Origin of the sequence: Miniphocaeibacter massiliensis (assembly GCF_900232905.1) — a bacterium.
GTDB lineage: Bacteria > Bacillota > Clostridia > Tissierellales > Peptoniphilaceae > Miniphocaeibacter > Miniphocaeibacter massiliensis.
Window position 1 is genome coordinate 346,029 of record NZ_OCTQ01000002.1, and the last position, 87,123, is coordinate 433,151.

An 87,123-nucleotide genomic window follows, 5' to 3' on the forward strand; every position below is an offset into this window, starting at 1 on the left:
GAGAGTTGTTGTTAAATAATGATATATTAAAAGATAGGTATTAAAATACCTATCTTTTAATATATCATTAAAGATTAATCAAATAAAAATTAAAATATCTATCTTTGTATTAAATTATTTATTCTAATGACAGTCTTTCCTTTGCCAATAAAATTTTAGATTATATTGCTACTTATCATTATTCATAGTTATACCTTCTATAAATTCTTTTGTTAATTCATATGCCTTTTCATAATCTTCTTTTGCTACAAAAACTTTCCTATTATATAAAGAAAACCCACTTATTATCTTCATATAACCACCAGACTCGTCATCTCTGGTAAAATATGGTATTTTGTTTTCTTCTAAAATTTGTGTCACTGTTCTATATGCAAACTCATCAGCTGTTTCTAAAAGTAATTTTTCTTCAATTCTATCTTTCATGATTATACCTCCTTTTCATATGTTTATACCCCTTATTTTTGTTAACATATCGAATAATATAGTGATATACTATAATTATAGTTTTTATCAAGGAGATTTATATATGAGTGTAGATGTTGAAAATAAAAATCAATTTTTAGGAACAGAATCCATAAAGAAATTACTTCTAAAGTTTTCTATACCAGCTATTATTGGTATGCTTGTAAATGCACTTTACAATGTTGTGGATAAAATTTTTCTGGGTCAAGTAAGCTCTCTAGCAATAGGAGGTGTTCATTTAACTTACCCCTTATCACTAATAATAATGGCTTTTGCAATGCTAATAGGTATGGGAGGCAATTCACTATCCTCTATAAGACTAGGACAAAAAAGAAAAAAAGAAGCAGAAAAAATTTTAGGAAATTCATTTATATTACTTATTGCTATATCCTTAACCCTAGCTTTTATTGTTTATTTTTTCCTAAAAGATATTTTATTCCTACTAGGTGGTACCAAGGTTTTAATGCCTTACGCAACAGATTATATGAAAATAATATCTCTTGGAATACCTTTTCAAATGATGGGATTTGGATTAAATTACTTTATAAGAGGTGAAGGAAGTCCAACTGTAGCTATGGGTACGATGGTTATCGGAGCTGTAACAAATATTATTTTAGATTATTTTTTTGTAATAGTTTTTAATTGGGGTGTCAAAGGTGCTGCTCTAGCTACAATAATAGGTCAATTATTATCTTTTTCTTGGGTAATGTTATTTTTCTTCACAAAAAAATCTTCACTTAGAATTACAAAAGAAAATATAAAATTAAAATTTGAAACTGTTAGAGAAATTATAAGTTTAGGCTTAGCTCCTTTCGGTATGCAATTAGCTGCAAGTCTTGTTATTACAATCTTTAATCTTCAATTAGTTAAATTTGGTGATGATAATGCAATTTCTGCAATGGGAATAGTCCAAAGTATAAGTACTATTGCTTTTATGCCTGTCTTCGGTATTAATCAAGGCTCTCAACCAATTCTTGGTTTTAACTATGGAGCTGAAAATTATGATAGAGTAAAGAAAACATTAAAATACGCTATAATTGTAGCTACCATTTACATAACTATTTGTTATTCTGTAATTATGTTAGCTCCTGAGTTTTTAATAAAATTATTTGTAACAAACTCTAGTGATATGAATACTATTATGCCCACAACCGTAGAGGGTTTGAGAATCAGTTCGCTAGTTTTACCTATTTTAGGATTTCAAATACTAAGTTCAAACTACTTTCAATCTACTGGAAAGCCTCTTATAGGTATAATTTTATCTTTATCCCGACAATTGATAGTGCTTTTACCAGTTCTTTTAATTTTACCTAAGTTTTTTGGACTTTTTGGTGTATGGTTAGCTTATCCTGTATCTGACTTTTTATCATTTTTATTAACTGCATTTTTTATACATTCTGATATTAAAAATTTAAATAGAGATATTGAAATTAATAAAAAAGACATTGGCTAATTCCAATGTCTTTTATTCTTCACTACTTGTTACTTCTGGCATATATTCGTTACTTATTTTATACAAAATTTCTTCAAATTTCTTTAAATCTTCTTCAGGTAATCCATTTTTCATTCTATCAATTACTACCTTAATATACTCATTTTTAATATCTTGATATTTTCTAAATCTATCCGTTAGTTCAAGATAAAATTCTCTTTTGTCTTCTTGAGATTGAACTTTATTAACATATCCCTTTTTTACCAGACTAGCAACTTTATATGCAGTATTTGGTTGAGATATCTCTAAAAACTCTGTTAGCTCACTAATAGTTGGTCTTCCCAATGCATTAATAACTTCAACGCAAAAAGTTTCGGTAGCTGTCAAAGTTGCTTCTCTATTTTCAAAACTTTTAAAAATATTTTTATAAAAGTTCAATTTAAATTTTTCATATACTTCATCAAATAACTTTTCTATCATATTTCTCCCTCTACTTATAAACTAAAGTTAGTTTATCAAATAATTAAACTTTTATCAATTATTTATCTGAAATAAAAAAGGTCAAATCTGCAACTACCGCAGTTTCTCCATCTACTTTTGCAATAGCCTCTCCAAAACCTACATTTCCTCTTCTCTTTGTAAGTCTACATTCTAACTCTAATACATCTCCTGGTGTTATCTGTTTTTTAAATTTAGCATTTTTTATTCCACCAAATAAAGCAATTTTACCTTTGAATTCCTCTAATGAAAGAAGTGCTACTGCTCCTACTTGTGCCAACGCTTCTATTATTAGTACACCTGGCATTACTTTATATTCTGGAAAGTGGCCTTGGAAAAATGGCTCATTTGAAGTAACACATTTAATTCCTTTTGCCCACTGTCCTTCTTCTCCATCTACTATTCTATCCACCAAAAGAAATGGATAACGATGTGGTATTATTTGTTCTATTTCATTTGAGTTATATTTCATTGTTTATCCCACTTTCTAATGACTATTGAAGCATTATGACCACCAAATCCTAATGAATTACTCATAGCATACTCTATATTTTCATAAACTCCATTATTTGGAACTATATTTAAATCACAATTTTCATCCTGAACTTTATAATTTACTGTTGGTGGTATATAACCATTCTTTAAGGATAGTATAGATATAATAGCCTCTACTGCCCCAGAAGCACCAAGTAAATGTCCTGTCATAGATTTGGTAGAAGATATTTTTAAATTATATGCATGATTTCCAAATACATTTTTAACTGCCAATGTTTCATATTGGTCATTTAATGGTGTAGATGTACCATGTGCATTTATATAATTTATATTTTCCGGATTTATATTTGCATCATCTATTGCATTTTTCATTGCTTTACCTGCAAATCTTCCTTCACTATCGGGTGCTGTTATATGATTAGCATCGCAAGTTGCACCATACCCAACTATTTCTCCATAAATTTTTGCTCCACGTTTTTTAGCATGTTCTAATTCTTCTAAAACTAATATACCCGCTCCTTCTCCCATTACAAAACCTGAACGTTCTTTATCAAATGGTATAGAAGCCCTATCTTTAGTTTCTCCTTCTGATAATGCCTTCATCGATGTAAAACCACCAATACCAACTTCTGTTATACTAGCTTCTGATCCACCAGTAAAAATCATATCTTGATACCCATCTCTTATACTTCTAAAAGCATCACCTATTGCATTTGTTCCACCAGCACACGCTGTAACAGGGCAAGTGCAATATCCATGAAACCCTAATTCTATAGCTATTAATGCAGCTGTCATATTAGTTATTCCACCAGTAATAAAGAAAGGAGATATTCTATCATATCCTCTTTTGTTTCCTTTGATAGTTTCTTTTTGAATAGTTATAAGTCCACCTATTCCAGATGATACTATTACTCCACATCTATCTAAATTTTCTAATTTATCTAGTTCTATTCCACTATCTTTTAAAGCTTTATGTGCTGCTACTATTCCAAACTGATTTACTAAATCCATTCTTTTTATAGATTTTTTATCTAAAAATTCTTCTGGATTAAAATCTTTTACTTCGCAAGCAAATTTCATTCTCATATCAGACGTATCATATTTAGTTATTTCATCAACAGCGCAATATCCTTCTTGTAAGTTTTTATAGATATCTTTTAGCGTATTTCCTATAGGAGACACCGCTCCCATCCCAGTAACTACTACTCTTCTCATTATATACTCATACCTCCATCTACAGATATGACTTGTCCAGTAATATAATTTGCTTTTTCTGAACTTAAAAATACAACAGTATCTGCTATATCCTCTGGTTTACCAAATTTACCAAGTGGAATATTTGATAACATTGTATTAACAATATCCTCTGATAATTTTTGTGTCATACTAGTTTCTATAAAACCTGGAGCTATTGCATTTACTGTAATATTTCTTGAAGCCAGTTCTTTTGCCAAAGTTTTTGTCATTCCAATTATTCCCGCTTTACTTGCAGAATAGTTGGTTTGTCCTGGGTTTCCATGAAGACCAACTACACTTGAAATACTTATTATTTTACCACTTCTTTGCTTCATCATTAACCTAGAAGCTAGTTTCATACAATAAAATACAGAATTTAAATTTGCATCTATTACATCTTGAAAATCTTCTGGAGTCATTCTAATAATAAGATTATCTTTTGTAATTCCCGCGTTATTGACTAATAAATCTATTTTTGAAAATTTTTCTTTGACTTCTTTAAATAATTTTTCACATTCTTCAAACTTAGAAACATCTGCCTTTATTATTTCAGCATTTGCACCATTCTTTTCACATATAGCTTTTACTTCTAATGCCTCTTCTTCATTTGACCTATAATTAATTGCTACATCATATCTATTTTTTGACAATTCTATAGCTATTGTTCTTCCTATTCCTCTTCCAGCTCCTGTTATAAGAGCAACTTTTCTACTTTCCATTATTTAACTCCTCTTTTAAAGCGTTAATGGTCTCAATACTATTTGCTGAATGTACTTTTAATTTTCTATCTATCTTTTTTAAAAAACCTTTAATTACATCTCCAAAACCTATTTCTATAAAAGTATCTACTCCTTGTGAAATCATATATTCAATAGACTCTTGAAACTTCACAGATGATTTTACCTGTTTTTCCATTATTTCTTTAATATCCTCATCAGTTTTTACATTTCCAAGCAAATTATAAACTACTGGTATTTCTTCTTCTTTAAATTCATAATTCTTAAAAAGCTTGTGTAATTCTTTAGATACAGGCTCCATATAAGATGTATGAAATGGTCCAGAAACATTTAAGGGTATTGCTCTTCTTGCTCCTACTTCTTTTAATTTCCCAACAGCTTCTTCTACTTTTTTTACTTCTCCTGAAATCACCACTTGACCAGGACAATTAAGATTGGCTATTTCAACTTTATCTTTTTCATCACTAGTCTCTTTTACTACCTTATCTATTATTTCAGTATCTAATCCCATAATAGCAACCATTCCTGTATCTATTCCTTCACCTGCTTGTTCCATAGAAATCCCTCTTTTTTCAGCTATTTCAATAGCATCTAAAGGTTCTAAAACATTTGCTGCTACAAGTGCAGAATACTCTCCTATACTAAGTCCTGCTACATATTCTGGTACTATATCATTGTCTTTTAAAATTTTGGTTACTGCAATTTGAAAAGCTACCATTATAGGCTGAGTGTATTTTGTTTCTGAAATGATTTTTAAATCTTTATTAAAGGAATAATCTTTTACATCAAAGCCCAAATTTATACTGTCATAAAAATCTTTTACTTCATTAAATTTTTCATATAAATCATATCCCATTTTTTCTTGTTGGCTTCCCTGTCCGCCATATAAAAATCCTAATTTCATTTATTCCTCCACTGTGATTTAATTTCTTTAAATATTTTTTCAACAGTAGTAATTTCATTAATCTTATATGCCAAACTTCCTGAGAAAAATAAACCATTTTCCACATCACCTTTAGCAGAACTTATCAATGCATCAGATATACAAAATTCTGTAGTTTTTGGATCACAAGGTTTTAAACAATTTATACATCTTTTAGATGGAATTCTACCTTTTTTGATTTTTTCTATAAGAGGTGTTCTTATTGCTCTTGCTGGCATTCCTACTGGACTATGCAAAAGTGTAATATCTTCTTTTTTAGACCTTACTATCACTTTTTTAAATTCTTCACTTACATCTGCCTCTTCTGTAGCAATAAACCTTGTTCCTATTTGAATTCCATCTGATCCCCATTCTCTAACTAGATTTAAATCATTGCCATCATAAAATGAACCACCAACAAACAGTGGAATTTTATATCCTATTTTCTCTTTTAAACCTTTTAAATAATCAACTACTTCTCTTGTTAAATTTTCTATATTTATTTTTTCGTCAAATATATCTTCTTTAGAAAAACCTAAATGTCCTCCAGCATATTTTCCTTCTAAAACGACAAAATCTGGTACCCTATCGTATTTTCTAGTCCAATTTTTCACTATAACAGACAATGCTCTAGCACTTGAAATTACTGGAGCTATTAAAACATCTCTTGTTTCTACTAATTCTGGTAAATTTAATGGAAGACCAGCTCCAACAACTACTGCATCTACTTTTGCCTTAACAGCTTCTTTTACTAAATCTTTATAATCTGTTAATGCAGCCATTATATTTGTCGCTATTATCCCCTTACCTTTTGATATTTCTCTAGCTTTTTTTAACTCTTTATTAAAAGCTCTTATATTTGCTTCCATTTTATTTTTATAAAAATCTTCTTCTCTGTAACCAATATTCACCATGGATATTGTACCCATAGCTCCTTCTCTAGCAACAGAACCCGCGAGTCTTCCTAAAGATACCCCAACTCCCATTCCTCCTTGAATAACTGGAATTTCAAGTATCTTATTTCCTATTTTTAAAGACATTTAATTTTCTCCAATTCCTTTAAATATCCATTATATAAACCATCCAAAATTTCTTTTACTGGTCTAATTTCATTCACTTGTCCTACTACTTGGCCTGCCATTAGTGAACCATTTTCTACATCACCATCAATAACAGCTTTTTTTAGTCCACCTAATGTGAATATCTCTAACTGTTCTTTTTCCCAGCCCTCTTTTTCTTTCTTTATATATTCATTAGACATTTTATTTTTTATTAACCTTACAGGTATTCCACCTATTCTACCTGTTACTACAATATTTGTGCTTTTAGCCTTAGCTACTTTTTCTTTGAAATTTTGATGTATAGGACATTCTTCAGCTACTAAAAGCGATGTCCCTATTTGAACTCCTTCTGCTCCAAGAGCTTTTACAGCCAACATTTGTCTACCATCTGCTATTCCTCCTGCTGCAATTACAGGAATATTTACAGCATCGCAAACTTGAGGAACAAGTGCCATTGTTGAAATATCTCCAATATGTCCACCTGCTTCTGTTCCTTCTGCTATTACTCCGTCTACTCCAAGTCTTTCCATTCTAATAGCAAGTGAAGATGTTGGAACTACTGGAAAAATCTTTATTCCATTTTCTTTCCACTTGTCAATATACTTAGCTGGATTTCCTGCTCCTGTAGTTACTATTGGTACTTTATATTCGATAACAAGCTCTGCAACTTCATCTGCATTTGGATTTAATAACATTATATTTACAGCAAATGGTTTGTCTGTTAAATTTTTACAAGCTTCTATATTTTTTCTAACTTCCTCTTCAGTTTTCATTCCACCTGTTCCAATAGTACCAAGTCCGCCAGCATTTGATACTGCTGCGGCAAATTCTCCTGTTGCAATATTTGCCATTCCACCTTGAATAATTGGATATTTAGTTCCAAATATATTTTGTAAATTCATTAATTCTCCTTACCATTCTAAAATAGTTCCAACCCAACTAAGTCCAGCACCAAATCCTATAGTTATTATTCTTTGACCTTGTTTTAGTAATCCCTTACTATTCATCTCATCTAATACTATAGGTATACTAGCAGCTGAAGTATTTCCATACTTATCCAAATTCATATAAAATTTTTCTACCTGAATCTTAGTTTTTTTTGCCACATAATTTAGAATTCTATAATTAGCTTGATGACAAACAACATAATCTATATCATCAATAGTAATGTTCTTTTCTTTAAGTAATTTTTCTATAGTAACCGGTAAAACTTCTGTTGCAAATCTAAATACTTCTTTACCATTCATAGATATAAAACTGCTCTCATTTTTTATATTTCTTCCGTTTAACTTTAAACATTCGTCATTACTTCTTGTTCCTATTTCAAAATACTGTTGTTTATTGTTTTTTTCAATTAATGTAGCCCCTGCTCCATCTCCAAATAACACTACAGTACCCCTGTCATTCTTGTCTAAAGTTTTTGAAATTAAGTCAGCTCCTATTAAAATAGCTTGCCTTCCAGTATCTAAATACTTTTCGCAAAGTTTTAACCCTGCTACAAAACCAGTACATGCCATATTAAAATCTATAGCAAATATATCTTCCATAAGTCCTAACCTTTTTTGAATAGATGAAGAAATAGTAGGCATAGCTTTATCTGATGTAAATGTTGCTACCAAAATTAAATCTATTTTACTTTTATCTTCTATATTTAATTTATCTACTGATTTATAGACTAAATCTGAAGTATCTTCATCTACTGCAAATCTTCTTTCCTTTATCCCAGTTCTAGAGCTTATCCATTCATCTGAAGTATCTAAATACTTTTCAAAATCATTATTTGTAACTACATTCCTTGGTAAATAAGAAGATGTTTTCAATATTTTTAATCCCATTTTATGCTCCGTAAGCTCTAAATTTTTTTACTCTTTCCGATTGAAGTTCATTTTTAGTATGTTTTAATAAATTAGATAATTCATCTTTTAAAATTAAATCTAGTCTATTGAAATTATCTTTAAAGTCTTCTTCACAAAAACATATATCTTCTTTTACAACTCTATCTACTATGTTCATCTCCAATAGGTCATGAGATGTTAATTTCATATATTCTGTTGCTTCTTCTGCTCTTGAACTATCTTTCCATAATATTGAAGAAAATCCTTCCGGTGAAAGAATAGAATAAATTGCATTTTCCATCATTATTACTTTATTTCCTACTCCAAGCGCTAAAGCTCCACCACTTCCACCTTCTCCTGTAATAACAGAAATTACTGGAACCTTTAAAGATGTCATTGTCATAATTGCTCTAGCTATAGCTTCTCCTTGACCTCTTTCTTCAGCACCAATTCCTGGATATGCTCCTGGAGTATCTATAAAAGTTATTATTGGTCTATTAAATTTATCTGCTTGTTCCATCAATCTAATAGCTTTTCTATAACCTTCAGGACTAGCCATACCAAAGTTCATTTCTATATTTTCTTTAGTATCTTTACCTTTATTTGTTCCGATAAAAGTAATAGGTACGCCATGATAAGTTGCTATACCTCCAATAATACTTTTATCATCTTTAAATAGTCTATCCCCTTTAAATTCAATAACATTGTTAAATAAGTACTGTATATAATCTTTAGACTTTGGTCTATTTTTATGTCTTGCTAAATGAACTCTGTCATAAGCTGATAAGTCTTTACTAGCTTCTTTTAAAATATCTTTTCTTCTTATTACAATTTCTTCACTTAATTTTTCTTTTAATTTTTCATCATCTATTTTAATAAATTCATTCATTTGAGAATTTAATTCATTAATTTGTTTTTCTATTTCTTTAATCATATTAATCCTCAATTCCGTGAATTTTTAGTATCTTACTCAAAACTTCCCTAAGTTTATCTCTTTCTACAATAGTATCTATAAATCCATGTTCCATTAAAAATTCAGAACTTTGAAATCCTTCTGGTAAATCTTGTTTTATAGTTTGTTTAATAACTCTCGGACCTGCAAAACCTATTAATGCTTTTGGCTCAGCTATAATAATATCTCCTAGACTTGCAAAACTTGCTGTAACCCCTCCTGTAGTAGGATTAGTTAAACAAGATATATATAATAGACCTTTTTCACTATGTTCTCTAACTGCATTTGATGTCTTCGCCATTTGCATTAATGACAAAATACCTTCTTGCATTCTTGCTCCACCACTTGCAGAAAATATTATTACAGGAAGCTTTTTATCAATTCCTTTTTCAAAAGCTTTTGTAACTTGCTCTCCAACATAAGTTCCCATACTTCCCATTAAAAAACTGCTATCTAGAACAACTACTATGCAAGAACTTCCTTCTATTTTTCCTAAAGCAACTCTTATCGCTTCATTTTGATTACTTTTTTTTGCATTACCTTCAAGCTTTTTTTCATACTCTGGAAAATTCAAAGGATTTTTGTATTCAACTTTATCCTGAATTTCTATGTATCCAGTATCCATAACTAAATCTAATCTTTTTTTACTATTTAATGGTAAGTAAAAACCACAACTAGAACATATCCAGTTACTTTCATTTAAATTTTCTTTTATTATAGAATTTTTGCAATTAGGGCATTTATAAAAAAGATGATCATCAATATAATCATCTTTTTTATGTTCTTCTAATACATTTTTTTCTCTTTTTCTTTTTATAAAACTTAGTAAATTTCTTCTTTTATTAAAATTATCTTTCATCTTTTTCCTCAACTAGTTTCATTTGTTCCAATAAAGAATCCATCTTACTTCCCAAGTAACTAGTATTAAAATTACCTTTAATAAAATCTTTATCATGCAAAATTGTATATTGGAAACCTAAATTTGTTTTTATTCCATCTATAAAAGTTTCCTCTATAGCTCTACGCATTTTTCTTATAGCTTCAAGTCTAGTTTCACCTTTCACTATAATTTTCCCAATCATGGAATCATAAAAAGGACTTACAGAACAATCATTGTATAAAAAGCTATCAAACCTTGTATCCATACCTCCTGGTGAATAGAAGAAATCTACTTTCCCAGCATATGGTCTAAAGTCTTCAAAAGGATTTTCTGCATTTACTCTACACTCTATTGCATATCCTTCTATTTTTATATCTTCTTGTTTTTTAGAAAGGTGAAGTCCTGCTGCTACTCTTAATTGTTCCTTTATTAAATCAAAACCCGTAACCATTTCTGTAACAGGATGCTCAACTTGAATTCTGGTGTTCATTTCTATAAAATAAAAATTTTTATTTTCATCTACAACAAATTCTATCGTTCCTGCATTTTCATAATTACATACTTTTGCTGCTCTAACTGCAACTTCTCCCATTTTATTTCTAGTTTCATCATCTAAAAAAACAGACGGAGCTTCCTCTATCATCTTTTGATTTCTTCTTTGTATAGAACAATCCCTTTCACCTAAATGTATTACATTTCCAAATGAGTCAGCAATGATTTGAAATTCTATATGCTTAGGATCTATTACAAGTTTTTCTATATACATATCTCCATTTCCAAAACAATTAATTGCTTCAGTTTTGGCATTTGTAAATTCTTTTTCTAAATCTTCAATAGAAAAAACTCTTCTCATTCCTCTACCACCACCACCAGCGGCAGCTTTTATTAAAACAGGAAAACCAATTTCGTCACATATTTTTATTGCTTCTTCTGCACTTTCAATAACTCCTTCTGAACCTGGAACAGTTGGAACATTATTTTCCATCATTAATTCTCTAGCTTTAGCCTTGTCGCCCATTAATGAAATAACATCACCACTAGGACCAATAAATTTCATATTATATGCTTCAACTAACTTTGCAAAGTCAGCATTTTCTGATAAAAATCCATACCCAGGATGAATTGCATCACAATCTAAAGAAATAGCTGTAGAAATTATATTGTTAACATTCAAATAACTATCTGAAGATCTAGGTTTACCTACACAAACTGCATAATCTGCTAACTTGACATGTAACTGATCTTTATCTGCAGTTGAATAAATAGCCACTGTTTCTATTCCCATTTCATGACAAGCTCTAATAATTCTTACCGCAATTTCTCCTCTATTTGCAATTAAAATCCTTTTAAACATTAAATAACCTCTATTTTAAAGATTGGTTGTTCAAATTCAACTAAATCTTCATTATTAACTAAAATTTCAACTATTTTACCATTAACTGGAGATTTTATTTCATTAATCATCTTCATAGCTTCAACTATGCAAATAACGTCATCCACTTTTACTTCATCTCCAACTTTTACATAAGGCTGTGATTCTGGTGAAGGAGCAGCATAGAATGTCCCCACTAATGGAGATACAAATGTATAGTTACTATCTTCTATATTTTCTTTAATTGGCTCTTTTACTGTAGGAGCTTCTATAACAGTTTCTGTTTTACTTACTACTGGTTTTTCAGAAGACTCAATATATACAGTATTGTTTCTTTCTAGAGATATTTTAAAATCTCCATTTTCTAATTTTAATTTGTCTATACTAGAACTGTCGAAAATAGAAATAATATCTTTAATATTATTAAAATCCATAATTTTTCCTATTTGTTTGAATCAATATAATTTACAATATCTTGAACTGTTGAAAGGTTCGCAAACTCGTCATCACTTATTTGTAAATCAAACTCATCTTCTAACGCCATTGAAAGTTCAACAGCATCTAGTGAATCTGCCTCTAAATCTTCTATTAGTTTAGCCTCTGGTTTAACAGCATCTCCATCTACACCTAAATTTTCTATTATTATTTCTTTTACTTTATCAAATGTCATCTTATTTTCTCCTTTAATAATTTAAATTTATATAAATATTTTTATATAAAAATTTATATGCTCATTTTAATGTTTAATACTAGATTTGTCAATATATATAAATATTTTTAAGTATTGAAATAGATTTCCCTCTTTTAAATATTTAGTAATTGTAACAAATAAAAAAAGTCTTGTTCCTAAACAAGACTTTCCTATTTGTTTATTTTTTTATTAACTTAACTTCAACAGGTATAGTTTTTTCTATGCTTTCACCATTTAATAATTTTATAGCATTTTCTACTGCTTGTTTCCCCATTAAATCTGGTTGTTGTTCAACTGTAGCTAATAATGTTCCATCTTCTACTGCTTTTTTAGCATCATCTGTTGCATCAAATCCTACTACTTTTATATCTTTACCTAATGCCTTTATAGCTTCTATTGCACCTAAAGCCATTTCATCATTATGAGAAAATACTCCTTTAATATCTGGATTAGATTGTAATATGTTTTCCATTACTGTAAGTCCTTCTGCTCTATTAAAGTTAGCTGTTTGCTTTGTAACGACTTCTAAACTTTTATCTGCAATTTCATGGAACCCTTTACCTCTATCTATTGTAGCTGATGCTCCTGGTACACCTTCTAATTCAGCTACTTTAGCTTTATCACCTATTTTTTCTAATAAGTATTCTGTTGCCATTTTAGCTCCTTCAGCATTATCTGAAGCTATCGTAGCATCTACATCTACACCATTTACTGCTCTATCTACTGCTATAATTTTTATCCCTGCATCTTTAGCAGTTTGTACCGCTGGAGTAACAGCATCTGAATCTGTAGGATTAACAATTAAAATATCAATTTTTTTAGAAACCAAATCCTCAATATCATTAGCCTGTTTTGCTGAATCATCTCCCGCATCTACAACTATTAACTCTTTTCCTTCTTCCTTAGCAGCTGCTTTTGCACCATCCACTAAAGTAACAAAAAACGGATTATTTAATGTTGACACTGACAAACCTATTGTTCCTTTTCCTTCTGTTTTTCCTTTATTTCCCGAATCTGATTTTTTCTCTCCTTCTACTGAACACGCTACTGTAAGTAACATACTCATAGCTACTAGTAATGATAAGATTACTCTTTTTGCTTTTTTCATTTTATTCCCCCTAAAATATTTATTTTCTTCTATCTAAAAGTACCGCTACAAGTATTACCATACCTTTTATTACATCTTGATAATATGAAGATACTCCTAGAATATTAAGACCATTATTTAATACAGCTATAATTAAAATACCTGTAAGTGTACCTGTGATTCTACCTCGACCACCACTCATACTAGTTCCACCTACTGCAACAGCTGCTATTGCATCAAGTTCATATCCAGTTCCTAAAGTAGCTTGTGCAGATCCTAATCTTGACAATAGAATCATTCCTGCTAACGCTGACATAACTCCAGATATTCCATAAACAATTAATTTTACTCTATCTGTTTTAACACCGGCTAACTTAGAACCACTTTCATTACTTCCTGTAGCATAAATCTTTCTTCCAAAAGTAGTTTTTGTTAGCATAAACAAAAATGCTATAAAAATTATTATAAATAAAATTACTGGAAAAGGAATTCCAAAAACAACCCCTCTCCCTAGAAATTTAAATAAAAAATTATCACCTAAATTTGAAATCGGCTTTCCATCTGTATATATATATGTACAACCTCTATAAACTGTCATAGTTATTAATGTTGCAATAAATGGTTGTAATTTTCCTTTTGTTACTAAAAAACCACTTATTAGACCCAATACCAACCCCAAAGCTAATGCAATAGCAAATGCTCCTACAACTGGTACTCCCTTTGTTATAAGACCTGCACATATAACCGTACTCAAACTAAGTACCGAACCTACAGATAAGTCAATTCCACCTGTTAATATTACGCAAGTCATTCCAAAAGCAATTAAACCGTTAACTGTAGATTGTCTTATTAATGACATTATATTATTAACATCCCTAAACTCTGCACTTTTATAACTTAATACTCCAACAATTAATATCAATGCCATTAAAGCACCATAGTCTTGTAAAATATGTTTCTTTTTCTTTTTTATTTCCATTAAATTTCTCCTCCAGTTGCTAAGGTCATTATTTTTTCTTGATTAGCTTCATTTATATTTAATATACCTTTAACTTCACCTTCTCTTACTACCATAACCCTATCACTCATACCTAATATTTCTGGTAGCTCAGAAGAAACCATTACAATTCCTACTCCTTCTTCTGCTAGTTTATTAATTATATTGTAAATATCTTGTTTGGCACCTATATCTACACCTCTTGTAGGTTCATCCAATATTAATATTTTTGGATTTGTTGCAATCCATTTTCCTAAAACTACCTTTTGCTGATTTCCACCACTAAGTTCTTCAACTTTATGGTTTATTCCTGTACTTCTAATTCTAAAATCCTTTATAGATTTTTCTGATAAATCAACTATTTTACTTTTATTTAATACTCCACTTTTAGAAACTACATCTAAATTAGGAAGAGTTATATTTTCCTCAATTGTTTTATCAAGCAATAAACCTTCTGTCTTTCTATCTTCTGTAACAAAAGCTATTCCATTTTTTATAGCGTCACTTGGATTATAAATTTTTACTTCATTATTTTCTACTAATATACTTCCTGAACTTTTTTTTCTTTTCCCAAATATTAACTCCATTATTTCAGTTCTTCCAGCTCCCATTAAGCCAGATACCCCTAAAACCTCACCTTTTTTTAACTCAAAATTGATACCTTTAATAAATTCATCTTTAGCTAATTCTCTAACTTCTAACACAGTACTTCCTATATTATGATTTCTTTTAGGAAACCTATCTCCCAGTTCCCTACCTATCATCATCTTTACTATGTCTTCCATATTTGTATCAGATATTTTTCTTACACCTATATATTCCCCATCTCTAAGAACTGTTATTCTATCGCAAATTTCAAAAATTTCTTCCATTCTATGAGAAATATAAACAATAGAAACACCATCCGATCTTAAATTTTCTATTATTTTAAACAAAATTTCTATTTCTGTCTGAGTAAGTGCTGCTGTAGGCTCATCCATAATTATTACTTTTGCATTTACCATTAACGCTTTACATATTTCAACTATTTGTTGTTGTCCTACTGATAAGTCTCCCATTATTGTTCTTGGATCTATATCTACTCCTAAGCTATTTAAAACTTCTGTAGCTTTCTCTTCCATAGCCTTTTTATCTAAAATGCCGAAAGCTTTTTTTATCTCTTTACCTATAAATAAATTATCTACCACTGTTAAATCAAAAATTGAATTCAACTCCTGATAAATAAAAACTATACCATCATTTTCTGCTTCTTGAGGATTATTGTATTTTTTTTCTTTACCATCTATGTATATCTCTCCAGAGTCTTTTGTATATACTCCTGTAAGAATTTTCATCATAGTGGATTTTCCAGCGCCATTTTCTCCCATTAACGCATGAATTTCGCCATTTTTTAGCTCAAATCCAGCATTTTTTAAAACTTTGTTATCTCCAAAAGATTTGTTAATTCCCTTCATTAAAATATTCATTTTTCCTCCTAAAAAATACAATCTGAAACTAAAATTATATTAGAATATGGTGTATTTTCACCTGTTCTAATTATAGCTTTTGATTTTTTAGTCAATTCTTTAAAATCATTATGAGAAATAAATTCTACTTCAACCTTATCATCTAATAAATTATTTATCTCTTTTAAAACATATTCATTGTTTTCTTTTATTTCTTCAGCTAAAATTATCTTTTCTACCTTTATATCCTTTAAAACTTCTGTTAAAGTTTCTACAAAGCTAGGTGTTCCAAATCTTAGAGCTAAATCTATCTTTCTAACTTCATTTGGAACTGGCAAGCCACAATCTGCTATAGTTAACATATCTGTATGTCCCATATCTGAAAGAACTTTAGATATTTCACTATTTAAAATTCCTTTTTTTTTCATTTTTTCTCCTTAAAGATTTTCCAATACTTTTTTTAGTGTAGGCATTCCTGTTTGAGCACCCAACTTCTCTGTAGATATACTAGCTGCAACATTTGCAAATTTTAATGCTTCTTCAATATTTCCATTTTCAATTACCTTAAATGCAAATGCTCCATTCAAAGTATCTCCTGCACCTGTAGTATCTACTACTTTTGTTTTTCTTCCAGATATATGTATAATAGTATCTTTATCTTTAGCAAAAGCTACTCCTTCTTCTCCCAAAGTAATAATTAATTTATTAGGATATACTTTTAAAATTTCTTCAATATCTATATTCTCTCCAAAAATTAATTTTGTTTCGTGTTCATTAGGTGTCAAATAAGTAATTTTCTCCAATAAATTCTCTTTAACTTTTAGTGCTGGTGCCGGATTTAATAATACTTTTACACCATTCTCATAACATATATTTATTAAATATTCTATAGTTTCAAATGGAATTTCATTTTGTAAAACAATTAAATCACTTTCTAGTAAATCCTTCTTCACAGAATCAACATATTCTTTAGTAACATAGTCATTTGCACCAGGTACAACAACTATAGTATTATCGTTTTCCCCTACTGTAATTATCGCAATTCCTGTAGGAACATTTGATATTATCTTTAAATTATTTATATCTATTCTTTCTTTCTTTAAATTTTCTATTGTTTTGAGTCCATTTTCGTCGTCACCTACACAACCATAGAAAACTACTTCAGCACCTAACTTAGCCATGGCAACGGCCTGATTAGCTCCTTTACCTCCAAATCTGTACTCTATATCTGTACCTTTAACAGTCTCTCCCTTTAAAGGTATTCTTTCAGAAAGTATATTCATATCCATATTAGCACTTCCAACTACTGAAATTCTCATACTACCTCCTAATTGTTGTCTCTCTCTCTATTAAATCTACATCTAATATATAATTATCTTGTACAATTTCTCCCTTTTTATAATTAGCTATATTTCTAACAGCTTTTCTTCCTATTTCCTCTATTGGCTGATGTATTGTTGTAATTTCTGGTGTGAAGATTTTTGACATTTCTATATCATCAAATCCTACAATCATAATATCCTCTGGAACACTTTTATTCATACTCTTTAATACTTTATATGCAGATATTGCTACAATATCATTAGATGCAATTATTCCCTCTACATTTGGATATTTATTTAATAATTCTTCTGTAGATTTTATACCAGTTTTATAGTCATAATCACAATCAACTGTTTGAATTTCTATATTATATTTTTTACAGGTATCCATATATCCTTCTAATCTATATCTAGCACTAGAAAAATTTATTGGTCCCTTCATATTTACCATGTTTTTACAGCCACAATTTATAAGATGTTCCGTGGCTAAAACGGCCCCTTGATAATGATTTGCAGATATATGAGCTAAACTTTTATCTGAATTTAAGTTTCTATCCAACTCTACTATTGGTATATGATAACTTCCCAATCCTTCTTTTATATGTCCATCATTTGCAAGTAAGATTATTCCATCTGTATTCATACTAATTAACATGCGTAAATTTTCTTTCTCTTTTTTATAATTATTATCTGAATAACAAATTATTATCTTATAATCTAATCTATAAGCTTCATCTTCTATATATCTTGTAATTTCTGTAAAAAATGGATTAGTTATATTAGGTAATATAACTCCTATCATTTTTGAAGATTTTTTAAAAAGAGACCTTGCTACTTGATTTGGCGAAAAACCAGTTTCTTCAATAACTCTCAAGACTCTTTCTTTCTTTTCCTTGTCAACGTTTGCTGTACCATTCATTACTCTAGAAACTGTAGATGGTGATACTCCTGCTAATTTTGCTACTTCTCTTATGCTTATCATATTTCACCTCTTGAAACCCGTTTCTTAACTTTAGTTTATATTGTCATTTATCTTTTGTCAACAAGCAAAATGATTTGTTACTATTTATATCTAGTTACCAAATAATTCAGTATTTTATGCTATTTTGTTTTTTTTATCTATCTCTTAATATTTCTACACTTTTTCTAAGTTACTACATTTAAAATAAAATAATTTCTCTCTGTTTATAAAATTTTTTAATTATATTAATATGCAACTTTTCTTTTATATCTATATAACTTATAATAGTTAACAGAGTTACTCGTTAAAATATAGCTCTAATAATTTCTAGGAGGAATAAATGAAGAAGAAAAAAATATCGTTACTAATTATTGCTATGTTAATATCTTTACTTGCAATAGTTGGGTGTAGCAAAGACAACAAAAAAGAAACAACTGCAAAAGATACCACCGTTACTACTGAATCTACAAATGCTGAAAAAGAACAATTAAATGTTAAATGGCCATACTATGAAATAAAAAAAGATGGTGCAGTTAAAGGACATATTATTGGAACTATTCATATGGGTAAAGAGGAAATGTACCCTTTTCCACAAGAAATGTTAGATGCTCTTAACAATAGTAAGTACTTTGTAACTGAAGTTAAAATGGCTGAAATGAGTAGTCCTGAATCTCAAGAAATAATGTTAAATGCTATGAAGGGTGATAAACCTTTAACCGATGAAATGGATGAAGATACTAAGAAAAAATATCTTGAAGTTCTAAAAGACTATGGTGTAGGAGAAGAAATGGTTAAAACCTTTAATAGATTTGGTGTTTCCCAAACTCTTACTGCTAAAACAACAGACCCTACTGCCGCTCTTTTCGGAGTAGATATGCAACTTACAAGTGCTAATAAAGTAGAAAATATCGGTCTAGAAACTATTCAGTTTCAGTTTGATACTTTATCTAAACTAGCTGATGACCCCTCCGATATTAAAGAATGGGTTAATAATATTCCTACTAAAGAAAAGGCCATTGAAGATTTTAATTCTTTACTCCAAAATTATATTGATGGCAATATCCTTGGAAAGTATGAGACTCCAAAATCTTTGGATGTTAGCCAAGAATATTATGATGCTCTACTTACTAACCGTAATAAAAATTGGATTGAACAATTACCAAAATATTTGGAAAGCGAAAACAATTCTTTTATAGCTGTTGGTGCTGGTCATTTACCAGGAGATAATGGTGTTTTAAAATTACTAGAAGAAAAAGGTTATGAAACTAATTTAATAGAATTTAAATAATAAAAAAGACCAGTAAAACTGGTCTTTTTTATTATGCTTTATTTACTGAACCAAAAAGTTCCATTTTTTCTTTTACAACTTTCTTAATTCCTTCTGTTCCTGGTGCAAGCAATTTTCTAGGGTCAAATCCTTTACCTTCTTTGTCTTTACCTGCTTCTATATATTTTCTAGTTTCTTTTGCAAACTCTAATTGGCACTCTGTATTTACATTTATTTTTGAAACTCCTAAACTTATAGCTTCTTTAATCATATCATTTGGTATTCCTGTTCCCCCATGTAATACTAATGGCAACTTTCCTACTTCTTTTTGTATGGTTGCAAGTGCATCAAAGTCTAGACCTTTCCAATTTTCTGGATAAACTCCATGAATATTTCCAATACCAGCCGCTAAAAAGTCAATTCCCAAATCTGCTATTTTTTTACATTCTGCTGGATCTGCTATTTCTCCGTTTCCAACTACTCCATCTTCTTCTCCACCAATTGCTCCAACTTCAGCTTCTACTGAAATTCCTTTTGAGTGAGCTATATTAACTATTTCTTTAGTTTTTTCTATATTTTCTTCTATTTTATAATGTGAACCATCAAACATTACAGATGAAAAACCTGCTTCTATAGCTTTTTGTGCTCCTTCATATGAGCCATGATCTAAGTGTAGTGCTACTGGTACTGTAATTTCCATGCTATCTATCATAGCTTTAACCATATCTGCTACTGTCTTAAAACCTGTCATATATTTTGCAGCACCTTCTGATACTCCTAATATTACTGGAGAATTTAATTCTTGTGCTGTTTCCAAAACTGCTTTTGTCCACTCTAAGTTGTTGATATTAAACTGGCCTACTGCATAATTTTCATCTAATGCTTTATTTAACATATCCTTTGCTGTAACTAACATATAATAATTACCCCCTAAAACTATTTTCTTTAATATAATTTTTGTTTGCAATTTCTAACAATTTAATTGTATCATATTATCTATTAATACGATAATGTTACAGAAGGCATTTTATTGTCCCACTTTTTTCTTAGTAATTCCATATAACAATCCAGCTACTAATGAACCTATTAAAACACATAGAATAAATAATCCTCCTTCTTTAAGCCCCATAGCTGTTGCTGCAAATATACCACCATGTGGTGCAGGCATAGAAAGTTTAAGAACTTGCGTTAACCCCCCTGCTACGGCTGCACCTAATATTGAAGATCCTAGTACTCTAATTGGGTCAGCTGCTGCAAATGGTATTGCTCCTTCTGTTATAAATGAAATTCCTAATAGATAGTTTGTAATTCCAGATTGTCTTTGTTTATCTGTGAATTTATTTCTAAATATTGTTGTTGCTAATGCAATTGCTATTGGTGGAACCATTCCTCCTGCCATGGTGGCAGCCATAAATGTTCCATCTTGAGTTGTAGCTAATACACCTGTTGAAAATACATATGATGCCTTATTTACAGGTCCTCCCATATCTACTGCCATCATTCCACCTAGTACTATTCCTAGAAGAATTTTATTTGTTGTTCCCAATCCTTCTAAGAAACTATTTACTGTATTATTCACACTTATAAATACTGGATTTACTGCCACATACATTATAAGTCCTGTTAGCAATAACCCAAACACTGGATATATTAACATAGGCTTAAGTCCATTTAATGATTCTGGCATTTTTTTAGTTAATTTTTTAAGTAATAGTATTACATAACCTGCTATAAAACCACCAACTAAAGCTCCTAAGAAACCTGCTCCTGCTTGGTCTTTTACTCCACCAATAATATTAAAACCATTACCTGCCATATAACCTGCAACCATACCTGGCATTAACGCTGGTCTATCTGCAATACTATAAGCAATATATCCTGCTAATATAGGAAGTAAGAAACTAAATGCTGTTCCTCCAACCGCCTCTTTTAAGAATATAAATATTTCTGAGTCACTACCATAAAGTCTTTCAAATAAAAATGAAAAAGCTATTAATATACCTCCACCTACTACAAATGGAAGCATATGTGATACACCATTCATTACATCTTTATATATCTTACTACCTATACTTTGTTTTTCAATGTTGTCTTCTTTCTCTATATTTGATCCATTTCCTTTGTATATAGATAAGTTACCTTCTAATACTCTATTTATTAATTTTTCTGGGTTTTTAATAGCTTCTGATACAGGTGTTTCTATAATTTTTTTACCGCTAAATCTATCCATTTCAACTTTTTTATCTACTGAAACTATTACACCTAATGCTTTGTCTATATCTTCTCTAGTTAGTTTATTCTTAACTCCATCTGAACCGTTAGTTTCTACCTTTATATTTACTCCCATATTTTTTGCTTTTTCTTCCAAAGCTTCTTGAGCCATATATGTGTGTGCAACTCCTGTTGGACATGCCGTTACTGCTAATATAAATGGTTTGTCTTTACTATTATCTTCAATTTTTTCTTTATTATATTCTTCTTTTTTCTCTAACTCTATTGCATTGTAAACATCTTCAGGAGTTTTAGCTTCTTTCAATTTTTCTATAAATCCTTCATGTAAAAGCAACTTAGAAAGTTTCGCTAAAGTTTCAATGTGAGTTTCATTTGCCCCCTCTGGTACTGCTATCATAAATAATAAACTCGTTGGTTCTCCATCTAATGAATCATAATCTAATCCTTTTTCAGATTTTGCAAACAAAACAGCTGGCGTTTTTACTACCGAAGTCTTAGCATGTGGCATTGCAACTCCTTCACCTAAACCTGTTGATGATTGAGATTCTCTGTTCATTATTTCTGACTTAAAAGTAGCTTTATCTGTTATAATATTTTCTTGATAAAACTTTTCAATCATTTCATCGATAACTTCTTCTTTAGTTGATGATTTCAAATTCATAATCATCAAATCTTTTTTCAATAAATCTTTTATTTCCATAAATAACTCCTTATAAATTATTAATTACTACCTTTTTATATATTTCTTCTATAAACTCTTTACTTCCTATATCTTCTGAAAAAGCTGTTGCTGTTCCAGATGATACTGCCCATTTAAAACATTCTTTTTTTGAAAGCTTATTTTCTATACCGTATAGAAAACCACCAATCATAGAATCTCCTGCACCAACACTATTAATTAATTTGCCTTGAACTACTGGTGCATACAAAGAAAAATCTTTGTTAAAATACATTGCCCCTTCTTTTCCAAGTGACACAATTACATTTTTAGCCCCCATTTCTATGAGTTTCTTAGCATATGGTTCTATTTCTGTTAAACTATTAATTTTTATTCCAAACAACTCTTCTAATTCTTCCTTATTAGGTTTGATTAAAACTGGATTATATTTTAATACTTTTAATAATTTTTCTCCTGTAGTATCTATTACAAAGTTTATATTTTTTTTCTGTAGCTCTTTAATAATATCTTCATAAAAGCATTCATTTAAAGAATGAGGAATACTACCAGATAAAACTACTACATCTTCTTTTTCTATTTCATTTAAAATTTTAAATAGCTCTTTAATTTCATCTTCTTTTATTTCAGGTCCTCTTGCATTAATTTCAGTTTCTAGTTTATCTTTTAATTTAACATTAATTCTTGTATCATCTTTAATTCTTGTAAATTTTGTTTTTATACCTATTTTTTCTAAAGATTCCTCAATAAATTCTCCTGTAAATCCTCCTATAAATCCTATGTTTATTGATTTAATATTTAGTGAATTAAGCAACTTTGATACCATAATTCCCTTTCCTCCTGGAATTTTAGCTTCATAGAAAGATCTATTTGTTTCCCCTATTACTAAATTATTTAATCTTAAAACATAGTCTATTGAAGGATTTAATGTCATTGTAAAAATCAAATTAATCACCTATTATTTTCGTTCTTTTTAATATATTTTCATTAATTTCTTTAATATTCTCAGTTATTATTGTCGCTTTTTCTAACTCTGCTATTTTTGAAAAATATACTTTCCCAAATTTAGAATAATCTGCTAGTATATATGCCTTTATTGAATTCTCTATAGCTTTACTTTTCAATACAGCTTCCTCTATATCTGGCGTAGTATATCCAAATTTTATGTCTATACCGTTTACTCCTATAAAAGCCCTTGAAAAATTAACTACTTTCAAGTTATTTAGTGCTATAGAACCCACTAAAGCTCTAGTTGTAGATTTAACACGACCACCTATTAGGTAACTTTCTATTTTATACTTTAATAATTCTTCTATGTGAGTTAAACCGTTTGTCACAACTGTTATATCCTTATCCTTTAAGAAAGGAATCATCTCATACGTTGTAGTTCCTGCATCTAAATATATAAATTCCTTATCTTTTACTAAACTTGCAGCTTTTTTGGCAATTTTCCGTTTTTCATGAATATTTAAAACAGATTTTTCTTCTATATTTTCTTCTTCTAGCTCTATATCTTTTAGTACAGCACCCCCATGGACTCTATAAATATTTCCTTCTTTTTCTAAGTTTGATAAATCTCTACGTATAGTCGCTTCACTAACTTTTAATTTTTCAACTAATTCTATTGTTGTAACTGAATTTTTTTCTTCTAATATTTCTAATATTAGTTTTTTTCTTTTTTCATATAACATAATATCTACCTCTTTTTTAAGTATATCACCATTTTCAATCATTTTCAATCATTTTCAATCATCCAGTTTAAAAAACTACTTACTACTTTGCCATCATTAGTAAATTTAATTATGATATAATTTAATAAAACTATTTAAGGGTGATTATAATGACTAGATTAGATAATATAAGAATAGATATTGACACTTTAGACAAAGAACTGATTAAACTATTTGAAAAAAGAATGGACTTAGTCAAGAATGTTATTGAGTATAAAATAAAAAACAATATTGATATTTTAGATAATAATAGAGAAGAATATATTTTAGAAAAAAATAGAAAACTTTTGAAAAATGAAAAATACTCTGAATACTTAGACGACTTATTTATAGAAATAATGAGAATTAGTAAAAATATGCAAAATCAAATATTAAAGGAACTATCAAATGATTAACGATTTAAGCATTGTCGGTGTTCATGATGTTTGCAATTCTTTAAAACTAAAGAAAAACTACCCTATTATTTTAGGGAGTTCTTCTCCTAGAAGAATAAGGCTTCTAAATGATATTACTGAAGATTTCAAAATTATAAAGCCTATAGTTAATGAACAATTAGTTATGCAAAATTCTTTTAACAAGTATAAAAATTTAGATTTTAGTAAAAATGCTTTTTTGTCATGTTCAGATATTGCTCTTGAAAAAGCAAAAAATATATATACTCATAATAAAGATTCTTTAATAATTTCAGCTGATACAATTGTTGTTACAAATAATAAAATACTAGGTAAGCCCGTTAATTATAATAATGCTTTTGAAACATTAACATCGCTCTTAGGAAAATTCCATTACGTTACTACTGCCACTTGTATTTATATTTCTGAAAATAACTATGACTTATTTTATACTGTAACAGGTGTTAAGTTTGTTGAAAAAAATATCTTAGCTACTAATTACATAAAAAAATATGTTGCTAGTGGCGAACCTATGGATAAAGCTGGTTCTTATGGAATTCAGCAAGTTGGTTCATATTTAGTTGAAGGTATCTTTGGAGATTATTTTAATATTGTAGGTTTTCCAATTTTAGAAGTTAGGAGAAGATTATATGAAAATTTTAATTAGTTCCTGTCTATTAGGATGCAATTGTCGTTATGATGGAAATACTCAAAAACAAAACGAATTACACAAATTAATAAAAAATAATTATGTTATTCCTTTTTGTCCAGAACAAGCTGGTGGACTTTCAACTCCTAGAAAACCATGTGAGTTGTTAAATGGAAAAGTAATTAATAACATTGGAGAAGACATGACTAATATGCTTTTAAAAGGTGCTAATGAAACTTTAAAAATATGTAAACTATATAATATTGAGCATGCTATTTTAAAATCAAAAAGTCCTTCTTGTGGTTATGGATTGATATATGATGGTACTTTTTCTAAAACTTTAATTGAAGGTAATGGTATTACAGCTAAACTTTTATCTAATAACGGAATTAAAATTTTTAGTGAATTAAACTATACTGACTTGTTAATTAAATAGTATGATTATATTTTTATATTTTATATAATATTTTAACTAAGTTTTTACAGGCAATTGACAAGTATTATCATTATGCTTATAATGATAATAGATATCAACTCATAAATTACACCCCTTGTAATTGAATATCTAGTGTGGACCCCCTATCCATACGAAAAATAAAAAAGCAGACTCCCCTGTCTGCTTTTTCTATTTATTAATTATTTTTCTAATTTTATTTAAATAAATTATTTATATTTTCATTATATCTAATGGGTCAGATATAATTTTATCTGCTCCAAACTCTATTAATTCTTCTTTTTCTCTAAAGCCCCACAGTACTCCTACAGCATAGACATTAACATTTTTCGCTGTTAGCATATCCGTAGATGTATCTCCAAAATATGCTATGTCTTTGCATTTAAGATTTAATTCTTTCATTATCCTGTTCATCATATATGGATCTGGTTTCTTTTTAGTTTCATCTTCTAATCCTATTACATAGTCGAAATAATTTTCTCCAAAATTAATCTTTAAAACATTTTTAGTTGCTTTCAACGGCTTATTTGTACAAATAGCTAATTTTTTATTATTTCTTTTTAAGTATTCTAAAGATTCCTTTATTCCAGGATACAATGTGCTATAATTATCATCTACATTATTATAACTCTCTAAATAATTCTTAAGAAAATCATCCTTTAATCTTGTTAATTTCACTTTATCATAATTAGTATTATCTCTATTTGCTATATATTCAAAAGCTTTATCTACTAATACTTTAGGCCCATCTCCTACGAAATAATTAAACAAATTTTCTTCCAAAGGTTTGATACTTATCTTCTTAAGTTCATCATTAAAACAAGATGATATCATTTTAATACTATCTATTATAGTTCCATCCAAGTCAAATACATAAGCTTTAAACATCATCTTTTGCCTTCCTCATTTTTGCATTATACATACCTATTCCTGCTGCTATTGTCAAGTTTAAAGAATCTACATTCTCACTTTGCTCAATTATTACCTTATTTATATCTTCTGTTTCATAATCTTTCCCAAGCCCTGAACCTTCATTTCCAAAAATCAAAGAAAAAGATTCTTTTATACAAATTTCCGATATGTTTTTAGATTTTTCACTTAGCATAAATGCATATAAATTATTTTTAAATTTGTCTTTATAATCATTTATATTATTAAAATATTGAAATCTAATATTAAATAATGCTCCCATACTTCCTCTTACAACTTTAGGATTGAAAATATCACAAGAATTGCCTATTAATGCAAGATCCTTTATATCAAAAGCAACCATAGTTCTCACTATGGTTCCTAAATTTCCCATATCACTTATATTATCTAGAACTAAATGATTTCCTTCTAAAATATTTTCTTCGTATTTGTTAAATACCCCTGCTACAAATATTTTCTTTTTATTTCCTATTCTATCTAATGTCTTAGGTTCAAAATAATATGGTATATTCTTTTGTTTTAATAAGTTAGTTATTTTGTCAATTTCATTGAAATCTTCTGACAAAATAACTCTATCTACTACTTTTCCCTTGTGTTTTATCAATTCAAATGTTGGAAATGGTCCTAAAGTATAAGAGTAGTTAAAATCTTTTTTATACTGTTTTAACTTTTCCATAATTCCCCTACTTACTATATGCCCACATATTCTTTATTTCTTTGCTAAAGCTTGAAAATTTCCAAGTTTTTTCAGAATTTTGTAAATTGTTTGGATCATATATTTTTAATCTATTATTATTATCATATCCAACTATTAACATTACATGAGAAACCGAAGTAAATGTTCCAGGTCCTACTGAAATTATTATTGGGCTACCTTTGTCTAATTGCTTCTTAATAGAATTTAAATCATTTGGAACCTGTGTAACCTCTAAATTATATTCTTTCGCAATAAAAGGATAAACATCCCAATTTGTACCATAATCTCCAGTATGCCCATTTTCTTCAACTAATTTAGCTATTTCATCTGGTGTTACTTTCCTATTTTTTATACCTGATAGCATCATTGATAAAGATGTTGGTGCACAACCAGCATTTCCTATAATCCCTGTTCCATACTTTTGATAGCCCCATTTTTGATCCCATTGAATGTAGTAAGGATAGTCCATATCATCATATATCTTATCTGGATAATCATATTTATACTCTATGGAGTAATCTGCATATTTAGCAACAAAATCTATAGTATCCGGATTAGTTCCCGACATTCTTTTTAAATCTTCAGGTAGACTATCAAAATTATCAAAAACTATCTGAGCATTTGAATTTTTAGATATCGCTTGCTTTACAGCTTTTTTCCACTCATTTTCATCTTTCCCTTTATTAGATTCTGATGTAGTACTATCTGTAATAGGCTCTGTAGTTTCTGTGGGTTTTTCTATTATTTCATTAGGTCTTTTATCTGTACCTATAAGATTATAAAACTTATCTTCATTTTTCTTGTCATCTCTCAATGACCATATATTTTTTATTACAAAAATCAATATTATGAAAAACACTATTAAGAAAATCCTATTTTTCAAAACTTTTCTTCGTCTATTTTTCATTTTTTGAATATTTGTTTTTCTTTTGTTCATTTATCCTCTCCTCAAGATAATATTTTACTACATATCAATATATTTTGCATAATATTATCATATGGAAATACTAAAATAAAAAAGAGAATTAAATAATTCCCTTTTTTATTTTGGTATTTAAAACATGTTATATAGTGTATCATAATTTATTTCTGTATTATATAATTCTCTTAATTTTTTATAGTTACCTTTACTTTCTGACATAGCCCACATAAGTTTTACAACAGTTGCCTCTATAGTCATGTCGAATGATTCCATAATGCTTAGCTCATCTTTTAATCTTTGTCCTACTTCATATACCATTAAATCTGAACCTTCCATAGGAACTTGTGTTGTAATTATTATTACTTTGCTACCAGAATATTTTTTTGAAAGTTTTTTGAAATTATCAAATATATGTTTTGGTATTCCTCCTACCCCATAACTTTCTATTATAATACAATCATATTTTTCAAATATATAATCTAAAATATCCCCTTCTATGGTAGGTATGAGTTTCAATAAATATACCGATTTATTCAATTCATGATAAAATACTGGTTTCTCTGCTCTTTCTTCATATTTTATAAATCTTACTACCCTAGATTCTTGTACTATTGCTAAATTAGGAAAATTTAAACTTGAAAATGCATCATAACTCTTCGTCTTTTCTTTTCTTCCTCTTGTTCCTGCTATTACCTTACCATTAAAAACTATCACTACATTATTTGACCTATCATCACAAGCATATGTGATACTATCTACTAAGTTAAGTTTTGCATCTGTAATTTCATTACTTATAGACTTCTGTGCTCCTGTTATTACTATAGGTTTTCTAGAATTTTGTATTAAGTAAGATAATGCTGCAGCTGTATATGCCAAAGTATCTGTTCCGTGAGTTATTACAAATCCATCATAAAAATCATATTTTTCTTCTATTTTCTTTGCTATTAACAGCCAATTTTCTACTCTTATATCTGTACTATCGATATTTAATAAATCTACTGTATCTATCTCTATATTCTTTATTTCAATATTTAAAAATTCTAACAGTTCTTTAGATGTTATACCTGGTGCTAGTCCATTCTCTTTTTTTACAGAAGCTATTGTTCCTCCTGTAGATATAATTAAAATTTTTTTCATCTCTCACCTTATTTAAAATATAATTTTTTTGGAATTCTTTTCTCAAAAACATATATACCACTATAACCTAATTCCTCTAACATTTTACAAGCATCAAATACACCAGCTCCAATATCTTCTTTTATATGTGCATCTGAACCAATGGTTATTATTTCTCCATTCAATTCCTTATACCATTTTAGTATTTCTATTGTTGGATGCATATAACTTAATCCTTGTCTAATCCCTGCTGTGTTAACTTCTATACCTTTACCATTCGATATTAAATATTTTAATATTTCAAATATCATTTCTTTATTATCTTCGATATTTGGAACCCTGCTTGAATTTGGTGCATATCTATCTATATAATCCATATGTCCTAGTACATCAAAGTTTTTAGTATCTTTTACTGCTTTATACATTTCTGAATAATACAATTTAAATAAATCCTTTGAATTGTATCTATTGTATAGATCAGCAAAGTAAATATCTTCTTCTTTTAAGCTGTGAACTGAACCTATTATAAAATCAAAATTATAATTAGAAGTTATTTCGTCATTCTGCATTGCTGTTTCTTTTTGAATTCCTACTTCAATACCAGATAGTGTTTTAATATTTTTTTTGCTACTATCCTTTAATAAATTTATTTTTTCAAAATATCCTTCTATATCTGTATGGTCTCTATAATCATCTGTAACTTTAATTAAATCCATATGGTCTGTTACAGAAATATATTTTAATCCTTTTTCTATAGCAGCCTTTATATTTTCTTCGATTGGTGTATTTGAGTCAAAAGAAAATTCTGAATGATTATGTAAGTCTATCATTTTAACTCCTTTTTATTTAATAATTTACATATTCATTATACTACTAATTGAACAAAAAAAAAGATGAAGTATTTCTTCATCTTTTACCAAACTGGCATAGTTAAATATTTATATTTTTCAACTCTAATTTATTAAATTAATAGTTTTAATTGTTCATTATATTAATAACTATTAAATAATTGCTTAAACCCATTTCTTATATTCCAATTTTTTAACATTTTTTTATATTCTTCTACATTCATAACCTCACTAACACTTTTCTTGTCAGCACCATATATATGAGCCGTTGTTTTTGTATTTCTTGTTTTATAAAATCTATAAAAAATATTATATGATATTAAATATTCAGGTTTTAATGAATTTATATAATCTGCTTCATTATTCAAATTAGTCTTTCCTAATTTAGTTTTAACTACTATTTCTAATATCATCAAAATAATATTACTTAATGCTTGTATTGATGTAGATGTATTTTTTATATCCTTATGAAACTTTAATTGTTCTATTAATTGTTTCATCTTTTCTTTTGTCATATCTTGTATTATTTCATTTGGAATGTACATGTTAAAAATACTATAAAATTCCTCATTTACTAAATCCTTAATACTTATTTCATCTTTAATAATATTTTTAATAAAACTATTATAATTATCATTAAATTGTAATTCAGCTTTTCCATTAAATTTATAGTATGCATTTAATGCTAACATCGAATTTTCATTTTCTAAATACTTCTTCAAGTAAAAGTCACTGCTTTCATTTAATATTGATTCTCTTACCAAATAATAATTTTCAAAAGTTAGTCTATTAATTTTATCAAATTTTCCTATTTTGCTAATCCATTTAACTATACCTAATATTTTTAACCAATTTCTCTCATCTTGATTATTAATTAATTGTTCATTATTAAATTTTATATTTTTATATCTTAATCCACTAAAATTTAAATAAATATAAGCTTTATTATAATTATATACTTGTTCTTCATTTAGATAGTTCTCTAATATTTCTATAACTTCTAAATCTTCTTTATAATACTTATTTAAATAATATATTATCGGCTCTATAAAATTATCCATATTTTCTATATTAGATATTAATATGCTTTTAATTTCATCATCTTTATTTAATTTATATAATGAAAATTTTATTATTGTTTTATTTATATCGTTATTTATAGACTCTATTAACTTTTTCTTAAGCTTTTTATGCTGTTTTGATTTTATCTTATAATTTTTCTTATACTCTTTAGTTATATTTGAAAATTCTTTTGTTTTAATATTTTTATTGTTCAATTCTTCTTCAAAGCTAAATTTATCCATCTGTATATTTAATCCCAAAGATTTTATAGCAAATTCTGTATATGCTAACATCAATTTAGCTACTTTTTTATTTTTAGAGAAAATTATTATATCATCAGAATATCGTATGTACCTAAAATTTTTTACACTTAATTTCTCCATTATAAAATAATCTAATTTACTTAAAAAAATTTCTGATAATACTGAAGATGTATCTGGACCTTGAGGAATTGCAATATCAGTTTTTGATACAAAAAAATCATTATTATTTTTCGAAAATTCTTTCAATAATAATAAGAGTAACTCTATTAAATGACCTTCAACCTCATATTCTTCTAATATTTGTCTTAAAATGCTGTGATTAATGGTATCATAAAAAGATGCCACATCTAATTTTACAACATATTTATATCCCCTTGAAAAATATATTTTACATTGCTTATCAAAATTATTCCATTGATATTTCCATTTTTTAGTTATGAATTGATTGTTTTCATCATCTGTTTTTATCATAATATTTCCAAAACATTGAGTATTAAAATTAACCTCTATTTGATTATAAACTTGATCTACTATAATGTTTAATATTGCTTGATATATAATTAAATCTATTAAATTTAATAATGTGAATTTTCTACTTAAACCATTTTTCTTTGGTGAATAGAAAATATTAACTTCACTTGGTTCATAAACATCTTCTTCTAACAATTTTAATATTGCATTTATATTTTTAACATATTCCAACTCAAAAGCTAAAAAATCTTCAATATACATATCTTTATAAAAAGATTTTTGCATATTTTTTATACGTTTATAGGCTAAGTCAAAATTCTCAAAGGAAAAGAATTCCATATTATTTCTCCAATACAATTATAATAAATATATTATATCATTATTCAAATATAAAAGAGATGAAGTTTACTTCATCTCTTTTACCACACTGGCATAGTTAAATATTTGTATTTTTCTATTTTTCCAACACCAACTTGCTTAAATAAATCTTTTAATTTTTTGCAAACTTCACCTTGTTTACCTGTCCCTATTTTTCTATCATCTGCCTCTACAACTGCTGTTACTTCCATTGCTGTTCCTGAGAAAAATACTTCTTGACTATTATATAATTCAGTTCTAGCCATAGATCTTTCCACTACTTCTATTCCTAATTCTTCCTCTGCAAGTTTCATAACTAAACCTCTAGTTATTCCTTCCAAAATATCATCTGAAGGGGGTGGTGTCAAAAGTTTTCCATTTTTTACAAAAAAGATGTTTTCTCCTGGCCCCTCACAAACATACCCTGCATTAGTTAAAAAAATTGCTTCATCATATCCTTTACTTATTACTTCTAGTCCTGCTAATGCCGAGTTTAAATAGCCTGCTGTAGCTTTTGTTCTAGGTGGTAATGAAGTATCTGATATTCTTCTCCAACTAGAAACTGCTACTCTAAGTTCTTCTTTTCCTGAATAAGAATCTAACGGTTGAGTATAAATAACTATTCTATCGTCCATCTCTATCAAAGATGGTTTTAATGTTTCTGCTCCCTTATATACAACTGGTCTAATATATGTAGTAGTTTTGCAATTATTAGCTTTCAATAATTCAATTGTATAATTACACAATTCTTCTGAAGTATAAGGTATTTCCATATTTAAACACTTACAGGATTCCAATAATCTATCATAATGCTCTTTCATACAAAAACCATATAATTGTTGTGTTTCGTCATCCCAGTAAGCTCTAATTCCTTCGAAACAAGCTAAACCATAATTAAAAGCTTTTGATCTTAAGCTTATGCTTACTGATGATTCATCTACTATTTTCCCTTGATAAAATACTTTTTGTGTCATTTACACCCTCCTGTTGTTCTTTACTATGTTAAATTTATTATGAGTAATATCATATAACTTTTTCTTCATATTTGCAAATTTATAACTTAATTTTTATAAAAAAAGACTACTACGCTTTATAGTTGTCTTCTTGATGTTCCTTTAATACTCTCCTTTTATGCCTTAAAACATATTTTTCTATATCTAATAATTCAAAAATGACACTTAATATAAATACCAATACCATTCCTATTAAAGCACCTTTAGTATGATTTATTAGATATGAAATTATAAATATTATAAAGCTTATCGCAGGTCTTAGATTAATAGTTATTCCCTTTAAAAATGGTTCAATTATCTGCCTTGCTATTATTAATATTGTAAATAAGATAGATAGTTCAATAGCTAGTACTTTTCCTGATAAAAAAAGTTTTACTATAATCCAAGGTATAAAAACTACACCTGAACCTATTAATGGAAAAAAACTAAAAACCCCTGCAAATATAGATTTTAATACTGAATTATCAATTCCTATTATCTTAAAACCTATAAATGTTATCACTATGCTTATTAATGTAAATAAAGACAAAAACTTAAAAAAAGCAAACATATTTCTCTTAGTTTTAATAAGTATTTCGTCAAAATATACTTTTATATAGTTTATGATTTTCATATGTCTTCCTTTCATGGCTATAAAAATCCAATATTAAGATTTTTTTAATAACTCCATAACTTTTCTTTTATATTTTTCTACTCCAAGTTGATCAAAAGGGTTTACATTTAACATATACCCTGAAACTGCTACTGACATTTCAAAAAAATAAAGTAATTCTCCAATATTTTCTTCATCTAACTTATCTATTTCTAAAATAATATTTGGTACACTACCTTCTGAATGTGCAAATATAGTTCCATACATAGCTTTCTTGTTTATATAGTCTATTGATTTTCCTGATAAATAATTTAACATATCCAAATTATCTTTAGTTTCTTCTATTAATATATCTTTATCTGGATTTTTTATTGAAATAACCGTTTCAAAGATATTCTTTCTTCCATCTTGTATAATTTGTCCCAAAGAATGTAAATCTGTAGTAAATATTGATGATACAGGAAAAAGTCCTACACCATCTTTACCCTCTGATTCAGCATATAACTGTTTCCACCATTCCGAAATATATTTCATTCTTTTTTCATATATTACAAGATTTTCTATGATTCTCCCGCTATCGTGTAAATAAGTTCTTAATGTAGCATATTTTAATGCTATGTTTTCTTCAAATGAATAAGTTGTATACTTATCCTTGCCAATTCTTGCGCCATAAATCAGCTTGTCTATATTTACACCTGACACAGCCAACGGAAATAATCCCACAGCTGTAAACACAGAAAATCTTCCACCTATATTGTAAGGAATAACAAATGTTTCATATTCCTCAGTATCTGCAATTTTTTTAAGAATACCTTCTGATTCATCTGTGGTAATAAATATTCTTTTTCTGGCTTCTTCTTTTCCATATTTTTTTTCTATATTATCTTTTAATATTCTAAAGGCTATAGCTGGTTCCATAGTATTACCCGACTTTGATATTACATTTATACTATAGTCTTTATCTTTCAAATATTCTAAAAGTTCATACATATATGTAGAACTAAGTTGGTGCCCTGCATATATTAACTCTACTTCTTTATTATTACTAAAGTAAGGTTTTAAAGAATTGTCTATTGCTCTACTACCTAAGTAACTTCCTCCTACCCCAACTACTACAAAAACCTCTGAAGATTCTTTTACTTTTTTAGCACATTCTTTTATTTTTTCGTATTCTTCTATATCATAATTAGTTGGTATATCTACCCAACCTAAAAACTTACTCCCTTCTCCTGACTTATTTAATATCTTGTCAAGAGCTTCCAAAGATCTATCTTTAATACATTCAATTTTCTCTTCTCCAAATGTATTTGATAAATCTAGCTTAATCGACATCTTTACCTTCCACCCTTTCAATTAACAACAAGGCTATATCATCTTCTTGAGCTCCCCATCTATACATCGATACAGAGTTCACAATATCATCTAATAAATTTAAATTATTCTTTTTTATTGTATTTATTAAATTATCTATTCCAAATAGCTCATTGAAATAGTCTTTTGTTTCTGTAATACCATCAGTATAAAACAAAATTCTTTCTCCTTTTTGTAAATTAATCGTATTTTCTACATATTTACCTTTAGTGAATATAAGAGATATCGGAAGTCCTTTGCCTTCTAATAATTCTATTTTTCCATCAATTCCAATTTTTATAGGTATGGCATTGTGACCTGCATTTGCATATTTATATTCATTTGTCCTAGTATCAAATACTCCATAAAAAATTGTGAAATATATATTATCCGCTAGTTGTAATTCTTCAAATCTTGCTATTAAATTTCTAAGTACTTTATTGGGATTTGCAATTTTCTTTCCCTTAATTAAATATCTTACAGTTTGCCTTATAAACATAGTAATTAAAGACGAAGATAGTCCATGACCCACAACATCTGCTATGTATACTCCAACTCTATGGTCATCTATTTTTATTACATCAAACATATCACCTGACAAAAATTGAGAAGGAATATACTTATACTCGACTAGAAGTCCATTGTGGTTACCTTTTTCTGGAAGTATCCCTCTTTGAATATTTCTTGCTGCATCGAGTTCTTTTCGATTTTTTCTAGCGTTATGCTCTAGGCTTTTAATTGCTATTACTTCTGAAGTTATATTTCGAAAATCTTCTACAATAGCTATTACCTTTTCATTTTCATCATATACTAATGTGCTTCTTACAAAAAATATCTCATCATCAAATTCTAATTCTCTAGTTACAATATCTTTATCTTTAAATTTTTCTAATTTAACACCAGCTGGTATTCCTAAATCATGACTATCTTCTATATAAGAATTCTTTCCTATCAAATTTCCACATTCTTCTATCATAATCTGATTTTGATAAATTATAGTACCTTCTGTATCTATCATTCTTATCCAATCTGATAAATATTCACAAGGAAACATGATGCTTTTATAATTGATATGTTCTGAATTTTTTCTTGCAAGAGGCTTTCCTTTTACCATAATTTACTCCATTCTATATTTTATCTAGGTGGTCTTGGACCATAGAATTGATAATAATCCACTTTTATTCTTCCATTATAAAGTTTTCTTTTTCTATCAGCCTTTTTGCCATATAGTTTTTCAAAATTTTCATTACTAGTTATTAAATATACCGACCAAGTAGGAAATTCTTTAAATTTCTTTCCAAAATCTTTATATAATCGTTCTATTTCTTCTTTTTCACCCATTCTCTCACCATATGGCGGATTAGTTATAACTACACCATAATCCCAATGTAAATCAACATCCATCATATCTTTCATGAAAAATTGAATATCTTCATTTACTCCAATATTTTCAGCGTTATCTCTAGCCCTCAATATGGATCTCTTATCTACATCAGAGCCTAGTAAACGAAGTTTTACATTGTGGTCAATTTTGCCTAAAGCTATTTTTCTTTGTTTTTTGTAAATTTCTTTTCCTATTATTTCCCAGTCTTGCGAAATAAAATCTCTATCTATACCTGGGGCAATATTTTTCCCTATCATAGCCGCTTCTATAAGAATAGTCCCCGATCCACAAAAAGGATCGTACAAAGTCCTTTCTGGATTCCAATAAGATAACTTAATCATCGCTGCCGCTAAAGTCTCTTTTAGGGGAGCATCTCCTGCCCTATCCCTATATCCTCTTTTGTGTAACCCATCTCCTGATGTATCTATTGTAAGTGTTGCTATATCTTTTAATAAGCTTACTTCTATTTTATACTTTGAACCCGTTTCTTTAAACCAATCAATTTTATAATGTTTTTTTAATCTTTCAACTATTGCTTTTTTTACTATCGCTTGACTATCTGAAATACTAAACAATTTTGACTTAATACTTTTTCCATCTACTGGAAATTCTCCATCTTCTGGAATTATATTTTCCCATGGAAGTGCCTTAGTTTTTTCAAATAATTCATCAAATGTTGTAGCTTTAAATTCTCCAAACTTTATTAAAACTCTTTCTGCACATCTTAAGTTAATATTTAAAATAGCAATATCTTCTTCATTTCCTTGAATTTCTAATTTTCCATCTGAAACCTTTATATTGCTATAACCTAAATCCTGTAATTCTCTCTTTACTACAGCTTCTAAACCAAAAGTTGTAGTAGCTATTATATTAAATTCCATATCACACATCCTTCTATACTTAATAATTATATCAAAATATTAGACAATTATATTTTTATTTATTTTTATTGTTTTAAGTCCTATAAATTAGGTATATATTGAGTGTAGGTATTATACCTAATTAAAATTTAATTACAGGGGGATATTAATATGTCAATAGGAAATTTATATCAAACAGCAGACTGGAAAGGCGAAAAACATGTTCCAGCAATAGATGCACCAACTACAGTTAAAGCAGGAGAAGAATTTGAAGTAGCTGTTCAAGTTGGAAAAGAAATAGAACATCCTAACACTTTTGAACATCATATAGTTTGGGTTAAATTATATTACTTACCTAAAGATGCTAAGCTTCCAGTTGAAATTGGAAATTATGATTTCTCTGCACATGGAGAAGCTGAAGCATTAACTTCACCTAAAGTTGTTACTAAATTAAAATTAAATAAATGTGGAAAATTAATTTCTACAAGTTATTGTAACATTCATGGCTTATGGACAAGTGAAGTTGATATAACTATTGAAGCATAATTAAACAAACTAAAAGACCAGTAGCACTGGTCTTTTTTTATTATTCTAATATATCATCTTTTAAATTAACATTGTTAAATATTTTATTTGAAAAAACCGAAATAATAATAGAGATTAAACTTATTGCTCCAATTATAACTGCTATTTCTCCACCACTTGTAAATTTCTGCAAACTTCCAAAAAATAATTGTCCTACAGGCATTGCTAGCATTGATATCATCATTATAAAGGACATTACTCTTCCTAATATTTCGTTATTTGTAACCATTTGAATATACGATATTAACTGTACAGAAATCATAGTAAAAACACCTAGTAATATTGATGTTATAATTGTCACTATCCAAAATGAAATATTTTTATCAAATATTCCAATATATGCAAATATTAAGCTTAAAAATATAAAGCTATTTAACACAAGCATCTTAGATATATCTCTCCCTGATATTTTCTTTGCTAAAACTGACACTAATATACTTCCTCCCAATCCTCCAACAGAAAACATCATATTCATAACTCCAAAACTCTCATCACTAACTTCCCATACTACTCTTGCTGTAAAAGGAATTACTACATTTATAAAAGAAGATATAAACAAGTTTAGTAGAAACGTGATACTTCCTATCTTTGCTATTATTACATTTTCTTTTAAATATGTAATAGTTTCTTTAGTATCAAGATATACTATTTTCATAATTTTTCCGTTAATATTTTTTATATTCTCTTGTTCTATTTTTAATAAAATTTCACATATTACAGCAAATAAGAAACAAATGGAACTTACTATAAATACTATGTACGCTTTTTGGAAATTGTAAATTACACTTGCCAATACCGGTGCTAATAAATTAGATAACATAGCAATAGAATTTATTATTCCATTTGCTTGTGGTATATCTTCACTCTTACAAACTAATGGTATCGCTGACTGTACCACTGGTGTTTCCAAGGAGGAAACTACACCTAGTAATATTGATATTATTCCCAATACTAAGATACTATTTTCTAGCACAACTCCTATACTTAACCCAATTGTCATAATTAAATATGAAAAATCCATAGCTATCATTAGTTTCCTTTTTTTTAGCCTATCAGCTACAATTCCACCAAATGGAAGAAATAATACTCTTGATACCATTGAAAGAGATAATACTATACTAAATATCCCCATTGATCCAGTTTTGTCTAAAACATATAAAGATATTGCAAATTGTGCTATTGCTGTACCAAATACAGAAAATAATTGACTCCCTACAAGAAATAGAAAATTTTTATTTAATAATTTCATTATTCTACCTCAAGTTTTGCTATTTTATTATTCAAAATAACTATTGAAACTAAACCTAAACTAAATATTACAATAGTAAACACCGATAGTATAGCTAATGAATCAAAACCTAATAGATTACTAAAAATGCTACCAAAAATAACTGCTGTAATTATTACTAAAGGTAATGATTTTTTTATCCAACCTATTAATAAATAAAACATACTACCACTAACTATAAATACTAACGACAATAAAATCATTGGCGTTTTAGATATCAATAAACTTAAAGTTATTTTATCCTCCATTATACTAAACATATTATTAGTTACTGTAAATATTAATATTGTTAAAATCATTGTCATTACAAAACTTATTATTGTAAATAAACTAACTAAAAATATTTTGCTAAACAATATCTTTTTTCTACTTACTGGATATGACAAAGTTAAAAATATATTATTGCTATTATAAGCTTCTAAAATGAATTTTCCACTCATAACGGCTGCCAGACAAATGTATGAAACTGTAGCTATAGTTATACTCATAGTTAATATAAATCCGCTACTCTTTAAACTATCATCTCGTAAAACTTCTGCTGGCTCAATATACTGTATACTTGCAAATAAAAATGTAAATACTAATACTGCAATGAAAATTCCTATATCTGCGAATATATATGGTTTACAAGAGTTTTTTCTTAACTCCAAAGTAACAAACTTCATGACTTCCCTCCATTTTTTCTATAATGTAATCTTCAAAATTCCCCTCATTATTCTTCAATAAGTTTTTTACTGTATCTTCAACTATTAAATTTCCACTATTTAAAACACCTATTCTATCTGCTATTTTTTCAACTTCCGATAAGATATGACTAGACATTAAAATAGTTATTCCTTCTTTTGCAATCTCTTTTAAAAGATGCCTTAAATCTTTAATCCCCTTTGGATCTAAACCATTAAGAGGCTCATCTATCACTATCATCTTTGGTTCATGTAATAAACATCTTGTAAGCGAAAGTCTCTGTCTCATTCCTAAAGAATAATTTTTAACTAAAGTATCATTAAGGTAAGATAGTCCCATCTTTTCTAATAAAAATTTTATTTTATCCTTGCTACAATTCATGTATTCACAATGTATTTCAAGATTTTTTCTTGCTGTTAGATGTTCATAAAACCTAGGTTCATTTATATTAAAACCAAGTTCACTAAAATGTTTATTTTCATAACATAGTAAATCTTTGTCTAAAAATTCTACAAAACCCATTGTGGGTTTCATAAGTCCAATTATTATTTTAAATAGAGTAGATTTCCCTACTCCATTTTTACCTAATAACACATAAATTTCACCCCTATTTAAATTTAAATTAACTCCTTTTAAAACTTCTTCACCATCAAAAGATTTTATTACATTTACTACATTTAAAATATTATTTTCCATAACTTCTCCTTGTATTAATATTACCGATATTTGTAATTAACATATCGTCAGTATGTTAATTCGCAAAAAAATATATTTATAAATCCATTATTTTAACTAACAAAATCAATTTAACATATTACCGGTATGTTAAATTGTAAAAAAGAAAATAGCTTTTTGCTATTTTTCTCTGTGTAAATAATCATAGAGTTCTTCTGCTTCTTTTATTACTTCATCATTAAATATTGGAGCATCTAATTTTTCAAGCATTACTTTAATAAACTTCATTTTTCTCATAAAATCTTCTTTAGATATTTCTGGTAAATACAATCCTATCCTTAAATTCATATACATTAATAATATTTCTATTATCTCTTCTAAATATTCAGATTTTATAGATCCATCTTCTATTGCCTTTTTCATATATGGTTTCAAATAGCTAACTACATCAAAGATATTAAGAAATTGTTCACCTATCATTCTTGGACTTTTTAATGTTACAACTGCATAATTTGTTAATGATTGAGTTTCATGTGCTCTTAAAGACATTAGAAATGCTTTTCTAAGAGTTTCTAAGCCTGTATCACCTTCTTCTAACAAGCTTAAATTTTCTTGAGAACTCCGTTCTAAAATAGTATCTAAAATATCAAATTTAGATTTAAAATGGTGATAAATAGAACCTCTTGTCATTCCTCCTAGTCCATCTACTATATCTTGTATAGATGTATTGTCATATCCTTTTTCTAAAAACATTTTTTTTGCTACATCAAGTATTTTCTGTTTAGTTTTTTCTGGATTTCTTTCTTTTGTCATAGTTTTACCTCTTACATATCATCGGTATGTTAATTGTATGTGTTGTTTCTAAATTTGTCAACAAAAAGTTTCCTATATTTATTTGAAAATAAAAAAGAGTAATATAATATTACTCTTTTTCACTCATAATTATATCTGAATATTCTTTTAACATAAATCTCATATTAATTATTTCTTCAATTGAAAATTTCTTTATTAGTTCTTTGTTAGTTTTTATTATTGATTTTATATCATATTTTTTATGTCTTAAATCAAAATCTTTGCCTTCTTTTGTTAAGTATAAATTGTAAAACTTCCTATTTTCTTCATTTAGCTCTCTATATATGAGGTTATTTTTTTCTAATTTAGTCAACCTTTGAGATATAAACGCAGGTGTCTTATCCCATTTTTTAGCAAGTATATTAGCTGTAATACCTGGATTATCAGATATATCTGTAATGATATGTGCTTCTAACATAGAAAGGTTCATGTCTGTTCCATAATCTTTTGATTTGTAAATATATTTATAATAATTTATTACAAATTGATATATGTATTCATTAAATTCATCTAAGGTATAATATAAATCTTTTATTTCCTTTTCTTCTAACTCATCTAGATTTATATTATCTAACTTTTCTAAATTTATTTCTGATAAAACTTCCTTGTACAATTCATGATACCCCTCTCTAATATTTATAGTACATTAAAGAATATCCACTATTCTAATTTAATTATTAGAATAGTGGATTAATCTATCTTACTTATTTACTTATAACATTATAACATTCTTTTAGATATTTTTTTAATCTTTCTAGATTCTCTTCTAGTTTTTTAGTAGGAAGTCCTGTATTTATCCTAATAAAATACTTTCCATTCTCTCCAAATGATAATCCATCATTAACAAAAAACTCACATTTTATATCTAAAAACTTCATAAATTCTTCATGTTCTATTTCCAGATTTTCAAAATTAACCCAAGTTAAAAAGCTAGCCTCTGGCTTCATAACCTTGAATAAATTATTATAAGAATTAAAAAACTTTTCTACTATATTATTGTTTTTTTCTATAATAGTTTTTACTTCATCAAGCCAATTTAGTCCTTTTTCATATGCTGCCTTTGTAGCCACCATACCTAAAATATTTGCTCTTTCTAAGCCAATGTTCACATTTGCTGTAACAAATTCATTTCTTAAATCCTCATTTTTTATAAATATATTTGAACACTGCAATCCTGCTATATTAAATGTTTTTGATGCTGCTGTACAAACTACACATCTTTCTCCTATAGTTTCACTTATGCTTCCAAAAACCATATGTTTTTTGCCTTTAAATACTATATCTGAATGTATTTCATCAGAAACTATTAATAAATCGTATTTCACTGCAATTTCTTCTATTCTAATTAATTCTTCTTTACTCCAAACTATCCCTCCAGGATTATGAGGATTACAGAATAATATCATTTTCACCTTTGAACTTGATGCCAGTTTTTCCAATAATTCAAAATTTATAGAGTAAGCATTATTGTTATAAATTAATGGGCATTCTTTGATAACTCTTTTTTGACCTTCTATAACTTCGTAAAATGGATGATATACTGGTGTAAATATTATAACTTCATCACCTATCTCCGTAAATGCATTAACTGATGTTGCTAAAGCTGACACAATTCCTGGAGTTGTTACTATCCAATCTTTTTCTGCACTATAATTATGATGCTCTCTAAAAAAATCTACTACTGTTTGTAAATAAGAGTCTACAGGTTTTGAATAGCCTAACGTTTGGCTATTCACATAATTGCATATCTCTTCATTTATTTCTGTACAAGTAAGAAAATCCATATCTGCAACTGACATTGGCACCACATCTCTATCTACATTTGGATTTCTACTATCCATATTTAACCATTTACTTGAACCAGTCTCTCTTCTATTCAAATAACTATCAAAATCATATCTCATTTTATCAACTTCTTTCATCTACTATTTTGTAAGCCATATTTCTTTGCTCCTTTGTCCATCCCATCAAGCCACCTGTATGAATAAACAAAATATTATCTTCTTTTATATTTCCATCTTGTATTTCTTTTATTAATCCTCTGAAAGCTTTGCCAGTATAACAAGGATCTAAAATTATTCCTTCAGTTTTTGCTACATGTAAATAAAATTCTATTTCCTCTCTATTACTTTTGCCATATCCTTCACCTACATATAAATCATTTATTTCTACTGAATCAAACTTCTCTATATTATTATCTATTTCTTTTAATATATTCATTATCTTTTCTTTAAATTCAACTGATGAAGAACTAACAGAGAACCCTAATACTTTTTTATTCGTTTTATTAGTATAATTTCCATACCAAATACCACTGTATGTTCCTCCTGAACCTACTGCCATAGAAATTAAATCAAAATTTATTTTTTCTTTTTCTTCATATTTTGAAATTTCATTAAATGCTTCTATATATCCATATGTTCCAATTTTATTAGACGCTCCCATTGGAATTATATATGGTTTTTTACCAAGTTTCTCTAATTTATTAAATAACTTAATTGCTTCTTTTTCTAAATCTCTATCTTCTCTTAGTATATGAATATTAGATCCTAACATATAATCTAAAAATAGATTTCCTTCTACTTCTAAATCTTCTCCTCTTAACAATAAATGACAATCTAAGTTTAACTTAGCACAAACCGCTGATGTAGCTCTACAATGATTAGACTGTAAAGCTCCAACAGTTATTATAGTGTCACATTTATTTTCTATTGCTTCTGCTATTGCATATTCAAGTTTTCGAACCTTATTTCCTGACACTTCTGTCCCTGTAAAATCATCTCTTTTTAAATATATATTTTTACCATATTCTTTACTCAATTCTTCTAATTTGACAATGGGTGTAGGTAAATTCGCTAAGCTAATTTTTTCCATAAATACCTCTACGCTTTAACTTTTTTTGTAATCCAGTCTTTTCCTTCTACTATTCTTGCAACTAACATTGAGGCAATACTATCTCCTGAAGCATTTAACATCGTCGCTGCAGGGTCAACCAAGAATCCTATTGCTGCTACCATAGGAAATGCTTCTGGTGGGAAATTGAATAATGAAACTATTAACATCTCTCCAACAAGTCCTCCTCCTGGTGCTCCAGATAGTACAAATGCTGCTAAAATAGATACCAATATTGCCATTGCATATGTTCCAATTCCAGTAAATGGCATATCAAATATACCAAAAAGAAAACTTATCTTAACTATAGATGATAAAACTGAACCATCCATATGCATAGTAGCTCCCATAGGTAAAACTATATTACTTATATCTTTAGGTATCCCTATTTCATCACAAGTTTCTTTATTGACTGGAAGTGCTGCCATTGAACTTTGAGTTGCAAAAGCAGTAATTGCAGGATTAATTATATTTTTAGCCATTCTTTTAACTCCTAGATTACCACCTGCAAAGTAAGAATAAATAGGAAACATAACTATCATATAAATAAACACTAGTGGATAATATACTAAAAGAACTCTTCCATAATCTTTTACTAAATCCATACCCAAATCTCCTATTAGATTTGCAAAATAAGCTCCTAATCCTATTGGCGCAAAACTCATTATGTAACCTACTATTTTCATAACTATATCATTTAAATTCACAAAGAATTTTCCAACGGGACTCTCTTCTCCTCCACATACTGACATTGCTAATCCAAACATAATTGCAAAAATAATTAATGGTAACATATGCTCTTTGTTTAGTAAATCACCAAAATTTGATACTGTAAGTGAACCTACTAACATTTCAGCACCACTTTTTGCCTCTTGCATTTCCCCTATAGCTCCTGGTGCTATATTGCTACCTGCTGCTGGTGGAAATATATTTACAGTTGTAATTACAAAGGCTGCTGCTATTAATCCTGTAACTATAAATACCATTACTGTAGAACCTAGTATTTTACCTAAACGTTTCATATCAACCATACTACCAACTGCGCTAGTTATAGATACAAATACCATAGGTACAACTATTGTAAACATAAGATTTAAAAATATATCTCCTAATGGTTTAAGTTTTGTTGCATCTTTACCAAATATAAGACCTATCGCTGACCCAATTATAATTCCTACAAGTAAAATTATAGGAAAATACCTATTAAAAAAACTCTTTTTCTTGCTCATAATACGCTCCTTATACTTATTTTATAGTTAACATAGTTAACTATAAAATAAATTATATATTCAGTTTTTAATTTCGTCAACCATTTTTTATAACGTTTTCATATAAAATAAAAAAAGAAGCATAATTCTTAATATGCTTCTTTTTTAATCTTCTTTTAATTCCATTTCTGTAATCTTATCTTGATATATTTGATGTAATTCTTGTGCTGTAATTTCTGAACTATTCTTATCTAAAACAATTTTACCTTTATCTAACATTATTACTCTGTCTGAATATTCAACAGCATCTCTCATATCATGTGTTATCATAACAGTTGTCAACTCTTTATTTTTTATTAAATCTATTGTTTTATTCATAACAACTCTAGATGTCTTTGGATCTAAAGCAGCTGTATGCTCATCTAAAAGTAGTACTTTAGGATGCTTCATTGAAGCCATTAAAAGTGACAATGACTGTCTTTGTCCTCCCGATAACAAATCTACTCTACTATCTAGTTTATTTTCTAAACCCAAGTCTAAAGTTTTTAATTGCTCTACATAGTAATCTATCCTATTTTTTCTAATTAACTTCCTTAAAGAAAAACTTTCATTTTTCTTGTCAGCTAGTGCCATATTTTCAAGTATTGTTAGTGAAGGAGATACACCCATAGATGGATTTTGATGAACTCTTCCTATAAATCTTGCTCTTTGTTCTTCTCTAAATTTACTAATATCTCTATATTTAGTAATCTCTTTAGTTCCATCTGGTTTAACAAAAGTTATATCTTCATCTAGTTCAATTGCAATAGAACCTGAATCTGCTCTCAATGATCCAGCTATCAAATTCATCAAGGTAGATTTCCCACATCCGTTTGAGCCAATTATAGCAGTAGAAGTATTATTCTCAAATTCTATATTAAAACCTTTAAATAAATTATTTTCAAAATCTGTCCCTATGTTAAAGCTTTTATATAAATTCTTTACTCTTAACATTATAATCGCCTCCTACTTATTTTTTTGATTTGCCAACTTGCATATGTGTTATTATATGCAATAAATAGTACTACAATTATTCCTGTAACCATCTTAAAATCTGAAGGCTGAAGCCCTGCTTCTAATGCAATTGCATTTATAAGTTTATATATTATCGCTCCCATTAAAACCCTTGTCGTTCCTCTTATATTTCTATATCTAAATATAGTATCTCCTATTATTATAGAAGCTAAAGCTATAACTATTGTTCCTGGTCCCATTTGCATATCTGCAAATTTTTGAGATTGACTTAATAGTGCTCCAGATAATGCAACTAATCCATTAGATAACATTAAACCAATAATAACATATTTATTTGCAGATTCTCCCAAGGATCTAACTAGAGATTTATTATCACCTGTTGCAACTAGCATATAACCTGACTCTGTTTTTAAATATATATCCACCAAAATTTTTACTATTACTACTATTATTACCATAACTATTATTCTATCCCAGTATCTATTCCCGACTGTAAAATAATCAAAAATAGTATCTGTTTGACCCAAGGATACATTGGCTTTCCCATTTATTCGCAAGTTAATAGAATATAATATAGTCATATTTAATATACCTGCAAGTAAAGGCTTGATTTTTAAACCTATACATAATACAGCAGCCAATAACCCTGTTAATGTTCCTAATACAAAAGTTCCTACCGTTCCTAGTATTGGATTCAATCCTAAAGTTGCAAGTTTTGCAAATAATAAAGCTCCAAATGGAAAAGTACTATCAACAGATAAATCTGCAATATCCAAAACCTTATATGTTAAAAATACGCCTATTCCTAATATAGTATATATAAGTCCTTGTTCTATAGTTGTATAAATTAAATTCAAGAAACTTCCCCCTAATGTCTGTATTTTTAGTAGATACTTATATAGTATACTCAAATATTATTTTTTCACTATTTCTACTTTATTTAAATTATTAATATTTAGAAAGTTAAATATTTTAATCTAAAATTCTACTTAATTTTCAAATATTTTATAATAAATAAAAATAATATAACTAACCACTATAATCTTTGTTCTCATTCTAAGATATTTATTACAAAAGTATAAAAATTCCCCTGTTTATACATTCTACAGGGGAAAATATTTTATACATACTACACCAATATTTATATTATCTATTTTTATAAATAAAATATTTTAGCATAGAAGTTTTATATAATTAATTTTGTTTAAAATATTCTTTAATATGTTGTTATTTTACAAATTCTGCATCTTTAAATATTGGTAAATCTTTTTTTAATCCTAATTCCTTTAAAGTTGTTTCATTAACTTTCATACTTTTAGTTTTACCTAATTCTACTGGAATTTCTCCTGGATTTTTTCCATCTATCAATATTTCTTTAGCTTTCTGTGCAGCTTCTTTTCCCATATCATAGTATTTAGAACCATTACTTAATAGAATTCCCCCCGAAACTTGAGATTCTTCAGCACATATTGAAATCATCTTCTTTTCTATTAAAGCATCATTAACAAGTTCTACAGATGAAGCAACCATATTGTCAGAAATAACATATAGTGCATCAACATCATCTAATAATGTTTGAAGTGATTGTGCCATATCATTAATGCTATTAATCCCAGTAGTTTTTACTTTTAAACCCACTTCTGGAGCAATTTCTTCAACTTGCTTTACTTGTATGGCACTATTTTCTTCACTAGTGTTATATATTATTCCTATTGTTTTTATTTTTGAATCTAATTCTTTATAAAGTTCTAATTGAGCCTTTACATCTGCAGCATCAAGAACTCCCGTAATGTTTCCACCAGGATTTTCATTTTCTTTTATTAAACCTGATTCTACAGCATCTGTTACTGCTGAAAATACTATTGGCGTATCTGTCCCTGCTTTGTCAATAGCTGTTGCTGTAGCTTGTGTTGCTGGTGTTGCAATTGTATATATTAAATCTACCTTATCTCCAATAAATTTCTCTGCTATTTGACTAGCAACTCCATGATCTCCTTGAGCATTTTGTTCCTTAAATTCAATATCTACTTTAGCTTCAACTCCCAACTCTTTAAGTCCATCTTTGAAACCTTCTCTTGCATCATCTAATGCTTGGTGTTCCATTAACTGATTTATTCCTACTACATACTTTCCATCTTTTTTGTTTTTTGAACCACCTTCAGTATCTTTATTTCCTCCTGAACTACATCCTGTTAATAATATTGTTGTTGTCAATCCAATAGCTAATAACTTTTTTAACATTTTCATTTTTTATCCCTCTTTCAATTACAAATAAATAAAAAAACTTCCATCCCAAAAAGGGACGAAAGTTATTCCGCGGTACCACCCAAGTTATGACAAAGTCATCTCTTTTCATTCTTTAACGGGAAATCCCGAACAATGCTACTAAAATTTCACAAAGTTAGCTTAGGAGTGAATCGTAATATGTCACTTATTGGTTTGCACCACCCACCAACTCTCTTAAAAGCTAAAAATCACTTTTCTCCATCAATGCTTATATTTGTTATATCATAATATATGAAAGTTTTTCTGTCAATATCTTTTAATATATTGGCATTAAAAAGTAATATAAATTAACTTTTATTTTATTTAACTATAATAAATGTTCAAAAAAGTGATACTTGAATAAATATAGATTCTAAATATCAATATTTTTTATCTAAACTATATGTCTTTCAATTTTTTAATGAAAAATTTTGTTATTATATTAAAATTAACTTTAGTAATGTAATATTCTAAATACAATTGAAATATATATTGATAACATATATAATTAATTCACTAAAATAATTTACAGGGGTGGAAAATGAAAAAAATTGCATTACTTGGCTTTGGAACAGTTGGACAAGGCGTTTACAAAATATTATTAGAACGTAAGGACAAAATTAAAGAAATTTTAAATCATGAAATTACCATAAAAACTATCCTTGTTAATAATATTAATAAGAAAAGGGACATTGATTCAAATGTTATTCTTACAGATAATATTGACGATATTTTAAATGATCCTGAAATAGATATAGTTGTTGAACTTACTGGAGCTTTAGAACAAGGTTTTGACTATATTTCAAAATCCTTTAAAGCAAAAAAATATGTAGTAACAGCAAATAAATCTGTAGTATCTGCTTATTTTAAAGAATTACATGATATTGCAACAGAAAATAAAGTTAAATTTTTATACGAAGCATCTGTTGGTGGAGGAATCCCAATTATAAAGCCTCTTAAAGAAGAAACTATGTTAAACGACATTTCTTCGTTACAAGGTATATTGAATGGAACTTGTAACTATATATTAACAAGAATGTTTAATGAAAAGCTATCCTATAAAGATATCCTTAAGGATGCTCAAAACCTAGGCTATGCCGAAGCAGACCCTACTGCCGATGTTGAAGGCTTAGATACTATGAGAAAACTTCGTATTTTAAGTTCTATTGCTTTTGGTGTAAATATAAATGAAGAAAACATAGATACCTTTGGTATTTCTAGCATATCTCTAGATGATATTGAATATTTACAAGCAAATAATTCAACAGTGAAACTTTTAGCTACTTCTACAACATCAAATTATGGCTATACAGCTTTCGTTGAACCTACTATAGTTTCTAATGATGACTATTTTTCTTCTGTCAATATGGCTTTTAATTCCATATCTTTTGAAGGAAATAATATAGGACCTCTAAAATTCTATGGAGCTGGAGCTGGAATGCTACCTACAGGAGATGCTGTTTGTAGAGATATTATAGATATGTTTTTAGATAATAGAAGTCTTGGAAATTATGCTTTAAAAGAAGCTGAAAACTTAAATAGAAAAGTTAAAGGTAATTACTATTTTAGAACCAATAATAAATCACTTTTTGAAAAACTTGAAAAAGAATACCAATATACAGATAAAGTAATTAAGAATAATACATTCATTATAATATTAAAAGATATTTCTAAATTTAAAATTTTAGAATTGGTTGAAGAATTTAACATACCAAGTAATAAATATTTCTTGGCAAAAGTTGGCTATTAAATATATATTTTTATAATCTGGGTATAATGTACCATATAGGAGGTGCGTTATGAATAATCGTATAAAAATGAAATTAGATTTAACTGAAGGTTTTTATGAAACATATGAAGATATCAAACCCGTTTTCTATGAAATGAGTGATGAACTTGCTAAATCCATGCTAGATTCCTATTCAAATTCTGTAGATTTTGAGGGTGATGATTTAGAAGATTTCGAAAATGAAATATCTAATGTTTTTAAAGGGTTATATGGAGAATTCGCACCCAATTTATCTTCTGTTTTAGAGGTAGGAGATACCATTGTTGGTGGATTATTGTTATGCATATTTAAAAATGAACCAACTGTAACTTATTTGTTTACTAAGCCTAATTTTCAAAGAAATGGTATAGCTGCTAAATTACTTAATAACACCTGTTACAAACTATTAGAAAAAGGTTACAAAGAATTATTCTTATATTTAAACTTAGAAAATATACCAGCTTATAACCTATTTGATTCTTTTGGCTTTAATGAAATAATTGACAAAAATAATATTACCATGGAGGAATTTAATGAATATTGATTTAACTACTGAAAATTTCGAAGAAAATGTTCTAAAGTCTGATATTCCAGTATTAGTAGACTTTTGGAAGTTTGATTGTGTGCCCTGTGTTGCTTTAGAACCTATAATTAATGAATTAGCAGAAGAAGCTAACGGATATAAAGTATTTAAAGTTAATATTAAAGAAAATTTAGAACTCGCTAGAAAATATGTAATATTCAGTGCTCCTACTACTATGATATTTAAAGATGGTAAAATGGTTAAAGCTATTTCTGGTTACCAAGAAAAACAAACAATTTTAGATGCATTAAATGGATACTTATAATAAAAAAGACTAGGTCTTATACCTAGTCTTTTATTTTTTTAATTCTTTTATAAAATCATATACTTTTTCTGGAGCATCTTCTCCATACTTTTCTATTACTTCTACTATTGCAGACCCAACTATAACTCCATCAGAAATATTTGAAATTTCTTTTACATGAGCATTAGTTGAAATTCCAAATCCTACTGCTACTGGTGTATTTGTATATTTCTTGACTTCTTTTACCATATCTTCAACTTGTTTATTTATTTCTGTTCTAACTCCAGTAACCCCTAAAGATGAAACTACATAAACAAATCCTTTAGAATCTTTTACTAATTTTTCTATTCTTCCATTTGATGTCGGTGCTATCATAGGAACTAGTGCAACATCGTATTTATCTAAGTATTCTTTTATTTCTTCTATTTCTTCATAAGGTAAATCTGCTATTATAACTCCATCGATACCTACTTTATTACAATTTGAGAAAAACTCTTCATAACCATAATAAAATATCGGATTCATATAAGACATTAAAGTTATAGGTATATCTATTTTATTTCTTAAACTTTCTACCATTTTGAAAATATCATCTATATCAGTTTCTTTCTCTAACGCCCTTAAATTTGCATCTTGTATAACTACACCCTCAGCATTAGGATCAGAAAACGGTATCCCTATTTCTATTAAGTCCGTTCCTGCTTCTACCATTTTTTCTATAATTTTTTCTGTTGTTTCTATATCTGGATCTCCTGCTGTAATAAATCCTATAAATGCTTTTTTATTTTCAAATGCTTTTTCTATTCTATTCATTTATATCTTCTCCTCTATATTTAGCTATAGCCGCTACATCTTTGTCACCTCTACCTGAAAGACAAACTATTATACTGTCGTCTGGTGTGTACTCTTTTGCTATTTCTAATGCTTTTGATACTGCAAACGCAGACTCTATCGCACATATTATTCCTTCTCTTTTTGCTAAATATTCTAATGTAGAAACTGCCTCTTCATCTGTAACAGGGTAATACTCTGCTCTTTTTGAGTCATGTAAATAAGAATGTTCTGGTCCTATTCCTGGATAGTCTAACCCTGCTGAAATAGAATATACTGGTGCTATTTGTCCACCTTTATGTTGTACAAAATAAGATTTCATTCCATGGAATATTCCAACTTCACCTGTTGTAATAGTAGCTGCGTGTTTGTCGGTATCTATTCCTAGTCCTGCTGCTTCGCACCCTATTAAACGGACATTGTCTTCTTCAATAAAGTTTGCAAACATACCTATTGCATTACTTCCTCCTCCTACACAAGCTACTACTGCTTTAGGAAGCTTACCTTCTTCTTGTAATATTTGTTCTTTAGCTTCTTCACTTATTACAGCTTGAAAATGTTTAACTATTTCAGGATAAGGATGTGGTCCTACTGCAGAACCTAGTACATAATATGTATCATCTATTCTTCCTACCCATTCTCTTATAACTGCATTTACTGCATCTTTCAGTGTTTTTGTTCCAGTTTCAACAGCAGTTACCTTTGCACCTAGAAGTTCCATTCTATAAACATTTAAAGCCTGTCTGTCTGTGTCTTCTTTCCCCATAAAAACTTCACATTCCATACCAAATAAAGCTGCTACTGTCGCTGTTGCAACACCATGCTGTCCAGCTCCCGTTTCTGCTATTAGCCTTGTTTTTCCCATTCTTTTTGCAAGTAGCGCTTGCCCAACTACATTATTTATTTTATGAGCACCTGTATGGTTTAAATCTTCTCTTTTTAAGTAAATTTTTGCTCCACCAACATCTTTACTAATATTTTCTGCATAATATAAAAGTGATGGCCTATTAACATAATTTTTTAATAAATCATTTAGCTCTTTATTGAACTCTAAATCATTCTTATATTTTTCATAAGATTCTTCTAAAAATTTTAATTCATTCATTAAAGTCTCTGGCATATATTGCCCACCGTGTATTCCATAACGCCCTTTAGTCATTTCTTACTCTCCTTATAAATTCATATATTTTATCTTTATCTTTTTTTCCTTCTGTTTCAACGCCTGAACTTGTATCTACTCCAAAAGGTTTTAATTTTTCTATTCCTTCTAAAACATTATTTTTATTTAGTCCACCTGCTAAGAAAAACGGTTTTTTTATTTCAGGGGTATCTTCCCAATTAAACATTTCTCCCGTTCCACCTTTTCCATTATCCAATAATAAATAATCCGAATTATAGTCTGTAAAAGTATTTCTATTTTTTATAGATACTGCTTTAATAACTATTTTACTACATTTTGATTTTAAAAGTTTTATATAATTATTATCTTCATCTCCATGTAATTGGATTATATCTATAATATCTTTATTGCAAATATCTTCTATTTCAGTAATATCACTATTTACAAAAACTCCTACCACTTTTATATTTTTATTTAATCTTTCTTTAAGTTCCAAAGCTTTCTTTTTATCTATTTGTCTTTTACTTTTTGCAAATACAAAACCAATGTAGTCAGGATTTAATTCATTTACTATTTCAATATCTTCTAATGTTTTAATCCCACAAATCTTAACTTTTGTCATATTTTACCTTTTAATGTATCTAATATTAACTTTTTATTACTTGATTTCATTAATGTTTCACCTATTAATACTGCATTTATATTATGTTTTTCTAATTCTCTTATATCTTCTCTTGTACTTATTCCACTTTCTGAAACATATAAAATATCTTTTGGCACTAGTTTCCTTAAATTTATACTATTTTGTATATTTACTGTGAAATCCTTTAAATTTCTATTATTAACACCAATTATCTTAGCCCCACTCTCAACTGCCATTCTTACTTCTATTTCATCATGAGCTTCTACTAAAACATCTAATTGTAAATTTTCAGCTATTTTTAAATACTCTACTAACTGTTTTTTTGACAATATTGAACAAATAAGTAAAATAGCATCTGCTCCTATTAATTTTGCTTCATAAATTTGATACTCATCTACTATAAAATCTTTTCTTAAAACCGGTATATTTACATTTTTAGAAATTTCTTCTAAGTATTTATTATTACCTTTAAAAAAATAAGGTTCTGTTAAAACAGATATTGCTGATGCACCTATACTTTCATATTCTTTTGCTATTTCTAAATACTCAAAATCTTTAGCTATAATTCCTTTTGATGGTGATGCCTTTTTTACTTCACAAATAAATGAAATATCACTACCACTTAAACTTTTAAAAAAACTTTTTCTAATTTTTAGAAAGTTCTCTCTCTTTTCTTTTAATGTATCTAGAGTTTCTATCTTTTTTAATTCTGCAACTCGTCTTTTTGTTTTTACCACTATTTCATCAAGTATCATAATTAAACCTCTTTAGTAAGTTTAATAAACTTTTGTAGCTGACTATAAGCTAAACCATTATCTATTGTTTCTTCTGCTAGTTTTATTGAATCTTCAAAAGATAATTCTGGCCTTGCAACGTGTATTGCAGCACCTGCATTTAGTAAAACAGCATCCCTCCTTGGTCCCTTTTTTCCTTCTAATATTTCCATTGTTATTTTTGCATTTTCACTTGGAGTTCCTCCTACTAAATCCTCTTTTCTAGATTTTTCAAGTCCAAACCTTTCAGGAGTAATAGTATATTCTTCAAATTGTCCATCGTTTATGTTACATACCGTAGTTTCTGAACTTATCGATAATTCATCAAGTCCACAATTTCCATAAACTACCATTCCTTTTGTAACACCTAAGTTTGATAGCACTTCCGCCATTGGTTTAACAAGACTTTCATCGTAAACTCCTAAAACTTGCATCGAAGCACCTGCTGGATTTGCAAGAGGTCCTATTATATTGAATATGGTTCTAATTGCAAGCTCCTTCCTAACTGGGGCAACAAATTTCATAGCTATATGATAATTTTGTGCAAAAAGAAAGCAAAAACCTAATTCATCTAAAATATATTTGCTTTTTTCTGGAGAAATATTTAAATTTGCTCCTAAAGCCTCTATTACATCTGCTGAACCACATTTTGATGATGATGCCCTGTTTCCGTGTTTTGCTACTGGAATTCCTGCTGCTGAAATAACTATAGAGGAAGTTGTAGATATATTGAAAGTATTTGCTTTATCTCCTCCTGTCCCAACTATTTCCAAGACAGGCTGGTCATTCAAAAGTTTAATACAATGTTTTCTCATTCCTGCTGCTGAACCAGTTATTTCGTCTATTGTTTCTCCTTTTATAGCAAGCCCCGTTAAATAAGATGATATTTGAACTTCAGAAGCTTTACCTGTCATTATTTCGTCCATTACACCTTTTGTCATTTTATAACTTAAGTTTCCTTTAGTAGATAGTAAATGAATTGCTTCTTCTATCATATTATCCTCCTATTTATTAAAATCAAAATAAAAAAACCGTCCTTGACAATATCTGTCAAGGACGGAAATACACTAATTCCGCGGTGCCACCTTGTTTAAAGCTTGTATATTAATAGCTTTCACTTATCAGAGTACCAACATACTCCTGACAACTTACGTATGTCTTACGTCATAGGATACTAAGCATTGGCTTTTCACTATGCCCTCAGTGGTCCATTTAATAATCTGCTTACTACCGTTTCTCACCATCCCGGTTCTCTTTAAGGGCTATCAACTATTTTTATCTCCACTTCATAGGTTTATTCTATATTAAATTAGTTTATATGATATATCAATCTTAATATTTTGTCAAATTATTTATTATTTCAATTAATAAAATTTTATCATTGCCCAGATTTACCCATATAACCTAATACCACAATAATCGGAGAATGATAATTAATCATTTCAATAATTTCACCATCTTTAATAGTTATTCTTGAATTAACCTCTTCATCATAAACTACATCATCATTAGAATTACATTCCGCAATGAATTTAACGTTATATATCTTTCCCTCATCTTTCTCTTCATCCATTTCTATACTTAAATCCTTAATTTCTACACTATCTATAGTATCTAAATACTGAGGTGATCCTAATACATGCGATGTTAACAACTCTTCATATCTTTCTTTATTAAAATACTTCTCATATTTATTATATATATTAGGTATCTCATCTTTAAGTTTTTTTATAGTTTCTTCTTCCTTTTCATCATAAAGACCTAAATTAGAAGTACCTTCTAGATTTTTAAATTCAACATTACTATATTCTTTAGAATCTTCTGTATAATTACTATAATTTAACTCAATGAATTCCTTTAATAAATCCTCATCAGATAATTTTTTAGAACAACTTGCAAATACAGTTACCAACAATAATAAACTAATAACCAACATACTTTTTTTCATTTTACTTCTCCTTTAATTAAATTATATTATGTTATATTTAAATATATACCCAATAATTTAATTTATATTAATTTGTTTTATCTTGTTAATAAATTTGATTATAGCTTCTCTACCTTCTTTAGTATTTTTAAATACACTAGCCTCTTCTAAAAGCTCACTAAACTTACAGCCTATATTTTCCTTTATTAGTAAATCTATATTTTTTAGTGTTATATTTGTATTCTCCTTCAAATCAATTATTATATTTTTGTGTTTTTCTATTATATTACTATCTGCTATTTTTTCTTTTATAATATATTCTTTTATAATTTCTATTTCCTTTTTTAATCTTCCAGGAAGTACTGCTAGTCCCATAACTTCTATTAATCCAATATTTTCTTTTTTTATATTGTGATATTTTTCCCTTGGATGAAAATATCCCATTGGTCTCTCTTTTGTTGTTATATTGTTTCTTAACGCTATATAAAGTTCATATTTCCCCCCATTTTTTCTAGCTATCGGTGTTACAGTATTATGCCTTCCCTCTACTGTTTTTGAAAATATATTTACTTTTTCATCAGTATAATTTTCCCAAATTTCTAATATATTTTTACCTAATTCTATTAACTCAACATAGTTTTCAGAAGATAATTTTATTACTGTCATTGGCCAATTTAATATTTCGCATTTTATATTTTTAAATTTCTTAACTGCAAATTCTTCTTTCGCTTCAGCAGTAAATATTGGAAAATCATATCTTCCACCTTGGTAATGCAAATGATTTAATATAGATCCTCCTACTATTGGAATTCCTGCATTTGATCCAATAAAATAGTGTGGGAATTTTTCTATAAAATCAAATAAATTTTCAAAAGTATTTCCTTTAACTTTCATCGGCTCATGTTCTTCAGAAAATATTATAGAATGTTCATTATAATATACATAGGGAGAATACTGTATATACCATTTTTTATCCTTTATCTTTATTGGAATTATCCTTAAATTTTCTTTTGATGGATAATCTATGTTACCTTTAAAACCTTCATTTTCTCTGCATATATAACATTTAGGGTAATTTTCACTAACTTTTTTTGAAGTTTCCAATATATCTTTAGGATCTTTTTCTGGTTTTGAAAGATTAATTGTTAAATAAAATTCTCCATATTTTGTATTAACTTTCCACTTTATATCTTTTTTTATTCTATCTTCTCTTATATAATTTGATTTCAAACTTAAATTATAGTAAAAATCCGTAGCTTTTTTTGGAGATATACTATAAAGATTATTAAACTTTTTTATTATATTTGAAGGTCTGTCCAAAATAGTGTTCATTATTTTTGTATCAAACGAATCTCTATTTACTAAAGTATCTTTTATTATTCCTTTAAAAATTGCATATTCTACTAAAGATTTTAAAATATTTTCAAGTTTTTCGTTTCTAACCTCAAAGTTTTGTATATATTCATCTTCTTCAAATAAACCTATTAGTAAATTAGCTATATAATTACTATCCTCTTTTTCTATTAAATTATTATTTATTCCATAGTTTATTAACTGATTTATATCTTCATTAAACATATTTCACCTACTTTAAGTACTTGTAATTTATATGTTAACATAATTAGAAATAAAAAAAGACCTACTTAGGTCTTTTATTTTGAATAAATTAAGTTCGCTGCTGGACTGCTTTCTATTACTCCTATCAAAGAGGAAGATATTGTTACTGTTATAAAAGAATACATAATTTTATCAACAGGTATATATACTAAACTAGCTAATAATACTGTAACATCTGTTAATATATATGCCTTTGATAAACTTAGCTTGGCTTTTTTATTTATAACTAAAGCTAATGCATCATCGCCTCCTGCTGCTACACCGCAAATTGCAACAATAATTCCAGCTCCAACTCCTATAAAAACCCCTCCTAATATTGCTGCTACTAAGGGAGTATTACTAAAATCCGGTAATATATAAGGTGTTATTTCAAAAATTTTATGAAATATTGCTAATGATATTGACGCTATTATTGAATATTTTAAAAAACTTTTACCTAAATATTTGTATCCTAAATAATAACAAATTCCATCTAATAACGGATTAACTATCCAAGGTTTGAAACCAAATACATTCTCAAACAATAATACTAAGCCAAATATTCCACCTTCAGTTACATTTGTTCTAGAGTGAATATTATGCATTCCAAAAGCAAGTATACAAGTACCCAATAATATTATAAAAAAAACATTTAACTTCTTAAATGTTTCTCTAAATTTAAACAATTATATCATCTCCTAAGTAAATTCTATCATACTCTATTGAACCACACAATTCTACATCTCCTAGATTATGGTATATTATCTTCCTTATGCTATAATTTATACATAAGGAGGCACGAATGAAAAAAACAAAATTCACAATACTAATACTACTTCTTTTGCTAACTTTTGTAAGTTGCAAAAAACAAAAAAAAGAAAATGATACTAAAAACACAACCGAAACTGCTACTATTAATGAAACACCTACATATTCTCCATTAGATGGGAGTCCTCTAAGCAAAGAGGATATGAATCAACCCGTTATAGGAATAATGTTAGATAATCATCCTAAAGCCAGACAGCAATCCGGGTTTAATAAAGCAAGTATCATCTATGAATTTAAGGTTGAAGGAGATTTTACAAGATATTTAGCATTATTTTACAATAGTGATGCTGAACAAATAGGACCTGTTAGAAGTGCTAGACCATACTTTGTAAATACTATTTCTGAATATAATGGAATATACGCTCACTTTGGTGGAAGCACATTGGGAATGTCTAAAATTTCTGATTTAAAAGTAGATAATTTAGATGGAATGCAGTTAGAAGGTAAAACTTTCAAAAGAAATTCCAAAACAGGTAAAAAAGCTCCTCATAATGCTTATACTTCTATGGAATTAATAAATTCCGCTATCAAAGAAAAAGGTTATGAAACTAAAAGAGACTTTAAAGGATTTAATTTTGATTTAGAAGGTAAAGATATTGAATCTCAAATGGCAGTTGGAACTTCTGCTATGAATATTACAATACCTACTACTCCTTCATACAAAGTCAACTTTAAATACGATGAGGCTAACAAAAAGTATGATATTTCAAGAAATAATGTTGATATGATTGATGAATTTGATCAAGAAAAAGTTAAGGCCACTAATATAATCATTCAATATGCTGATAGCAAAGTTATAGGTGCTGGCGGCATTTTAGAAATATCTCATGTTGGAACTGGAAATGGAAAATTAATAACTAATGGTAAAGTTATTGATATTAAATGGAATAAAGAAACAGAAAATGGTAAGACAATATTCACAACTGAAAACAATAATGAAATCATACTTAGTCCTGGACAAACTTGGATTGAAGTTGTTGACACTAATACAAATATAACTATAGAATAAAAAAATAGACATATATATGTCTATTTTTTTATTCTATAGTTAAGAAGCATTACAAACTGAAGCTAAACTTATAAGTATTTCTGGTAGCTTCATATCATCTTTATATGCTATATAAACTGAACTCCACTCCGGTTTAAACTTACTCTTGTATTTTCTTAGACCCTTAAATCCATAAATTTTATTTCCATAGTTATAGGCTATTCCTATGAGTTTCTCTTTTGTTCCTGAATATAACTTATTACCTACATTTGAAAGAGGTGCTATACCTAAGTCAAAGTATTCATATCCTTGAACTTTACCCCATTCAAATAAGGATATAAACAGCATATCCATAATGCCATCTGGTGCATCTTTAGTATATCTCATTAAATCTATTGATAATATTTTTGTTTTATTTACAGGAAGCATATTCGCAAATGCTTCTATCTTACCATCAGAATTTTTTATTACAAAAACTGGAGCTGTTTTTATATAATCTTCTTTAAAGGCTCCAAGAGAAAATTTCATCTCTCCTCTTTTCCCTAGCCATTCATTAGAAACTGCTTTTAGTTCATAAATCAATTTATCTTCAAATGGAGGATAAATTACATCAAATTCTAAACCTTTAGTTTCCATGCTATTTATAGTTTTCCTTAAAATTTTATTTTTCTTACCAGCTAAATTAAATTCCTGTACATCTACCATAGCATCTTCTCCAATTTTTAAGAATTTAAAGCCTTCATCTATATAATATTCTAAATACTTTCCTGTAATTTGGTAAAAAGATACTATCATTTTATTTGATGTCGCCCAAATTATAAGCTCATCTATTGCTTCTTCAAAATCTTCTACTTCACCTGTTGGATCTCCTAGTACGAGTATGTGATTTTTATAAGGTCTATACAAAAACATCACAGTCTCTTTTTCATTTAAGAAAAAATTCTTGTCATTCATGTAAAATAAATGACTATAAATATTTGAAGGATACTGTTCAAAAAATTCTTCAAATTTCTTGAACTCTTCTCCTTTATTTTCTTGAAACTTTATATATTTTCTGCTTAATCCAAACATTATAGAAATCGTTGTAATTACAACAAATGGTGGAAATAATACAAATAAAATATTATTTTTTAAATAGTTAAAAGAATATCTACTATTTATATCGTTGAAAAAATCAACTTTTTTAATAATATTATATAACACTATATATCCTGTAAAAAATAGTAATGTTCCTAATATAGTTATTAATACTTGTTTTATATTAACAACTTCTGTTTCTGCCTTAAAGAACCTTTTATTTTTAAATAACATTATTAATATTAATATACTAATAACCGTTTCAAAGTGATTTCTACCTGTAATCAAAGTTGCAATTGGAACTAATGCAAGTAAAAATACAGATAAATTAAATGCAAGTTTTACTTGTTGTCTTATTCCTTTTGATAATACAATTAATAGTATTCCTATTACTAAGGTAAATCTTCTATTTATCATATATACAGGGAATAAATAGCTCATGGTTTTAAATCTAAAAAATAATCTAGGTAAAATAACCGATACTACTAATATCGCTCCTATTATAAGAACACAATAAGCTAATATGCTAGAAATAGCATTTATACGTTGCAAAGTATCCTCTTTTTCTTCTTTCTTAGGAGCTGTTACTAAGAACACTAATCCTACAACCCAAGGGATTATAGTATAACAAATCCTACAAACCAATAAACTTACAAATATATTTGGTGTTGTATAACCCAGCATTTTGAATAAAGCTATACATGCTACTTCAAACGACCCCAATCCTCCAGGTATTAAACTTATAATACCTGCTATCGTAGCTAGAACATATACAATGATACTCTCCATTATAGAAATTTCTGGCTGATAGTATTTCATAGTTACCGCAAAAAATAATGCAGCTAAAAACCACTCTACCGTTGATTGAAGTGTTAAAAATATTCTAAGTTTCATGTTTATTCTAGAAAAAATAGAATCTTCATCTTTAACAAATTTTATTGGTAGTTTATCACTAACTATAAAAACCATTACTACTAAAAACATCGCTATTAATATAGGGGTATATTTCGCCTGATTTAGTTGTATTAGACCTATTGTTGATGGTAGAGCTAATGAAAATAGTCCAATTATATCTGAAAATAATACTATAAATATTATTCTATTAACTACTTTCCTATCTACATCAAACTTTTCATATAAAAATTCTCTTATGGTTACACCAGCAGCTCCACCAAATCCTATGAAATTATTAAAGGATTGAGAAATCCAACCTATTCTAAAAACTTCCCATTTAGGCATTTTCATTTTATAGTATGCAGCTAGTATAAAATCATATATTGCGGCAAAACTAAAACAAAAAAGTCCAAAAAGAACAAAAAATATTTTATCTCTTGTAGATGTTTCTCTGTATATTGCTTTTATTTTTCTAAAGTCCATTCCTCTTACTTCTTTAAAAATAACATATGTTGTTAAAACAACAATAACAAGAATTAGTATAGTCTTTATTATTTTTTTATTTTTTCCATAAAAGTTTTTTATTTTTTCCATAAAACACCCCATTTTAAATTATCTCGTATAATATATATACTAACATATTGAATATGATATTGTTAGTTTTTAGTAATTTTGTAATATTATAAAAGACTATAAAAAAGCATCCAAAGTAATAAACTTTAGATGCTTTTTATACTATATTTATTTGACATGCTTTCATTGCTTCTAATGCATTATTATGGCTTTCTTTTGTTACACCTGCACAACATTTAGAATCCACTATTATATTAACTTCTGGTAAAAATGATTTAATTAGTAAAGCATTGGAAATTACACATATATCTGTACATAGTCCTATTAATGTTATACTGTTAATTCTGTCTTTACTGTTTCTTTCTTTCAACGCTAGTGCTAATTCATCTGATCCAAAAGTTACCTTATCTATTGGTTCTGTTAATCTTAATTCATCTATTTCTTTTTTTATTTCCCAACCATAAGTATTCTTTATACAATGTTCTATAGGTAGATTTTTTCCTTCTAATGTCTGTAAATAATTTTTGTCATGTGTATCTCTTGTGAAAATTACTTCGCCATCAAATTCCTTAATTTTATTTATAACTTTTGGTACTATATCTACAGATTCTTCGGTTCCTAAAGCTCCATCAATAAAATCATTTTGCATATCTACAACGATTAAAAAATCTTTCATTACTAATCACCTTCTACGTTTTTCTTATCATATATGTACATTACTATAGAAATCACAACTGCTCCTAAAACATCTTCTTCTTTGAATACTTCTATCTCATAATTCAATATTTCTTCCAATGGTTTTCTTAACAAAAAAACATTTTCATCTTCTATATCAGTTACTATATAAATTAAATTTTCTTCATTGTATGTCAATTTCCATCCATTTAACTCAAAATAAAAAATATCCTTAAATAAGTTTATTTCTTCTCCTATAGTTACTTGTAATTCATCTTTGAAATATATCTCAAAATTAGTCTTTCCAAAATAGCTTATCTTCTTTAGTTTTACTAGAAGATTATCATCCATATCATAAATCTCTAATATCTCGTCTATTTCTTTCCTTCCAATAATTTTAAATACTACTTTTTCATATTCATTTTCAACTAAATATTCTTCATATAACGATTTTACATTTTCTTTTAATAAAAATTTCATAATACCTTCCTTCTTTAATAACATTATAACAAATTATTCAGCATATAATGTTATTAAAGAATTTAACTTTTAAATTTATTACTAAAATTACTGTAAATATAATTCTCTAATTATTATCATAATAATTAGAGAATAATTTTAACTGTCACTTATTCCAAAGCTAATATATAATAAGTATATAAATAATTATTTTGAGGATGTAAATATGTTGAAAAATTTAAAAAAAATAGAAAATCTTTTGCTTTTAATTTTAGCTATTACCATCATTCTATTTATGATAGATGAAAATAAATTATATCGCCTTTCAAAAGATGAACTACCTAAATACAGTAAAGAAAAAATAGCTGAAACTGTTGTATATGCTAAAAATATTAAATTTGAAAAAGAAAAAAAACTAAGTGATTCATATGTTTATATATATAAAGTTGATAATACTTATGCTTGTTTGATATATAATAAAAGTCTTTTTTATAATAAATATAGTTTAGAATCTGCTACTTATAATATTACTTTAGATAAAACTTTTACCGAATCTTTTTCAAATCAACTATATGATAGTATTTATAGCTTAAATATAAAAGATAATAATATTCATATAAATGCAAGCAGACATTTTAATTACAATATTATAAAAATTATTATATTTATTTCGGCATCAATTTTGATTTGTATTATAATTATTAAGAAATTTTCGAAACCTAGAGATGAAAATAATAATGAAAGTAAGTAATGTATAGCTTATAATTTATAGGAGGTATTTAATGAGTAATTTATTTGATTATTTATTTTGGCGTGGGGATTTAACCTTTAAGCAATCTGAGTTTAATAATGTAGATGCTTTAATATTATCTAGACTTTCCTATTTGAATTTTGATGGTATCATATCTCCTTCTTTCTCTGAAAGTGTACCTTTAAAAAAGGCTTCTGATATTTTTTTCTCTCAAGATGATAAACTTATTGAAGAAAAAGTAATCATGGAAGAAGACATGAAATTATTAGAAAAACTTTCTTCTTCAAACCGTTTTAAAGATATGGAAATTTTTGGATATGTAAATGAAATAGATGAAGTAACAGAAAAACAATTTTCTGTAATAACTATAAATATAGATAACAAAAGATATTTCGTATCTTTTAGAGGTACTGATAATACATTAATTGGTTGGAAAGAAGATTTTAATATGACATTTATGGATGTAGTACCTGCTCAAGTATCTGCAAAAAAATACTTAAACTCTCTTTCAAATTATTGCAATGTTCCACTTATTGTAGGTGGTCATTCTAAGGGTGGAAATCTCGCTATTTATTCCTCTGCTTTTTGTAAGCCTCAATTGAAAAATAATATAGAAAAAATTTATAATTTTGATGGACCTGGTTTTAATCGTTCAATACTTAATAAAGAGGAATACCTAAATATAACTAGTAAGATAAATAATTATATTCCACAATCTTCTATTGTGGGATTACTTTTACAAAATGAAGGAGATAATAATATAATTCATAGTACACAAGAGGGCATTATGCAGCATGACTTATACTCTTGGGATGTTAATCACAATGATTTTATATATTTAGAAAAAACTACTAAAGATAGTTTATTTGTAAAAAAAACTTTAAAAGATTGGCTTGCTAATACAGATCAAATTCAAAGGGAAGAATTTTTTGATACTATTCATAATGTATTATCTGATACTAATGCCGATTCAATAAACTCCCTTAATGAAAATTGGTATAAAACAGCAATTAAAATTCTTTCATCTTATAAGAACCTTGACGATTCTGCTAAAGAAATGATATCTGAAGGTCTTGGAGAATTAATGAATTCTGCAAAGAAAAACTTTAATATATATATGCCTAATTTCCTTAATTTTTCTAATAATAAAAAATGAGCTACTGATTATATAGTTTAAGTTTTATATATTTGTATACATTTTGTAAACTTGTTGTCTATTTTTTGTAACATAATTTATAAATATAATGATAGAATAGTTATAACAAGTTATGAAAGAGGTTAATTTATGAAATATTTTATTTTTGCTTTGTTAGTAATAGTTGTAATTCTACTTATATTTTTAAAACGCAAGCCTAGCTCAACAGTTAATAATAATTTTAAAATAAATCTTGATGATCTTAGTAAACATAGAGTGGTAAACTTTAGTACTTATGGTAAAATCAAAAATCTTGGAATGAGATATGAAGAATACAGCTTCAAAAATGAAACTATAGATACAATAAAACATAATATTCAAAATTCTTCTAACTGGAAGAAATTACCCCTTACTAAGAATCTAAAAGTTCTTTTAGAGGATTATATTATCCATTCTTCTGCAAATGCTGAAGATAGTAGTAGATTTAAAGGATATATAGATATTCCAGAATATATAAATGGATATTATTACTTTTTAGATAAAAATAAAAATAGAGAAAATATTGATACTACAATACTTTCAAGACAACATTTAGGCTTTGAATTATTCATATTAAATACAGATGATAAGGAACTATACCATATTGAAATGAATCTATAATTAAAAATTAAAAAGAGAGAGGATAACCTCTCTCTTTTTACAATATTTCAATTTTATCTACAATATCAAATAAGTAATCTTCTTTTATATCAAATATTCTTCCTGCATCTGTTGATCTAGATATATCTGGATTTATTGGAATTCTACTAAATGTATCTATGTTTTCTTCCTTTGCAGTATCAGCTATTTTACTTTCTCCAAATACTGACATTTCTTTTCCACAATCTGGGCATTTTAAGTAACTCATATTTTCAACAGCTCCTATAATTTTTATATTCATCATATTTGCCATATTTACTGCTTTTTTAACTATCATACTCACCAAGTCAGAAGGTGATGTTACTACTACAATTCCATCTATTGGAAGAGATTGAAATATAGTTAAAGGTACATCTCCTGTTCCTGGTGGCATGTCTACAAACAAATAGTCAAGTTCTTTCCATTCTACTTCTTGATAAAATTGTTTTACTACATTTGCAACAATTGGACCTCTCCAAATTACTGGAGCTTCTGAATCTTCTAATAACAAATTTACACTTACTACTCTTACTCCATTTTCAGCTACTGGTGGAATTATTAATCCTTCTTTGTTTCCAACAGCCTTTTCATTTATACCAAAGTATTTTGGTATACTTGGCCCAGTTATATCAGCATCTAAAATTCCGACTTTATATCCTTTTCTAGCCATATCTGATGCTAAAAGGCTGGTAATCAAGGACTTTCCTACACCACCTTTTCCACTAACAACCCCTATTATTTTACCTATCTTAGTACTTGCATTAGGCTCTATTAAAAAGTTGCTGGATTCCTTTCTATCTGAACATGTTTGAGAACAATCTGAACATTTAGAATTGCAATCTGCCAATCTTATACCCCCTTATAACAAATAAACTATACATATGATTTTTTTAATTAATGTGCTAATAATCAAAATCAATAACTAAAATACTTAACTTATATACCCTTTGAACTATATAATAAACTTTTATTTTTTATTTAATGTTTCTATTATATATTGTTTGAGATTTTCTTCATTTAATTTTACCGCATAGTAAACTTCACTTCCTGTTTCATCTACTAAAAGTTTCCCTCTGTTTTCATCAGTTTCGTCAACTTTAAGTTTTATTTGTTCATATATTATTCCATCTTTAAAGATATAACCATATATTGGAAAAATATCGTGTATAAATACTTCTTCCTCTTTATTTGACCTTTCATCTATTAAAAAATCTATCATATCGATTATTAAATTTTCACAGCTCGTGTCTTCCCCTGTTATTTCTTTGATTTCTTCCTCTGTAAAACCAAATTTTGTAGTCAAATCTAAAGAAAACAAAAATATTTGCAAATTATTTTCTAATAATATATTTAATGCTTTAGGATCTCTATACACATTAAATTCTGCATTCCCTGTAATATTTCCACCATTTAAGGCTCCGCCCATTATGAAAACATCTCCTATTTTATCAACTATATCTGGATGGTTTATTATGGCTTTTGCTATATTTGTAGTAGGTCCAATGCAAATTATATCCAATTTATCGGTTTCTCTTGCTGCAAAATATATGGCTTCTGACGCTTCTATACTTTCTTCTTCATATTCATTATTATTTATATAATAACCAAGTCCTGACTTTAAATATTTATTGTTTATTGATATTTCCTTAGATAAAGTTACCTCTTCACCTTTATATACTGGCACTTCCCAATCTAGTAATTCACATATTTCAATTATATTGTTTTTTCCAACCTCTGCTGAAACATTTCCTTTTACAGATGATATTCCAACCACTTCAAATTCCTCTTGTTTAAATGCAATAATTAAACTTATGGCATCATCTATCCCCGGATCACAGTCAATCCAAAGTTTATTTATATCTGTCATTATACCCTCCTCATATACTATTTTTTAAAATTATATAAAAAATATAATAATATATTTCATAAACACATAATTTCTATACATTCTTAAGTTAATATATATTCATAATTAGTGCAATATTTTTATTTATAAATATTATGTTTATATGATATATTATATGTACACATAGAATCAAAATATTGCTTAATTTGGTAAAAAATATTAATTAAGGGGATTAAATATGTCAATAAAATTAATCAACACAGAAATATCACAATTAGTGAGAGAAATTTCTAGGAAAATGGACTCTATTCTTTTACCTATTTCTGATAAAAACAATTTAACAATTATGAAGTTAAAAGTATTATTAGAAATTAGCAAGAAAAAAGATTCAAATATTGGAGAAATTGGTCAATCTTTAGGGGTTGCAGGTGGAAATATCTCCAATATGTGTAAAACTTTAGAAAAAGAAGGTTATTTAAAGAGGACTAGAAGTAAAGAAGACGAAAGGGTTGTTACTGTAACTTTAACTAAAAAAGGCGAAGATGTTTTAAGTATTGTTAATGACCAAATTGATAAAAAATTTGTAAATTATAATAATGATGTATCTGATGAAGAACATCATCAAATTATAGATAGTTTAAAACTTTTAAATCAACGTTTAGATAGTCTAGTTTCCTTTAAATAGAAAGGAGATTTTATGAGTGATAATAATAAGTCCAAAATACCTAATAATTTAAGACCGAATTCTTTGACAATTATTATAGTGGGACTTTTATTATGGGCTGTAGGATTTTCACTAGTTTCATCTTTCTTTGGAGGACAATCTGTTAAAGAAGTTAGTTTTACCGACTTCTGGAACATGGTAGAATCTGATAGTATTACTGGGGTTGTTGAAATGAGCAACCCTATTACTTTTACTGCTAAAGATGCTAATGGAAAAGAAAAAAAATATAAAGTAATTTATGATGCTTATACACAAGATCCTGAGCTAGGATCTTTGTTGAGAGATCATAAAGTAAAATATAAATCTCTTCCTAAAAATATTTTTAGTGAAACTATCCTACCATTAGTTCTTAATTTTGCTTTAATTTTTATTTTCTTTATGCTAATAAGTAGAATTTTAGCCAAACGTATGGGTGGAAATTCTATGAGCTTTGGAAAAATTAATTCAAAAGTTTATGTTCAATCAAAACCTGGAAAGAGTTTTAAAGATGTAGCTGGTCAAGATGAAGCCAAAGAAGCTTTAACAGAAGTTGTCGACTTTTTACATGATCCTAGAAAATACAGTGAGATTGGTGCTGTTTTACCTAAAGGAGTACTACTTGTAGGACCTCCAGGAACTGGTAAGACGTTACTTGCTCAAGCAGTTGCTGGAGAAGCTAATGTACCATTTTTCTCTATGTCTGGTTCAGAATTTGTTGAACTATTTGTAGGTATGGGTGCTTCAAAAGTAAGAGATTTATTTAAACAAGCCAAAGAAAAAGCACCTTGTATTGTTTTTATTGATGAAATTGATGCTATTGGTAAAAAAAGAGATACTCATGGTTTAAGTGGAAATGATGAAAGAGAACAAACTTTAAATCAATTACTAAATGAAATGGATGGTTTTGATGGAAATGCAGGTGTTGTAATTTTGGGAGCAACTAACCGACCTGAAATTTTAGACCAAGCACTGACAAGACCTGGACGTTTTGACAGACAAGTGCCTGTGGAATTACCTGATTTATCAGGTAGAGAAGCTATCCTAAAAGTTCACGCTAAAAAAGTTAAAACTGAAGAAAATATTGACTATAAAGCTATTGCTTTAATGACTGCTGGTGCATCTGGAGCGCAACTTGCTAATATTATTAATGAAGCAGCTCTTAGAGCTGTAAAAGTGGGTCATAAATTAGTTCATCAAGATGATTTGCAAGAATCTGTTGAAGTAGTTATAGCCGGTCAGCAGAAAAAAGGAATGGTTATTTCTCCTAGAGAAAAGAGAATGATAGCTTACCACGAAGTGGGTCATGCTTTAGTAGCTGCATTGCAAAAACATTCAGCGCCAGTTACTAAAATCACTATAATTCCTAGAACTTCTGGAGCCTTAGGTTATACTATGCAAGTTGACGAAGAAGAAAAATTCCTTATGAGTAAAGAAGAAATCTTTAATGAAATTGTTACTTTTACTGGTGGTAGAACTGCTGAGGAGTTAATCTTTAACACTCAAACAACCGGTGCAGCTAACGACATAGAAAGAGCTACAAAACTCGCTAGAGCCATGATTACTCAATATGGTATGACTAAAGAATTTGGAATGGTAGCTTGGGAATCTCAACAAGCAAGATACCTTGATAGTGGAACTTCAAGTGTTGCTTCTCAAAATAAAGCTTCCCAAATAGACGATATGGTAGAACAAATTATCAAAGATGCCCAAGAAAAAGCTAGAGAAATTTTAAGTGAAAATATTGAAAAATTACACGAAATATCTGAATTTTTAATAGAAAAAGAAACTATTACTGGTGATGAATTTATGGAAATTCTTGATTTAGATAGTCCTAAAAAAGAAAATACCACTGAAGAAACACCAAATGATTCTAATAATAATGATATTGAAGCTTCTAATGTATCAGATACAATTGAAAGTTCTGACAATAATTCTGAAGATTTAAATTTAGATGATTGGGAAAATTTAGATGTATAAAAAAGAAAGGTTAATTCCTTTCTTTTTTTATATCAAATTTAATTTTTGTTATAGTATAATTAAATTAGAAATATAACTTTTAAAAATAAATAACTGTCAAGGAGCTAATCATGAGTAATAAAGACCCTAACCAACAACCAATAGTATATTTAATTCTTATAATTCTAATTATTGTATGTGGATTTATAGTTAATAAAATATTTAATTTTCTTTAAAAAATTAGATTAATAATCATCTCTGTATGTTTCTGCTATCCAACTTTTTTGATTGCAATAAGGACACTTTAAATATTTTCCTTTCTTACCATTGTTTAAGCTTAAGGCATCTTTTAAAAAAGTAATAGTAAATTTTTTCTTACAATTTGGACATATATAAGCATTTTTTGACGAATGAAAATATATTAAAGCTAAAAGTAATACTATATCCACAAAAATTATTATAAACATATATAATCCCTCTACAAAGAAATTTAAAATATAACTTAATATTACAATAACTACGTAAAATGTAAGTAGTAAATACGTTTTTCTACTTATTTTTTTATGATGTTCTATCTTTGCAATCAATTCCCTTAATTCATCATTATTTGAAATTTCAATACTACCATTTAATTTTATATCTTCCATTATAGTTGTTATTTTATTTTTAAGTTTGATTTTTTCTTTTATATTTTCTTCTAATTTATCTTGTTTTTTATCAAGCAAATCGTATACTATTGTATACTCATTTTCAGAATTCAAAATATTTCTTATTTCTTTCAAGGAAAATCCCAATGTCTTATATAAACATACTAATTTAAACTTTTCTAAATCTTCTTCAGTATAAATTCGCCTTCCTCCTGTACTATTTTCTGATGGTTGAACAATTTTTTCTTTATCATAATATTGAACAGTTCGTACGCTCACATTACATAATTTTGCAATTTCACCAGTCGTGTAAACTTTTTCTTCCATTTTCCTACCTCCTTATGATTTATTATAAATAAATCATACTATATTACGTTACGTAACAAGCAATAGCTAATAGAAAATCTATTAAGTTATGTTCATTAATAATCTCAGTTCATACAAAAAAGACTATACTAATATAGTCTTTTCATTTTATAATTTTCTTATATTTACTGTAAATATAACTTAATATTTCAATTATTAAATACATACCTGTAAAGTTGAAAAATATATCTCTATAACCATTTGGATGTACTGGCTCAAAAAATCCAGATATAAAGACTACTAAAAATACTGTACTCATCGAAATTATATAAGCAATGAAAAAACTTAAGATTTTGCTTTTAAATTTCAAATTCTTTTCTAAATATATAGTTTCTACTCCTATAAATACAACTACTGCTCTCATCAATATATGAAAATTACTCTCTTCTAGCCTACCGAATAATAACTGAATGGAACTACTACTAATAGTTACTATTGTAAATATCAAACTATATGTTATAAAAAACTCTTAATTTTATTTAATAAATCTTTCATATCACTATATTCTATTTAGCATTACCTTGCTAGCAATTAAAGAAGAAGTGAGTAATAATAGTCCTATTAAAAAATATGGTATATTTTTAAATACATAAATATATATTGAATTAGCATTAAATATTACTATACTTATAATAATCAAGCATAATATTGAAATTAATACCCCTGTTCTAACACTAATTTTAAATGCATATCCCCAAAGAATAGCAATTGAGTGTATAACTAAGAACAATAATGCCGACTTCCAAAATATATCTATGCCGTCTGAAAGATTAAAGTATTTGTAAAATTCAACCTTATTTTCCACTATTATAAATCTTGCAACCAAAGTTACAACTACACTCAACATAATAGACATAACTATCATATTTATAATATTTGATATAAAAATAGATTTTCTTGTAATTCCAGTATTTATATACAGTTTAACGCTCGATGTAGTATCTATTGCAATAAAAAATACAAATAAGCTAGTCATCCAAAATACTATATTTCCTATTATATATGCATCGTTTAAATTTATTCCACCAATTTTAACAAATATACTTGCTATACTTATACCTATAAACAAGGGTACTATCCCAATAAATATATGTGATAAGCTCTTTAAAATATTTTTAAATTGTAATTTTTTCAATCTAGATAATCCCATATTTACCCTCCTATAAAATCCAATACTTTTTTACTTCCAACTATGGACAATAATATTATTATTAATGAAAAGAATAAGTTAATAATAAAGACATATTTATCTCCTACTAATAAATCATATAAATAAAATAAAAACATTACTGATACACCAACTGTAATACCTACTATATAATTTTTCTTAAAAGCATAAGTAATTAATAATGCCAAAGAAGAAATAGTCATGAATTGTATAAAATAGTCAATAAAAAACTTAATTGCATTTCCTTCTTGTATAGTTTCAAATACAAAACCTGTTGGCTTTAACTGCATTCCTATAACTACTGAAGCTCCTATTACCAATGAATATATAGTAGAAATAAATAATATATACTGAATATTTAACTTAAAAACTGTCTTTCTTGTATAACCTGATAATAAATATAATCTTACTCCTAGTACAAATTCTATTATTTCAGCTACTAAAAAAATATTTAGAAAGCTTTTGAGTCCTTCACCATATACTTCATTTAGTATCCCTTTTGTTAAGTCTGAATTCTCCAAGTAATTTAACAACATTTTTAATCCTGCTGGAAGGATTATAAAAACCGATAATATTAAAATCAAATGCCATAGAACATCTTTACTTTTTAGTTTTAAAAATCCCCTTAAATTTTTCATTTTATCTCCTAACTAAAATGTACTAGTAAATTTTGTAATGACATATTTTCTATCATAATGTTGTCTAATTCTATTTTTTCTAATTCTTTTTCTGTAAATTTATCATAAACATAATATCTATACATAACACCAAACTTTTCCTTGTTTATTATATTCTTATTTGATAAATAAACATCTAAGTTATCCTCTTTACCAACAAATGACTTTGCATTACTTGTAATATTTTCTAAACTATCATATAATTTAACTTTTTTGTCAGCCAATAAAATTACATTCTCAAAATAGTTTGCAACCTCGTCTATTATATGTGTAGATATAATTATTGTTCTTGGATTTTCTTCCAAATCTTCCATTAATGTAGAATAAAATTCATATCTAGTTTTTGCATCTAAACCAGATGTTGGTTCGTCAAATATAGTTATCTTTCCTCTAGCTGTAAGTCCTATTACTAAATTCACAAGATTTTTTTCTCCCTTAGACAGCTTTTTGTATTTAGAATTTAAATTAATATTAAATTTCTCTATAAGATATGTATTATACTCACTATCCCAATTCTTATATAATTGCGAAGTCAACTTGAAAAGTTTTTTCAATTTATATTCTGTATAATAATCTTCCTTAAACATATCTTCTGAAATATAAACTATATCTTCTACTACTTTTTGATTTTCTAAAACAATCTCTCCGTTTAGTTTAATATCTCCTGTATATCCTATTTTTATATTTGAAATAGATTGCAATAAAGTAGTTTTTCCAACTCCATTATTTCCTATTAAACCATATACTTTATTATTTTCTAATTCTAAATTTATATCATTCAGTATTTCTTTTTTTCCATATTTTTTACTATAATCAATTATTTCTAGCATTTTAAACCTCCACTTCCTTTATTAACTCTATTAATTTATCTTTATTTATATCTAATTTTTTAGCTTCTTTTATTATTTCTGGTATCAAGTTGCTTAGAAATTCTTCTTTTCTTTTTTCTATTACAATATTTCTTGCATTTTCTGTTACAAACATTCCCATTCCTCTTTTCTTATATAAAATTCCATTATCCACTAAAATTGTAAGTCCTTTTCTTGCTGTTGCAGGATTGATTTTATAAATACTAGAAAATTCATTAGTTGAAGGAGCTCTATCATCTGCTTTTAAATTTCCTGATATTATTTCATCTTCAATAATGTCTACTATTTGTAAGAAAATTGGTTTTTCAGAATTGGCATTCAAATTTACACCTCCTAATCAGTTAGCTAGTTAAGTAACTAACTAAATAATATACTCTTATTCGTACTTTGTCAACTATGTTTTTAAAATAAAAAAAGACATCGGATAAAACCAATGTCTTTTAAAAATTAAATATTCTACATTCCAATAGCAATTCTTCGTTTTAATATTTCTACTGTTTCTGTTGTTGCTGATATTTTATCTGCCATACATACTATCCAACTTTCTTTATACTTTGGAAGAAATGGAACAAGTGGAAACATATGCTTTAATATTATATCACCTTCAACTTTTGTTAAGCTAAACTCTTTCTTTGCATTTTCCCAAGCCCTTTTAGGATGTCTGAAACCATGCCATCCATCATGTGCTTTTCTATCATGCCAGTCATATAAAAAGTAATCATGTAAAAGTGCCCCTCTTATTAAAAGTTTATAGTCTACTTTTAAATTATACTTCATTGCTATTTCGCAACTTAAATAAGCAACTTTAATACTATGTTCATATACTGAAGTTTCACCATGCTGTATAAACTCTTTCGTCTCTTCATATCTTGAAGTATTTTCTAATTCTTCTATTTCTTTTTCAATTAATTCTTCATATATCTCTTTTGTCATATCTCACCTACCTCTTATAACTAATTCGTTAATTACTCTGTTCAAAATTCCTAATCATATTAATATATTACTTTATTTTAATCAATATATTTAGAAAATATATTTCCATATCTTGAATTCATTGTTATAGAAGTAATATTTCCATATTTTATTTCTTCATTTTTTTCGTCCCAAATACCATCTGCATCAAAGCTTTTAAATATCAAACTATTTTCCTTTACTTCTAATATTTTTCCAATCCAAAATTCTTCATTGTATTCATCTTCTATTATTATGTTTTGTTTATATTTTTCTATACTTTCAAATATTGTTTTCCAATTTGACAAATCAACATTTGGAGTATTTATATTATCTAAATCTAGTTCTTTTCTTAATATATAGTTACACATATCATTTCTTAATGAAACAGTTCTTATATCTTTAATTTTTCTTATAGTATAGCCATCCAATAAAAAGTCATCTTCTTCAATTCCTAAAAGGAATTTTTTACTATATTTTAAAGGTATTAAATAATAATAATTTTCTTCGTATTTAAAGAATACTCTTACTAAGTCTTTATTTTTAATCCAACTTTTTAAATATTTAAATAATTTATCTCGATTCATTTTTACCCCTTTTATTACCTTAATTTTATATTAATAATCAATATAACACAATCTATTTTAAATAATAAAAAACATCTATTTAAAATAGATGTTTTATTTATTCCCATTTCTATATTTTTTAAATTTTAACATTTTTATAAATGTTCCAATCATAAATCCTGGTATTGCTGGAATTAATCCAAAATATAAAGAGATGGAGTTATATCCACTTCCTACAAATACTATAATTGGCATAGCTACTCCTAACACTCCATAGAGTATTGTAAATAAATACTTCATTAATCCACCATACAAACTAGATAGAAAATTTGTTACAAAAGCACTTATTGGAAATATTATGTAGAAGAATATAACACTGTATCCCATTTCATTTCCAGTAATAAATAATTTACCAACTATTAATGATACAACTATTAAAAGTATAAAATATATTAAAAGAATTTTATCTATTTTAGATCTTCTATTCATAAAAACACTCCTATATATAAAATCATATTTGATATATTATAACATGTTATTATGAAATTATAGATTTTACCTCTAAATATTCTTTTAAGCCAAAAACTCCAGCTTCTCTACCTAGTCCAGATTGTTTATATCCTCCAAATGGTAAATATGCATCTGAAATTTCAGAATTTACATAAACATCTCCGGCTTCTATCTCTCTTGCAATTTTATTAGCTTTCTTACTTTCCCCATAAACTGCTGATGAAAGACCATATATAGTATCGTTAGCTACTTCTACAGCTTCTTTTTCATCTTTTACTTCTATTATAGATAATACTGGTCCAAAAATTTCATCTTTTGCAATTGTCATTGAATTTTTTACATTATCAAATACAACTGGTTTAATAAAATATCCTTTTTCTGGCTTTTTAGGAACTTCTCCTAATATTAGTTCCGCTCCTTCTTTAATTCCTAATTCAATATATTTTTTTACTTTATTGAATTGTTTTTCATTCACTAATGGACCAACATTTGTTTTTTCATCCATTGGATTTCCTACAACTAAATTTTTATATTGTTTTTTTATTTCTTCAACAACTTTTTCTTTATATTCTGATAAAACAATTATTCTAGACAATGCTACACAAGTTTGTCCACAGTTCGCAAATAAAGAAGTAAATACTCTATTTATTCCAGTTTCTATATTAGTATTATCCAGAAAAATGGCTGGAGATTTCCCTCCTAGTTCTAGTGTAATTTTCTTTACAGTATCAATAGCAATCTTCCCAACTTCTTTTCCACCACTTGTAGAACCTGTAAAAGAAACTTTTCTAACTAATGGATGACCTGCCAACAACTCTCCAATTTCTCTTCCTTTCCCTGTTACAAGATTTAAAACACCTTTTGGAAGACCAGCTTTTTCAAATCCATTCACTATGTGATAAGCTGTTAATGGTGCAACTTGACTAGGTTTCAATACAATTGTACAGCCAGCTAAAATAGCTGGTATAATTTTTTGAATTATTTGTCCCATAGGAAAATTCCACGGTGTTAAACATGAAACTACACCTACAGGTTCATATCTTACAATTCCAACCCCTAATTTTTCTTCAAATTTAAATTTTTTTGCTACTTCAATAAATGCATTAATTCTATTTATATTATTCTGAACTTGGGTTGTCTTTGAAAAATTAATAGGAGCACCTTGTTCTTTTGTAATTATACTAGCTATTAATTGGAGATTTTCTTCCAAGTATTTTTTGAATTTCTCAACTATCTCTATCCTTTCCGATATTGCTGTATTTTTCCAAACCTTAAAAGCTCTATAAGCAGATTCTACTGCTAGATTTACATCTTTCTCATTAGCTCTTGGAACCTTTCCTATTAGCTCTTTATTGGAAGGATTTTCAACCTCTATAAATTTACCAGAATTAGATTCCACATAATTTCCATCTATATATAATTTACTGTAATTCATAAAACACCTCCTTAAACCTATTATATTTATATCCTAATTTAAGAAAGTAATAACAATTTATCTTATTTTAATATTACCTGATACAGTTCTTATATACATTCTACTATTAGATCTTCCTATTATATTCCTATAACTCTTACCTATATTCTTTTTAAACCCACTTTCTTCTCTTACAGATATATCCCCAGATATTGTAGATATATCTATATTAAAGTTCATGTTTTCTACTTCACCTTTTATTTCTCCTGATACTGTATTTATTGAAATATTATTAGAATTTATAAACTTAAATTTAAAATTCCCTGATACAGTATCTATATTTACTGTCGGATTATCTGCATCTATATTAATATCTCCTGAAATATTATTTACATTAATATTATTCTTTACTCCTCTTATATTGAACTTTCCAGATGCAGAATTTCCTTTAAACATACTTCCTTTTGTTTCCAAATCTAAATTTCCACTTGCAGATAAGAAATTTACATTATTTTTATTCACATAAACCCTTCCATCTCCACTTTCACTACTAATATTAATATTTGCCTCATTTCCAATAGGAATTTTTATATATATTTCTTTAACCGGACTTTTTATACCAAAAGAAAAGTATTTATTTATATCAAATTTACTTGCATCATAAGTTCCAACTTTTAATGTAGTACCTTCTTTCAAAACTGTAAAATCATATTGCTCTTCTGCTGCTGTATGCGTTACCTCTATATAATCTTCATTATGATTCTCTATATATACGTCTGTATTAGCAACTTTTACTTCTATTCTGTGAATAGGTGTTTCAATTCTTTCATTTTCCATAACTACATCATAAGCGCTTGAACTTTTTTCTTTTTTAGTAAAGATGTTTCCTATTTTATCAGCAATATCAGAGAAAAACTCTTTATTAAATCCACTCTTTTTACTTTCTGTAAATATTCCTTCTTCTTTAAATTCTTCATATATTTCTTTAGGACTTCCTAAAGATCTAGAAATTTCTTCTTCTGACTTACCTTGAGTCTTTCCCATTCTAAAATGTTCCTCATAATCTGCTTTTATTTCCTTGTATACATAACCTTCTACATCTCTAAAATAATAATCTAATAATTCCATAAATTCTTTTTCGTTCATTATTTTACCTCCTCTAATATTGCTTTAACTCCATATACTAAACTATTCCAATCTTCATATGATTTTTTTAAGTAAACTTTGCCAGTTTCTGTTATTTTATAATATTTCCTCTGTGGACCTGTTTGTGATTCCTTATAATATGTTTCTACATAACCTTCTTTTGAAAGCCTTCTCAACATAGGGTATATAGTTCCTTCTGACATATTTATAAAGTCAGATAATGATTCAACTATTTCATACCCGTAGGAATCTGCTCTATTGATAACAGCTAAAACGCATAACTCAAGTACACCTTTCTTTAATTGAGTATTCATTATATCAACTCCTTAGTAACATTATAAAGCAAGGTACATCATTATGCAAGGTACCTTGTATATTACTTTTATTGTTTTAAAAAAAGAAAGTGTAAATTATTCACACTTTCCTTCTTGTTTATTTAAAATAAGGAACCTATATCTCCTAATGAGCTTATTCCTAGATAAGCTGTTAAAAGTACTACTATTACTCCTGTTACTATCAGCCATTTTGGATGCTTGTATTCTCCTACTATTCGTTTATTCATACTTCCTACTAACATTACTCCCATGGTTATAGGTAAAACAAGACCATTTAAAGCCCCTGTTAAGACAAGTACACTTGATGGTTTACCATAAACCATATAAATCAATCCAGAAATAAGTATAAAAAGTATGCTTAATTTTGGTCTGTGTTTTTCTATTGATTTAAAAGCACTTGTTAAAAAACTCATTGAAGTATATGTAGCTCCTACTATAGAAGTTATTGATGCAAATAATAATACAACGCCAAAAAATTTATATCCTATATTTCCCGCTCCATGCTTAAATGCATCTGCTACTGGATTACTAGGGTCAAGAGTGACTCCTTTTATTATTACTCCTAAAACCGCTAAAAATACTCCCGTCCTAATTATAGTTGTTATTACAAGTCCTCCTATTGCAGAACGGTCTATTTCTTTTACTCTTTTTGCTCCAACTATACCTCCTTCTAATAGTCTGTGCCCTCCTGCAAACGCATGGTAACCACCTACAGTTCCTCCTACTAATGTAAGTATAGGTAAAAATTTGATTATTTCTGGAGAAAATGTTTCTTTTATAGCTTGCCCTACTGGAGGTTTAGAAATAATAGCTACTACAATTACTAAAATAATCATTCCTAAGCCTAGAAATTTAGTCAATTTATCTATAGCTTTATTTACTTCTTTAGATAAAAATATAAGCAATGCTATAATTATCGCTATAGCTGAAGCTATTTTAGGATTTAAACCAAATAGTGTTGTAAGTCCCATTTGTGCACCTGCAACATTTCCTATATTGAAAACTAAACAACCTGCTATTATTAAAAATGATATTAAATACCCTAACCCTGGTAATAGTTTATTTGATATTTCATCTCCTTTTAACCCAGATACAGATATTACTCTCCATATAGTAAGTTGAGCCACAATAGACATAAGTAAAGCTACAAATATAACAAATCCAAACGAAGCTTTAAGCTCACCTGTAAATATTGCTGTTTGTGTTAAAAAACTTGGACCTACTGCGGAAGTAGCCATTAAAAAAGCTGCTCCTATTAATACTGACACAATATTTTTTTTTGAATCTTTTTTATCTATATCTTTTACATCATCAACGTCCTTTTCATTTGTTTTTTTATCTTTCATAATTTACCCCTTTAAAACTAATTCATTGCTTCACACCATTCCATTATTGTTTGTGTTAAAATTTTTATGCTGTTTATATAGTCATCTAAATCCACCCATTCATTGTTAGAATGCATTTGCTCAGTTTTTCCTGGTCCAAAAATTACTGTTGGGGTATTTCCATACTTATTTAAAAATCTAATATCTGCAGCCCCTTGTCTTCCACTTATAGTAGCTTCTTCCCCAATTACTTTTTGATAATTAGAAGATAAAGTCCTTACTATCGAACTATCTATTGATATTTCTGAAGGTTCTGCAAAATATCCAACAAATTCTATTTTAGGTGGATTATCTTTTAGCCAGTCATTTTTAGCTGTTTCTGATATTAAAAAGTCAACAAATTCTTCTTTAACTTTTTCTGTATCTTCATTTGGAACAGTCGCAAATGAACCTTTTAAAATACAAGTATCTGGAAATGCACTAGCATAAGTTCCACTTTCAAATATTCCTATCATACAAGGTATTGAACTTAGTATATCTGGATAAAGAAAGTGTTTAACTGTCTTAACTCTTTTATTTTCAAATTCATTTATAATTTTATGTACTATATAACCTAAGTCTATTGCATTAATTCCTTCAAATCTTTTTTGAATACCAGCAGATTTACCATTTATATGAATTTCAAACCATACTCTTCCTATTGAACTAGGTTGTATACACATACTAGATGTCTCACAGCATATTCCTGCATCAGCCTTTATTCCTCTAATAACACAATCCAAAGTCCCATTTCCTGATAATTCCTCATCTATAACATACTCGGTAATAACATCTCCTTTTAATTTAATTTCGCACTCAATTAAGGCTTTTAGACTCATAGCTATCGCTGCAACTCCTGATTTCATATCTGAAGTTCCTCTTCCATACATCCTATTTTTTTCAATAGTTGCCGACCATGGGTCAAATTTCCATTTTTCTTTATCACCTTCAGGTATTACATCAGTATGCCCATTTAACAAAAGTGATTTCCCTTCACCTGCTCCTTTTAATCTTGTTATTACATTTGGTCTGTTTTCATAACCACTTGATACTTCTACATATCCTGGATGTTTTTTTAATTCATCCCAGTTTGGTTCTAAAACTTCTACATCTAATCCAAGTTGCTTACTATATTCTGCTAGGTATTTCTGAATTTCGAATTCTGAACCTGTTACACTTGGAATTTTTATAATATCTCCTAAAAATCCAATTAATTCTTCCTTATTTTCATCTATCCAATCATCAACTTTTGCTCTATTCATATTTCCCTCCTTGTTGATGTTAATCTACAAGAGTAATAGCTTGAGCTGGACACCACTGTTCACATAATCCACAACCATCACAAGTTGATCTATCTACTATATAATCTCCATCACTTGACTTACTAATGGATCTATAAAAACAAACTTTAATACATTTGTCGCATTCTGTACATATATCATTATCAATTGTTGCAAATTTAGGCGGTAATTGAGCTATTTCTTCAACTGTCGCTATATGAGGTAATGCTATTCCTCTTATTTCTTCAAATGATTTATATCCTTTCTTATCCATCCAATTTTCAAGATCCTTTAACAACTTAGGAATTATGTTATATCCCATCCACATAACTTCAGTACAAGTTTGTACAGTTGTAGCTCCAAGCATTATGTATTCTATAATATCCTTATAGCTACTAACTCCTCCTGCTGCTGATATTGGAATGTCAACATTTCTGGCTACTTCTGTTAGATGTCTCATTATCACTGGTTTAATTGCTGGTCCTGTATAACCACCATAGGCTCTTAATATTGGTTTCCCAGTTTCTATGTCAACTCCTGCAAATGATCTTATAGAATTACTTATAGTTATTCCATCTGCTCCTGCTTCTTTTGCAGCTTGAGCTACCTCTACCATATCCGTTACATTTGGTGTAAGTTTAACTGTAAAAGGAACTTTTGATACAGCTTTAGCTGCTTTTATTTGAGCATATGTACGATTAGCATCTTTTCCTATATGCATACCAACTGTTGAGGCTGGCATTGGACAAGATACATTTAATTCGAATAAATCTACTAGTCCTGTAGCTTGCATTTCTTCTACCAATTTTGCTGTTTCTTCTGGATTTGGCATAGCTAAAATACTTATATGCATTGTTGCTCCTGATTTTTTTGCAATAGCCAAGTCTTCTTCTATCCATTCATCCCTTGTTTTTGTTGTAAACAATTCTAAATTAACCATCCCTATTGGTCGTTTTCCATTTCCTTTATATAGAAAAAGTCTTCCATTTCTAGGATGTACAGCCCAATCTTGTCTTGGCCCTATAGTTTTAGGTATAACTCCTCCTATTCCTGCTGCTCCTGCTAATCTCATTCCTTCACCATCTTGACCAGGCGTAGCTGAAGCCAACACTAAAGGATTTCTGTATTTAACTCCACAATAATTTACACTTAAATCTTTCATCTTTTATTCCCCCTATAAAAAAATTAAAGCAAACTAATAGCTATTAGCTTACTTTAATTCTATATATTTTATTTTTATTTGTCTTTTTTTTAACTAATATATGTTCTATAGCACTATCTATATTTATTTCTTTGTTCTAGAGAACAAAATTATAAAACATCTAAAAATTTTATACTTAAATATAGTCTAAGAATTGTATCATAGTCGGACATATCATATCCTGTTATTTCAGATATTTTATTAATTCTATAATTTACTGTATTTTTATGAACATATAAATCTCTTGATGTTTCTATTAGACTTCCATTGTTTTTGAAATAGGCTTTTAAAGTAATTAGCAGATCTGAATTGTTTTTTTGATCATATTCTATAATAGACTCTAGCTCTTCATAATAAAATTTATTCATTTTTCTACTATGTTTAAGGTAATATAGTATTTTATAAATCCCAAAGTCTTCCAGCTTATGCAATTTAAATGGTTCATAATTATTTTCAACTGCTATTTTACAAATAAAAGAAGATTCCCCATTTATTTTTGGTATATCCTCTATCCTTTCAGCAGTACTAGATAGACCTATGTGAGTTTTAATTTTTTTATTTTCTAACTTGATTCTATTTATTAATTTTTCAATATTTAATATTTCTAAATTTCTATTAAAAGAATTTACTAATATAGTTATATAGTTTTGTTCTTGATTTATTAAAAAATTTAACTTTTTTTCTTTTAACGTTTCAAATATATCACGAATATATTTTTTTATTAGTCCATCAAAATTTTTATAATTAATTTTTTCTATATTGAAAAAGGCCATTTTAAAAATTATAAAACTTTTTGAAATATCAAATTCAATTTCTTTAACTCTTTCATATATTTCCTTAATATCATATTTTTCTTGATTTAATATCATTTTCATAAGTTCATTACTTCTATTTATCTCTTCTAAAATTTTATTTTCTTTTCTTGTATTTTCCATAGAAATTAAAATTTTTAAATAGTGTAATATTTCAACTTCTAACTTTATATCTGTAAACTCTTCTATATCTACAATAATATATTTAATCTTTTTACTTAAAATACTAACCCCAACAAATTTTTTTCCATTTTTAATTTCTTTTTCATCAAGTTTATAAACTATTTCATCTAATTTATCAAATTTATTTATATTTTTCTTTAAAATATTTACTGATTTAGTATCATCTTTTATTTTTGGATTCTTATTTATAACTTTCCCATCTTCATTCAAACAGTATATATTCTTTCCAGTATAAGAATTTACTTTTTTGCAAATTTCTTCATAGTTTTCATCAATAATAAAGGGGATTATCTCTTCTTTAAACAAATTTATTTTTTCAAGAAATATACTATTTTTATTAATTATATATCTATTTATAGGATCCATATATTCACTATAAGGCTTATTCTCCGGTATCTTTAATAAAACAAATCCTAAATTATTTGCATAATCTATCATTTTTTTAGGTATTTCATTTAGATATTTCCCTGGTTTAATAGCAAGTGCCGATATTTTTTTCTCATGCATATCTTTAATTAATCTACAAGCTTCTTCAATATCATCTTGAAAAGTATATCCAGTAGTAAATAAAATCTCTCTACCTTTCATCCACCTTAAAACTTCAGGAACTTCAACTATATTGACTGCTCTAACTTCTTTGTGAACTTTATTTTTACCCGCTATTAATTCAACATCTTTAAATTCCTTCATATTTAATACATCAATTATTTTAAGCATTCTTTTCTCCTTTCTATTATTATTATTTCCTATCCTCTGTTTAATGTAATTATATACTTTTTAATTTATAAATTTATATAATATTTATACTCCATATGCAATATTGTTTTAAATATAACTGTATATTAAAATAATAATTATACAAATATATTTAATAGAAAGGATTTTTTATGAAAAAAATTTACAAAAACTTTATTTTGTCTTTAGTATTATTTACAACTCTAATGCTAAATCAAATATTGCCAACTACTACATCTTTAGCTAATACTAACGCTAACTTACCTAAAGAACCTACTGAAGTCACTGTAACGCCGAGCAAATATGTTCCTAGAATAGGAGAAGAGATTATATTTAAAATTGATAATTTTGGATATGAAAATATTGAAACGGGAATAGGCTCTGATTATAGAATACAAGTGTATAATACCGAATCTGATGATAACTTTGCTCAGCAATTAAAAAAAATTGAATTACCTGAAGTACAAGTAGAAAAATATTTAAACGGAGAATGGATTAATAATGGCTTGGAAATTTCTAGTAGAATGATGACTAATACTTCCCTTACTGGTCTTGGAGTTGAAGATACTATGTATAAATCGGAAGATACACAAGATTATAAAGTAACTAGAGATAATATTAATAGCAAACTTGAAAGTTCTAATAAAACTTGGGGAAATATTTATAATTTTTATGTATATTTTAGTTATTTAAATGATAATGGTAAAACTGAAATAGGCTATGCAAATAGATTATCCCATAAAGGAACTGCTGATGTTACTTATAGCATTTCAGATAATAAATCTAGTAAGCCTTTCGCAACTATGCAAGGACTTTCTGAATGGTATACTAATGACAATCAGCTTAATCCTGATGTTGAAAGACCTAAATCAGACTATCCTAAAAACTGGCTTTATTATGAAACATCAGATATAGAATTAGAAGTACTAAATCTTAAAGAAGCATATGAACCAGAAGATAATGTTAAACTAAAAGTTACAATAAAAAATACTAGTGAAAATATTCCTAACACTAGACTTATGTCAGGACTTGACTTTGGAGAAAAAGATATTGTAAAAACCCCTGTAAAAACAGAAGGAACTCCTAATGTTACTTTCTCTATTCCAGAAGATATGGGAAGTAATGGACTAATAAGTAAAAGTACAATAGCACCTCAAGAAAGTTTAACATTTGAAACAGAAATAACTTTACCTTCTGATTTTTCTGAACATTTAAATGAAACTAAAGATAAATTAGTATTGACACCATTCCTATATACATCAAATATTCATTCAGATAATTCTGGGCAAAAAGCATATTTGCATTCAGAAGAAAGAGAATATAATCAAGGAATGGAACTTCCTATAAAAAAAGCTCCTACTGCTGAATACACAGTAATATTTGAACCAAATGGCGGAACATTTAAAGATGGAACAACAGAAGCAAAACAAGTAACGGTAAATCATGGAGAAAAAGTAAAAGAAGAAGAAATAACTAAAAAAGATTCAACATTTGAAGGTTGGTTTACAGATAAAGAACTAACAAAAGCATATGACTTTGAAAGTCCAGTAACAGAAGATATAACACTATATGCAAAATGGAAAGCAAATGATCCAGTAGGAATAAAAGGAATAACTCTAATAGGAGGAACAGCAGCATTAAGTCAAAGAGTAGAAAATCAACTAAAAGAGTATAACCCAAAAAGACTGCAAGGAGCTGACAGATACACAACAGCAGTAAAAGTAAGTAGAGAATACAA

92 protein-coding genes and 2 other annotated features (1 of these 94 cut by a window edge) are annotated in these 87,123 nt (G+C 27.7%); of the genes, 17 read left to right on the forward strand and 75 right to left on the reverse strand.

What is annotated here, in order from left to right:
• Positions 1-19, forward strand: partial view of a tyrosine--tRNA ligase gene (tyrS, locus tag CS899_RS05760; protein ID WP_100065214.1) — the 3' end only. The gene continues 1,229 nt to the left of window position 1, outside the view; the window shows 19 of its 1,248 coding nt (coding positions 1,230-1,248); its start codon lies beyond the left edge, outside the window; the stop codon is at positions 17-19.
• Positions 20-168: 149 nt separating this feature from the next.
• On the opposite strand, the gene CS899_RS05765 is transcribed toward tyrS, so the two are convergent.
• Positions 169-423, reverse strand: coding sequence for a putative signal transducing protein (locus CS899_RS05765; protein WP_100065215.1), 255 nt, complete (start codon positions 421-423; stop codon positions 169-171).
• A gap of 103 nt (positions 424-526) precedes the next feature.
• Here CS899_RS05765 and CS899_RS05770 point away from each other — a divergent pair, with 103 nt between their 5' ends.
• A complete protein-coding gene (locus tag CS899_RS05770) occupies positions 527-1,915 on the forward strand; it encodes an MATE family efflux transporter (protein ID WP_100065216.1) in 1,389 nt (462 codons plus the stop codon).
• Positions 1,916-1,927: 12 nt separating this feature from the next.
• On the opposite strand, the gene CS899_RS05775 is transcribed toward CS899_RS05770, so the two are convergent.
• The 19 genes from CS899_RS05775 to CS899_RS05865 form a co-directional block, all read right to left on the reverse strand.
• Positions 1,928-2,374, reverse strand: coding sequence for a MarR family winged helix-turn-helix transcriptional regulator (locus CS899_RS05775; protein WP_164995868.1), 447 nt, complete (start codon positions 2,372-2,374; stop codon positions 1,928-1,930).
• A 58-nt stretch (positions 2,375-2,432) separates the two neighbouring features.
• Positions 2,433-2,864: a 3-hydroxyacyl-ACP dehydratase FabZ gene (gene fabZ, locus CS899_RS05780; protein ID WP_100065218.1), complete on the reverse strand. Its 432-nt coding sequence runs from the start codon at positions 2,862-2,864 to the stop codon at positions 2,433-2,435.
• Positions 2,861-4,102, reverse strand: coding sequence for a beta-ketoacyl-ACP synthase II (gene fabF / locus CS899_RS05785; protein WP_100065219.1), 1,242 nt, complete (start codon positions 4,100-4,102; stop codon positions 2,861-2,863). The genes fabZ and fabF overlap by 4 nt, the downstream gene beginning before the upstream one ends.
• Complete coding sequence (gene fabG, locus CS899_RS05790; protein ID WP_100065220.1) at positions 4,102-4,842, reverse strand: 3-oxoacyl-[acyl-carrier-protein] reductase; 741 nt, start codon at positions 4,840-4,842, stop codon at positions 4,102-4,104. Before fabG ends, fabF begins: the two co-directional genes overlap by 1 nt.
• Complete coding sequence (fabD, locus tag CS899_RS05795) at positions 4,832-5,764, reverse strand: ACP S-malonyltransferase (RefSeq protein WP_100065221.1); 933 nt, start codon at positions 5,762-5,764, stop codon at positions 4,832-4,834. Before fabD ends, fabG begins: the two co-directional genes overlap by 11 nt.
• A complete protein-coding gene (locus CS899_RS05800; RefSeq protein ID WP_100065222.1) occupies positions 5,761-6,822 on the reverse strand; it encodes an NAD(P)H-dependent flavin oxidoreductase in 1,062 nt (353 codons plus the stop codon). Before CS899_RS05800 ends, fabD begins: the two co-directional genes overlap by 4 nt.
• Positions 6,813-7,745, reverse strand: a complete 933-nt coding sequence (locus CS899_RS05805) for a nitronate monooxygenase (protein WP_100065223.1) — start codon at positions 7,743-7,745, stop codon at positions 6,813-6,815. The genes CS899_RS05800 and CS899_RS05805 overlap by 10 nt, the downstream gene beginning before the upstream one ends.
• Positions 7,746-7,754: 9 nt before the next feature.
• Positions 7,755-8,678, reverse strand: a complete 924-nt coding sequence (locus CS899_RS05810) for a beta-ketoacyl-ACP synthase 3 (RefSeq protein WP_100065224.1) — start codon at positions 8,676-8,678, stop codon at positions 7,755-7,757.
• 1 nt (position 8,679) lies between these two features.
• A complete protein-coding gene (locus CS899_RS05815) occupies positions 8,680-9,612 on the reverse strand; it encodes an acetyl-CoA carboxylase carboxyltransferase subunit alpha (protein WP_100065225.1) in 933 nt (310 codons plus the stop codon).
• A gap of 1 nt (position 9,613) precedes the next feature.
• Entirely contained in the window at positions 9,614-10,489 is an 876-nt protein-coding gene (gene accD, locus CS899_RS05820; protein ID WP_100065226.1) for an acetyl-CoA carboxylase, carboxyltransferase subunit beta, read from the reverse strand.
• Complete coding sequence (gene accC, locus CS899_RS05825) at positions 10,479-11,864, reverse strand: acetyl-CoA carboxylase biotin carboxylase subunit (RefSeq protein WP_100065227.1); 1,386 nt, start codon at positions 11,862-11,864, stop codon at positions 10,479-10,481. The genes accD and accC overlap by 11 nt, the downstream gene beginning before the upstream one ends.
• Entirely contained in the window at positions 11,864-12,316 is a 453-nt protein-coding gene (accB, locus tag CS899_RS05830; protein ID WP_100065228.1) for an acetyl-CoA carboxylase biotin carboxyl carrier protein, read from the reverse strand. The genes accC and accB overlap by 1 nt, the downstream gene beginning before the upstream one ends.
• 8 nt (positions 12,317-12,324) lie before the next feature.
• A complete protein-coding gene (acpP, locus tag CS899_RS05835; RefSeq protein WP_100065229.1) occupies positions 12,325-12,552 on the reverse strand; it encodes an acyl carrier protein in 228 nt (75 codons plus the stop codon).
• A 199-nt stretch (positions 12,553-12,751) separates the two neighbouring features.
• A complete protein-coding gene (locus CS899_RS05840) occupies positions 12,752-13,681 on the reverse strand; it encodes a D-ribose ABC transporter substrate-binding protein (RefSeq protein WP_100065230.1) in 930 nt (309 codons plus the stop codon).
• Between the two features lie 19 nt (positions 13,682-13,700).
• On the reverse strand, positions 13,701-14,639 hold the full coding sequence (locus CS899_RS05845) for an ABC transporter permease (RefSeq protein WP_100065231.1): 939 nt from the start codon (positions 14,637-14,639) through the stop codon (positions 13,701-13,703).
• Entirely contained in the window at positions 14,639-16,123 is a 1,485-nt protein-coding gene (locus CS899_RS05850; protein ID WP_100065232.1) for a sugar ABC transporter ATP-binding protein, read from the reverse strand. Before CS899_RS05850 ends, CS899_RS05845 begins: the two co-directional genes overlap by 1 nt.
• Positions 16,124-16,131: 8 nt before the next feature.
• Positions 16,132-16,530, reverse strand: coding sequence for a D-ribose pyranase (gene rbsD / locus CS899_RS05855; protein ID WP_100065233.1), 399 nt, complete (start codon positions 16,528-16,530; stop codon positions 16,132-16,134).
• 9 nt (positions 16,531-16,539) lie between these two features.
• Positions 16,540-17,421, reverse strand: coding sequence for a ribokinase (gene rbsK / locus CS899_RS05860; RefSeq protein WP_100065234.1), 882 nt, complete (start codon positions 17,419-17,421; stop codon positions 16,540-16,542).
• A gap of 1 nt (position 17,422) precedes the next feature.
• Positions 17,423-18,406 carry a LacI family DNA-binding transcriptional regulator gene (locus tag CS899_RS05865; protein ID WP_100065235.1) on the reverse strand — a complete coding sequence of 328 codons (984 nt, stop codon included), beginning with the start codon at positions 18,404-18,406 and terminating at the stop codon, positions 17,423-17,425.
• A 319-nt stretch (positions 18,407-18,725) separates the two neighbouring features.
• Here CS899_RS05865 and CS899_RS05870 point away from each other — a divergent pair, with 319 nt between their 5' ends.
• Positions 18,726-19,673: a TraB/GumN family protein gene (locus tag CS899_RS05870; protein ID WP_100065236.1), complete on the forward strand. Its 948-nt coding sequence runs from the start codon at positions 18,726-18,728 to the stop codon at positions 19,671-19,673.
• Between the two features lie 31 nt (positions 19,674-19,704).
• Here CS899_RS05870 and fba read toward each other — a convergent pair whose 3' ends face one another.
• The 4 genes from fba to CS899_RS05890 all read right to left on the reverse strand — a co-directional run bounded on the left by fba (position 19,705) and on the right by CS899_RS05890 (position 24,251).
• Positions 19,705-20,568 carry a class II fructose-1,6-bisphosphate aldolase gene (fba, locus tag CS899_RS05875; protein WP_100065237.1) on the reverse strand — a complete coding sequence of 288 codons (864 nt, stop codon included), beginning with the start codon at positions 20,566-20,568 and terminating at the stop codon, positions 19,705-19,707.
• Between the two features lie 111 nt (positions 20,569-20,679).
• A complete protein-coding gene (locus CS899_RS05880; protein ID WP_100065238.1) occupies positions 20,680-22,584 on the reverse strand; it encodes a PTS fructose transporter subunit IIABC in 1,905 nt (634 codons plus the stop codon).
• A 10-nt stretch (positions 22,585-22,594) separates the two neighbouring features.
• Positions 22,595-23,515 carry a 1-phosphofructokinase gene (gene pfkB, locus CS899_RS05885; RefSeq protein WP_340637865.1) on the reverse strand — a complete coding sequence of 307 codons (921 nt, stop codon included), beginning with the start codon at positions 23,513-23,515 and terminating at the stop codon, positions 22,595-22,597.
• Positions 23,508-24,251: a DeoR/GlpR family DNA-binding transcription regulator gene (locus tag CS899_RS05890; protein WP_100065317.1), complete on the reverse strand. Its 744-nt coding sequence runs from the start codon at positions 24,249-24,251 to the stop codon at positions 23,508-23,510. Before CS899_RS05890 ends, pfkB begins: the two co-directional genes overlap by 8 nt.
• 149 nt (positions 24,252-24,400) lie before the next feature.
• On the opposite strand from CS899_RS05890, the gene CS899_RS05895 reads away from it, so the two are divergent.
• Genes CS899_RS05895 through CS899_RS05905 form a run of 3 tightly spaced genes read left to right on the forward strand, consistent with a single transcriptional unit; the run spans position 24,401 to position 25,767 of the window.
• The gene (locus CS899_RS05895) at positions 24,401-24,685 is read left to right on the forward strand and encodes a chorismate mutase (RefSeq protein ID WP_100065240.1); all 285 of its coding nucleotides are present in this window, start codon (positions 24,401-24,403) and stop codon (positions 24,683-24,685) included.
• The gene (locus CS899_RS05900) at positions 24,678-25,349 is read left to right on the forward strand and encodes a nucleoside triphosphate pyrophosphatase (protein WP_100065241.1); all 672 of its coding nucleotides are present in this window, start codon (positions 24,678-24,680) and stop codon (positions 25,347-25,349) included. Before CS899_RS05895 ends, CS899_RS05900 begins: the two co-directional genes overlap by 8 nt.
• The gene (locus CS899_RS05905) at positions 25,333-25,767 is read left to right on the forward strand and encodes a 2-thiouracil desulfurase family protein (RefSeq protein ID WP_100065242.1); all 435 of its coding nucleotides are present in this window, start codon (positions 25,333-25,335) and stop codon (positions 25,765-25,767) included. Before CS899_RS05900 ends, CS899_RS05905 begins: the two co-directional genes overlap by 17 nt.
• A gap of 231 nt (positions 25,768-25,998) precedes the next feature.
• Here the strand turns inward: CS899_RS05905 and CS899_RS05910 are convergent, their stop codons facing one another.
• The 11 genes from CS899_RS05910 to CS899_RS05960 form a co-directional block, all read right to left on the reverse strand.
• Positions 25,999-26,676 (reverse strand): HAD family hydrolase, encoded by a 678-nt coding sequence (locus tag CS899_RS05910; RefSeq protein ID WP_242491877.1) that lies wholly within the window; start codon positions 26,674-26,676, stop codon positions 25,999-26,001.
• The gene (locus CS899_RS05915) at positions 26,666-27,391 is read right to left on the reverse strand and encodes a TrmH family RNA methyltransferase (RefSeq protein ID WP_100065243.1); all 726 of its coding nucleotides are present in this window, start codon (positions 27,389-27,391) and stop codon (positions 26,666-26,668) included. The genes CS899_RS05910 and CS899_RS05915 overlap by 11 nt, the downstream gene beginning before the upstream one ends.
• Positions 27,392-27,398: 7 nt before the next feature.
• A complete protein-coding gene (locus CS899_RS05920; protein ID WP_100065244.1) occupies positions 27,399-28,349 on the reverse strand; it encodes a C39 family peptidase in 951 nt (316 codons plus the stop codon).
• Positions 28,350-28,466: 117 nt separating this feature from the next.
• Entirely contained in the window at positions 28,467-29,471 is a 1,005-nt protein-coding gene (locus CS899_RS05925) for an asparaginase (RefSeq protein WP_100065245.1), read from the reverse strand.
• An 8-nt stretch (positions 29,472-29,479) separates the two neighbouring features.
• A complete protein-coding gene (locus CS899_RS05930; RefSeq protein WP_100065246.1) occupies positions 29,480-30,280 on the reverse strand; it encodes a histidinol-phosphatase HisJ family protein in 801 nt (266 codons plus the stop codon).
• A 161-nt stretch (positions 30,281-30,441) separates the two neighbouring features.
• Positions 30,442-32,433, reverse strand: coding sequence for an RNA-directed DNA polymerase (locus tag CS899_RS05935; RefSeq protein ID WP_100065247.1), 1,992 nt, complete (start codon positions 32,431-32,433; stop codon positions 30,442-30,444).
• Positions 32,434-32,513: 80 nt separating this feature from the next.
• Positions 32,514-33,425, reverse strand: coding sequence for a branched-chain amino acid transaminase (locus CS899_RS05940; RefSeq protein WP_100065248.1), 912 nt, complete (start codon positions 33,423-33,425; stop codon positions 32,514-32,516).
• Between the two features lie 109 nt (positions 33,426-33,534).
• Positions 33,535-34,077: an AI-2E family transporter gene (locus tag CS899_RS05945; RefSeq protein ID WP_164995869.1), complete on the reverse strand. Its 543-nt coding sequence runs from the start codon at positions 34,075-34,077 to the stop codon at positions 33,535-33,537.
• A 33-nt stretch (positions 34,078-34,110) separates the two neighbouring features.
• Positions 34,111-35,382, reverse strand: a complete 1,272-nt coding sequence (locus CS899_RS05950; RefSeq protein WP_422879621.1) for a glucose-6-phosphate isomerase — start codon at positions 35,380-35,382, stop codon at positions 34,111-34,113.
• On the reverse strand, positions 35,378-36,520 hold the full coding sequence (locus CS899_RS05955) for a PP2C family protein-serine/threonine phosphatase (protein ID WP_100065251.1): 1,143 nt from the start codon (positions 36,518-36,520) through the stop codon (positions 35,378-35,380). Before CS899_RS05955 ends, CS899_RS05950 begins: the two co-directional genes overlap by 5 nt.
• A gap of 20 nt (positions 36,521-36,540) precedes the next feature.
• Entirely contained in the window at positions 36,541-37,671 is a 1,131-nt protein-coding gene (locus CS899_RS05960) for a THUMP domain-containing class I SAM-dependent RNA methyltransferase (RefSeq protein ID WP_100065252.1), read from the reverse strand.
• 150 nt (positions 37,672-37,821) lie between these two features.
• Between CS899_RS05960 and CS899_RS05965 the strand changes: the two genes are divergently transcribed.
• Positions 37,822-38,196: a class II SORL domain-containing protein gene (locus CS899_RS05965; RefSeq protein ID WP_100065253.1), complete on the forward strand. Its 375-nt coding sequence runs from the start codon at positions 37,822-37,824 to the stop codon at positions 38,194-38,196.
• A gap of 40 nt (positions 38,197-38,236) precedes the next feature.
• Here the strand turns inward: CS899_RS05965 and CS899_RS05970 are convergent, their stop codons facing one another.
• The 11 genes from CS899_RS05970 to CS899_RS06020 all read right to left on the reverse strand — a co-directional run bounded on the left by CS899_RS05970 (position 38,237) and on the right by CS899_RS06020 (position 49,095).
• On the reverse strand, positions 38,237-39,484 hold the full coding sequence (locus CS899_RS05970) for an MFS transporter (protein WP_100065254.1): 1,248 nt from the start codon (positions 39,482-39,484) through the stop codon (positions 38,237-38,239).
• Positions 39,484-40,188 carry a hypothetical protein gene (locus tag CS899_RS05975; RefSeq protein WP_100065255.1) on the reverse strand — a complete coding sequence of 235 codons (705 nt, stop codon included), beginning with the start codon at positions 40,186-40,188 and terminating at the stop codon, positions 39,484-39,486. Before CS899_RS05975 ends, CS899_RS05970 begins: the two co-directional genes overlap by 1 nt.
• Positions 40,148-40,903, reverse strand: a complete 756-nt coding sequence (locus tag CS899_RS05980) for an ABC transporter ATP-binding protein (RefSeq protein WP_100065256.1) — start codon at positions 40,901-40,903, stop codon at positions 40,148-40,150. Before CS899_RS05980 ends, CS899_RS05975 begins: the two co-directional genes overlap by 41 nt.
• Positions 40,904-41,062: 159 nt before the next feature.
• Complete coding sequence (locus tag CS899_RS05985) at positions 41,063-41,695, reverse strand: TetR/AcrR family transcriptional regulator (protein WP_100065257.1); 633 nt, start codon at positions 41,693-41,695, stop codon at positions 41,063-41,065.
• Between the two features lie 109 nt (positions 41,696-41,804).
• On the reverse strand, positions 41,805-42,347 hold the full coding sequence (locus tag CS899_RS05990; RefSeq protein ID WP_100065258.1) for a MarR family transcriptional regulator: 543 nt from the start codon (positions 42,345-42,347) through the stop codon (positions 41,805-41,807).
• A 91-nt stretch (positions 42,348-42,438) separates the two neighbouring features.
• A complete protein-coding gene (locus tag CS899_RS05995; RefSeq protein WP_164995870.1) occupies positions 42,439-43,638 on the reverse strand; it encodes a MalY/PatB family protein in 1,200 nt (399 codons plus the stop codon).
• A gap of 4 nt (positions 43,639-43,642) precedes the next feature.
• Complete coding sequence (locus CS899_RS06000; RefSeq protein ID WP_100065260.1) at positions 43,643-44,608, reverse strand: D-cysteine desulfhydrase family protein; 966 nt, start codon at positions 44,606-44,608, stop codon at positions 43,643-43,645.
• Positions 44,609-44,616: 8 nt separating this feature from the next.
• Complete coding sequence (locus CS899_RS06005) at positions 44,617-45,855, reverse strand: dicarboxylate/amino acid:cation symporter (protein ID WP_100065261.1); 1,239 nt, start codon at positions 45,853-45,855, stop codon at positions 44,617-44,619.
• Between the two features lie 144 nt (positions 45,856-45,999).
• Positions 46,000-46,827: an ABC transporter ATP-binding protein gene (locus CS899_RS06010; RefSeq protein ID WP_100065262.1), complete on the reverse strand. Its 828-nt coding sequence runs from the start codon at positions 46,825-46,827 to the stop codon at positions 46,000-46,002.
• Positions 46,827-47,705, reverse strand: a complete 879-nt coding sequence (locus CS899_RS06015; protein ID WP_100065263.1) for an ABC transporter permease — start codon at positions 47,703-47,705, stop codon at positions 46,827-46,829. Before CS899_RS06015 ends, CS899_RS06010 begins: the two co-directional genes overlap by 1 nt.
• 370 nt (positions 47,706-48,075) lie before the next feature.
• The gene (locus tag CS899_RS06020) at positions 48,076-49,095 is read right to left on the reverse strand and encodes an ABC transporter substrate-binding protein (protein WP_242491878.1); all 1,020 of its coding nucleotides are present in this window, start codon (positions 49,093-49,095) and stop codon (positions 48,076-48,078) included.
• Between the two features lie 48 nt (positions 49,096-49,143).
• Positions 49,144-49,348, reverse strand: a binding site (T-box leader).
• 306 nt (positions 49,349-49,654) lie between these two features.
• Here CS899_RS06020 and CS899_RS06025 point away from each other — a divergent pair.
• The 3 genes from CS899_RS06025 to CS899_RS06035 are packed head-to-tail and all read left to right on the forward strand — an operon-like array spanning position 49,655 to position 51,729.
• The gene (locus CS899_RS06025; RefSeq protein ID WP_100065264.1) at positions 49,655-50,863 is read left to right on the forward strand and encodes a homoserine dehydrogenase; all 1,209 of its coding nucleotides are present in this window, start codon (positions 49,655-49,657) and stop codon (positions 50,861-50,863) included.
• 49 nt (positions 50,864-50,912) lie between these two features.
• Positions 50,913-51,425, forward strand: a complete 513-nt coding sequence (locus CS899_RS06030; protein ID WP_100065265.1) for a GNAT family N-acetyltransferase — start codon at positions 50,913-50,915, stop codon at positions 51,423-51,425.
• Positions 51,415-51,729 carry a thioredoxin family protein gene (locus CS899_RS06035; protein ID WP_100065266.1) on the forward strand — a complete coding sequence of 105 codons (315 nt, stop codon included), beginning with the start codon at positions 51,415-51,417 and terminating at the stop codon, positions 51,727-51,729. The genes CS899_RS06030 and CS899_RS06035 overlap by 11 nt, the downstream gene beginning before the upstream one ends.
• A 30-nt stretch (positions 51,730-51,759) precedes the next feature.
• Here the strand turns inward: CS899_RS06035 and trpA are convergent, their stop codons facing one another.
• The 8 genes from trpA to CS899_RS06075 all read right to left on the reverse strand — a co-directional run bounded on the left by trpA (position 51,760) and on the right by CS899_RS06075 (position 59,284).
• Positions 51,760-52,521 carry a tryptophan synthase subunit alpha gene (gene trpA, locus CS899_RS06040; protein ID WP_100065267.1) on the reverse strand — a complete coding sequence of 254 codons (762 nt, stop codon included), beginning with the start codon at positions 52,519-52,521 and terminating at the stop codon, positions 51,760-51,762.
• Positions 52,514-53,698 carry a tryptophan synthase subunit beta gene (trpB, locus tag CS899_RS06045; RefSeq protein ID WP_100065268.1) on the reverse strand — a complete coding sequence of 395 codons (1,185 nt, stop codon included), beginning with the start codon at positions 53,696-53,698 and terminating at the stop codon, positions 52,514-52,516. The genes trpA and trpB overlap by 8 nt, the downstream gene beginning before the upstream one ends.
• Positions 53,691-54,281 (reverse strand): phosphoribosylanthranilate isomerase, encoded by a 591-nt coding sequence (locus CS899_RS06050; protein ID WP_100065269.1) that lies wholly within the window; start codon positions 54,279-54,281, stop codon positions 53,691-53,693. The genes trpB and CS899_RS06050 overlap by 8 nt, the downstream gene beginning before the upstream one ends.
• The gene (gene trpC / locus CS899_RS06055) at positions 54,278-55,057 is read right to left on the reverse strand and encodes an indole-3-glycerol phosphate synthase TrpC (protein WP_100065270.1); all 780 of its coding nucleotides are present in this window, start codon (positions 55,055-55,057) and stop codon (positions 54,278-54,280) included. The genes CS899_RS06050 and trpC overlap by 4 nt, the downstream gene beginning before the upstream one ends.
• A 2-nt stretch (positions 55,058-55,059) precedes the next feature.
• Positions 55,060-56,070 (reverse strand): anthranilate phosphoribosyltransferase, encoded by a 1,011-nt coding sequence (gene trpD / locus CS899_RS06060; protein ID WP_100065271.1) that lies wholly within the window; start codon positions 56,068-56,070, stop codon positions 55,060-55,062.
• Positions 56,071-56,124: 54 nt separating this feature from the next.
• Positions 56,125-56,374, reverse strand: a binding site (T-box leader).
• Positions 56,375-56,453: 79 nt separating this feature from the next.
• Positions 56,454-57,023, reverse strand: coding sequence for a hypothetical protein (locus tag CS899_RS06065; protein WP_100065272.1), 570 nt, complete (start codon positions 57,021-57,023; stop codon positions 56,454-56,456).
• 57 nt (positions 57,024-57,080) lie between these two features.
• Positions 57,081-58,580, reverse strand: a complete 1,500-nt coding sequence (locus CS899_RS06070; protein ID WP_100065273.1) for a UDP-glucose--hexose-1-phosphate uridylyltransferase — start codon at positions 58,578-58,580, stop codon at positions 57,081-57,083.
• A gap of 74 nt (positions 58,581-58,654) precedes the next feature.
• Positions 58,655-59,284 carry a YitT family protein gene (locus CS899_RS06075; RefSeq protein ID WP_242491879.1) on the reverse strand — a complete coding sequence of 210 codons (630 nt, stop codon included), beginning with the start codon at positions 59,282-59,284 and terminating at the stop codon, positions 58,655-58,657.
• Between the two features lie 116 nt (positions 59,285-59,400).
• Between CS899_RS06075 and CS899_RS06080 the strand changes: the two genes are divergently transcribed.
• Entirely contained in the window at positions 59,401-60,435 is a 1,035-nt protein-coding gene (locus CS899_RS06080) for a DUF3048 domain-containing protein (protein ID WP_100065274.1), read from the forward strand.
• 39 nt (positions 60,436-60,474) lie between these two features.
• Here CS899_RS06080 and mprF read toward each other — a convergent pair whose 3' ends face one another.
• From mprF to CS899_RS06095, 3 genes are all read right to left on the reverse strand, one after another.
• Positions 60,475-62,979, reverse strand: coding sequence for a bifunctional lysylphosphatidylglycerol flippase/synthetase MprF (mprF, locus tag CS899_RS06085; RefSeq protein WP_164995871.1), 2,505 nt, complete (start codon positions 62,977-62,979; stop codon positions 60,475-60,477).
• 136 nt (positions 62,980-63,115) lie between these two features.
• A complete protein-coding gene (locus CS899_RS06090) occupies positions 63,116-63,634 on the reverse strand; it encodes a cysteine hydrolase family protein (protein ID WP_100065276.1) in 519 nt (172 codons plus the stop codon).
• A 2-nt stretch (positions 63,635-63,636) separates the two neighbouring features.
• A complete protein-coding gene (locus tag CS899_RS06095; protein WP_100065277.1) occupies positions 63,637-64,113 on the reverse strand; it encodes an LURP-one-related family protein in 477 nt (158 codons plus the stop codon).
• 205 nt (positions 64,114-64,318) lie between these two features.
• Between CS899_RS06095 and CS899_RS06100 the strand changes: the two genes are divergently transcribed.
• The 3 genes from CS899_RS06100 (at position 64,319) to CS899_RS06110 (ending at position 66,638) form a co-directional block, all read left to right on the forward strand.
• The gene (locus CS899_RS06100; protein WP_100065278.1) at positions 64,319-64,843 is read left to right on the forward strand and encodes a hypothetical protein; all 525 of its coding nucleotides are present in this window, start codon (positions 64,319-64,321) and stop codon (positions 64,841-64,843) included.
• A gap of 31 nt (positions 64,844-64,874) precedes the next feature.
• Complete coding sequence (locus CS899_RS06105; RefSeq protein ID WP_100065279.1) at positions 64,875-65,999, forward strand: DUF2974 domain-containing protein; 1,125 nt, start codon at positions 64,875-64,877, stop codon at positions 65,997-65,999.
• 129 nt (positions 66,000-66,128) lie between these two features.
• Positions 66,129-66,638 (forward strand): hypothetical protein, encoded by a 510-nt coding sequence (locus tag CS899_RS06110; protein ID WP_100065280.1) that lies wholly within the window; start codon positions 66,129-66,131, stop codon positions 66,636-66,638.
• Between the two features lie 37 nt (positions 66,639-66,675).
• Here CS899_RS06110 and CS899_RS06115 read toward each other — a convergent pair whose 3' ends face one another.
• Together CS899_RS06115 and CS899_RS06120 are read right to left on the reverse strand one after the other, a co-directional pair.
• Positions 66,676-67,428: a P-loop NTPase gene (locus CS899_RS06115; RefSeq protein WP_207204756.1), complete on the reverse strand. Its 753-nt coding sequence runs from the start codon at positions 67,426-67,428 to the stop codon at positions 66,676-66,678.
• Positions 67,429-67,623: 195 nt separating this feature from the next.
• Entirely contained in the window at positions 67,624-68,523 is a 900-nt protein-coding gene (locus tag CS899_RS06120; RefSeq protein ID WP_100065282.1) for a nucleoside hydrolase, read from the reverse strand.
• A 217-nt stretch (positions 68,524-68,740) separates the two neighbouring features.
• Here CS899_RS06120 and CS899_RS06125 point away from each other — a divergent pair, with 217 nt between their 5' ends.
• Both CS899_RS06125 and ftsH read left to right on the forward strand, forming a co-directional pair.
• Entirely contained in the window at positions 68,741-69,187 is a 447-nt protein-coding gene (locus tag CS899_RS06125) for a MarR family winged helix-turn-helix transcriptional regulator (protein ID WP_100065283.1), read from the forward strand.
• A 12-nt stretch (positions 69,188-69,199) separates the two neighbouring features.
• Positions 69,200-71,182: an ATP-dependent zinc metalloprotease FtsH gene (ftsH, locus tag CS899_RS06130; RefSeq protein WP_100065284.1), complete on the forward strand. Its 1,983-nt coding sequence runs from the start codon at positions 69,200-69,202 to the stop codon at positions 71,180-71,182.
• Positions 71,183-71,406: 224 nt separating this feature from the next.
• Here ftsH and CS899_RS06135 read toward each other — a convergent pair whose 3' ends face one another.
• From CS899_RS06135 to CS899_RS06210, 16 genes are all read right to left on the reverse strand, one after another.
• Positions 71,407-72,135: a MerR family transcriptional regulator gene (locus CS899_RS06135; protein ID WP_100065285.1), complete on the reverse strand. Its 729-nt coding sequence runs from the start codon at positions 72,133-72,135 to the stop codon at positions 71,407-71,409.
• A gap of 142 nt (positions 72,136-72,277) precedes the next feature.
• The gene (locus tag CS899_RS06140; RefSeq protein WP_340637866.1) at positions 72,278-72,622 is read right to left on the reverse strand and encodes a DUF6608 family protein; all 345 of its coding nucleotides are present in this window, start codon (positions 72,620-72,622) and stop codon (positions 72,278-72,280) included.
• Positions 72,623-72,673: 51 nt separating this feature from the next.
• A complete protein-coding gene (locus CS899_RS06145; RefSeq protein ID WP_100065287.1) occupies positions 72,674-73,324 on the reverse strand; it encodes a hypothetical protein in 651 nt (216 codons plus the stop codon).
• A 2-nt stretch (positions 73,325-73,326) separates the two neighbouring features.
• Positions 73,327-73,980: a hypothetical protein gene (locus tag CS899_RS06150; RefSeq protein ID WP_100065288.1), complete on the reverse strand. Its 654-nt coding sequence runs from the start codon at positions 73,978-73,980 to the stop codon at positions 73,327-73,329.
• Between the two features lie 8 nt (positions 73,981-73,988).
• Complete coding sequence (locus tag CS899_RS06155; protein ID WP_100065289.1) at positions 73,989-74,849, reverse strand: ATP-binding cassette domain-containing protein; 861 nt, start codon at positions 74,847-74,849, stop codon at positions 73,989-73,991.
• Between the two features lies 1 nt (position 74,850).
• A complete protein-coding gene (locus CS899_RS06160; RefSeq protein ID WP_100065290.1) occupies positions 74,851-75,210 on the reverse strand; it encodes a GntR family transcriptional regulator in 360 nt (119 codons plus the stop codon).
• 134 nt (positions 75,211-75,344) lie between these two features.
• Positions 75,345-75,821 carry an HD domain-containing protein gene (locus CS899_RS06165; protein WP_100065291.1) on the reverse strand — a complete coding sequence of 159 codons (477 nt, stop codon included), beginning with the start codon at positions 75,819-75,821 and terminating at the stop codon, positions 75,345-75,347.
• Between the two features lie 77 nt (positions 75,822-75,898).
• A complete protein-coding gene (locus CS899_RS06170; RefSeq protein WP_100065292.1) occupies positions 75,899-76,426 on the reverse strand; it encodes a hypothetical protein in 528 nt (175 codons plus the stop codon).
• A gap of 93 nt (positions 76,427-76,519) precedes the next feature.
• On the reverse strand, positions 76,520-76,894 hold the full coding sequence (locus tag CS899_RS06175; RefSeq protein ID WP_100065293.1) for a hypothetical protein: 375 nt from the start codon (positions 76,892-76,894) through the stop codon (positions 76,520-76,522).
• Positions 76,895-76,943: 49 nt separating this feature from the next.
• A complete protein-coding gene (locus tag CS899_RS06180; protein WP_100065294.1) occupies positions 76,944-78,350 on the reverse strand; it encodes an aldehyde dehydrogenase family protein in 1,407 nt (468 codons plus the stop codon).
• A gap of 57 nt (positions 78,351-78,407) precedes the next feature.
• Positions 78,408-79,475: a DUF4097 family beta strand repeat-containing protein gene (locus CS899_RS06185; RefSeq protein ID WP_100065295.1), complete on the reverse strand. Its 1,068-nt coding sequence runs from the start codon at positions 79,473-79,475 to the stop codon at positions 78,408-78,410.
• The gene (locus CS899_RS06190) at positions 79,475-79,789 is read right to left on the reverse strand and encodes a PadR family transcriptional regulator (RefSeq protein ID WP_100065296.1); all 315 of its coding nucleotides are present in this window, start codon (positions 79,787-79,789) and stop codon (positions 79,475-79,477) included. The genes CS899_RS06185 and CS899_RS06190 overlap by 1 nt, the downstream gene beginning before the upstream one ends.
• Positions 79,790-79,911: 122 nt before the next feature.
• Positions 79,912-81,156, reverse strand: coding sequence for an NRAMP family divalent metal transporter (locus CS899_RS06195; protein WP_100065297.1), 1,245 nt, complete (start codon positions 81,154-81,156; stop codon positions 79,912-79,914).
• A 17-nt stretch (positions 81,157-81,173) separates the two neighbouring features.
• Complete coding sequence (locus tag CS899_RS06200; RefSeq protein WP_100065298.1) at positions 81,174-82,436, reverse strand: ArgE/DapE family deacylase; 1,263 nt, start codon at positions 82,434-82,436, stop codon at positions 81,174-81,176.
• Positions 82,437-82,455: 19 nt separating this feature from the next.
• A complete protein-coding gene (locus CS899_RS06205; RefSeq protein WP_100065299.1) occupies positions 82,456-83,616 on the reverse strand; it encodes a 4Fe-4S binding protein in 1,161 nt (386 codons plus the stop codon).
• Between the two features lie 149 nt (positions 83,617-83,765).
• Positions 83,766-85,367, reverse strand: coding sequence for a PucR family transcriptional regulator (locus CS899_RS06210; RefSeq protein WP_100065300.1), 1,602 nt, complete (start codon positions 85,365-85,367; stop codon positions 83,766-83,768).
• Between the two features lie 170 nt (positions 85,368-85,537).
• On the opposite strand from CS899_RS06210, the gene CS899_RS06215 reads away from it, so the two are divergent.
• Positions 85,538-87,123: InlB B-repeat-containing protein (locus CS899_RS06215; protein ID WP_207204749.1), on the forward strand; the 1,586-nt coding region annotated here is incomplete at its 3' end.

Bases quoted from the DNA above. Each gene is read 5' to 3' on its own strand.
- CS899_RS05920 (WP_100065244.1), bottom strand. From the start codon at position 28,349: ATGAACAAAAGAAAAACAAATATTCAAAAAATGAAAAATAGACGAAGA.
- CS899_RS06110 (WP_100065280.1), top strand. From the start codon at position 66,129: ATGAAATATTTTATTTTTGCTTTGTTAGTAATAGTTGTAATTCTACTT.
- CS899_RS06020 (WP_242491878.1), bottom strand. From the start codon at position 49,095: ATGAAAATGTTAAAAAAGTTATTAGCTATTGGATTGACAACAACAATA.
- CS899_RS05925 (WP_100065245.1), bottom strand. From the start codon at position 29,471: ATGAAAAAAATTTTAATTATATCTACAGGAGGAACAATAGCTTCTGTA.
- CS899_RS06105 (WP_100065279.1), top strand. From the start codon at position 64,875: ATGAGTAATTTATTTGATTATTTATTTTGGCGTGGGGATTTAACCTTT.
- CS899_RS05765 (WP_100065215.1), bottom strand. From the start codon at position 423: ATGAAAGATAGAATTGAAGAAAAATTACTTTTAGAAACAGCTGATGAG.
- CS899_RS06125 (WP_100065283.1), top strand. From the start codon at position 68,741: ATGTCAATAAAATTAATCAACACAGAAATATCACAATTAGTGAGAGAA.
- CS899_RS05900 (WP_100065241.1), top strand. From the start codon at position 24,678: ATGATTAACGATTTAAGCATTGTCGGTGTTCATGATGTTTGCAATTCT.
- rbsD (WP_100065233.1), bottom strand. From the start codon at position 16,530: ATGAAAAAAAAAGGAATTTTAAATAGTGAAATATCTAAAGTTCTTTCA.
- CS899_RS05910 (WP_242491877.1), bottom strand. From the start codon at position 26,676: ATGATGTTTAAAGCTTATGTATTTGACTTGGATGGAACTATAATAGAT.
- CS899_RS05800 (WP_100065222.1), bottom strand. From the start codon at position 6,822: ATGTCTTTAAAAATAGGAAATAAGATACTTGAAATTCCAGTTATTCAA.
- CS899_RS05850 (WP_100065232.1), bottom strand. From the start codon at position 16,123: ATGAATATTTTAATGAAGGGAATTAACAAATCTTTTGGAGATAACAAA.
- CS899_RS06175 (WP_100065293.1), bottom strand. From the start codon at position 76,894: ATGAATAGAAGATCTAAAATAGATAAAATTCTTTTAATATATTTTATA.
- CS899_RS05870 (WP_100065236.1), top strand. From the start codon at position 18,726: ATGAAGAAGAAAAAAATATCGTTACTAATTATTGCTATGTTAATATCT.
- CS899_RS06180 (WP_100065294.1), bottom strand. From the start codon at position 78,350: ATGAATTACAGTAAATTATATATAGATGGAAATTATGTGGAATCTAAT.
- CS899_RS05815 (WP_100065225.1), bottom strand. From the start codon at position 9,612: ATGATTAAAGAAATAGAAAAACAAATTAATGAATTAAATTCTCAAATG.
- CS899_RS06200 (WP_100065298.1), bottom strand. From the start codon at position 82,436: ATGAATAGAGCAAAAGTTGATGATTGGATAGATGAAAATAAGGAAGAA.
- CS899_RS05935 (WP_100065247.1), bottom strand. From the start codon at position 32,433: ATGGAATTCTTTTCCTTTGAGAATTTTGACTTAGCCTATAAACGTATA.
- trpB (WP_100065268.1), bottom strand. From the start codon at position 53,698: ATGACTAAAGGGCGTTATGGAATACACGGTGGGCAATATATGCCAGAG.
- CS899_RS05775 (WP_164995868.1), bottom strand. From the start codon at position 2,374: ATGATAGAAAAGTTATTTGATGAAGTATATGAAAAATTTAAATTGAAC.
- CS899_RS06005 (WP_100065261.1), bottom strand. From the start codon at position 45,855: ATGAGCAAGAAAAAGAGTTTTTTTAATAGGTATTTTCCTATAATTTTA.
- CS899_RS06035 (WP_100065266.1), top strand. From the start codon at position 51,415: ATGAATATTGATTTAACTACTGAAAATTTCGAAGAAAATGTTCTAAAG.
- CS899_RS05970 (WP_100065254.1), bottom strand. From the start codon at position 39,484: ATGAAATTATTAAATAAAAATTTTCTATTTCTTGTAGGGAGTCAATTA.
- CS899_RS06050 (WP_100065269.1), bottom strand. From the start codon at position 54,281: ATGACAAAAGTTAAGATTTGTGGGATTAAAACATTAGAAGATATTGAA.
- CS899_RS06190 (WP_100065296.1), bottom strand. From the start codon at position 79,789: ATGAATACTCAATTAAAGAAAGGTGTACTTGAGTTATGCGTTTTAGCT.
- rbsK (WP_100065234.1), bottom strand. From the start codon at position 17,421: ATGAGAATTTCAGTAGTTGGAAGTGCTAATATGGATATGAATATACTT.
- CS899_RS06195 (WP_100065297.1), bottom strand. From the start codon at position 81,156: ATGAAAGATAAAAAAACAAATGAAAAGGACGTTGATGATGTAAAAGAT.
- acpP (WP_100065229.1), bottom strand. From the start codon at position 12,552: ATGACATTTGATAAAGTAAAAGAAATAATAATAGAAAATTTAGGTGTA.
- CS899_RS05865 (WP_100065235.1), bottom strand. From the start codon at position 18,406: ATGATAAGCATAAGAGAAGTAGCAAAATTAGCAGGAGTATCACCATCT.
- CS899_RS06135 (WP_100065285.1), bottom strand. From the start codon at position 72,135: ATGGAAGAAAAAGTTTACACGACTGGTGAAATTGCAAAATTATGTAAT.
- fabG (WP_100065220.1), bottom strand. From the start codon at position 4,842: ATGGAAAGTAGAAAAGTTGCTCTTATAACAGGAGCTGGAAGAGGAATA.
- CS899_RS05995 (WP_164995870.1), bottom strand. From the start codon at position 43,638: ATGAGATATGATTTTGATAGTTATTTGAATAGAAGAGAGACTGGTTCA.
- CS899_RS05955 (WP_100065251.1), bottom strand. From the start codon at position 36,520: ATGGTAAAAGGAAAGCCTCTTGCAAGAAAAAATTCAGAACATATCAAT.
- CS899_RS05945 (WP_164995869.1), bottom strand. From the start codon at position 34,077: ATGAAAATCATAAACTATATAAAAGTATATTTTGACGAAATACTTATT.
- CS899_RS05905 (WP_100065242.1), top strand. From the start codon at position 25,333: ATGAAAATTTTAATTAGTTCCTGTCTATTAGGATGCAATTGTCGTTAT.
- accC (WP_100065227.1), bottom strand. From the start codon at position 11,864: ATGTTTAAAAGGATTTTAATTGCAAATAGAGGAGAAATTGCGGTAAGA.
- CS899_RS06120 (WP_100065282.1), bottom strand. From the start codon at position 68,523: ATGACAGATATAAATAAACTTTGGATTGACTGTGATCCGGGGATAGAT.
- CS899_RS06205 (WP_100065299.1), bottom strand. From the start codon at position 83,616: ATGAAAGATTTAAGTGTAAATTATTGTGGAGTTAAATACAGAAATCCT.
- CS899_RS06150 (WP_100065288.1), bottom strand. From the start codon at position 73,980: ATGAAAAATTTAAGGGGATTTTTAAAACTAAAAAGTAAAGATGTTCTA.
- CS899_RS05965 (WP_100065253.1), top strand. From the start codon at position 37,822: ATGTCAATAGGAAATTTATATCAAACAGCAGACTGGAAAGGCGAAAAA.
- fabZ (WP_100065218.1), bottom strand. From the start codon at position 2,864: ATGAAATATAACTCAAATGAAATAGAACAAATAATACCACATCGTTAT.
- accD (WP_100065226.1), bottom strand. From the start codon at position 10,489: ATGAAAGATAATTTTAATAAAAGAAGAAATTTACTAAGTTTTATAAAA.
- CS899_RS06030 (WP_100065265.1), top strand. From the start codon at position 50,913: ATGAATAATCGTATAAAAATGAAATTAGATTTAACTGAAGGTTTTTAT.
- CS899_RS05805 (WP_100065223.1), bottom strand. From the start codon at position 7,745: ATGAATTTACAAAATATATTTGGAACTAAATATCCAATTATTCAAGGT.
- CS899_RS06025 (WP_100065264.1), top strand. From the start codon at position 49,655: ATGAAAAAAATTGCATTACTTGGCTTTGGAACAGTTGGACAAGGCGTT.
- ftsH (WP_100065284.1), top strand. From the start codon at position 69,200: ATGAGTGATAATAATAAGTCCAAAATACCTAATAATTTAAGACCGAAT.
- CS899_RS05975 (WP_100065255.1), bottom strand. From the start codon at position 40,188: ATGAAGTTTGTTACTTTGGAGTTAAGAAAAAACTCTTGTAAACCATAT.
- CS899_RS05940 (WP_100065248.1), bottom strand. From the start codon at position 33,425: ATGACACAAAAAGTATTTTATCAAGGGAAAATAGTAGATGAATCATCA.
- CS899_RS06155 (WP_100065289.1), bottom strand. From the start codon at position 74,849: ATGCTAGAAATAATTGATTATAGTAAAAAATATGGAAAAAAAGAAATA.
- CS899_RS06145 (WP_100065287.1), bottom strand. From the start codon at position 73,324: ATGGGATTATCTAGATTGAAAAAATTACAATTTAAAAATATTTTAAAG.
- CS899_RS06090 (WP_100065276.1), bottom strand. From the start codon at position 63,634: ATGAAAGATTTTTTAATCGTTGTAGATATGCAAAATGATTTTATTGAT.
- CS899_RS05960 (WP_100065252.1), bottom strand. From the start codon at position 37,671: ATGGAATTTAATATAATAGCTACTACAACTTTTGGTTTAGAAGCTGTA.
- CS899_RS05810 (WP_100065224.1), bottom strand. From the start codon at position 8,678: ATGGGATTAAAAATATTGAAAACATCTTCTTATTTACCAAGGAATGTA.
- CS899_RS05915 (WP_100065243.1), bottom strand. From the start codon at position 27,391: ATGGAAAAGTTAAAACAGTATAAAAAAGATTTTAACTACTCTTATACT.
- CS899_RS05890 (WP_100065317.1), bottom strand. From the start codon at position 24,251: ATGTTATATGAAAAAAGAAAAAAACTAATATTAGAAATATTAGAAGAA.
- CS899_RS05840 (WP_100065230.1), bottom strand. From the start codon at position 13,681: ATGAAAAAAGCAAAAAGAGTAATCTTATCATTACTAGTAGCTATGAGT.
- CS899_RS05880 (WP_100065238.1), bottom strand. From the start codon at position 22,584: ATGGAAATAAAAGATTTATTGAAAAAAGATTTGATGATTATGAATTTG.
- CS899_RS06010 (WP_100065262.1), bottom strand. From the start codon at position 46,827: ATGTTAAGAGTAAAGAATTTATATAAAAGCTTTAACATAGGGACAGAT.
- CS899_RS06070 (WP_100065273.1), bottom strand. From the start codon at position 58,580: ATGTTTAATGAAGATATAAATCAGTTAATAAACTATGGAATAAATAAT.
- accB (WP_100065228.1), bottom strand. From the start codon at position 12,316: ATGGATTTTAATAATATTAAAGATATTATTTCTATTTTCGACAGTTCT.
- CS899_RS06100 (WP_100065278.1), top strand. From the start codon at position 64,319: ATGTTGAAAAATTTAAAAAAAATAGAAAATCTTTTGCTTTTAATTTTA.
- CS899_RS05845 (WP_100065231.1), bottom strand. From the start codon at position 14,639: ATGGAAATAAAAAAGAAAAAGAAACATATTTTACAAGACTATGGTGCT.
- fba (WP_100065237.1), bottom strand. From the start codon at position 20,568: ATGTTAGTTACAGCAAAGGATATGTTAAATAAAGCATTAGATGAAAAT.
- fabF (WP_100065219.1), bottom strand. From the start codon at position 4,102: ATGAGAAGAGTAGTAGTTACTGGGATGGGAGCGGTGTCTCCTATAGGA.
- CS899_RS05985 (WP_100065257.1), bottom strand. From the start codon at position 41,695: ATGACAAAAGAAAGAAATCCAGAAAAAACTAAACAGAAAATACTTGAT.
- trpC (WP_100065270.1), bottom strand. From the start codon at position 55,057: ATGATACTTGATGAAATAGTGGTAAAAACAAAAAGACGAGTTGCAGAA.
- CS899_RS05895 (WP_100065240.1), top strand. From the start codon at position 24,401: ATGACTAGATTAGATAATATAAGAATAGATATTGACACTTTAGACAAA.
- CS899_RS06095 (WP_100065277.1), bottom strand. From the start codon at position 64,113: ATGAAATTTTTATTAAAAGAAAATGTAAAATCGTTATATGAAGAATAT.
- CS899_RS06210 (WP_100065300.1), bottom strand. From the start codon at position 85,367: ATGCTTAAAATAATTGATGTATTAAATATGAAGGAATTTAAAGATGTT.
- CS899_RS06000 (WP_100065260.1), bottom strand. From the start codon at position 44,608: ATGGAAAAAATTAGCTTAGCGAATTTACCTACACCCATTGTCAAATTA.
- CS899_RS06170 (WP_100065292.1), bottom strand. From the start codon at position 76,426: ATGAATCGAGATAAATTATTTAAATATTTAAAAAGTTGGATTAAAAAT.
- CS899_RS05980 (WP_100065256.1), bottom strand. From the start codon at position 40,903: ATGGAAAATAATATTTTAAATGTAGTAAATGTAATAAAATCTTTTGAT.
- trpA (WP_100065267.1), bottom strand. From the start codon at position 52,521: ATGAATAGAATAGAAAAAGCATTTGAAAATAAAAAAGCATTTATAGGA.
- CS899_RS06185 (WP_100065295.1), bottom strand. From the start codon at position 79,475: ATGAACGAAAAAGAATTTATGGAATTATTAGATTATTATTTTAGAGAT.
- CS899_RS06165 (WP_100065291.1), bottom strand. From the start codon at position 75,821: ATGACAAAAGAGATATATGAAGAATTAATTGAAAAAGAAATAGAAGAA.
- trpD (WP_100065271.1), bottom strand. From the start codon at position 56,070: ATGATAGAAGAAGCAATTCATTTACTATCTACTAAAGGAAACTTAAGT.
- mprF (WP_164995871.1), bottom strand. From the start codon at position 62,979: ATGGAAAAAATAAAAAACTTTTATGGAAAAAATAAAAAAATAATAAAG.
- CS899_RS05930 (WP_100065246.1), bottom strand. From the start codon at position 30,280: ATGATAGACTTACATAATCATTCAGAATTTTCTTTTGACTCAAATACA.
- CS899_RS06080 (WP_100065274.1), top strand. From the start codon at position 59,401: ATGAAAAAAACAAAATTCACAATACTAATACTACTTCTTTTGCTAACT.
- CS899_RS06065 (WP_100065272.1), bottom strand. From the start codon at position 57,023: ATGAAAAAAAGTATGTTGGTTATTAGTTTATTATTGTTGGTAACTGTA.
- CS899_RS05770 (WP_100065216.1), top strand. From the start codon at position 527: ATGAGTGTAGATGTTGAAAATAAAAATCAATTTTTAGGAACAGAATCC.
- fabD (WP_100065221.1), bottom strand. From the start codon at position 5,764: ATGAAATTAGGATTTTTATATGGCGGACAGGGAAGCCAACAAGAAAAA.